This is a genomic window from Mesorhizobium sp. CO1-1-8 (assembly GCF_020164875.1).
Classification (GTDB): Bacteria; Pseudomonadota; Alphaproteobacteria; order Rhizobiales; family Rhizobiaceae; genus Mesorhizobium.
The window spans coordinates 223,062-334,344 of the sequence record NZ_JAIUGZ010000001.1 but is presented as its reverse complement, the minus strand read 5'-3'; the positions used below and the strand labels follow the sequence as shown (position 1 = coordinate 334,344).

The window sequence follows — 111,283 nt, the reverse complement described above, 5'->3', positions numbered from 1 at the left end:
GCAGCGTCTGCTTCAGCCTGGCGCTTGCCGATCTGTCTATCGCACGTGCTTATGCGTGCTGCGGCCTCGGCTGCTGAACCGTAATCTGCCGTCCATCAAGTTTTGAACCATGGGTTTTTCGATATGAGCCTGGACTCCGTTCGTGCCTTCTTTGCCACCCACGCACCCGACATCGATGTCATCGTGACCGAGGCGAGCTCGGCTACCGTGGCATTGGCGGCTGAGGCGCATGGCGTGCTGCCGGCGCAGATCGCCAAGACGATCTGCCTGCGCGTCGGCGACCGCACCATGCTGGTGGTGACCAGCGGCATCGCCAGGCTGGACAACCGCAAGTTCAAGGACCAGTTCGGCGGCAAGCCGCGCATGCTCGATGCCACGGAGGTTGTCGAAGCGACGAGCCACCCGGTGGGCGGTGTCTGCCCGTTCGGCCTGCCGGCGCCGCTGCCGGTCTACTGCGATGTGTCGCTGCGCGAATTCGACGAAGTCGTCCCCGCCGCCGGCGCCACCAACGCGGCCGTGCGGATCGCGCCGCAGCGCATGGTGGAGATTACCGGCGCTGTGTGGGTGGATGTGTGCCAGGGGTAGGGTCGAGGCTCAAACACGACGTCAGGCGATCCTTTGACCGGTGCTCAATGACACGCGCACGCTGCTAGACAGGCCGTCTCACGCACCGGACGACGTTGTAGACTTGCAAGGATCGTAAGACTGAAGCGCCTCGATGAACTGGAGGCGATCGAACGTTGCGCCGAGCGCCAAATTCAAAGTCTTGTCGCACATCCGCCGTGGTGTGGTGCGTTCGATTATTAAATCGGGTCCAAACTCGCGTTCAATAGCAAGCAGACATTGCTCAAACGAAATCACCGACGACCCAATGCGTTTCCAATCGTCCGGTAAGGATTGGCGGAGCGCGTTAATGAATCGCTTGTCTCCCGAAATCAAGAACCGTCCGATCGGATTCCGGAGAACGACCGCCGCGAGCAGCTGCTCCCCGCTATCAATATCGTCGAGCGCCTCAAGCCGTTTGAAGGATCCGTCGCCGGTGATGTTTTCAATGAGATCGGCAGCGAGTACGTCGACTTCAGCAACAAGCTCCATTACGCGATTGAGTGTCGCATCAACTCCCTCGGCGAGTTGCCACCGCGCGATGATCTTTCTATTGGAAACCTGACTATTCGTAGAAGCAAGCCTGTATGGCTTAGTGATCTTCAAAGCTTCGCAAGCGGGGTGCCACAGCTCGCAGCAACCAAGTTTCAAGAAAACGTCGCGGTCAAACAGCCCCAACAAGACAGGCCATCTTTCTAAAGAACCCCGAGATTTTCAAGATACTCAGCGCTATCATAGGTTAAACGGTCGACGTCAATATTCTCTGCAATTGACTCCTTGCAAAGTTCATCCACGGGTCGACTCGACAATTCAACTGGAAGAAGTTTCTGCGCCGCGCGGCCAAGTGCGAATAGTTTATGTCCGTTAATAGTTGTATTTCGTACTGCGTTGAGAATAACGTGGCCAGGACTTATCCCTTTCGCCTTCCCAAATTTTATCGCCGCCTCTGCAAGCTCTGGAGCCTTTGGCACTGTCGAGGCAATGCGAATGCCTTTGAATGGGGTAAGGACGGCTAGAGCAAAACTATTTGCCTCGTCCTCTTGGGAGTCCGACGAACTATCCGCAGTAACCTCTGCATCGACAATGGCGCCGCCCTCGGTTTGAGGCAGATGGCCCCTGGCAATATGCCCCAGTTCATGCGCCAAAATGAAAAGAAGCCAATCTGCTTGGTCTTTCTTCGAAAGAACTATGACTGGTCGACCCACAACATTTGTGACCATACCCTGCATCTTTCTGCCTTCGACCGGTAGATCCGGCAGGTAGATGACTGGAATTCCGACTTCCCAGCATTTGGCAAGGAGCGACTCGAAATCGACCCAGCCATGCTTGGATTTTTCAATTATCGAAGACCTTATGCTCGAAGGGTCTGAATTAAATCCACTCCACTTGGGTTTCGTGGCCTGAGCCACGATCTTCGCGCATGACGTAGCTATGCGTCGCGCCGCCGATACAGTTTCGATATCTGTCCCTGCAGTGGTTTTGAACAAAGCAGTGGGCAGAACGGCTGCAGTGAGGGATCCATCAGACTCAAGGTGCAGGCCCAAATGTCGAACGAGAAAGCCCTTAAGCTCCAAGACCCCTGACGCCGAGTCGAAGGCTTGTCCTGCCCAATCAGGCAATACCTTTTCGACTGCGGACCACTTCAATCCTGCCGACTTGACGCTGTCCTTGAATGCTCGATCAGCTCGCATCTTCGAAGCTTGTTTTTCGATGAGATCGGTTGCCCTATACGGAAACATACGCTTTGCCCGAGATTCGGGGAAGGTCGAAACGCTAGACTGCCATGTATGAAAGGGCGTTTCCCTTGTCCGTATGACATTTGGCGCCGCCTCAGATTTTGATTACACAGCCAAACGACGGTTACCCTACCCGAAAGATAGATTTTTAAAAAACTACGTCGGACTTACGGGGGATAAGTCTTTTTGGTCGGAGTGGCCGGATTCGAACCGACGACCCCTTGACCCCCAGTCAAGTGCGCTACCGGGCTGCGCTACACTCCGGACCGGTCGCGATGTATCGTGATAACCCCGTGCGGGTCAACCGAATTCCGCGACTTTTATCCCGCTGCGATTGCCGGTGCCGGCGAGCCCTGCAAGGCAGGCCGCAACAGCCGCTGATGGCTGTATTCCAGCGCGATGGCGCCCCAGATCAGGCCGAGCAGCAGATAGACGTGGCGCCAGTGATCGATGTCGATGAAGGTGCCGAGCCCGATATTGCCGATGAAGGCGACATAGGCGCACAACAGATACGGCTGCCACGGCCGGTCGCGCAGCAGGATGCGGAAGCCGGCTGCCATCGTCCACAAGACGAGCGCGAGGAACGACACGAAGCCGAGCCAGCCATAGTCCATCAGCATCTTCAGCCAGATGTCGTGGGTGTCTTCGCCGAAGATCGTGCCGAAGACCAGCGGACCGATGCCGAACGGATGCTCCATCGCCATCTGGAAGCCGATGCCGTAGCGGGCGAAGCGGCCGAGGCGGGCGGTGTCGTAGCTCTGTTCGAGATGGGCACGGTCGGAGAACATTTCCGACACGCCGGGCAGCTGCAGGATGACGATCATGGCGACGACCAGCAGCGCCAGTGCTGCAATCGTCATCACCACCACGCGCAGCCGGAACATGCCGCTGGCGCTCTGCAGGAACAGGCAGCCGGTGAGCAGGACGGCCGAGACGGCGAACATGCCCCAGGCGCCGCGCGAGAACGAGAAGAAGATGCCGGCGGTGATGATCAGCAGCGGCACCGCCAGCAGCGGCATGCGCGTCACCGGTCCGGTCAAAAGCAGATAAAGCAGATAGATGCCGGGCAGCACCAGGAACGGGCCGAACACGTTCGGGTCCTGGAAGGCGCCGGCGGCACGGTCGTATTTGGTGAACATCTCCGCACCCGGAAAGGCATGGAAGTAGCCTGCAATGCCAAGCAGCGAGGTGGCTACGGCAGAAACCACATAGGCAATGAAGATCAATCGGTAGAGGCTCGGCTGCACGGCGGTGATCGATGCGAAGAACACCGCGCTGAAGGCAAGAAACAGCGACACGGCGAGATAGAGCGGCGTGTTGGCGAGATCCGCCATCTGCGTCATGGAGATCATGCCGCCGATGTTCATCGTCACCAGCAGCACCAGGAGTGGGGTGGCCGCGCGGGAAATCCGCAAGCCGAAAAGCGCCCAGATGGCGATCAGCCCGGCCATATAAAGCTCATAGGGCGCCGGCTCGCTGATGACAAAGCCGGACAGCAGAATGCCGAGGAAGACCGCGCCCGAGGAAATCAGCGCGATCAGCTTGGCGTTGACCGCCGCGCGCGGCAGATCATGGCTGATCGCGCTCAATAGGCGTTTTCCGTGTTCAAGAGCCGGAGCGGGGTCAGGAACAGGATCCGCAAATCGAACAGCAGCGACCAGTTCTCGATGTAGTAAAGATCATACTCCGTGCGCATGCGGATCTTCTCGTTGGTGTCCATCTCGCCGCGCCAGCCATTGATCTGCGCCCAGCCGGTGACGCCGGGCTTGACCTTGTGGCGGGCGAAGTAGCCGTCGACGACCTCGTTGTAGAGCAGGTTGTGCGACTGCGCGGCGATGGCGTGCGGACGCGGGCCGACCAGCGACAGCGACCCCAGGAGCGAGTTGAAGAACTGCGGCAGCTCGTCGATCGAGGTCTTGCGGATGAAGCGGCCGACACGGGTGACGCGCGGGTCGTTCTTGGTCACCGTCTGCTTGGCGGTCGGATCGGCCTTGTCCGTATACATCGAACGGAACTTGTAGACCTCGATGATCTCGTTGTTGAAACCGTGCCGCTTCTGATGGAACAGCACCGGCCCCTTGCTATCGAGCTTGATGGCGATGGCGGTCGCCAGCATCACCGGCGAGAACACGACGATGCCGATCAGGCTGAAGACGATGTCGAAGGCGCGCTTGGCGACCGAATCCCAGTCGTTGATCGGCTTGTCGAAGATGTCGAGCATCGGCACCGCGCCGATATAGGAATAGGCGCGCGGGCGAAATTGCAGCGCGTTGGAATGCGCCGACAGCCGGATGTCGACCGGCAGCACCCACAGCTTCTTCAGCAGCTGCAGAACACGCGATTCGGCGGTCAGCGGCAGCGATACGATCAGCATGTCGATACGGGCGATGCGGGCGAATTCGATCAGCTCCGAAATGGTGCCGAGCTTGGGGTAGCCGGCGACGATGGGCGGCGAGCGCTTGTCGCCGCGATCGTCGAAGATGCCGCAGATGCGGATATCGTTGTAGGGCTGCTTTTCGACCGAGCGGATCAGGATTTCCGCCGCCTTGCCGCCGCCGACGATAACGGCGCGCCGCTCCATGCGGCCATCGCGCGCCCAGGCCCGGATCAGCTTCGACATCACCAGCCTGAGGCCGAAGATGAGAACGAAGCCGACGACGAACCAGCTGCCGAACAAAAGGCGCGAATAGTCCTGCGACATCTTCATGACGAATGCCGTCAGCGCCATCAGGGCGAAAGTGCCGGCCCAGACGAGCAGCACGCGGCCGAAATTGGCGATGGGCCGCATCAGGGCGACGATCTGGTAGCAGTCGGTGACGTCGAGCAGCACCACGGCAAGGAACGAGCCCGCTGCGATCGTCACCGGATATTGCCAGGCGAGATAGTTGAAGAACCCGACATAGTGGAAATAGACGGCGAGCCCGGACAGGAACAGCAAGCCGAATTCGACCATGCGCAGGACACCGCTGACCATGATCGGCGACATTGTATCGCGCCTGTACTGCGAGGCGACCTGCCGGGCGACATCGTTCATGCGGCTTGGCGTGTCGCCATCGGCCGGGCCGTCGAATTTACGCACCGCCTCTGCTGAAAAGCGGCGCGCGGGGTCGATCTCGTTCATGAGGGCTTTCCGCAAGCTTCCCCACGGTCATAGCAAAAGAGAGCTAAGAAACCCTTGAAACAACGTATGGCTTTGGAACGGCTTGGTCCTACGCCTACCTGTCGAGCGCGGCGAAATAGGCCTTCTCGATGTCAGCGGCCATCACATCGGCGCCGAAGCGCGCCTTGAGGTTGGCGCCATCGGGCATCAGGTCGCAATAGGCGGCCGGGTCGGCCAGCGCCCGGCTCATCCTTTCGGCGAGCTCGATCGGGTCGGGTCGGATCAGGGCAGGGGAACCGGTGTCGAATATCTCCGGAATGCCGCCGACCGCGGTTGCGATCATCGGCTTTCCCGCGGCAAGCGTTTCCAGGACGATATAGGGCATGGCTTCGGCGCGCGAAGGAACGATGATAAGCGCGGCAAGGGCAAAGGCCTCCCTGGCCGGCATCGGCGGCAGGAAGCGGACATGTCGCTCGAGCCCGAGGCGTTTCACTTGCCCGTGATAACGCGGAAGGTCGTCGCCGTCGCCGACCATCACCGCGGTCAGCGGGCGGCCGAACCGTGCGCCGGCGAGCGCCAATGCATCGATGAAGATGTCCGGTCCCTTCAGGTCGCGCATCATACCGATATAAAGCAGGTCGGCTGCGTCCGGCGCGGTGATCACCGGCTCGAATTCTGTGGCGCGCAGGCCGTTGTAGACAAGGGTGTTGGGAATGGGCGGCTCGCCGACCTTGTGGCGATAGGTCCGCCGCTCATAGTCCGAGACAAACAGCAGATAGTCGGTGAAGCGAGCCATGAAGCGCTCGAGCGCGAAGAACAGCTTTCCGGTGGTCGTGTTCTCGTCATAGTGAAGGGAGCCGCCATGCGGTGAATAAAGGCGGGCTACGCGAGACCTTGATACCCGCAACAATGAGCCGAACAGACGGGCATAGGCGCCACCCTTGGCGCCATGCCCGTGCAGTACGTCCGGCCGCAATTCCTTGATGATTCTGTATGTGCGCCAAGCCGAGGCAAGGTCGCCGGGACCGACGTGGCGCTGCATCGGCGTGCGATGAATGCCGAGCGCCAGCATGTCCTTCATCTGATCGAACAGATGTTCCTCGAACGCGCCGCCTGTCGTCGAATCGCAGACGATGCCGACGGAATGCCCGGCGGCGACCTGCGCCTCGGTCAGGTCGCGCACATGCCGGAAAATTCCTCCGACGGGTGAGCGAAAGCAATGGACGATCCTGAGCCTGTCCGCCACTTGGTATCTGTCAGAACAGACGTTCGCGGACGTAGACCGTATCACCCGGCAGCAGCGGGTCGGAGGTGACCACGCGGCCGGTCATCACCTTGCCGTTGATGTCGCGGGTGATGTCGACGCTTTCCTGATTGGCGCGCGGCGTGAAGCCGCCGGCAATGGCGATCGCCTTCTGCACCGTCAGGCCGGGAACGTAGGAATATTGGCCGGCGGCACCCACTTCGCCCATGACGAAGATCGGCCGGTAGCGGTCGATCTCGACCGAAACGTCGGGATCGCGCAGATACCCTTGCCGCAATTTGTCGGCGATCTCCTTTTCCATCTGCTGTGCGGTGTGGCCGCGCGCCGGTATGGCGCCGACAAGCGGGAAGGAGAGGTAGCCGGATTGGTCGACGCTGTAGGTGTTGGTCAATCCGTCCTGCTCGAACACGGTGACGCGGACGCGGTCGCCGGCGCCAAGACGATAGGGCTGATCGAGCACCTCATGGAAGGCCGCCGGCGTCGGCCGGTAGCTGGAGCAGCCAGCAAGCATCGATACGGCAAGCAGCGCGCGAAACAGGGAAGCAGTGCTTTTCATGGCCGGACAGGTACCTTCGACTGGTCGCTGCAACGTCGCAGCAACTCTAGGGATCGAGGTCCGTTATCATCCTGTTAGGGTTAATGGCCGGTAAAGGGAGCGGCCGGCACGCGGCGCATCGGCAAGAGTTTTTGCGATTTTTGGCGGTTTTGTTTGTGACGCGCCAGTAAACCCTAACGAAAACTTACCACGATCTTAACGGCTGAGTTACCATAGTTGTTTACGGTGCGTGCTGACCCAGTATCGGAGTAGGGATGCATGTCCGTTCAGTCCGCGGCCGCAGATGTCGATGTCGATCTCAGGCAGCTCTTCGCCAGCCTGGCGAGGAATTGGCTGCGTATAGTCGTTGTCGTCCTGTTGGCAACCGGGCTGGCCTTCGCTTTCGCCTCGCTGGCAACCCGGCACTACAAGGCCGAGACGCAGGTGGAGATCGCGCCGCGCGAATCCATCTATACGCGGCCGGCCAGCAACAACAACGACACCGACAAGCCTATTCTCGACGAGCAGGGCGTCGCCACCCAGGTCCAGATCATTTCCTCCAACGAAATCCTCAAGCAGGTCTCGCAAAAGCTTGGTCTGGAAAAACTGCCCGAGTTCAATGAGGCGCTCGACATGTCGGCGCTGAGCCGCGCTCTGGTCCTGGTCGGCCTGAAAAGCGACCCGATGGAAATTCCGACGGAAGAGCGCGTGCTCAAGAAAATGCACGAGAAGCTCAATGTCTACGGCGTCGAGAAGACCCGCATCATTGCCATCGAGTTCTCATCGGAAGATCCCAAGCTCGCGGCCGCCATACCAGACGCTATCGCCGCCGCCTATATAGCGGGGCAAGGGGCAGCCAAGCTCGAATCGAACAGCGCCGCCGCCGACTTCCTGGCGCCCGAGATCGCCGACCTCCAGCGGCAGGTCAAGGATGCCGAGGCGAAGGTCGCCGCCTACCGCGCCCAGTCCGATCTTCTGATGGGTGGCAACAATTCGGTGCTGGCCACCCAGCAGCTTTCGGAACTGTCGAGCGAACTGTCGAAAGTGCGCGCCAACCGCGCCGCTGCCGAAGCGACCGCCGACGGTGTGCGCAGGGCGCTGCAGAATGGCGGTTCGCTGGATGCCGTGCCGGAGGTTCTGTCATCGGACCTGATCCAACGCTTGCGTGAGCGACAGGTCGAATTGCGCTCCAACATCGCCGATTTGTCGACGACACTGCTTGGCAATCATCCGCGCATTCGCGCGCTGAAATCGCAACTGTCCGATCTCGACGCACAGATCCGCAGCGAGGCCCAGAAGATCATGAAAGGCCTGTTGATGCAGGCAGAGACGGCAAAGGCCCGCGAGAACCAGCTTGTCGCCGACGTCAACACATTGAAAGCCGCTTCGGCGCAGGCCGGCGAACAGCAGGTAGATCTCGACGCACTGCAGCGTGACGCGACCGCCAAGCGACAGCAACTCGAACTGTACCTGACCAACTACCGCGAAGCCGCTTCGCGCCAGGACCGCAACTATCTGCCCGTCGACGCCCGGATCGCCTCGAAGGCTTCGGTTCCCTCCGAGGCCTATTTCCCGAAGGTCGGGCCGATCGTCGGCGCGGCTTTCGCCGCATCGCTGCTGATCATGGCCATCGTGACGCTTCTGCGGGAGCTGTTTTCAGGCCGCGCGATGCGGCCGGCGAGCGGTTCCCGTTTCGAACGGATCGATGAGGTCGCAATGCCCCATGTGGTGCAGACGCCGGTCTCCGAGCCATTTGTCCGCCACGAGCCTGCCATCCTGCAGGACCCCGTCATTCGTCAGGAACTGCCTGAACGTGCGGATGAAGCCGATGCGGAGCCCTATGCCGCCGCGATGCCGGCCATGGCCGAGGCGCCGGATGTGGTCGCAATGCCCGCTACGGCGGCGGCTGAGCAAAAGGCTGTCGAGCCCGAACCGGCGCGTTCCACCCTGGGCGAGATCGATATCGAGAAGGCTGCCGAAAAGCTGATCTCCAGCGGTGCGGCGCGCGCCATATTCGTCTCGCCGGAAGGCGACGAGGCGGCTGCATCCGCGATCCTGGTGGCGCGCGAGGTCGCCGACGCCGGCCTGCGCGTGCTGTTGCTGGACCTCACCGCGTCGGGGGCCGCCTCACGGCCGATGCTGGACAGCGGCCTTTTCCCGGGCATCACCAACCTGCTCGCTTCGGAAGCGCAGTTCAGTGACGTCATCCATGCCGATCTCTACTCGGACTGTCACGTCATTCCGGTCGGAACCGCCGATCCGGTTCGTGCCATGCGTGCCGCCGACCGGCTGCCGATCATCATGCAGTCGCTGACCACAGCCTACGACTTGGTCGTGGTCGAGTGCGGACCGGCCGACGCGCAAGGCATCGGCCGTCTGACCGGCGACGCCACCGAGGTCTTTCTCTCCATGCTGGAGGCCGACGATGAGGTGACGCAGGCTGCGGTCAAGCTGATCGAGAACGGCTATCCCGACCTGACGCTGGTGACGCCGCTCGGCCACGAACCGCCAGGCAATCCGGTGCCGGGACGGCGCACTGCCGCCGCCTGAGAGAGCTGCGTATCGCTTGGCGGAGCCGGTCAGCGGTTGGCCCGATCTATCCCAGTTCCAGGGTCGTTACGCCGAACACCCTTTGCAGGTCCAGTTCCGGGGCAGGACCTTTGTACATGCGCGTGGTGGTGAAGGTCGGCGCAAAGCCGGCCGCATCGAGCGCAGTTATGAAGCCGGTGTTATCGGCGGGGACGTCGATGTGCAGCTCGCCGCCCTCACAGGCACCTGCCAGTCCCTCCAGGAGTTGCAAAGCGATTTCCATGTCGTCGGCAAACAGCGGGCCGATCTTGAAGCCGGATCGACAGCGGCGCGCCACGCCAAAGCCGGTGACGCCGCGCGAACCGATTGTCGCCAGCCCATGATGCGGTTCCTGCAGCCATCGCTGCAGGAAGGCCCATCGTGGCGCCGGAAAACAATGGGCGTCATAGGCGATGACATCGGACAGAAGTTGCGTTGTAATCATCCGCAACCCATCGTCCCTGACCGTCGGGCCTGCCTTGCGCCCGGTGAAGCGGATGGTCTCGTAGGCCGGTCCGAAGCCCTTGCGCCGGTAATTGGCCTGCTGCTCGGCGACGCCGTCGAGGCCGACGGTCCGGCCTGCGAGCCTTTTCATGCCGGCGTCCCACACCGTCTTGCCGTAGCCCATGCCGCGCATGTCAGGCCGGGAGATATAGAGGCCGATGAAACCGAATTCGCTTCCATAGGCCACGGCCGAAATTGCCGCGACCATGTCGTCGCCGACAAAGGCGCCGATGAACCCTTCGGGGTCCGCCGCCTGGAGCATCGCCGGGTCTTCAAGACCTGGGTTCCAGCCTTCCTCGGCCGCCCAGTCGACGAGAAGCGCCAGTTCCTGCAGGGACAGTGTGCGGATAATCGGCTTCATGGCGCTAGCTGTCTTCCTCCGCGGGCGCTGCCTGGCCGGCGGCTTTGCGGCGCAGCACCTTGGTCAGCTTCCAGATCGTCGGGCTGTTCTTGACGAAGGCTTTCAGCCGCGCGCCTTGCCGAAGCGTCAGCGCCAGCATGCGGCCCTTCACGGTCAAGGGGACCAGCACTTCGAAATGCCGCGTTTCGATATCGCACCACAGCCGCTTGTAAGGCTCATCGCCAACCGAAAAGTCATAGACCTCGAAACCGGTCTCGCAGGCTTCCTGGATGTTGTCGAAGAACAGGAAATCGCCGGGGCTGGCGTGCCCGAGATCGTCCTCGGCGATCGCTCCGAATTCGCAGATCAGGCGTTTGCCCGAGCGGCTTGAACCGGTGATGGCGCGCAGCTTGCCGGCAACCTCGATCCCGTGCAGCACGAAGGAAGGCTTGTCCTCGGCAAGCGCCTGCATGAACAGCGCGCGGAAAAAGCCGCGTACCTGTGCGTCGCCAAAAACGTTGGCGATGCCCATTTTGCGGAAGCGGAGTTCCTTCATCTCGAAGAAGGCGTCGAGCAGCCTGTCCACCTCGTCGGGGGTGCGGGCCTCGATGCGCCGATGGCTGCCTACGGCCTCGAATTTCCGTATTTGCGACCGGTGCTTCTTGCGTTTGCGTTTGCCGCTGGCGCGCGAAAGCAGCGCATCGAAGCCGCCGGCGAGATCGACGGCCAGCGACAGATTGGGGCTGGAAAAATGGTCAAGCGATGCGAGCGGATTGGCGACGCCGTCGAGATCGGGCAGCAACCGCTCGAGCGCGACCAGATCGATGTCCGAGCGTGCCTTGGCGATGGCCGCCAGCACCGATTGGAGGGCCGGTATATCCGGCTTGGCCAGCCAGTTCGGGTCTGCGGCGACGAAGTTGCCGTTGGCGTGGCGGCCGCCCATGAAGCGGGCGACGCGGAACGGACCGCTGGCGGTGACCTCCAGTGCCAGCGAAAAAACCGGCTTGCCTTCGGCGCTCAGCGTCGCGACGAGCAAATCCGATTCGACCTGTCCGACCCAGTTCAGGATCCAAGAGGCACTCTGCGCCGGCGCATACAGCGCCGAGCGGCAGAACTCGGCATAGGCCGCGAGCCCTTCCGCGGACGCCACTGAAATCGATAGGCCGGCGTGGTCCCGGGGCAAGGCGCGCGCCGTATCGGTCGCCGCACGCCGATTGCCGTCAAATGACGCTGTTGCGTCAACCATACCTCAATCCTTAGGGCGTATTGATCGCGATTTGGGGGTTCGCATAGGCGCGTTCCGTGCTTGGATCAGCCTAGGCGCAAAAGGTGAATGAATGATCGACGGCGGGGAGGCAATCCGGAAACTGGCGCTCAACGTCGCCCGCTACACCGGCCTCGCACCGCTGGCCAAGCCGTTTATCGGCGGCATTGGCGCCATCCTGATGCTGCACCGTGTTACCGCGACGCCGGAACGGCCCGACAGCGTCAACCGGCATCTGAATATCGCGCCCGGTTTCCTCGATGCCATGATCGCCGACATGAAGGCGCATGGCTATGCCTTTGTCCCCATGGACGAAGCCGTCGAGCGCATCAAGGCGGGCGGCAAGGGCGGTCAGTTTGCCACGATCACCGCCGACGATGCCTATCGTGACAACATGGTCGAGGCGCTGCCGGTGCTGGAGAAGCACAGCGCCCCGATCACCATCTATGTCGCGCCCGGGCTGATCAACGGCACAGCCGATCTGTGGTGGGACGTTGTTGAGGACATCGTCAACGCGCGCGATACCCTGACGCTGACGCGGCCGAATGGTCCGCTGACGATCGATTGCTCGACCCCCGCGAAGAAGCTGCAGGCCAATGCACGCCTGCACGCCTATCTCACCGCCGAAATCCGCGAGGAGGACCTGCAGGCCGTGTTGCGTGACCTGGCTTGCGCAAACGGCATCGACTCCGACGGCCCACGCTTGCGCACATTGATGAACTGGGAGGAAATCCGCCGCATCGCCGCGCATCCGTTGGTGACGATCGGCGCCCATACGATCAACCACAGCAATCTGAAGCGGCTCTCCGAAGCCGATGCACGGCGTGAGGTAGGTGACGTGCGCGCCATGTTGCGGGCCGAACTGGACGAAGAGCCCCGCCATTTTGCTTACCCCTATGGCTATGCCAGTGCCGTCGGCTGCCGCGAAGTGGGCTTTGCCCGCGACGCCGGCTACACCTCCGCGGTGACGACACGCCACGGTGTGCTGCGCGCCGAGCATGCCGGGTTCCTGCATGCCTTGCCGCGCATTTCCGTCAACGGCCGCTACCAGAGCCTCGCCCACATCCGTACCATGCTGTCTGGCGTGACGACTCCGCTCGCCAATGCCGGCAAGATGGTCGTCACCATCTGACGCTGGCGGTTTCGCCTATCGCTTGGCCCTCGGCTCCAGCATCAGCCATTTGATGATGCCCATTGCCGGCAGCACCCAGAGCAGGCCGCTCAGCAGGAAGAAAAGGAAATGCACCCACGGACCCGACTCCGACAGCCGGGCGACCGCGAAGATCGATGCGACCAGCGCATAGATGATGACCAGCGCCACCAGCAGAAACATTCCGATCAGCTTTTTCAGGCGCAGGGGCATGGTTGGTCTCCTGATCGAGCATGCCGGAATTTGCACAGGCGGCCTGCAGGCTCAAAGGGGTATTGGCTTCGCATAGGCCTTGAGGCGAGACTGTGCAACCGGTGAGACGCGGCGCGACGGCGTGCCGCGTCGTATGGTCTTGCCAGCACGGGTGCGATGGTCCACCAATCCGCCAAACCAACTTGCCGGGACAAGACCATGGCTGCCATATCAGCTGCCGCGCCATTCGTGGCCCGCGAGCGCGACCTTCATAACCGGGCGCTCCTGCGCGGCTGGCTCTATGGGGTGCTTCTGGTGCTGTTTGCGCTGGTACTGGTCGGCGGGGCCACCAGGCTCACCGATTCCGGCCTCTCGATTACGCAGTGGAAACCGATCCATGGTGTGATCCCGCCGCTCAACGATGCCGAGTGGCAAGAGGAATTCCAGCTGTACCAGCAGATTCCGCAATATGCCGAGCTCAACAAGGGCATGAGCATCGAGGCGTTTAAGTCGATCTTCTGGTGGGAATGGGCGCACCGCATCCTGGCGCGCAGCGTCGGTCTGGTCTTTGCCTTGCCGCTGCTGTTCTTCTGGGCGACGCGCCGCATCGAGCGGGGCCTGGGGCCGAAACTCGTGGGCATTCTCCTCCTCGGCGGCCTGCAGGGCGCCATCGGCTGGTGGATGGTGGCTTCCGGCCTGGTCGACCGGGTTTCCGTCAGCCAGTACCGGCTGGCGACCCACCTGACGCTTGCCGCGCTGATCTTCACCGCCACCATGGTGGTCGCGCGAGGGTTGGCACCGCATTCCGACCCTGCCGCCGATAGGTCGACGCAGAGGCTGGCCGGCTTCATCGTGCTGCTGGCGCTGATCCAGATCTATCTCGGCGGCCTGGTCGCCGGGCTCGACGCGGGCCTGAGCTACAACACCTGGCCGTTGATGGACGGCAAGATCATTCCGGGCGATCTGCTGATCCTCGAGCCGGCATGGCGCAACTTCTTTGAAAGCCCAAAGACGGTGCAGTTCGTCCACCGGCTCGGCGCCTACACGGTGTTCATCGTGGCGTTGTGGCACATGATCGCCACGCGCCGGCGGCTGCCAGGCTCGACGCATGCGCGGCGCGCGACGCTGCTGTTTCTACTGGTGCTGGTGCAGGCGTCGATCGGCATCGGCACGCTGCTGATGCATGTGCCGCTGCACATGGCGCTGACCCATCAGGGATTTGCGCTGATCGTGCTGGGCTTTGCCGCAGCCCATTGGCGCGGCACCAAGGGAGCCTATCCCTTGCCGACGGGAATAGCGCTCAGGGGCTGATCCCGAGCTGATCTACTGGATCGAATCAGAAGCTTGCCCGCACCGCCCGGATCGCCTTGACGATCGACAATTCGCGATTCTCCTCGACCGCATTGTCGTCCTCATGATGCCAGGACGCCGACAGGCACCCATAGGCAATGGCATGATCGAGGATAGCGGTCGGCGTCTGGCCCAGAGTGTGGGCAAAGACTTCGGCCATATGCGCGATTCGCTCAGGGTCGAGGCAGAGATCGTCCCGGTCGAGCGGGTTGTAGAGCATGTTCGCGGCATCGAAGCCGGGATCGCCGAGCACGCCCTTTGGATCGATCGCCAGCCAGCCGCGCGGCCCGTGCAGGATGTTTTCGTGATGCAGGTCACCATGCAGGGGCCTGACATCGTACGGATCGGCCAGCAGCCGCTCGGCGATGATGGCTGCTTCGACATAGAGGCTGTCACGGCCCGCGTCGCGATCGGTCGCGGCCTTCTTGAACAGGCTTGAAAAACGCTCCCCGAGCGGCTGAAGCTCGGGCGGGAAGGGGTCTTTCGACGGCGAAAACAGCTTTGCCATCACCTCCGCCGCGATTGCGGTGGCGGCATTGTCGCCCTGTTCGTCGAGAACCTGCTGCAGCAGGGTTTCACCGGCATATTCGAGCAGCATGCTGTGGCCGTCGCGGCCGAGCAGGCGCACCGCGCCTTCGCCCCGCCGCCAGGCGAGATAATGCTCGCCGCGCAACTCGTCCGCGACGTCATCGAACGGCTTGAGCGCCTTGACGATTGCCGGCAAGCCATCGTCGCGGAAGACCTTCCAGATGCGGCTCGAAAAGGTCTCGGCAATGAGTTCGGGCGCGCCGACCTTCCAGCGCGCCGGGAAGGCTGGCGTGTCCATCAGAGGCCGAGCATCAGGTCCATGTTCTGGACGGCGGCACCCGAGGCGCCTTTGCCGAGATTGTCGTAGACCGCCAGCAGCAGGGCCTGCGCCCGTTTGTCGTTGGCGAAGACGTAAACCTTCATCCGGTTGGTGCCGTTGTAGATCTCCGGATCGATCTCCGGCATGCGCTCCGAATGCGCATAGGGCGCCACCTCGACCACGCCGCCCTTGATGGCGGCGAAATGGTCGGCAATCGCCGCATGCAGCTCCGCACCGGTCGGCACATGGTCGAGGCCGCCGAGCTGCAACGGCACGACTGTGATCATGCCTTGCGCGAAGTTGCCGACCGCCGGCTGCATGATCGGATCATGCGACAGCCTTGCATAGGCCCTCAATTCCGGCACGTGCTTGTGCTGCAGGGTGAGGCCGTAGGGCAGGAATTCCGAGGCGTCCTCGCCCTTGGCGACATAGTCCTCGATCATCGGCCGTCCGCCGCCCGAATAGCCCGAAATGCCATTGACGGTGATCGGGAAATCCGCCGGCAGCAGGCCTGATGTGACCAGCGGCCGCAGCGTGGCGATCGGTCCCTGCGGCCAGCAGCCGGGGTTGGCGACGCGCTTTGCCGAAGCGATCGTCTTCGCCTGCGTCTTGTCCATCTCGGCGAAACCATACGCCCAGCCCTCGGCCACACGATGCGCGGTCGATGCATCGATGACCTTGGTGGTGTCGTTGGCGATCAGCGAGACGCTTTCCTTCGCCGCATCGTCGGGCAGGCACAGGATCGCGACATCGGCGGCATTGAGGAACTCGGCGCGCGCAGCCGTTTCCTTGCGGCGCTCGGCGGGAACCGAGATGATTTCCAGGTCGCCGCGCTCGGCAAGCAGCGCCCGGATCTGCAGGCCGGTGGTGCCGTGTTCGCCGTCGATGAAGATTTTCGGTTTCATGGATTGATCAAATTCCCTGATATTCTAGGACTATATGCCGTTACCGTGATTCACTGCGGCACCATTGTGGTTGCCGTTATTCAGCTCTTCGAGCCGTGCCTTTCGCTCCGCCAGCAGGCCGAGATATTGCATGGCCACCATCGAGCCGGCGATCGCCGTTATATCGGCGTGATCATAGGCCGGCGCAACCTCTACGACATCGGCGCCGACAATATCGATCTGGTTGAGCTGGCGCAGCGTCGACAGGATCTTCGCCGAGGACGGACCGCCGGCGACCGGCGTGCCGGTTCCCGGCGCATAGGCCGGATCGAGGCAGTCGATGTCGAAAGTGAGATAGGTCTTCTTGCCGCCGGTGCGGTCGACGATGGCGTAGGCGATATCGGACGCCCGCATCTCCTCGATTTCATGGCCGTAGAGGATCTTGATGCCGAACGTGTCGGGCGCATGGGTGCGGATGCCGATCTGGATCGAACGATCGGGATCGATGATGCCTTCCTTGACGGCGCGGCCGACGAAGGAGCCGTGGTCGATGCGCTTGCCGTCGTCCGGCCAGGTGTCCTGATGCGCATCGAACTGCACCAGGGCGAGCGGACCGTGGATGGCGGCATGCGCCTTGAGCAGCGGCCAGGTGACGAAATGGTCGCCGCCGAGCGTCAGCAGGAAGGCGCCCGACTTCAAGATCTTGGCGGCTTCGCGCTCGATCGTGCCGGGTGTCTTCTGGTGGTTGCCCGAATCGAGCAGGCAATCGCCATAGTCGACGACCGCCAGATGCTCGAACAGATCGCGTGAAAACGGATATTGCGGGTCGTTGTCGAGGATCGCCGAGGCGCGGCGAATCGCCTGCGGCCCGAAACGAGCGCCTGGCCGGTTGGTGACGGCGGCGTCGAAGGGGATACCCCACACCACCGCGTCCGCGCCCTTCACGTCCTTGGTGTATTTGCGCCGCATGAACGACAGCGCGCCGGAATAGGTCGGCTCGAACGCGGCGCCCGTTTTGGAACGGGCGGTGAAGGCGTTGTCGATGTTGTTGTTCGCCATTACGGATCCTCGTTTTTCATCGGGGTGCAACCCCTACAGAACCGGCACGGAAGATGCCAGTCACAGCTTGGGGAAACGAAACGGCGCTGCCCGAGTGCCACGGCAAGACAGGATTGTATCATCATGACGCAGACCGCGTTTCTTAACCCCACCCGTGGCGCGGCGTCGACCCACACCGGTACGATCGCGGGTGAACGCTTCCTGGTTCTCGATTCGTGGCGCGGCATTTGCGCGCTTCTGGTGGCACTGTTTCACTTCCCGACCGGTTCGGCGATTTCGCAAAGCGCCTTCATCGGTTCGTCCTACCTCTTCGTCGATTTCTTCTTCGTTCTGTCCGGCTTCGTCATTGCCAGCAGCTACGGCGATAGGCTGAACCAGCCGGAACAGGTCGCGCGCTTCGCACTGGTCCGTTTCGGCCGCATCTACCCGCTGCATCTGCTCATGCTTGCCGCCTTTGCCGGCTTCGAGCTGCTGCGGCTGATGCTGCCGCAATTGCACGGCACCGGGGCTGCTCCCTTCACCGGTGGCTTCGATCTCCACAGCCTGCTTGCCAATCTTCTGCTGCTGCAAGGTGTCGGCTTCGAGGATCAATTGACCTGGAATGCGCCAAGCTGGAGCATTTCGGCGGAGTTCTTCGCCTATCTCCTGTTTGCCGGCGTGGTCTTCGTCGCCGGCGCGCGCGCCTGGATATGGTTCGTCGCCGCCGCCGTCACCGCGCCGCTGTTCCTGCTCGGCTTCTCGACCCATCATATGGATGTGTCCTTCGATTTCGGTTTCATCCGCTGCCTGTACGGCTTCTCGCTCGGCGCCTTGTTGGCCTGGTTTCAGCATGATTCCATTGCAGGGGCGCGACAGGCCCTCGCCAGAAGCGGCCCACGCATGGACTGGACCCTTGCCGAGATCGTCATGGTGGCCGTCATCGTGCTTTTCGTCTCGCTGGCCGGCGACAATGATTTTGGCATCGCGGCCCCGCTGGTGTTCGCGCTGGCGCTGTTTCTGTTCGCTCATGAGGGCGGCTGGATCAGCGCCTTGCTGAGAGCCCCATTCATGCTGACGCTCGGCGCGCTGTCCTATTCGATCTACATGGTCCACATCTTCGTCCAGGCGCGCCTGATCAACGTCGCCGGGCTCGTCGAGCGCAAGCTTGGCCTCGGCCTGATCGGCGATTTCATGCTGCGCGGCCAGCCTGCCACCGGCTTCGCTGCCGGCTGGATGGGAGCGGCGGCGATCATTGTCATGCTCGCCGCCACCATTGCCGCCTCCTGGATCACCTGGCGTTTCGTCGAGATGCCGGCCATGGCGTGGTTCCGCAGGCTCTCGAAACGCATCTGACGTACCTGCTGCGAGTATTCCGCTAGCCGGCTTCGTTCACCCAGATGTCACGGGCATCGCCTATCCGGGTGTCGATCCGGCAAGGAGCGATTCTCGATGCGGACCCTTTGGCTGAGTCTTCTGCTTTACACGGCCCAGGCAGCCGCCTCTGGCCAGGCCTTTGCCGGCGAGACCCGCGCCAGACAGATCCTCGACCGCTTTGAGTATGCCAACCAGTGGCGCGACCACGTCATGGTGGCAGCGCATCGCGCCGGCAGCATGCAGCTCGGCAAGACGCTCTATGCGGAAAATTCGATTGCCGCTGTCGAAGGCTCGATCGCCATGGGCGCCGAAATCGTCGAGGTCGACATCAGGCGCTCGAAGGACGGCGAGTTCGTCGTTATGCATGACAGTTGGCTCGACCGCACCACGACCTGCAAGGGCGAGGTGGTCAAATACACACTGGGCGAACTGAGGAAATGCCGGCTGGTGGTCGAGGGCACCGGTGCGGTGACAGGTGAAACAGTCTCGACGCTGCGCGAGATGCTGACGGCGACCAGGGACAGGATCCTCATCAACCTCGACAACAAGCTCGACGTCGGCGACCTCTCGGGCATGATCGCGGTCGCTCGCGATCTCGGCATGGCCGAACAGGTCATCGTCAAGGAGAACCTTTGGAACCAGAACCGGATCATCACGGTCAAGGCCGCCATGGATGTCATCGGCGGCGGCTTCCAGTTCATGCCGATCATCGCCGATGACGCGGTGCGTGATGCCGGCTTCGCCGAGGCGGTCGACCATGCCTTCTCGCCGCGTGCGATCGAGCTGATCAACTGGCAGGCAGGCTCCGAGACGCTGACCGAGACCGGCGGACCACTGTTCAGCACGCGCATGCGCGCGGCCGCGGTGCGGGGCAACTGGCACATCTGGGCCGACACCTACGCCATCATTGGCAAGCCGGGCGGCTTCCTCGCCGGCGGCCGCGGTGACGAACTGGCCGTGCAGGCCAGCCTGCCGCGCGAAGCCTGGGGTTTCTGGGCCGATCGCGGCGCCACCATCATCCAGACCGACGAGCCGAAGGCGGCCATCGACTGGCTGGCGGCGCATGATTTTCGCATGCCTTATGCGAACGAGGCGCGGCCGGCTGAGCCGGCGAATACGGCGAGTATCAATTAGCAATCCGATGATGGCGCAGTCACGCCACCTTGGAACGCCGGTGACTGTCGAGCCCTAAAAAGGCCGTCCGAAGACTGCCTTAGCTTCCATAGCCGCATGCAGGTCCTGCGCCTCAAGCCGCCATCGCATCCAACTCCCCCAGCGCACCCTCCGAAAGCTCCAGTTCGCCCGCCGCTAGGTTTTCCCTGAGATGCCCGACCGACGATGTGCCGGGGATCAGCAGGATATTGGGCGCGCGGCGCAGCAGCCAGGCGAGCGCCACCTGCATGGGGGTGGCGCCGAGGCGCGCTGCGACGTCCGACAGGGTGGAGGATTGCAGCGGATTGAAGCCGCCGAGCGGGAAGAACGGCACATAGGCAATGCCGTCGCGGGCAAGGTTGTCGATCAGCGCGTCGTCGCCGCGATGCGCCAGATTGTATTGGTTCTGCACGCAGACGATCTCGGCGATCCGGCGTCCTTGCGCGATCTGCGCCGACGTCACGTTGCTCAGCCCGATGTGCCTGACCAGGCCCTGTTGTTGAAGCCCGGCCAGCACGGTCAGCGGCGCTTCGATCGATCCCTCGGCTGGACCATGGGTATCGAACATGATGCGCAAATTGACCACATCGAGCACCTCGAGGCCGAGATTGTCCAGATTGTCGTGCACAGCCTGGGTCAAGGCTTCGGGAGAGAAGGCCGGCAGCCACGATCCATCTGAGCCGCGCCGGGCGCCGATCTTGGTGACGATGACGAGATCGTCCTTGTAGGGCGCCAGCGCTTCGCGGATCAGCTGGTTGGTGACGTGCGGACCGTAGAAGTCGCTGGTATCGATGTGGTCGATCCCCTGCGCAACGGCCTCGCGCAACACGGCCAATGCCGCGTCATGGTTTTTGGGCGGCCCGAACACACCGGGACCGGCAAGCTGCATGGCACCGTAGCCAAGCCGCTTCACGGTGTGGCTGCCAAGCTTGAAGGTGGCGGGGGTGAAGGTGCCGGCCTGTTGAATATTGGACATGATTGATCTCCTTTGAGGAGCCAGAGATAGGCGCTGCCCAACCTCGTGATAATCCGGTACAATCCACACAGGCCGTGCGGAATAGCGAACAATGATGGACCTCAGTGATCTGAACGCTTTCGTGGCAGTGGCGCGCGCCGGCGGCTTTCGCGATGGCGCGCGTGCCAGTGGCGGCAGCGCATCGGGCTTGAGCGAGGCGGTGCGTCGCCTCGAGGCACAGCTTGGTGTCAGGTTGTTCAATCGCACGACGCGCAGCGTTGTTCCGACCGAGGCGGGCCTTAGCCTTCTGGAGCGGCTCGGCCCGGCGCTGTCGGAGGTGGAGGCGGCACTGGACGTGGTGAACGGCTTTCGCGACAGGCCGGCGGGCTCGTTGCGTCTCAATGTGCCGGTTAGTGCTGCTCGGCTGATATTGCCCGACATCGTCCCGGGTTTTCTGGCCGCTTATCCCGGTATCAGGCTGGAGGTGATCGCCGACGAGAACTTCGTCGACGTGCTGGCGGCCGGCTGCGATGCGGGCATCCGCTACGACGAACGGCTGGAACAGGACATGATCGCAGTGCCGATCGGACCGCGCGTGCAGCATTTCGCCGCCGCCGCCAGCCCTGCCTATCTTGCTCGCCATGGGCGCCCGGAACACCCGAGCGACCTGCTTTGCCATTCCTGCGTGCGCGGACGCTTTGCCAGCGGTGCGATGTTGCCATGGGAATTCGAGCGCGACGGCGAGGTGGTGCGGGTGGATCCGACGGGGCCATTGATCGTGCGGATCGGCGGTGCAACCGATCTGGCCGTCGACGCGGCCATCGCCGGCACCGGCATCATCGGCCTCTTCGAGGGCTGGCTTCGCCCTTACTTCGACAGCGGTGCGCTTGAGCCGGTGCTCGAACCGTGGTGGCAGAGTTTTCCCGGACCGTTTCTCTATTATCCCGGCCGGCGTCTGGTGCCGGCTCCGCTGCGGGCGTTCATCGACTATATCAAGGGCGGCAAGGCCTGACCTGTTTTATGCCGGCGCCATTACCCCACCCGGCGCTGCGCGCCGACCTCCCCAGCAAGGGGAGGTAGGGCGTCGCGCTCTTCTACCTCCCTTCGATGGGGAGATCGCGCCGCAGGCGCGGGTGGGGTGACTGCCGAGCCGCAAACAAAAAGGCCGCCCGGAGGCGGCCTTTTCGACTGTCTGAAGCTGCGAAGTGCTTAGCGCTTCGAGAACTGGAACGAACGACGGGCCTTCGCCTTGCCGTACTTCTTGCGCTCGACGACGCGGCTGTCGCGGGTCAGGAAGCCACCCTTCTTGAGCACGGCGCGCAGCGTCGGCTCGTAGTAGGTCAGCGCCTTGGAGATGCCGTGGCGCACGGCGCCCGCCTGGCCGGAGAGACCGCCGCCGACGACCGTCGCGACGATGTCGTACTGGCCGGCGCGGTTGGAGGCGATGATCGGCTGGTTGAGGATCATCTGCAGGACTGGACGCGCGAAATAGGTCGCGAATTCCTTGTCGTTGACGATGATCTTGCCGGAACCCGGCTTCACCCAGACACGCGCAATGGCGTTCTTGCGCTTGCCGGTGGCATAGGCGCGGCCCGACTTGTCGAGCTTCTGGACGTGGACAGGGGCTGCCGGCTGGGTATTGGTGTTGCCGGTGGCGGCGCCCAGTTCTGCGAGCGAGGAAAGCTCAGCCATCTTATGCGACCTTCTTGTTCTTGGCGTTCAGCTTGGCCACGTCGAGCACGACGGGCTGCTGGGCGACATGCGGATGCTCGGCGCCTGCGTAGACGCGCAGGTTCTTCATCTGGCGACGGCCGAGCGGACCACGCGGGACCATGCGCTCAACGGCCTTCTCGACGACACGCTCGGGGAAACGACCCTCGAGCAGCTGGCGCGCGGTGCGCTCCTTGATGCCGCCTGGGTGGCCGGTGTGCCAGTAATAGACCTTGTCGGTGAACTTCTTGCCGGTGAACACCACCTTGTCGGCATTGATGACGATGACGTTGTCGCCGTCGTCGACATGCGGGGTGAAGGTCGGCTTGTGCTTGCCGCGAAGATGATTGGCGATGACAGTGGCCAGGCGACCGACGACGAGACCTTCGGCGTCGATCAGGATCCACTTCTTCACCACATCCGCAGGCTTCTGCGAAAAGGTTGTCATGTTTTCTGCTCTCGGTTCTGACCTTCATAAGAGAAGGCGTTTCTTGTTGCTTGGATTGGCGAAAGGCGCTTGCCCGCCGCCAATAACAAAACGGCGGCCTTTGCGGGCCGCTGCTTCGTGAGGGGCTTATAGGGGAGGGTGGTGATCGCGTCAAGGCGCGCGAGAAAGCGGACGGCGAGCAAAGTTCATTGAAAACAATGCTTTAGATAAAAGGTATTATTTTACCACACCGATCCACGGCAGCTTATCTTGGGCAGTCTCAGTGCTTGGCCTCGATTTCCCGGCGTGCGGCGCTCGAAAGAAACGCTGATCGCGTAATGCCGCGTTCGCGGGCGGCGGCGTCGATCGCCCGCAAGACACCACGCTCGAAAGTGACGTTCGCCCTGACAACGGCACTGTCATTGTCGATAAGCGGCACGGAGACCAGATAGCCACCTTCGGCAAGTGCGTCGCGTATGTCGGGCAGGGCCACAATTGCTTCGTGGCTGGACGGTTCGGGAACGGGCATGTCCTCTGCCCACAACTGCAAGGCCTCAACGGCATTGGGCACGATGTCTTCCGCTACGTCCGCAGCCGAAAAGCAGCCGGGAATGTCTGGAAAGCGGATACCGAATGCGCTCTCGGGATCTTTGTCGACCAAGGCGAAATAGTTCTTCATTACGGTCTCCGGGGCGCTCGGCCTATTTGATCCAACCAGCTTGCTTGCCGATCGCGCGAGCAGTGCCAGTTGGCAGATCCTTCTCGGGATGCGGAACAATCAACACAATCCCGCCCTTCCGGAATTTGTGGTGCGAGCCGAGCACGGAAATCAACTCGAACCCGTCCTCCTTGAGACGCTTTACGATCTTACGGCTGTCACGTTCGAGAAAAAGTCACCTGTGCGCATATATATACACATCGAACGAAAGTTCAATCGTTAGGATGGCTTCGGCGGGATCGAATAGGTGCCGGTGGCGTGCGCCACCGTGTGTCCGTCCGGGCCGGCGACGATGTCGATGTCGAACACCATCAGGCTCTTTCCGAGCTTCAGGATGCGGCAATGGCCGTCGATCGGCCCGGCCTCGGCCTTGCGCACAAAATTGATGTCGAGGTTGACGGTGACCGAAAGCGCATCCGGCCCGGCATGACTGAGCACACAGACATAACCGCCGATGTCGGCCAGCGTGAACAGCGACGGGCCGGATACGGTGCCGCCGGGACGCAGGTGCCGCTCGCCGGCATTGAGCCGCACGGTGCAGCCGCCAGGGAACACGTCGATCGCCTCGAAATATTTGAACTGCTCATTGAGCTGCGGATAGACGGTCTCCATCAGCGCGTTGACTTGTTGCGCGGTCAGCACCGGCTTCAAATTGGTCTGGGCGGGCATGTCGGTCTCTCATTTTGTGCGTAGCTGTATGGGCGCGGCGCGGCATTTCTGACAACCTTCGTCCCCTGGTGCAAGCAATGGGTGTTGGATGAAACCCGATCCGGTACTAGATACTTGCCAGCCCCGAGCGGAATCGCGGAGACCTTATCCATGGCCGAAATCCTTGCCATCAAACCTGCCGCCGTTGATGGTCCGGTTGTTGCACAATTGGACAAGGGCGTGCTGCGCCTCACACTCGCCAATTCCCCCGCCAACGCCCTGTCGCTGGCGGTAATGGCGGCGCTGACGACGGAATTCGAGCGCGCCAAGACCAACAAGGCCGTTCGCGTCATCATTTTATCGGCGGCCGGAAAAGTGTTCTGCGCCGGCCACGATCTCAAGGAAATGACCGCGCGCCGCACTGACGCCGATCATGGCAAGGCCTTCTTCGCAGAGACGTTTGCTGCTTGTGCGACGCTGATGCAGGCGATCGTGCGCCATCCCGTGCCCGTCATCGCGGAAGTTGACGGCCTCGCCACCGCCGCCGGGCTGCAACTGGTCGCCAGCTGCGATTTAGCGATCGCTTCGCATGAGGCGACTTTCTGCACGCCGGGTGTCAACATCGGCCTGTTCTGCTCGACGCCCATGGTGGCGTTGTCGCGCAATGTCTCGCGCAAGCATGCCATGGAGATGCTGCTGACCGGAGAGACGATCGATGCGGCGACCGCCAAGGAGTTCGGCCTGGTCAACCGCGTCGTGCCGCGCGAATATCTGAATCAGATCGTCACCAAATACGCGCAAACCATTGCTTCCAAATCATCTTTGGTGATCAAGACGGGCAAGGAGGCGTTTTACACGCAGGCCGAAATGGGGCTGGCGGACGCCTACGCCTATACCGGCCGGATCATGGTCGAAAACATGCTCGCGCGTGACGCCGAGGAAGGCATCGGCGCCTTCATCGGCAAGCGCAAGCCGGAATGGACGGAGGAATAGGAGCAGCCCCATGGAGCCGCGCATCTCCATCATCACCATCGCCACCGACGATCTCGACCGCGCGGTGCGCTTCTACGAGGCTATGGGCTTGAAGCGGCATGCCGGCATTACCGAAGGTGTCGCCTTCTTCCAGATGGGCGGCGTCATTCTGGGCCTGTTCCCGCGCGCCAGCGCCGAAGAGGATTCCGGCATCGCCTTCGCCGCGGCGCCATCGGCGGTCTACCTCGCCTACAACACTCGCTCCGACGCCGAAGTCGACGACGTGCTCGCCAGGGCGGAAGATGCCGGCGGCCGCATCGTCAAGCCGGCCGGCCGCGCCTTTTGGGGCGGCTGGTACGGCTATTTTGCCGATGCCGACGGGCATGTCTGGGAAGTGGCGCACAATCCGGCCTTTCCGATCGCGGAAGACGGCACGATTTCGCTACCTGGCTGATGGCCCATCGCAAGCAGCTGACGCGGCTAAAGGCTCCCTACCTGAAGCGCATCCTGCTCGCCCCCGAGCGGGTCGAGGATTGGGAAAAATATCCATGGAACCTGCCGCTGTTTCGCGGCCACGAGTTCGAACTCGAATTCACCACGCCGATCACCATCATCGTCGGCGAGAATGGCACCGGTAAGTCGACGCTGCTCGAGGCCATCGGCGCGCTGGCCGGCTATGACGAAGCCGGCGGCGGCAAGGGATATAGGCCGGTCGACCATTCCGGCGCCGTCGACAAAAGTGGTACAGCACTTGCAGACACATTCCGTGGCCATTGGCTGCCGAAGGTCACCGCCGGCTGGTTCTTTCGTGCCGAATCCTTCTACTCCGTGGCTCGCTATCTCGATCAGGCGGCGCTGGAGTCTGGCGAGGCACCGCCGGACTTCCTGTCCTGGTCGCATGGCGAAGGTTTTATTCGCTTTTTCGAGGAGCGCTGCCGCAGGCAAGGCATCTATATTCTCGACGAGCCCGAAAGCGCGCTTTCCCCGACGCGCCAGATCGAGCTGCTCAAGATGCTGCGGCGCATGGACCAGTCCGGTACGGCTCAAGTGATCATGGCGACGCATTCGCCGCTGCTGATGGCTTGCCCCGGCGCGCGGCTGTTCCGCATCAGCCGGTTCGGGCTGGAGCCCGCCGACTTTCGCGACACGGACCACTTCCGCATGCTGCGCGATTTCAGCAATGACCCGGATGGCTTTCTCGACGAGGCGTTGTATGAGGACGAGGCATGAACCACGATAGCTACGACAACACCTACATCGCCGGCATCCTCAATTCGGTGAAGACCATCGCCATGGTCGGCGCATCCGCCAATGATGTGCGGCCAAGCTATTTCGTGCTGAAATATCTGCTGGCCAAGGGGTTTTCGGTGTTTCCGATCAATCCTGGCCAGGCCGGCAAGGAGATTCTCGGCCGGATGACTTATGCGAGGCTCGCCGATATTCCAGAGCCAATCGACATGGTCGACATTTTTCGTGCGCCGGCGGCAGTGCCGGGCATCGTCGACGAGGCGTTGCGGCTCGATCCCTTGCCGAAAGTCATCTGGATGCAGCTCGGAGTGCGCCATGACGAGACCGCCGCGCGCGCCGAGGCTGCCGGCATCAAGGTGGTGATGAACCGCTGCCCCAAGATCGAATATGGCAAGCTGTCCGGAGAGATCGGCTGGACCGGTGTCAATTCCGGCGTGCTGTCTTCGAAGAAGCCGCTGATGCGGTCGGGATTCCAGAGTTTCGGCGTGCGCCAGAAATAGTGCGCGTCGCTCAAAAGTGCGCGGCGGTTTGGGATAACGACGTGCACCAAAAGCAAGGCCTGATGCGCAATGCGCCTTGGCGCAAATTATTCCTCAGGTCAGCGCATTTTCTAGGGCCTCGGCCGCAGATCATTCGCCGAAGGGTATTTTCTTCTTTGCATTCCCGCTCGGGCTTCGCCAAGAATGCCCGGCCATTTCAAGAATTTCAAAAGGGAGGTTTCGATGACCCGCACGCCCGGTTTCAATACGCTCGCCGTCCATGCCGGCGCCAAGCCCGACCCGGCGACCGGCGCGCGCGCCACGCCAATCTATCAGACCACCTCCTTCGTCTTCGACGACGCCGACCATGCCGCCTCGCTGTTCGGGCTGAAGGCCTTCGGCAACATCTACACCCGCATCATGAACCCGACCCAGGCGGTGCTGGAAGAACGCATGGCGGCCCTCGAAGGCGGCACGGCGGCCCTCGCGGTTGCCTCCGGCCATGCAGCGCAGGTGATCGTGTTCCACAACCTGATGCAGCCGGGCGACAATTTCGTCGCCGCCAACAAGCTTTACGGCGGTTCGATCAACCAGTTCGGCCATGCCTTCAAGAATTATGGCTGGGAGGTGCGCTGGGCCGACACCAACGACATCTCCACCTTCGAAAGCCATATCGACGACAGGACCAAGGCGATCTTCATCGAGAGCCTCGCCAATCCGGGCGGCACCTTCGTCGATATCGAGAAGATCGGCGACATCGCGCGCAGGCACGGCTTGCCGCTGATCGTCGACAACACGCTTGCCTCGCCCTACCTGATCCGGCCGATCGAGCATGGCGCCGACATCGTCGTCCATTCGCTGACCAAGTTCATCGGCGGCCATGGCAATTCGATCGGCGGCGCCATCGTCGATGGCGGCACCTTCGACTGGTCGAAGTCGGGCAAATACCCGATGCTGTCGGAACCGCGTCCCGAATATGGCGGTCTCGTCCTGCACGAAACCTTCGGCAATTTCGCCTTCGCCATCGCCGCGCGCGTGCTTGGCTTGCGCGATCTCGGCCCGGCGATCTCGCCGTTCAACGCCTTCCTCATCCTGACCGGCCTGGAAACCTTGCCGCTGCGCATGCAGCGCCACTGCGACAACGCAGTGACGGTCGCTGCCTGGCTGTCCAACCACCCCAAGGTCGCGTCGGTGAACTACCCCGGCCTGCCCAGCGACAAGAACAACGCGCTGCAGAAGAAGTACTCACCGCTTGGCGCCGGGGCCGTGTTCACCTTCGCTCTCAAGGGCGGCTACGACGCCGGCGTCAAATTCGTCGAGGCGCTCGAATTGTTCTCGCACCTCGCCAATGTCGGCGACACCAAGTCGCTGGTGATCCACCCGGCCTCGACCACGCACCGCCAGCTTTCCGATGAGCAGAAGGTCAAGGCCGGCGCGGGACCGGACACGGTGCGGCTGTCGATCGGCATCGAGGACGTCAACGACATTGTCGCCGACCTCGAACAGGCGCTCGCCAAGGTCTGACCGATCATGAGCGACCCAAATTTTCTTGCCGTCGGCGTCGACGCTGTCGACGCCGACGAGGGCGCGCCGGCGCCGGACCGGCTGATCTCGGGCGATCCCAAATTCCGCACCTGGAATGTCGAGGAGCGCGACGGCGGCCTCTACGCCGGCATCTGGGAATCGACCCCGGGCAAATGGCGCATCGTCTATGACGAGTGGGAATTCTGCCACATCCTGTCCGGCGTTTCGGTGATCGCGGAGGACGGCGGGCAAGCGCGCACCGTCCGGGCCGGCGACAGTTTCGTGCTGAGGCCCGGCTTCAAAGGCAGCTGGGAAGTGCTTGAAACGACTCGCAAGGAGTATGTGATCAAGCTCTGATCTCGCGCTGCCATAATTCTCGCGATCGGAAGGGATAAGCCGCTGTCCTGCCGAGCTATTTCAGAGGCAGAAAGAGTTCAACGACCACTTCGCGTAACGGCCCCTCCGGGAAGTGGGACAGATGTCGTTGGCAATAGATCGGAAAGTCGCGTGCTTCCTCGCCGCTGGCCGGAAGCCATTCACGATAAAGGTAAAGTGCTGCGGGTTCGAGATTGTTCGTATTGCCGGGGTAGCGCAGCACCGCGCAACGTCCGCCTGGGATCACGCCAGCCTTCATCTGTGCGTCATTCGCCTCGATCGGCTGGTCGGTCCCGGCACAAATGTCCATGCTATAGTCAGCCGGGACTGCGGGCTCCCTTTCGGAACGGAAGACGTTGAAGGTCGGGCTTGTCTCGGGCGACAAGCCCGCGGCCTTGCGCCAGGCGATGAACCGCTGGATGGTGTCCTGGAGCGTCGCCCGGTCTCCGCGGTGCTCCATGATCGCCACCGGCGTCGGGGCCACATCGCGGATCGTCACGTCGTCGTGTTCAAAGATTATCTGCATGAGCGTGTTCCTTGCTTTTTCGAGGGGCCCGAAGGCCATGAGCCACGACCCCCAGTCGGGAGACTTCCGGAACGACGAGGGCGATTGTCCAAACCGTTGCCGAAAGGCGCGGGCGAAGGCGTCCGGCGCGTCGTAGCCGGCATCCATGGCTATGTCGGTGACGCTTTGGGCGTCACTCTCGGCAAGCCTGTACGAAGCACGCTTCATGCGGGCGAGCTGGACATAGCGATGCACGGACACCCCGAAGGTGGACGTGAACTGCCGATGGAAATGGTATTTCGAGAACGCCGCGACGCCGCTCAACGTCTCCAGGCCCAGATCGTCATCCAGATGCTGGTCGATGTGGTTCAGCACCCGCTGCATTCGGGTCTGGTAGTTTTCAAGTGCCGCCTTCAACGTTTCTTCCTCCGTGGCGACACCAGCTAGCCCTTTCCGGATATGTCGCGCTCGACCGATCTTGCGATTTGGCATGGATCAACAGGGGCCTGTCAGCAACGGCTTTCAGGCTCCCCGCGAGGATCGAGCCAAGCTTGCACTGCCTGGGTATGACTATTTCGCGGGAACCTGGCGGAGGCAGGCTTCCGGCGCCGTGTCGTGGAAGGGCAGGACGTAGGCATCCTGTGCCTTGATGTCCGCATCGCAGATCTCGTCGCGATAATGCTGCGCCAGGAGATCGAGCCGTTCCTGGCCGATGCCCTGCGTCGGCACTTCGCGGGCAAGGCAGCCGCACAGGGTGACCCACTCCGTGAACCGACCTTGTGGTTGCGGCTGGCGCCTGGTTGAAATAGGCCGGCAGCCCAGCCGCGCTTCGTCAAAAGCCGACGGCGAGCGTTTCCAGCCCATGGAAGTGGTAAGTGTCGCGGAAGCGCGCCTCTTCGGCAAGATGCAGCTTCGGGTGCCGTTCGAACAGGGTTTTCAGCGACACCTGCAATTCGAGCCGGGCGAGCGGCGCGCCGATGCAGAAATGGATGCCGGCACCGAAGGACACGTTCTTCTGGTCCGAACGGCCGGGCCGGAAGGCGAGGGGATCGACGAAGGCGCGCGGATCATGGTTGGCCATGCCCAGCAGCAGCCCGATCGTCTGGCCCGGCTGCACGACGATGCCGGGCGCGACCTCGATCTCCTGATAGGCGTAGCGCGTGAACATGTGCAGCGGCGCGTCGAAGCGCAGGCATTCCTCGACCGTTGCCGCGGTCGCCTCGGGCGAACCGAAGAAGCGACTGACATCGCCGCCTTGCATAAGGATCGAGCGGACGGCATTGCCGGTCTGATGCACGGTCGCTTCGTGGCCGGCATTGAGCAGCAGGATCGCCGAGGACACCATCTCGTCCTCCGATAACCTCTCACCGTCCTCCTGCGCCGAGATCAGCAGCGACAACAGGTCGTCGCCGGGATTCCTGCGTCGCTCGATGACGTAGCCCCGGAGGAAATCCGCAAATTCGCGGGCGGCGCGGTTGGCCGTCTCTTCGATCGCGCGTGTGCGGCCGTGCATGTACATGGCAACCATCCGGTGCGACCAGTCGAGCAGTTGCGGCCCCATTTCGACCGGCACGCCGAGCATTTCGGCAATGATGGTGATCGGCAAGGGTGCCGCGAAAGCAGGCAACAGGTCGACCGTCTTGCCTGGTTCGAAACGGTCGATCAACTCGTTGGCCAAGACCTCGACACGCGGCCGCAGCCGTTCGACCTGGCGCGAGACGAAGGCGCGGTTGACCAGTGTTCTCAGCCGCGTGTGCACCGGCGGCTCCAGTTCCAGCATCGAATTGGCTTCGACGCCGTCGAAAGCGCTGAGATGGCTGCGGTCCTGACCGATGCCGCGACTGTCTGGAATGCCGGCCGGGTTCTGGCGACCGAAGCGGCGGTCGCGCAGCAGCCGGTTGACGTCGTCAAAGCCGCCAAAGCACCAGAAGCCGAATTCTTCCCAGAAGAATGCATTCGATACGCCGTGCAGGAAAGCATAGGCGTCATAAGGGTTTTGAAAAAAAGCCGGCTCGTGCGGATCAAGCCGCAGATGTCGAGTGGCTGGATCAAAGGCCAGGGCGGGAGGCGTCAATTTGCTCATGCCAGACCAATAGCGCGGCTTGCCAGCCTGGTTCCAGACCGTATGTTGGCGCCCGCAATCGAATACGTTGAGCCAGCCGACCGGCTGCGGAAAGTCTGATTTGATGAAGGTGATCGTTGTCGGTGCGGGTATTGCTGGTCTCTCGACGGCGTGGTCGCTGGTCAAGGCGGGTCACAGCGTTTCGATCGTCGAGCAGGGGCCGATCCCGAACCCGCTGGCCGCGTCGGGCGACCATCATCGCATCATCCGTCGCGCCTACCGAGCGGGGACCGGCTATGGCCGGCTGATCACCGAAGCCTACCAGGCCTGGGACGAGATGTGGGCCGATCTCGGCGAAAACCATCTCGATGCGCGCGGATTTGTCTGCATTTCGCGCGAGCCGGGCGACGAGGCCGAGGAATATCGCGAGGGCCTGGAAGAAGGCAATTTTCGGTTCGAATTGCTGGAGCCGGACGCAGCCGTGAAGCGCTGGCCGTTTCTTGAAGCCGGTTCGTTCCGCTATGCCTATTTTTCGACCGAAGGCGGCGCGCTGCATTGCCGTAAGATCGCCTTCGGCCTGGCAAAGTGGCTGCGCGTCAACGGCGCCAATGTCTACGAACACAGCAGGGTCACCGTGATCGACGCCGAAGCCGGTTATATCGTGCTCGAAAGCGGCGAGACCATGCAGGCCGACCGCATCGTCGTCGCCGCCGGTGCCTGGGTGCTGAAACTGTTCCCGGAGCTGGACGGCGAACTGAAGACCTATCGAACAGCACTCGCCTATGTCGAACCGCCGGCCGGCCTCGAGGCCGCCTGGCAGGCGGCACCGGTTGTCCTCGATATCGGCGGCGCGGTCGACGGCTATGTGATCCCGTCCTCGGGCGGCGCCGGCATGAAATTCGGTTCGGGGCTGCACAGGGTGCCGACCAGCGACGCCGACTGGAACCGTGAGCCGGTGGCCGGCGAGGGCGAGGCGATCCGCAACCTGTTCTCGCCGCCGATCGCCCGGATCGAGGAATACAGGGTGACCGAGGTCGTCACCTGCGCCTACACCTTCACATCAGACGAAAAATTCATGGCGCATGAAAAAGGCAAGTGCCTGATCGTCTCGGCCTGTTCGGGCCATGGCTACAAGTTCGGCGCGGCGGTCGGCAGGCGCGTTGCGGCGGCGGTAGGCGACGGCGACATCGCCGGCCTGAAGACATGGCTGCGGGCGGAGGTCGACTAGGCGCTTTCCGGGCTTAATCCTGGCAATGCCTGGAAATATGCACGCGTCGCCAGCCCGATGAGCCTTCGCGGACCAGCACGCGGCGCGCGACGGTCTGGTAGGAGGCGGGGACATCGATGATGCGCCTTTGCTCCGGCTGCACCAGCACTTGCTCGGCGATGCTGTCGTACTGTGCCGGGATGACGACACGGCGCGTGCGTTCGGGCTGGATCACCACGGTCTTGGCGACACGTTCGTAGCGGGCCTTGTGCCAGACCTTGCACAGCACCTTGCGGCCATGGATGACGCGCCACTCCCAGGAATAGCCGCCGCCATCGACCCGGACCATGCTGTAGACGGTGCGGGTGACGGCCGGCACGATCTGGTAGGTCACTTGCGCCGGAACGGTCATCACGACCCGCTCGCGCGTGCCATAGATAGGGGGGATGTAGTCGACCTGCTGACCGGGAGGACTGATCATCACGTCTTCATAGACCGTGTCGTAGACGGCCGGACTGCGGACCGGTTCATAGCATTCGACGGCCCCGCCGCCGGCCGCTGTCTGCGAAATCGTGCCGAGCATGGTCAGCCCGGCAATGGTGAAGCATGCGGTTTTCCCGGACATGACACTCCCCCTGTTGAACTCCACGCATAAGTTCAACGTTGAATTGTAGAGGAAGCTGTTTCGGAGAAAAGCGGTTTCGGCGCATTTCGTTAAGTGACGCGGTTAAGAAACTGCTACCTTGCGAGTCCGGCCATGCGGCTCCAGACCCGCAGAAGCATCCGTCGGCCCGAATCCTTGCTCAGAAAGCTTGATTCGACTTACCCAGATGGCTAGGAGGGGTCGGCCTTGCACAAGGATGAGCCGGCATCCTATTTACGGAATAACGATCCAGAACCGATTCTGCCCGATCTGCCAGCATTCCCGGCGCCGGAATCCCACCGCGAGATAAGAGACAACTGATGAAGAACCCCGTCGAAACCTACATGAACCTCGTCCCGATGGTGGTCGAACAGACCAATCGCGGCGAGCGAGCCTACGACATTTTCTCGCGCCTCCTCAAGGAGCGCATCATTTTCATCACCGGTCCGGTCGAGGACGGCATGGCGACGCTGGTCTGCGCGCAGCTTTTGTTCCTCGAAGCGGAGAATCCGAAGAAAGAGATCAACCTCTATATCAATTCTCCGGGCGGCGTCGTCACCTCGGGTATGGCGATCTACGACACCATGCAGTTCATCAAGCCGGCCGTGTCGACGCTTTGCATCGGCCAGGCGGCCTCGATGGGCTCGCTGCTCCTGACCGCCGGTCACAAGGACATGCGCTTTGCCACGCCGAACGCCCGCATCATGGTTCACCAGCCTTCCGGCGGTTTCCAGGGCCAGGCTTCCGACATCGAGCGCCATGCCCTGGATATAATCAAGCTGAAGCGTCGCCTCAACGAGGTCTACGTCAAGCACACCGGCAAGAGCTACGAGGAGATCGAGAAGACGCTCGACCGCGACCATTTCATGACTGCCGACGAAGCCAGGGATTTCGGCCTCATCGACAAGGTCATTTCGTCGCGCGAGCCGCCTGAAGGCGCTGTGGCATAAGGGCTTATTGGCAGTTGGATGGCGGCATCACGCGCTTTTGGTGTGTCTTGCGGCATTTCGGCCACAATTGGCTGTTCCCTCGGGGGACAGGATTGCCTACGTTAAGGCTATGTTGAGTTTCGGCGGCTTAGCTTTATGCGGGGTTGTCGCGAATCATTGCCACGTTTTCTGATTTGTGTTTCGTACGGAATGCGTTGCGGGAGCCGGGACACACTGGCGGCGGCGGATTCCCGCGATAGATAGAGTATGCGCCCTTTCAGCCAGACCATCGGCGGGCGGCCATGAAAGGACATGAAAATGAGCAAGGTCGGCAACAACAGCGGCGATTCCAAGAACACGCTTTACTGCTCGTTTTGCGGCAAAAGCCAGCACGAGGTGCGCAAGCTGATCGCCGGTCCGACGGTCTTCATCTGCGACGAGTGCGTCGAGCTCTGCATGGACATCATCCGTGAGGAGAACAAGACCTCGATGGTGAAGTCACGCGAAGGCGTGCCGACACCGCAGGAGATCCTCAAGGTTCTCGACGACTATGTCATCGGCCAGCCCTACGCCAAGCGCGTGCTGTCGGTGGCGGTCCACAACCACTACAAGCGCCTCGCGCATGCCGGCAAGAACAACGATGTCGAACTGGCGAAGTCCAACATCCTTTTGATCGGCCCGACCGGTTGCGGCAAGACGCTGCTCGCGCAGACGCTGGCCCGCATCATCGACGTGCCCTTCACCATGGCTGACGCGACGACGCTGACCGAAGCCGGTTATGTCGGCGAGGACGTCGAGAACATCATCCTGAAGCTGTTGCAATCGGCCGACTACAATGTCGAGCGGGCCCAGCGCGGCATCGTCTACATCGACGAAATCGACAAGATTTCGCGCAAGTCCGACAATCCCTCCATCACCCGCGACGTGTCGGGCGAGGGCGTGCAGCAGGCGCTCCTGAAGATCATGGAAGGCACCGTCGCCTCCGTGCCGCCGCAGGGCGGCAGGAAGCATCCGCAGCAGGAGTTCCTGCAGGTCGACACCGCCAACATCCTGTTCATCTGCGGCGGCGCCTTCGCCGGGCTGGACAAGATCATCTCGGATCGCGGCCGCAAGACCTCGATCGGCTTCGGTGCGGTCGTCGCTTCTCCCGAGGATCGCCGCACTGGCGATGTTTTCCGCCTGGTCGAGCCCGAGGATCTGTTGAAGTTCGGTCTTATCCCCGAGTTTGTCGGCCGTCTGCCGGTCCTGGCGACGCTGGAAGACCTTGACGAACCGGCGCTGATCCAGATCCTGACCGAGCCGAAGAACGCCCTGGTCAAGCAGTATCAGCGGCTGTTCGAGATGGAGAATGTCGACCTGACCTTCCACGAGAACGCTCTTTCGGCGATCGCCAAGCGCGCCATCGAGCGCAAGACCGGCGCGCGCGGCCTGCGTTCGATCATGGAGGCGATCCTGCTCGACACGATGTTCGAGCTTCCCGCACTCGAAGGCGTGCGCGAAGTGGTGATTTCGGAGGAGGTGGTGACCGGCAGTGCCCGGCCGCTCTACATCTACTCCGAGCAGAAGGAAAAGAAGGGCAATGTCAGCGCCTGACATGAGCCCGCAGCGAAATTCTGAAACGGCGCCGCAAGGCGCCGTTTTGCTGTCGCACAGCGGTTTTACGCGGCGTATGGGCTTGGCGTCGCAAATGTGTCACTCGCGGACGGGTTGGGACGTGCGGATTTGGACACGCCCCTTGATCTTTGGGGGTCGTGCATCCAACTAACTGGAGAAGGCCGAGGTGCCCGATTTCTGTGCTGTAAAACTCCCGTCACAAACGGTGGTAGGCGGAACGATCCCCGGTCGTTAATATAAGATTCGCGGTTGGCTCAATTAGCGGCCGCGACATGAAAGGTTGGACAATGGCCAAAGTATCCAAGGCACCCAGCGACGGCGTCTTCGCAGTTCTCCCACTGCGCGACATCGTGGTGTTCCCGCACATGATCGTTCCGCTCTTCGTTGGGCGTGAGAAGTCGATCAAGGCGCTGGAAGAGGTGATGGGTCAGGAAAAGCAGATCCTGCTTGCCACCCAGATGAATGCCGCCGACGACGATCCCGAGCCCGATGCCATCTTCGACATCGGTACGCTCGCCAATGTGCTGCAATTGCTCAAGCTGCCCGACGGCACCGTCAAGGTTCTGGTCGAAGGCGCTTCGCGTGCGAAGATCGTCTCGTTCACCGACCGTCCCGACTTCCACGAGGCCCGCGCCGCGGCGCTGGTCGAGCCCGAAGAGGAAGAGGTCGAGGTTGAGGCGCTGGCGCGTTCGGTCGTCACCGACTTCGAGAACTACGTCAAGCTGAACAAGAAGATCTCGCCCGAAGTGGTGGGCGCTGCCAGCCAGATCGACGACTATTCCAAGCTCGCCGACACGGTCGCTTCGCATCTCGCCATCAAGATCCCTGAGAAGCAGGAAATGCTGGCCACGCTCTCGGTCAAGGAGCGGCTGGAAAAGGCTATGGGCTTCATGGAAGCCGAAATCTCCGTCCTGCAGGTGGAGAAGCGCATCCGCTCGCGCGTCAAGCGCCAGATGGAGAAGACGCAACGCGAATACTACCTCAACGAGCAGATGAAGGCGATCCAGAAGGAGCTCGGCGAAGGCGAGGACGGCCGCGACGAGGCCGCCGAGATCGAGGCGCGCATCAAGAAGACCAAGCTCTCCAAGGAGGCCCGCGAAAAGGCGGAAGCCGAGTTGAAGAAGCTCCGGACGATGTCGCCGATGTCGGCTGAATCGACCGTCGTGCGCAACTATCTCGACTGGATCCTGTCTATCCCGTGGGGCAAGAACTCCAAGGTCAAGCAGGACCTGGCTTTCGCGCAGAACGTGCTCGACACCGATCATTTCGGCCTCGACAAGGTCAAGGAGCGCATCGTCGAGTATCTCGCCGTGCAAAGCCGCCAGAAGAAGCTGAAGGGGCCGATCCTGTGCCTCGTCGGCCCTCCCGGCGTAGGCAAGACCTCGCTCGGCAAGTCGATCGCCAAGGCGACCGGTCGCGAATTCATCCGCATGGCGCTTGGCGGCGTGCGTGACGAGGCCGAGATCCGTGGCCATCGGCGCACCTATATCGGCTCGATGCCCGGCAAGGTCATCCAGTCGATGAAGAAGGCTAAGAAGTCCAACCCGCTCTTCCTGCTCGACGAGATCGACAAGATGGGCCAGGACTTCCGTGGCGACCCGTCGTCGGCGTTGCTCGAGGTCCTCGATCCGGAACAGAACTCGACGTTCATGGACCATTACCTCGAGGTCGAATACGACCTGTCGAGCGTGATGTTCGTGACGACGGCGAACACGCTGAACATCCCGGCGCCCTTGATGGACCGCATGGAGATCATCCGTATCGCCGGCTACACCGAGGACGAGAAGGTCGAGATCGCCAAGCGGCACCTGATGCCGAAGGTGATCCGCGATCACGCGCTGCAGCCGAAGGAGTTTTCCGTCGGTGAGGACGCGATCCGCGCCATCGTCCAGACCTACACCCGTGAAGCGGGCGTCAGGAGCCTGGAGCGCGAGCTGATGAAGCTCGGGCGCAAGGCGGTGACCGAAATCCTGAAGACGAAGACGAAGACGGTGAGCATCACGGCGGAGAACCTCTCCGATTACCTTGGTGTCCAGCGTTACCGCTTCGGCCAGGTCGAGGCTGACGATCAGGTCGGTGTCGTCACAGGTCTTGCCTGGACGGAAGTCGGCGGCGAACTGCTGACGGTCGAAGGCGTCATGATGCCCGGCAAGGGCCGCATGACGGTGACCGGCAATCTGCGCGACGTGATGAAGGAATCGATTTCGGCGGCGGCCTCCTATGTCCGCTCGCGCGCCGTCGATTTCGGCATCGAGCCGCCGCTGTTCGACAAGCGCGACATCCACGTGCACTTGCCGGAAGGCGCCACGCCGAAGGACGGCCCGTCCGCAGGTGCTGCCATGGCGACAGCCATTGTGTCGGTACTGACGGGTATTCCGGTCCGGGCGGATGTGGCGATGACCGGCGAGATAACGCTTCGCGGCCGCATCTTGCCGATCGGCGGGCTCAAGGAGAAGCTGCTCGCCGCACTGCGCGGCGGCATCAAGAAGGTGCTGATCCCGGAAGACAACGCCAAGGACCTGGCGGAGATTCCGGACAATGTGAAGAACGGCATGGAGATCATTCCGGTCTCACGTGTCGGCGAGGTGTTGCGCCACGCGCTGGTGCGTATGCCGGAGCCGATCGAATGGGTCGAACCGGTCAATCCGCCGGCCGCGACAGACAGTGCCGACGACGCTGGAAAGTCCCTGGCGCATTAGAGCGCCGGGCGTCCATCTGGACGCGCAAAGGACGTTCTAACGCTCAGACTTGCGCATGGCCCCTGCTGAAAACCAGCTATGGTTTCGGGACCATGTGTTGGTTTTCGTCGAGGTTGCAGCGCACAAACAGAGAGCCGGGCCTAGCGCCCGGCTTTTTCATGTGAAAAACCCAGCATTTCCGGGCTTTTTCCGCTTTTTTCCTGCCTTTTCGACTTGGTTGCGGCAACGCTTCTTTCTAAAGTCCGTTTCCTGCCGGATGAGTCGTTGGTTCCGGTGTTCTCATGGAAGGGAATTTTTATGAACAAGAACGAACTGGTGTCCGCTGTCGCCGACGCCGCGAGCATTTCGAAGGGTGACGCGCAGTCGGCGGTCGATGCGGTATTTTCCACCATCACCGGCGAACTGAAGAAGGGCGGCGATGTCCGGCTTGTCGGCTTTGGCAATTTCACCGTGTCAAAGCGTGCCGCCTCGACCGGCCGCAATCCTCAGACCGGCGCCGAAGTGAAGATCCCGGCGCGTACCGTGCCGAAGTTCTCGGCCGGCAAAGGCCTCAAGGACGCAGTCAACTAAGCGTTTTTTCTTTTCAGAGACCAGAAAAGCCGGGCTTGCCCGGCTTTTCATTTTTATGCCCTACGCAGGCACACGCGACCAGAAAAGCCGGGCTTGCCCGGCTTTTCATTTTTGTGCTTGATGCGATGGCGGCCGGCTTATGCGGTCGGCGCTTCAGGGCGCATAAGGCCTTCCTTCTTGAGATCGGCCCAAAGCGCTGCGGACAGTTTCGCATCGAGCAGCGAGCGATTGCTCTCGACCTCGCTCGGCCGCTGGCCACCGGGGATCACCGAGACGACCGAGGGATGCAGCAGCGGGAATTGCAGGGCGGCCTGGATCAGCCTGACACCATGACGCTTGCAGACGTTTTCGATCCCGGCGACCCGGTCGAGGATGTCCTTCGGCGCTTCGGAGTAGTTGTAGTAGGCGCCGGGCTTCGGTCCGGTCGCCAAGATGCCGGAGTTGTAGGGCCCGCCGAGAACGATGCCGATGCCGCGTGCCTGGCAGAGCGGCAGGAAGGACGTCAGCGCCTCCTGTTCCAGCAGCGTATAGCGCCCGGCCAGCAGGAACAGGTCGAAGTCGCCGCGCTCAGCCAGCGTCTGCGCGACCTGCCACTCATTGATGCCGCCACCGAACGCCTTGATCACGCCCTGGTCGCGCAGCGACAGCAAGCCGTAATAGCCCGAGCGCATGAACTCCTCGATGCGTCGGTCGGAGGCTTCCTTGCTGCCATGCGTGAAGATGTCGACATCGTGCACGAAGAGGATGTCGATCCGGTCGACGCCGAGGCGCTCAAGCGAGGCTTCGAATGAGCGCATGACACCGTCATAGCTGTAGTCGTACACCTCGCGGCGTGATGGTGTGTCGAAGAACTTGCCAATGCCGGTGCGCTCTTCGGGCGGGCAGGCGCGCATGATGCGGCCGACCTTGCTCGACAGCACATAGTCGTCGCGCTTCTTGCCGCGCAGGAACGGGTTGAGCCGCGTTTCCGACAGGCCGAGCCCGTAGAGCGGCGCGGTGTCGTAGTAGCGGCAGCCGGTCGCCCAGGCGGCCTCCAGCGTGGCGTTGGCGTCCTCGTCGGAGACGGCACGGTAGAGGTTGCCGAGCGGCGCCGTGCCGAAGCCGAGTTCGGTGAAACTGATGCCGCCATTGCCGATGCGGTCGAAATGCCGTGTCTTCATATGCTGCCGTTTGCCTCGCTTGATTTGTCTGACATGACACTATCACGCCTGTGATCAGGCAAAAGCATAGCTGCGCGTTGGACACGCATTTTCGCGGTTGCTAGCATGAACGAAATCGAGCTGTTCGTGGAAGCAAGAGCGGCAAATACCAGGGTGATTTTCAATGGCAGGTTTGCGGTGAGCGACAAGAGCAAAAGCCAGTTCGAGACCGCGCTTGAGGAGCTGGGTGGCGTGCTGGCACGCATCGACGAAAGCCGGATTGACGCCGCCTGCAAAATGCTGGCCGGCGCGCGACAGATCGTCGTCTATGGCTGCGGCCGCGAGGCCTTGCAGGTCAAGGGTTTTGCCATGCGGCTCTACCATTTGGGCCTGCCGGTTTCCGTGGTCGGCGACATGAACACGCCGCCGCTGGGGCAGGGCGATGTCTTCCTGGTCAGTTCCGGGCCGGGAGAGACCTCGACCGTGCTGACCCTGATGCAGGTCGCGCGCCAGGCAGGTGCAACCAATCTCCTGCTGACCGCCCAGGCCGAAGGCAGCGCGGCAAGGCTTGCCGACTTCACCCTGCTCATTCCCGCGCAGACCATGGCCAACGACCAGGGGGAGCAAAAAACATCGGTCCTGCCGATGGGCTCGGTGTTCGAAGGCGCGCTGTTCCTGCTGTTCGAGGTGATGGTGCTGAAGCTCAGCGAATTGATTGGCGCGTCGCCCGAAGCGATGCGCGCCCGCCACACCAACATGGAATAGATCATGCGCTACGAACTGATGCTGCCGCACCAGATCCGCAGGGCGATCGCCGAGAATTGGCCGGTCGCTCTGCCGCTCGGCGTGCTCGAATACCATGGCGAGCACATGGCCGTCGGCATGGACACGTTGGCCGTCGTCAAGGCGCTGGAGCTGTTCGAAAAGGAGAAGGACGTCGTCATCCTGCCACCCTTCTACTACGGTGCGGCGAGCTATGCGGTGGCGCCGCCTGAGGGCAGCGGCTCGGTACAGGTCGGCGGCGCTGCGCTGGCGCCGTTCGGTGAGGAGCTGTTCTACAGCCTGCTGCGCATCGGCTTTCGCAACATCCACGCCATCATCCACCATCAGACCGAGAACTTTGTCGCCGGCATGCCGACCGATCTGGCGTTCAAGACCGCCGGTCGCCAGGCGATCTTCCGCTTCCTCGAGAAGAAGCGTGGTGAGGGCTGGTGGGGATCGCAGGCAATGGCGGCCTATTATTCAGGACATGCCGCTGGTGAAAACTTCTTCAACTGGGTGCAGGTGCATCCGCTGATGTCGGCTGACATGAACGGCAAGTACCCGTTCGACCATGCCGGCAACGGCGAGACCTCGCTGATGCTGGCGCTATGCCCGGAGGCGGTCGATGCCGCGCACTTCGAAGATAACAAGAGCTGGTATACGGCGAGCGCCACGGATGCTTCGGCCGAGCTTGGGCAGAAGGGTGTGGCTATGATCCTCGATCACCTGCGGATGATTCTAAGGGCCTAGCGCGGTTCTCCCTTCTCCCACAAGACAAGGGGGAGAAGCGAAGCGGCCGCCCTGCTACTTCACCGCGCCCGCGGTCATGCCCATGATCAGATAGCGCTCCAACGCAATGCCGATCACCGCCAGAGGCGCAATGGCCGCCGTGGCGAGCGCTGCCATCGACCACCAGTTGATGCCTTGCGAGCCGGTCTGGCTCGCCACCATGACGGGGATCGTCTTGGCGTCGGTCGAAGTCAAAAGGGCGGCGAAGAAATACTCGTTCCAGCACAGCACCATCGCCAGGATGAAGGCGGCGACCATGCCCGGCAGCGCGATCGGCATGACGATGCGGAAGAAGGCGCCCCAGATCGACAGCCCGTCGACAAGTGCGGCTTCCTCGAGCTCGACCGGGATCGAGTTGAACTGGTCGCGCATGATCCAGATGACGATCGGCAGCACCATCAGCGTGTAAAGCAGGATCAGGCCGACGCGCGTGTCGAGCAGGCCGACCTCGCGGTAGAGCACCAGGAAGGGCAGGGCCAGCACCACCGGCGGCAGGATCAGCTGCGACAGGAAGAAGAACGAGATGTCCTCGTTCTTGAACCAGGCGAAATGGTAGCGGTAGCGGGTGAGCCCGTAGGCGGCGAGGCTGCCGATGACGATGGCGAGGCTCGACGCGCCGACCGAGGTGATCACCGAATTCATGAAGCGCTTGAGGAATTCCTCGCGCACCGTCGAGGTCTGGAAGATCGAGTCCGGCGACAGGCCGAGCGAGCGCCAGCCCTTCCAGTCCGGCTGGAAGTCGACGAAGGGAATGAGATGGCCTTGCGTGACGTCGACCGCGGTCTTGAACGAGGTCGTGATCGTCCAGTAGATCGGGAACAGGCAGATGAACGCCCAGAAGGCCAGCGCGCCGTAGATGAAGACGCGGCTGGCGAGGAAGCTCGCCGGCGAGCGGATCTCCGAGGCGACATATTCGGTGGTCTGAACGCTCATCTTAGCTCAATTCACCCGATCTTGCTTCAATTGACCCATCCTGCTTCAATTCACATTGCGGACAAAACGGTTGGCAAATTTCAACAGCCACGTGACGAACACGACGATGATCACCAGATAGGCCATCGCCAGCATGGTTCCGTAGCCGACATTCGAGCGGTCGCGATATTCGCGGTAGATGAAGCTCGACACGGAATCTGTGGCGCCGCCGGGGCCGCCGGACGTCACCGTGATGATGATGTCGGCAAGCTTCAGCTTGAAGATGATGCGCAGGATCACCGCCGTCACCGACACCGGCAGCATCAGCGGGAAGGTGACCTGCCAGAAGGTCTGCCACGCATTGGCGCCATCGACGCGTGCGGCTTCGAGCACCTCGCGCGACATCGCCTGCAGCCCGGCCAAGAGCATGATCATCATGAACGGAATGAAGGTCCAGGCGTCCAGTATCATGATCGATATACGCGCGATGATCGGATCGGAGAAGAAGGCGGGATTTTCCCAGCCGAGATGGCGCGCCAGCGTTGCGGCCGGTCCGAACCGGTATTCCATCAGCGACTTGCCGATCATCCACGACACCGCGACCGGCGACAGCATCAACGGCATCAGGAAGACGACGCGGAAGAATTTTCTCGCCCGGATCTGCGCATTGAGCAGCAGAGCCAGGCCGAAGGCGATGACATACTCGACCGCCACCGCGAGCACATAGAGCACCATGTTGAACAGCGCGTTGCGGTAGTAGGGATCGGCCAGCATCTGCCAGAAATTGGCGAGCCCGTTGAACTTTCGGCCACTGAAGGAACTGAGGTTCCAGTCGGTGAGGGCTATGTAGAAGCCGAACAGTGTCGGGAAGATCACCATGGCGATGGTGAACAGCAACGCCGGCAGCAGGAACAGGGCACGTTGGCCGTCCTCGCCGCGCGTCAGCACCTGGCCGACGCCGATCGCCACACCCCACAGCACATAGGCATAGACGACGGGGCGCCAGGTCTCGAAGCCGATCGTATCGGCGCTGCCCTTGTAGAGGATTTCCAGCACGATCGTGGCCAGAAGGCCGAGCGTCGCAACGGCCATCAGCGCCCCGCCAAGGCGTTTGCGGCCTGGAGAGATCAGATCGGAAGGGCCGGCATCTGCCGGCCACTGGTTCGCGGTCGAAGTCTGATCAGCCACAAATCTCGCCCGTTTGAAGGCTCTCGAGGAGCCGGAGCCGGTCTAAAGTGGTCCGGCGTTGCCGCCGGACCACGGTTCACAGGCCAGCCTACATGCCGAGCGAAGCTTTGTAGAGCTTGATCTGGTTGTCGCGGCCGATCTGGTCGGTCAGCTTCTCCCAGGCCGCTGCAATGGCGTCGGCGCCTTCCTGCGCCTTCATCTTGCCGGCGAAAGTGTTGGCCAGGATGTCCTCGGCAGCGCTGTAGTACTGGAAGATGCCGGGGATGCGTGGCTCGATTGCCGCGTTCGGATGATTGTAGCTGTCGGATTCCGACTTGAGGTAGGAGGTGATGAAGGCCTCATCGTAGCCGGCCGCCACCCATTCGGGAATGTCGAAATGCGAGTTGCGGTAAGGCTGGAAGCCCGACGGATACATCGCCGTCCAGATCGACAGGTCCTTGCCGCCGAGATGCGCGGCAGCGGACCATGCCGCTTTCTTCTTCTTTTCGTCGGCATCGACGCGGGCCATGACATAGACGCCCCAGCCAAGATAGGCGCAGTTGGGCGCATAGTTCGGGCCGCTGGCGAGCTTGTCCCAGGCGCCGGTCTTCGCATTGTAGACATCGTCCGAGCCAGGCAGGATCGAGAAGCCGGTGACGTCGCCGACGACGGAAGAGTCGTTGGTCTTGACGTTGGAGCCGACGTCGCCCCACCAGGTGACCATCGAGCCGGTGCCGGCCAGAAACTGCTGGAACGCGGTCGTGTTCGGATCGGCGTTGATCTGGTCGGCGGGCTCCGACGGCAGCGCGTCGATGACGTCCTGGATGGCGCGCACCCAGGCTGGATTGTTGACGCGCGGCTTCATCGTGTCGGCGTCGAACAGCCAGGCCTTGTCGTCGGGGTGCTTGGCATAAGCGGTGGCGCGGCTGCCAAGGAAATAGAAGCCGAAGCCGCCCCAGGGCTTTGGCGCGTCGAGATAGCCATAGACGTCCTGGTCCTTGAGCTTCTTGCCCTTGAGGAACTTGGTCACCGCCTGAACCTGCTGCCAGGTCTTCGGTACGCCCCATTCACCTTCGCCGCCGCCGTCCTTCCAGGCCTTGGCGAGGTCGGCATCGGCGAACACGTCGGTGCGGTAGTTGAAGTTGTGCGCGTCACCGTCGACGGTCACGCGATATTGCTTGCCGTCCCAGGTGCCGACCGGCGGCTTCAGATAGCTGACCAGATCGTCGAAATCGATCTGGGTCTTGACCCAGTCGGGCATTTCCGACGTCAGGCCCTTGCCGCAGACATCGCCTTCGAACGGCGCGCCCATTTCGATGATGTCGAAATCGACGGTGCCGGTCGCGATCGACTGCTGCAGGCGGGCGTTGTAATCGGCCTGGGCCAGGTCGATCCAGTTGATCTTGGCGCCGGTGTAGGTCTCCCATGGCTTCAGGAAGCCACGGAACAGCACATTGTGCAGGTTCTGGTTGTTGAGACCCATGAAGGTCAGCTCGACGCCGGCGAATTCGCCTTCCTTGACGTTGGCCTTGGTGGCTTCGAGGCAGAGTTCACCGACCTTCTGGAAATCGGCGTCCGTCGGCTGGCCTTTGCCGACGCCGGGGATTTGCAGGATTTTTGTGCGCAATTCGCTTGCCGCGGAGGCCGGGCGCGTCAAGGCGCCAAGTCCGGCGCCGGATGCGGCTGCGATCGCGGCCATGCTGGCCGCACCCTTCAATATGTCGCGCCTTGTGGCGCCGGCTCGAACCAGTTTGTCGTAAAGACCCGTTCTCATCGCCTATTCCTCCCAGAACATCAGTGTGAATAAATCGGCCAACTGTCGGACGCCAGAGCGCCAACGATGCTCCCGGTTCGGAAACGAATTAGGCAGGACCCCACCCTGCGTGGATTGAAGTTCCGATTGCGGATCGGGTACCGACATTTTGACCAGCGCCTGCCACTATTCTCACAACCAAACGCCGTGTCAACGAGAACGGGTTTTTATCTATAAGGGACCGACTTGCCCTGACAGGTCGCGTTGGTTAGCTTCTGCGCCTACGGCTAATGGAGCCGATGGGGGAGATATGGCGCAAGTCGCGATCAGCAAGGTGGCCAAGGCCTTTGGAACGGTCAAGGTTCTGCACGAAGTCAGCGTCGATATCGCCGACGGACAGTTCGTGGTGCTGGTTGGCCCTTCGGGTTGCGGCAAGTCCACGCTGCTCAGGATGGTGGCCGGGCTGGAGACCGTCTCCGCCGGCACGATCGCCATCGGCGACCGCGTCGTCAATCATCTGCCGCCGGCCAAGCGCGACATTGCCATGGTGTTTCAGAACTATGCGCTCTATCCGCACAAGACGGTCGAGCAGAACATGGCCTTCGCGCTCAAGCTGCGGAAAACCGATCCGGCCGTGGTCGCCGAGCGGGTCAAGCGCGCCGCCGACATCCTCGACCTCAATCCCTATCTGAAGCGCTATCCCCGCCAGCTTTCCGGCGGCCAGCGACAGCGCGTGGCCATGGGCCGCGCCATCGTGCGCAATCCGCAGGTCTTCCTGTTCGACGAGCCGCTGTCCAATCTCGACGCCAAGCTGCGCGTGCAGATGCGCACCGAGATCAAGGAACTGCACCAGCGGCTGAAGACCACCACCATCTACGTCACCCACGACCAGATCGAAGCCATGACTATGGCCGACAAGATCGTCGTCATGCGCGACGGCCGCATCGAGCAGGTCGGCGCGCCGCTGGAACTGTTCGACCGCCCGGCCAATCTGTTTGTCGCCGGCTTCATCGGTTCGCCTTCGATGAACCTGCTCAAGGGCGCCATGCGCAAAGGCGACAAGCCCGGTGTCGACATCGCGGGCACGCTGTTCCCGATCGCATCGGGCAATGCCGCGCAGGACGGTCAAGCCGTCGTCTATGGCGTGCGACCGGAGCACCTCGAGATCCATCCCGACGGCGTGCCGGCGAAGATTTCGGTGGTCGAGCCGACCGGCTCGGAGACGCTGGTGTTCCTGCGCTTCGGCGAAGGCGAGATGGTGGCACTGTTTCGCGAGCGCCACGACTTCAAGCCGGGCGATACGCTGAAGCTGAAGCCAAGGCTCGACCAGATCCATCTTTTCGACGCAGAGACCGGCAAGCGTCTCTGATCCCAACCCGGCTTCACGAGGATACCATGCTCAAAGGCATCAACCCGCTGCTCAATGCCGACGTGCTGCAGGCATTGCGGGCAATGGGGCATGGCGATGATCTGATCATCGCCGACACCAATTTTCCATCCGATTCGGTGGCGCGCCAGACGGCGCTCGGCCGCGTGCTGCGCATCGATGCCTCGGCGGCGCAAGTGGTCAAGGCGGTGCTGTCGCTCTACCCGCTCGATACATTCGTCGACGATTCGGCTGCGCGCATGGAAATCGTCGGCAAGCCCAGCGAAATTCCGCCCGTGCAAAGCGAAGTGCAGAAGGAGGTCGACAAGGCCGAGGGCAAGTCGTGGCCGATGATCGCGGTCGAGCGCTATGCCTTCTACGAGCGCGCCAAACACGCCTATTGCGTCATCCAGACAGGTGAGCGCCGCTTCTACGGCTGCTTCGCCTTCCGCAAGGGCGTCGTACCGCCGGATGCGGAGTAGCGGCATGGCTTCGGGCAAGCCGGCCGTCATGAAGCCTGTCGTCATATTGGGTGTGTTCGTCGCCGACACCGCCTACAGGGCGCAGCGGCAGCCGCGCATGGGCGAAACCATCCTCGGCACTTCCTTCACGCTGGGACCGGGCGGCAAGGGCTCGAACCAGGCGGTTGCCGCCGGCAAGCTCGGCGCCGACGTCACCTTCCTCACCCGCCTCGGCGTCGATCCCTTCGCCGACATGGCCAGGCAGACCTGGGCGCAGGCGGGCGTCAAGAATGCCGTCATCGACACGCCGGAAAGCTACACCGGTGCGGCCTACATCTTCGTCGAGGAGACCACCGGCAACAACGCCATCATCGTCAGCCCCGGTGCTGCCATGCTGATCTCGCCGGCCGATATCGAAGCCAATGCCGCGCTGATCAGCAGTGCCGGCGTTTTCGTCACTCAGCTCGAACAGCCGATCGAAGCAGCCATGCGGGCCCTGGAGATCGCGCGCGGGGCAGGGGTGACGACGATCCTCAACCCGGCCCCTGCGGCAAAGCTTCCCGACCGCATCTACACGCTATGCGACTACCTCACACCCAACGAGACCGAGACGGAGGAATTGACCGGGATGAAGGTCTCCTCGATCGACGACGCGCGGCGCGCTGCGGACAGCCTGCTCGCAAAGGGGGTCGGCACGGTCATCGTCACGCTGGGTGACAAGGGCGCGCTTTTGCACTCGAAGGAGCGCTCCGACCATGTTCCCGCCGTCAGTGCGGGGCCGGTGGTCGAAACCACAGGGGCGGGCGATGCCTTCAATGGCGGTCTTGCCGCAGCGCTGTCGCGGGGCGTGGAGCCGCTGGAGGCGGTGCGCTTCGCTTGCGCCGTCGCCGGCATTTCCGTGACGCGACCAGGAACCGCGCCGTCGATGCCGACGCTCCGGGAGGTCGAGGCGCTGCTGGCGAGGGGATGAGATCGACTTGGCTGACTGGCCGCTGACGCCGCCTCCGGCCCGTTTTCAAGCCTATGATTTTTTCGAACGCAAGCTTGTGGAGATCTTGCGCAGCGGGCCTGTGAAGCGCCAGCTTCTGGACTGATGCAAGGCCGCGACTTGCATCTGGCACGCTTGCAACCTTTGTTCGATCTCGTCCTTCTCGTTCCTGGCCTCCGAAGCGGCGCTCTGCAGCCCGATGCTGCTTTGGTGAGCCGCCTCGAGCTCACTGCGCAACCTTGAGATTTCAGAATGCAACGTCGGCTTCTCGGCTTCAGCGCTTGCAAGCATCGGTCGGATCGTCTGCACATCCTCCCAGGCAAGGCGCGCTACCAGATCCCCGACGGCGCGGCGCATCTGCTCGCTCCAGGCCGCGGGATCAACCCGCATGAGGCGCGAGTACTCGGATTGTTCCTTGCTGGCGTTCGGTATCCAGACGCGCAAGGCCGAAGGCCACCAGCCGGCTCTGTCGGCGATATCAAGCAGCGTGGCGAGTTGGGATACTGCGGAGTGCCGTGATTTTTTCCATGCTGCGCTGAAATGCAGGACGGTTGGAACGCGGCAATAGGTGAAGGGATTTCGCGGATTCTCGCGCATAATTCGCCGCCACAATTGCCAGTCCCCGGCCGATGCGACGTCTTCCGGCCAGACATCTCGCGAAGGCAGGCAGTCAGTCCGATACAGGAAGCAACTGGCGGGTATTGTGTTGCCGACCTCAGTGAACACCCTGAACTCGTCGGCCAGGTCCAGATTGGTCAGGAAGGGTGCTGCGATGCCATCGGTGGAAACCCACAGCGCCTGACTGTACGCGATGGCAGCTCCATTTTTGACCCCATCCGCCAGGATCTCAAAATGATCCGGAAACAGGAGGTCGTCATCGGCGGCAAAGCCAATCAGCTCGCCGCGTGCCTCACGCAGCACGATGTTGCGGTTCGCGTAGCCGAAGTTCGGCGCCTTGGGGAGATCGAAGAAACGAATGCGGCTGTCATGGAAGGCTTCGACCACCTCGGCCGTGCCGACCGCGCAGCCGTCGCCGACGACCAGCAGTTCAAAATCCTCGACGGTCTGGTCCAGCACCGATTGGATAGCCACACCGATGACATCCACGCGCGAGTGCGTCGGCATGAGGATGGAAAAGCGCGGCTTGCTCACCATCCCTTCGCGCTGCCGAAATCATGGGGGATGAGATCGGTATCGATCGGCAGGCGGTACTTATCGGGATTTGCATGATCGTATTGTATCGTCGGGAAATTGATGGCGACCAGATCGGATGTTCCGATGTTTCTGTCGGCATGCCAGACAAATTTCGGAATGTTGACCAGGCGTGGATGATTGCCGGAGAGGTAAACCTTCGAAACCTTGCCATATGTGCTGGATTCGGGACGGGGGTCATAAAGGACCAGTTCCATCTCGCCGCTGATCACAAAATAGCGGTCCTCATGCAGCTTGTGCAGGCCCCACCCTTTCACCACGCCAGGGCGAATTGTGAACATGTAGGAAAAGACCAGCGGGTCGGCATGCCAACCCCAGCGCGGGTCATAGATCTCGGTCACGCTGCCGCGGTCGTCATTGTGCCGGATGCTGTCGAAAAAGGACATGCCGTCCACAAGGAGCGTAGTGCTTTGCCGTTGCTCGTCCAGAGTCCGTTGATCCTGCTTGGCGGCGGCAAGTGTTGTCTCCAGAAGATTCAGGCTGGGGTGATCGCTCATGAACAAAACTTCCGTTTTTGACCGTCTTAGCCCGACCTTCTTCTCACAATTTTCGATGGATGTCCTGATCGGGCTAACAGGTACGTGGAGCCATGATGACTTTTCCGGGCGCGGCTGGAGCTTCGATGGGAGCGGAGGCAGGCGCGCAGCGGGGTGCCACCGACAGGATTGGGCGATGCCTTGCTTTGCGCCGATTGAACGCGACCAGAGCGTGACGCCGTCAATGCAGAGGCGTTCTTGCATCCATGCTTGGGAAATCCAACTCAGATACGAGACAATCCGAGTTGCCTCATCCAAAAAGATTTTTGACAATCAATGTCGACATTTCTCCAAAGCCAAGGGCTTGTATCCCTTGAGAGAAATGGCGCGAGTGACGGGGCTCGAACCCGCGACCTCCGGCGTAACAGGGCAGTGCACAAGCTGTTTCCCTCGCTTACACGCGCTCACCTATCCACACTAAATTATGGCGCGCATATCGCCGAGTAGAACCGGCTTCAGGAAGAAGCTGAACAAAAGGAAAAGCATCAAAGAGAGCAACTCTCGAAACTCAAAGGCGGTTTGAAGTTCGACTAGCCGCTCTCGGAAGTGCCCGGCGCCGGTTCTCTCAAGGCACGCTATAAAGGTATCCGAGCCGTTTTTGCAGTCAAGAGGATTAGCCCGCGAAGGCTTGGATGATGGCAAAGCCCACGCCGATCGCGAGGCCGGTGGCGAGGCTTTCGGCCAGGCGCAGCACAAAGGCGCCATAGCGGTCCCGCAAACGCCTTAGCGGGGCTTTCAGGATGCGAGCGAGACCATCGAGCGCGTGTTCCATCCTCAAAGCATATGGAAACGGATTCGCTGTGAAATCCCGGTTTGTGCTCAAAGTTAAGTGTCTCAGAAATGCACTAGAAAGCACGTGCGGTAACCGTTAGTTCAACCATTGCTGGTACAACGTAGGCAGGTGGCGGCCCCGACAGTGCGGTGGGCGTGCGTGCCGGAGCCGCCTGCGCAGTCCGGTTGGGGGTTGACCGCGCTGTTCCAAATTAGGACAGCGCGGTCAACGAATCGTTAAAATTTCTCGAAACTAATTAAGGGGACGCTAATTGAAACGCCCATGGAACATTGTTGTGTCTAAACGCTTCGGCGGTTGCACTGTTCTCTCCCATTATGGTGCTAGTTCCCATGATTCTCAGACTGGCCCGCTGCCGAAAGGTGGCGGGCCTTTTGTGTCAGATTGACAGGCTTCAGCATCTCATTGCATGTAGCAGTCATTACGAGCGGGGAGCATCCTATGAAGAAGATCTACGTTAAGCCGGCACTGGTGAAGCGCGAAAAATTGTCGGCGGTTGTCTCTGCTTGCGTTTCTAACTGCGGGCCGAGTGGCTGAAGCCTGGCTTGCTTGATATCAAAGCCCGCTGGCTCCGGCCGGCGGGCTTTTTGCATTGTGCAGTGCGGAACAATCGCGATTCACATTTGTTATACCGCCTATGGAAAAGGCCCAGCCCGAACCCATACCGGACAGCATTCTCCTGGCCGCCGCACGATTGCAGGCGGCTCTGCGAAGACGATCCGGCGATGACAGCAAGGGAGATGCGCTCGGTTCCTGCCGCTGCGTTATAATAACAAGCGCGAGGTCAGCGCCGGGAACATGACGAACCCTGGAAGGCCCAGCAGCTATGCGCCAGAGGCCGCCGGGTTCCTCACAGCCATGGCCAATGAAAAGCGCCTCCTGGCTTTAATGATTCTGGCTGAGGGAGAAATGTTCGTTGCTGATCTGGCGCAGCGTGTGGGACTAAGCAACTCAGCACTGTCCCAACATCTCGGCATCATGCGAGAATTTGGGCTGGTCACCCGTAGGCAGAATCGCCAAAGAGCCTATTACTCGTGCACAGATCCTGTCCTGAAAGTGCTAAAGCTTCTGGCCAGGCTTGAAGAGCGGGGGACGTTGCCTTGATCTGGTGACGGACTGGAACATCGTCGTCGCTTCAGAACGCATACCTATTGAAGCTGCGGCGGTCGCGCCCCATCGTCCCTCTCCATCGACCCCGTCGTCAGAAGCTTGGCCTAGGAGAGATAGCGGGCGCCTGCTGCCGGTGACACACACCGCAGCGGGCGCTTCGGCCGCTGCTGCAAACGGCGATCACGACGCCGGCTTTAGATTACTAATTCGTAATTTTGTCGTCACAAGTCTGCCGGGATGCCAACCGAAGGAGGGAGCCTTTGCAAATGGAGCCCTGTCCGAATGACGTCCGCCACATCATACAGCTCGACCCAGAAGCTCCTGCACTGGTCGCTGTTTTTCCTCGTCGTCCTGCTATACGCGCTGACCTACGGGGAGGACTTGCTTCCTCGTGGCGATCCGACCGTGGGGGTCATCTGGCGGCTGCATATTTCGTTTGGCCTTCTGTTGGCCGGATTAGTACTCTGGAGGGTTGTTCTGCGCGGCCTTAGAGGAGCCCCAGGCCTTCCGGATGAGATGTTGGCTCCCGAGCGGGCGGCAGCCAAGATCGGCCACTTGGTTCTCTACGCGTTGTTGATCGCGATACCAATCCTCGGCATTCTTCTGACCTGGTTCAGAGGAGACGCGCTGAGCTTCTTCGGGCTTTTCACGGTGCCGGCTCCGTTTGCACCGGATCGACCCACGGCGCGCACAATTCGCGAACTTCACTCGTTGTGCGCCAACGGCATTTTGATAGCAGCCGGTCTGCATGCCTTGGCTGCGCTTTACCATCATTTCGTCCGTCAAGATGCGATTTTGACCAGGATGCTTCCCAAGGGGACAAAGTAGGCACGCGGCCACAGCGGGGCGGCAGGACGCGAATGGCGCCGAAGCGTTGTAGGAGAGCGGCCGGCAAGAGCGCGCGATAGGGCACTTTTAACGAGCACATCGCCGCATGAGGTACGCGAAATCCTCGAACCGTTCTGTGAATTCCTTCAACGGCCCGAGCGCCTGATCTTTGGCTGCCACCATCGCGTCGAAAGCTTCAAGCTCCCTGCCGTGCAACCGTGGCCGAGCAGAGGCGTAGTCCACACCTTCGAGCGCTTGAACAAATTTGCGGCTACCTCCAGCCGCCTCGTCCGATGGCCCAGCGAGGACTTCACATATCGAGGTATCGGTCTGTGCGGCGGCGGCAGATACGCCCGACGCGACAATCAGAATTGCTGCAAACATCGAAGACGCGGTCCTCAGCCGACAGTTCGCTCGATCGTGACTTTCTTTCCGCGTGAAAGAGCGACAAGTAGCCCGAGAATAATGTCGCCGCGATCAGGACGGCATGAACGAGGACTGCACGGGCGAGCCTTCGCTCGGCTGGACAATGGCCATGAACCAAGAGACCACGCAATGACGAGATCGGCCGGCTGGGCGCTTGATGACGGCGAGCAGGACGCCGGGTATATGCCGGAAGGGCCTGAGCATTATTAACCGGGAATTGGTTCACGCCAGGCCCGGCGGCTTCAGGGTTTCCGGGCCTTTTTTCTAGTTGCTGGCCTTCTGAACTAAATAGGTGGTCGTGGATGCATCGCGGCCCAGACCACGAGTAACCTGTACCGCCGCATATCCTTCCGGGGGAACTGAGCCAGTCGCCGTGGCGTCGACCTGTTTGCATCGGCCAACGATCTCGCCGTTCGGCCATGGCGCCAATCTGGTCATGAGTGCCGCCTGGCACTGGTCATTGGACGAGTAGACAACCGGCGGCGAGTCCATCGGCCGACACAGCGACGAGTTGCAGGAAAGCACAATCATCACTGCTGCGGTTGTCGGATCCATCGATTTTTCGCCTGTTGATCCATAATGAAACGCGCAACTAGGTCCGAGGTTTCAGGCTTGCAGAAAACAGTACTCCGCTTGCGGCACATTCTCGACCACGGTGTCATGCACAACGCTCGGGCGAAGGTGTTCCGGTGCGCTCGGTACAAGCAGGCGGGCAGGGACCAGCGGCCGGTGTTCTTCACCTGCATTCCTGACTACGGGCGGATCGATCGGGAGAGGATGGGGGAGGAGCGGCACCAAAGGTGCCTAAATGATCCGGCAACGGTCGGCCGGCTGTCTCACGGTGGCGGGCTTCTGACTGCAGCCGCCGGATCAATCCCCAAACCTACAAGTCGCCGCCGGCAAGCTCAAATACGATTGGTTCGCCCCGGAAATCAGAGTAGCGAATCCACCCGGGCAAAATTGTGAATAGTTGTGCCCCTTGCTTCAGAAACTCCGCTTCAAGCGGACAGTTAGCTATGTGAACATCCCTCAACCGCTGTTCTTCGTCAGCCTTGGCAGGCCGGGCAAGGCCTTCAATTTGAACGGTGACGTTTTCGTCCCAACCGATCACCATGGCGATCCGGCTGTCTCGTTCGATATTTGCCAGCTTCCGGCTTCCAGGAAGACTGTCGAACACGATGTTGAGATCCTCGCCCAACGTCACCTGGATTATGGCTGCCTCTGGAGAGCCATCCGGATTTACGGTGCTTATAGCGCCGAGTTTATGCCTGGCTAAAAAATCGCGAACAAGTTGCCGACGCTCGTCACCGTGCATTTTGACACGTCCTCCCCGCGAATGGCCGCAACCATACCATCGGCGCGCAAACGTCAACAACCATATTTGCCAATTGCGAGCCACATGTCGCACGGGCACTACGATTTGAGCGAAAGGGCGGCTGGCCACTTTGGGTCTTTGCCTGCCTTCGCTTACATGGGGATTTTTCGATGGCTGGTTAAGACCATCGATACGCGAAAACCATTTAACTATCAGAAAGTTAAATGGCGCGAGTGACGGGGCTCGAACCCGCGACCTCCGGCGTGACAGGCCGGCACTCTAACCAACTGAGCTACACCCGCGCATGGCGAACACGTGTCAGCCGTGTTCGTCGTTGGGGCGCTGGATAAGGGGTTCGCCACCGGGTGTCAAGCGTGACAGGACAGCATAACAGCAAACAGGAGAAGGTTTTTTGACAGCCGGCGTTTTGTTGGCAAAACCGGCATCCAACCAGGGCGTCCTGCGCTCATTTGGCCTTGCGAAGCGGACCCTGACCGCTTAAAGGTCCGGCCCGGAGCGGGCGATTAGCTCAGTTGGTAGAGCGCTTCGTTTACACCGAAGATGTCGGCGGTTCGAGCCCGTCATCGCCCACCATTCACACAATCTCCGGTGCGGTTGTAAGCCGTTTGGCGACATAGATGCTGTGGTCCGGCAATCCCGGCTCCCGCAACACCGCGAACCCGATGGCCCTGTAGAAGCGCAGCGCATTGTGATTGTCCGGCATCACTTCGAGGCAAAGCCCGCGTGAACCGAGCGCGGCGAGCCTCTGCTCGAGAAAAGCCATCGCCCGCCGGCCGATGCCTTTTCCACGCGCTTGCGGCAACAGGTCGATATGACCGTGCGAAGGGTAGGCAGCCAGGGCCGGCGGAATGGTGAAGTCGCGATGATGGATCTGGTGGCGAGCCCAGTCGCTGCCGCTCCAGCATGCGCGGTCGGGTCCGGGATCGGTCACCTGCGCCCGAAGGCGCGGATACCACTTTGCGGCCAGGCCGGCATTGAAAGCCTTTGTGTCTTTTGCACCCAGCAGATAGCCCGCGGCGCCCGTTGGCCCATCGACGATGAAAGCGAGGTCGGGCTCCAGCACCTGGTAGGGGATGGTGTAGATTTGGCCCAACAGATCCGGAGCGTCTTCGCGACCCGTTGCATCCTCGCCGGCATCACCGGTCTTGAGGCAGATCATGGCAAGGGCGGGATGGTCGGCCTCTGTCGCCTGGCGCAGGAAGAAGCCATCACCGAAATCGATGATCATGGCGGAACGAGCCGGAAATCGCTGCCTTCGGGCAATAACTGCCCGCCATCGACGACGATGGTCGTGCCGGTGATGTAACTGGCGTCGTCCGAGGCGAGGAACAGGAACGCGTTGGCGACATCGCGCGGGCTGCCGAGGCGGCCAAGCGGGATGGAATCCTCCATGTTCTTGATGAACGCCTCGCCGCGATGCAGTTCGATCGCTTCGGTCAGGATGTTGCCGGGCTCGACGCCGTTGACGGTGATGCCGTAGCCTGAGAATTCCAGTGCGGCGGCGCGGATGAAGCCGTTGATGCCGGCCTTGCTGGCCGAATAGTGGCCATGGCCCGGGCTGGTGACGTGCGGGCCGGTGATGGACGAGGTGTAGAGCATGCGGCCGAAGCCTTGCGCCTTCATCGGCACCAGGGCCGCGCGGCTGGCATTGAACGTGCCGCGCAGATTGACCGCCATGACGCGGTCCCAGTCATCAGTGCTGGTGTTCTCGATCAGCTGCCAGGGATAAATGCCGGCATTCTGCACGATGATGTCGAGGCGGCCATACTGCTTCAGCGCCAGCGCCACGGCGGCCTCGGCGTCGCTCATTTGCGAGATGTCGGTGCGGATGAAGGGGACGCCCAACTCGTCAGCGGTGGCTTGCCCGGCCTCGACCTCGGTGTCGGCGAGCACCAGCCGCGCACCCTCTTCGGCAAAGCGCAGGGCGATGCCCTTGCCGATGCCGCGGGCGGCGCCGACGATGAGCGCCACCTTGTCCTTTAGCCGTCTTGTCATGCGAGCCGTCCTGTCATGCGAGTCTTTGGCGAATGGTTTGCTTGAAGGCGTCGAGCAGCACCGCGGCCAGCACCAGCAGGCCATGAATTACCTGGGTGAAATTGGCCGGCAGGCCCATCAAATTGATCGCCGTGTTGATGGCCGAGAGCAAAAGCACGCCGGCATAGACGCCGGGCAGGGTGCCGACGCCGCCTTTCAGGCTGACGCCGCCGATGACGACGGCGGCGAAGGCGTTGAACAACAGGCCGACGCCGAGATTGGCGGTGGCGCCCGACGTGCGGATCGCCAGCAGCCAGCCGGCGAGGCCGGCAATGGCGCCGGCGAGAACGAAGGCGATGATGAGATTGCGGTTCACCCGGATGCCGGCGCGGAAGGTCGCGGTCTCGTTGCCGCCGATCATCACCAGATGCCGGCCGAACGGTGTCTTGGCCATGATCAGCGAAAAGACCACGAAACAGCCAACCGCGATCCAGGCGGTGAGCGGCAGGCCGAGAAGGCGCTGGATGCCGAACCAGCGGATGGCCGGCGCCAGGTCCTGCGCCGAGCGGCCGCCCGACACGACAAGCACGAGGCCGCGCACCCAGATGTAGGACGCCAGGGTGATGATGAAGGCGCTCATCTTCACCTTGACCACCAGATAGCCGTTGAAGGCGCCGATGAGGCCGCCGACGGCCAGTGCCAGCAGCAGCGAAACCGGAACCATCAGCCATTCGGGATGCAGCTGCACGCCCATGCCGATGCCCGACGAGCAAAACAGGATGCCGACCGCCATGGCGCTGAGCGCTGCGACGGATTCGACCGACAGATCCATGTGGCCGGCGATGATCACCAGCGCCAGGCCGATCGACATGACGCCGAGCACGCTGGAAGCCTCGATGATGTTGGCGAAAATGCCGAGCTGAAAGTAGTTCGGGACGAAGATGGAGAAGACCACCAGCACGAACAGCAGCATGAACCAGACGAGGTTGTCGAGTACGAACTCCAGGGCTTTGCGTGTGCGCGGGTTCATGGGCTGATCCGGTTGGCGCCCCCGCGAAATCAACTCGATTTCGTCGGGTTAGGGCGCGGATTCAAATTCGCGACGGCATCCTTTCGGAGGCGGCGTTGTGAAAGGGCAGGCTCCGGGCCGCTATGGCCCGGAGCGCTTTCAATGACTATTCGACCGACTTGACGGTGTCCGTCGGCGGCTTCTGGTTGCCCCAGAAGGCCGGATTGTCGACGTTTTCCTTGGTGATGGCGGCACCGGGGATCTTGATGTTCGGACCCCAGGCTTCCTTGGTCACGGTCGATTTCAGGCCGAGCACGTCGTATTCGCCGGGCTTGATCTCTTGCTTCTTGACGATCTTGTCCATGAACATGGCGACAGCCGCGGCCTGCGCGTAAAGCGGCTGCTCGATTTCGGCGTTGAGCCAACCCTTGCGGATCAGGTCGAGGCCGACCGGAGCACCGTTCGAACTCATCAGCATGACGTCGCCCGGCTTCTTGCCGGCTGCCTCGAGCGAGGCGACGGCGGCGACCGAAAGGTGCGCGGCATGGCTGAAGATCAGGTCGATGTCGGGGTTCGCCAGCATCTGGTCGGCAACGATTGTGCCGGCATTGCTGGCTTCCCATTGCATGGCCGGAAGCGAGATGATCTTGACGTCCGGAAACGCCTTCATCTTCTCTTCAAAGCCCTTCTGGATGTCGAGCGTATAGGGATCGCCCGGGTCGCCGAGCACCTGCAGAACCTTGCCCTTCACCGAGCCGTTCTTGGCTTTCAGCAGCTTCTCGGCCTGGTCCGCGGCGACGTAGCCGATCTCGACCGTTCCGGCGACAGAGGTGAAGTCGGATGGCGTCGAGGTGATCTGGCGGTCGAACTCGACCACCGGGATGCCGGCGGCGCGGGCTGCCTCGATCGACGGTTTCAGGGCATTGAAGTCAACGGCCGCCAGGATGATGGCCGCCGGCTTCAGCGCGATGACATCGTTCATCTGCGATTGCTGGGCGTCGGTCTTGTTGTCGGCGTTCAGCGTCTTCATCTCGTAGCCGGTCTGCTTCAGGAACAGTTCCAGCGCGCTCACCGAGCCGGTCTGGAACTCGTCCAGCAGGGTCGGCACCATATAGTAGACGATTCCCTTGGACTGGGCGAATGCCGGCGTGAGCGTGGCAAAGGCCAGTGCAAGGATACCGAAGACAGCAAGAAGTATTCGCTTCATGTCGTTCGCTCCTCTTAAGCCGGACCCCTCTTTTGTCCCTCAGCCTGTCGGTCCGGCACCGGCAAGCGTCTCACCGGTGATCATGTTGATCACCGCATCGGGACTTGTTTTATTGCGTGCGACATCGCCCGCCACGACGCCTTGGCGGATCACCACGATCCGGTCGGCGACCTGAAAAGCCTGCTGCATGATATGGGTGATGATGACGACGCCGATGCCCTGGTTCGCCACCTGGCGGATCATGTCGAGACCGCGCCGCGTCTGTTCGACGCCAAGCGCTGCGAACGGTTCGTCGAGCAGCACCAGCTTGCCGCCCCAGTGCACGAAGCGGTTGAGCTCGATGGCTTGCCGCTGGCCGCCCGAGAGGTGCTCGACATTGGCCCGCAGCGAGGGAATGCGGGTGCCGGCATTGGCCAGCGCCTTTCCGACGACGGCTTCCATGGCGCGCTCGTCGAGCACGGGAATGCCGAGAAACTTGCGTGTGATCTCACGGCCCATGAAAAAATTGGCGACCACGTCGACATTGGTGCACAGCGAGAGATCCTGGTAGACGGTCTCGATGCCGGCCGCCTTGGCCTCGGCCGGTGATTTGGCAAGGAATTCCTTGCCCTCGAACAGCATGCGACCCGATGTCGGCTCCAGTCCGCCTGATATGATCTTCACCAGTGTCGATTTGCCGGCACCGTTGTCGCCCAGCAGCGCCACGACCTCGCCCTTGCCGATCGAGAAGCTGATGCCCTTCAGCGCTTCGATCGCGCCATAGTTCTTGGTGACGTTGTCGAGCACCAGCAGGGGTTCACTCATGCCGCAATCTCCCTGCCTTTGAGAAGGTCGCGCTCGCGTTCGCGTTCGGCCGCGAACATCTGCCCGAAGCGGGGTGACAGCACCCCGGAAACCGCAAGAGCGGCGGCGCCTCGCAACACGGAATGCTGCCCGCCGTGCGCGACCACAACCCTGGGCGTCGTGCGGTCCTTGCGGGCCGAGACGGAGTTGTGCAGGCCTCCGGCCGAACTAGCCAGCATTTCGAGCAGGTCGGTGGATGCCAGCCCGCCGAGGATGACCGTCTCCGGGTCGAACAGATTCTCGATGACGGCGACGGCGTTGTGAAAGATCGGTGCGACTTCTTCGACCCAATCCGCCTCGCTGCCGTTCCAGCGCCGGAGCGCCTCGAGCGACAGGTATCTTTCGAGACAGCCGCTGTTGCCGCAAGGGCAGGCCTCGCCGCCGGGAATGACGGGAATGTGTCCGATCTCGCCGGCATTTCCCCAGGCGCCGCGCAAGGCGCTGCCGTCATGAACCATGACGCCGCCAAGGCCGACGCCGAAATAGAGATAGTAATATTCGGAAAACTGGGCGCCGAGGCCGTAGAGGCGCTCGCCCATGGCGGCCGCGGCCATATCGGTTTCAAAGAAGGCCGGCAATCCGGTGGAGGCCGCCAGCCGTTCGCGCAGCGCCACATCCTTCCAGCCGGTCATGGTGGTCGGCCCCACGAAACTCATGGACTCCACGTCGAACGGTCCGGGCAGGGCCATGCCGACGCCCAGCACCCGTCCGCCAGCCCGCAGTCTGGTCAATTCCACCACCAACGCCCCGATCAGCTCGAAGGCGTGGTCCGGCGTCGCGTTCGGCGCGTCGCGGTAGATGCTATCGATCACGTCGCCGCTCAGATTGATCAGGGCGGCGCTGATACCAAGCGGAGTGATGTGGATGCCGACGGCATAGCCGCCCTCGGGGTTGATCCGGAGCGTCGCTGGCGGCAGGCCGCGCCCCTTCGGCTCTTCGCGCAGCGACAGGATGTAGTCCTGATCTTCCAGTTCGCGAACGATGGTCGATACGGTCTGGACGGTGAGGCCGACGCGCCGGGCGATCTCGCCGCGCGCAATCGGGCCGTGAAGGCGGATGGACTCAAGCACGATGCGCCGGTTGTACGGCCGCCCGAACTCCTGATTGGTCCCCCGCAGTGCCATGCCTTGCGCCCCTTAGGAGAGAGCAGCTTCGCATTGCTTATTTATTCAGTCAAATGGAATTCAAAAATAAATTCATGGCGACTTTTCCGAGCGGAAGGCCGTGGAGGGCGTATTCGGTTTCAGGACCTGCCCACGCTTCGTCCTGGCCGATTGCCGCCATGGCGAAACCTCTTCAATGGTGAGCGAACCCCGCGACCGTTGATCTGACAAAGCATGGAGCAAAGATGATCGAATTGCCGTTTGCACGCGACGAGTACCAACAGCGGCTTCGCAAGATCCGCACCGAGATGGCGAAGCGCGGTCTCGAGCTCCTTGTCGTCAACGACATTGCCAACCAGCATTACATCGCCGGCTATGACGGTTGGTCGTTCTACACCCCACAGGTGGTGCTGGTTCCAATCGAGGACGTCGAGCCGGTCTGGATTGGGCGCGCCATGGATGCGGCCGGCGGTCTTCTGACGGCCTGGATGAAACCGGAAAACGTGGTCGGCTTTCCGGAAGACCATGTTCAGCGCGTCGATCGCCATCCCATGGACTGGATCGCGAGCTGGATCGTCGCCAAGGGCTGGAGTGTCAGACATATCGGCATCGAACTCGAAGCCTATTATTTCTCCCCCAAGGGGCACGCCCGGCTTGTCGCCGGACTTCCCAATGCAAAATGGCATGACGCCGACCTGCTGGTGAACTGGATCCGGGCGGTCAAATCGGCGCCCGAGATCGCCTATTTGCGCAAGGCATCGACCCTGGCCGAAGCGTCCGTCACGCGAGCCTTCGAGGTGATCGCGCCAGGTGTTCGCGAATGCGATGCCATCGCCGCCATCCAGGCGGCGCAGATAGCGGGCAGCCCGGATTTTGCCGGCGACATCACCGCGCTTCCGCCGACAATCCTCGGTGGCGAGAATGCCTCGGCGCCGCACATCATGTGGAGCGACAGGCGGTTCGGAGAAAACGAGACGATTGCGCTGGAACTTGCCGGGGTCTGCCGCCGCTATGCCGCAGGCCTCGCCAGGACCATGCAGCTTGGCAAGACGCCGACAAATGTTTCCGACACGGCAAAAGCGGTGATCGAAGGCATGGACGCGGTTCTCGACGCGGTCAGGCCGGGAACGTCAGCCGAAGCCGTTGAAGCTGCCTGGCGCAAGGTCATCCAGCGCTACGGACTGAAGAAGGAATCGCGCATCGGCTACTCCATCGGCGTCGCCTATCCGCCGGATTGGGGCGAGCATACGATCAGCCTCAGGCCGGGCGACAAGACGGTGCTTGTATCAGGCAACGTCGTTCATTCCATCCTCGGCATGTGGATGGACGGCTGGGGCATCGAGATCAGCGAGACCATCCTGGTCACCGACACCGGCAATGAGACGCTGACGAAGTTCCCGCGAGAAATCCATGTCAAATCCTGAGGGTCCGGTGATGGCGGGTGGTGTTGCGAAAACCGTGACGACCGATATCGACGCCGGAATTCTCGACCGGATGATCGAGGTCCGCCGCCATCTCCACCGCAATCCCGAGCTTTCCAACCAAGAGGCCGGCACGCAGCGCTATCTCAGGCAGATGCTGGTGGATCAGGGAATCGCCGACATTCGCGACGTCGCCGGCTTTGGCCTTGCCGTCGATATTGTAGGCACCGGCAAGCCGTCAAATCGAAAGATCGCCATTCGCGCCGACATCGATGCCTTGCCGATCGAGGAGGAGTCCGGCGTCGATTATGCATCGACGAATCCAGGTGTGATGCATGCCTGCGGTCACGACGCCCATGCGTCGATGGCTTTCGCGGTGGCCGCGCATCTTCACCAGTCGCGGGAGAGTTTTTGCGGTACCGTTCGCCTGATCTTCCAGCCGGCGGAGGAGGACGAACCGTCGGGCGGCAAGCGGGTGGTGGAAGAGGGACTTCTCGACGACATCGACGCCGCCATCTGCGTCCACGTCGACCCGTACACACCGACCGGCAAGATCGCCGTGGGCTCCGGTCCCTACACTCTGGCGTGCGACACGTTCGAGGTGGTCGTCATCGGCTCGGCGGCGCACGCGGCAAAGCCGCATGAAGGTGTCGATGCGTTGGCCGTAGCCTGCTCCCTGGTGAGCGAATTGCAGAAGATCGTTTCACGCGAGACCGACCCGTACGATCCGCTGGTGATTTCCGTGACGGCCATCAATGGCGGCAACGCCTATAATGTCACCGCCGGCAAGGTCGCGTTGAAAGGCACCATCCGCAGCGGCAGCGATGCAACCCGCGAGCGGGCCTGGCACCGCGTTCGTAAGATAGCCGAGGGGATAGCGACGAGCCACGGCGCGCGTGTCGAGGTCGACATCCACAAGGGCGAACCGGGTGTCGTCAACGATGTCGAGATGACTGAGCTGATTGCCGCCAGCGCCAAGGCCTGCATCGGTGCCGATAACGTTCTCAACACGCCCGGATGGACGATCGCGGACGACTTTGGCTACTACAGCGAGAAACGTCCTTCGGTCTATTTTCGGCTGGGAATCCGAAACGAGGAGATCGGATCGGTCTTTCCGCTCCATCACGCCCGGTTTCGTGTCGACGAGGCCGCGTTGAAGGTCGGCGCGACCACCTTGGTTGCGGCAGCGACGGCGTTTCTGTCGATGGAAGCGCCTTAGTCAACCATCATGATGGTCATCGGCGCATGGGGCAGGAGCCCAGGATCGCTTACAGATACTGCGCGACCTTCTTGCCGACCGTGAGGAAGCGCAAGGGGTCGATCGCTTCGCCATTGTGGCGGACTTCGTAGTGCAGATGCGGGCCGGTCGAGCGGCCGCTGCTGCCGGTCTTGCCGATGACGGCGCCGGCGTCCAGTTTCTCGCCGACGGTCACGTCGATCTCGCTGAGATGCCCGTAACGTGTTGCAAAACCATTGCCGTGGTCGACTTCCACCATGCGGCCATAACCGCCGTTCCAGCCGGCCTTGGTGACGGTGCCGGGCGCGGTGACCTTGGCGGCCATGCCGATCGGCGCCCTGAAATCCATGCCGGAATGCAGTGCCGCGGTGCCGAGGATCGGGTCGGTGCGCACGCCGAACGGGCTGGTGACGGAGTGGCCCGGCGCGGGGTTGGTCAGCGGCAGCTGACGCGCTTCCTTCTTGAGATGGTCGAGCGCATCAAGCGCTTCATCCAACTCCTTGACCTTGCTGTCGAACATCATCGAACTGTCGACCGGGATGAGCGGTCCGCCGACATCGCTATCGCCCTTGCCGAAGTCGCTGTCGACAGGCAGTCCGGCCGCCTCGAGCGCTTGGGTGATGGCATCGGCGCTCTTGTAGGCATTGTCGGCAAGCGTGCTGATGCGGGTCAGTTGATCGCTCTCGATGGATTTCAGCGACTGGTTGATCGAGACGAAGAGCTTGTCGGCACGATCGGCGGCTGAATCGTTGGGCAGCGGATCGGAACGGGTCGACCACAGCGAGAACGGCCTTGTGTCGCCGGCGCCGAGATCGGCCCCCAGGCTGGCGACCGCATAATTCCGCGCAGGCTCCTGGATACTGCCGGTCACTTCGGCGCGTTTGTCCGGCTTCGCAACCGCTGCCGGATCTTCGGCCGGCGCCGCGCCGACTTCGCTCTCGGCGCGTTCGAGCAGCGGGCCAAGGCGGCCGTGGCGCTGGCTCAGCTGGCTCTGGCGTTCAAGCAGTTCGCTGACCTTGGTTTCCATCAATTGCTGGTCGAGCAACTGGCGGCTGGTGATACGGTCGACTTGGGCGCGAAGCGCCGAAATGCGATCTTCATAGGCTTGCTGCATGCGCGCCTGACGCGCCGTGGTGGCGCCGATCAAATCGTCGCGCAGCACGAGATAGGAGGTGGCCATGAGGTAGCCGATAGCAATGGCGGCCAGCGCCGAGCCGATAAAGGCCGCCAGCCACGGTCGGATCGTGAAATGCCTGATCTCGTTGCCCCGGGCGATGATGACCGTGTGGGGCTCCTTACGCCTGCCGAATACTGCGGACTGACCGGTTGCGTTCACGGGACCAAGCTTTCGTTTACGACACCACGACAGCTTGACTACACATTATTAAGGTTAACAAAGGCTTGCAGCGTCAACTTGCTTGCAGCGAACGCCCGCCACGCGTGCGTAAGGTTGTAAGGGAAACCGGACCAGCCTCGCCGGCAAAATCTCAAAGCGCTCGAACGGCCTCAAGCACCTCTTCCGCATGGCCCTTGACGCGGACCTTGCGCCAAATCCTGGCGATCCGTCCGTCGCGGCCGATCAGGAACGTCGCGCGCTCGACCCCCATATACTTGCGGCCATACATCGATTTCTCGACCCACAGATGGTAGGCCTCGATCACCTTGCGCTCCTCGTCGGCGGCGAGGTCGATGGTGAGATTGTACTTCGACTTGAACTTGTCGTGCTTCTTGACGGGGTCGGGCGACAGGCCGATCACCACGGCGCCGGCCTTCTCGAAGTCAGGCTTCAGCTGCGAGAAGCTGATCGCCTCCTGCGTGCAGCTTGTTGTGTCGTCCTGCGGATAGAAATAGAGCACGATAGGCTTGCCTGACGATGCGGCAAGACTGACTGATCCGCCGCCGTCCCGCGGCAGGTCGAATTGCGGCGCGAGATCGCCTACGTCGAGGTCAGCCATACCGATGCCCTTGTTTGAGGTTACGTGCGAAGCCACACCGATATAGTGTCGGCCGGGAATCGTCCACGATCGAGTTCGTACAACGGAAAATTGCGTGGATCAGGAGCGACCGCAGCACGAGAAGATCCGGTTCAGGCGTGATGAGATCACCGACCTGGGGACCTTTCCGTCTGCCTGCCGTGTGCCGCCGCTTGGCCAGGCGTCTATCGGACGCGGTTTTCGCATACTGTCGCGACTGTTCGCCGGTCTGGTCGCTTTCGTGCTGCTGGCCGCCGTGCTCGTTTATCTGGTTGGCGCCTCCGGCATCGGAGCCGACCGGCTTCGCACCGAGGCGGAAACGACGCTTGAGAAACTGGCGGGCGTCGATGTCAATGTCGCGGTCGGGCCTGCCCGCATCACGCTCGACGGTTCGAGTTTCATCGCGCTTCAGGTCAGCGACGTCAGCTTGAAGACATCAGACGGCAAGCCGATGGCCGATGCCGGCCGGGTGCGCTTCGGCGTGCGTCTGTTCCCGCTGCTGTGGGGAGATGTGCGGCTGACCAGCGCCAGGATCTCGGATGCCCGCATCGTCGTGGCGGCGATGCCGTCAGGCGGCGACTGGACCGCCGGCCTGCGCAATGCGGACGGCCTCATCGATCCGGAGAAGCTGTCCGCCGCGGTGTTCGGAAACATCAACCACGCACTCGATGCAGTGCGGGAGGATTCGCTGCGCCGGATCGATCTTCGCAATGTCGAATTCGTGCTGCCCGAAACCGGAGCGGTCAAGCTCGTCAAGATCACCGACGCCACCGTCGTGCAGTCGGGCCCGGGCGGCATGCAGTTTTCCTCGAAGGCGGACATCGACGGCAGGACGCTTACCGTTGCCGCTACCGCCAGCCGTGATATTGCGGCGCACCGGGTCACGGCCCTGGATGCGAGCGTCGATCTGGCCGGTGCCGGCGACGCGGCCGCCGCTGCCGGCAAGTTGGGAACCGTCGCGCTGAAGCTGACGGGATCGGAGGGGTTCGGCGTGAACGCATCGCGGCTGACGGCCGCTTTGTCATCGACGGGTTCTGTCCTCGATCTCGGCACGCGAGGACTGCTGCCGGCGGACGTCGATATCAATGCGACGCTGGTCGCGGGCAGCAACAAGGTCCAGGTCGACAGATTGCTGCTGAAGACCGGCCGCTCGACATTCGATTTCGCCGGTTCGATCGGGCCGAAGCCGGCAAGCGGAGCGGTGGGTGAAGAACCCTCCTATCGCTACGACCTGACCAGCGACGGGTCGTCGCTTGCGCCTTCGGAGTCGCCCGAGCCGGCGCTCACCTTCCTCGCCCGGATCGCCGGTGTCTACAACACGGTGAGCCGCAAACTGGTCGCCGAACAGATCGCGCTTCGGTCCGCCGGCTCCGGCGAGATGCTTGGCACCGCCGCCGTGGCGTTCGTCGACGGCAAAGTGCCGGGGATCAATCTGGCGTTCAACTTCCACGACATGCAGGTCTCTCACGTCAAGCAGCTATGGCCGTGGTTTTCGGCGCGCAATGCCCGGCTGTGGGTGCTGGCCAATCTGTTCGGCGGCCGTGTCGTCGACGCCAACCTTCAGTTCCAGGTGGTGCCGGGCCGCCTTGGCAACGGCGTGCCGCTTTCGGCCGATGAGGTGTTCGGCCGCTTCCAGATCGAGGGATCGCGATTCGACACCGCCGGCCGCATCCCGCCAATACGCGACGCGGTCGGCGTCGTCGGTTTCCACGGCAACGATGTCGATATCTCCCTGACCTCGGGCACGGTCTATATGCCCAGCGGGCGCACCGTGGCGGCCAGCAACGGCACGCTGACGGTCAAGGCGGCCAACCGCCCGCCGGTCGTCGGCGCGCTCGACATCGATGTCGATGGCGACGCATCCGCCGTTGCCGAACTCGCATCCTACGAGCCGATCAACGCCATGCGCCATGTCGGCATTCTGCCGGAAGAGCTGTCGGGCAGCGTCACCGGCCACGTCAAGGCGGATATTCCGCTGCAGTCAGGCGTCGACTCCTCGAAGCTCGATTGGCTGGTATCGCTCGACTACAGCGGCATGTCCTTGGCCAAGCCCTTCGAGGGCCAGATCGTGACGGATGCGGACGGTTCGATCACGGTCGATCCCGAGAAGGCGGTGATCTCCGCCAAGGCGTTGCTGAACGGCATTCCGGCCGAACTCGATCTGATCGAGCCGCTCAGGGATGACGGGCCGGCGCGCAGCCGCAAGGTGGCCCTGGTGCTCGACGACAAGATCCGCGCCGCCGCCATGCCCGGCCTGAAGCCGCTGCTTGCCGGAACGGTGAAGGTGGCGATCGACAAGAACGGCAGCGGCGACCAGAACGTCTCGGCCGATCTGACCAACGCCAGGCTGGATATTCCCTGGGCGGGCTGGAGCAAGGGGGCAGGGGTCCCCGCCAAGGTCACCTTCGTCATGACCAGGTCCGGCGACACCACGACGCTGTCCGACTTTGATCTCGACGGAAAGACGTTCTCCATCGACGGCAGCATCGTGCTGGTCAATAGCGCCTTGTCTTCGGCGCGCTTCAGCAAGGTCACCTTGAACAGGGGCGACGACGTTGCCGTGTCGGTGAAGCGATCCGGCAAGGGCTATGCAGTCGATATCAGCGGCAACGCTCTGGATGCCCGCTCGCTCATCAAGCAGTTCACCTCGGATGTCGACACGGCTACCAAGACTACCGGTTCCGACGCCATTTCCGTCAGCGCCGATGTCGACCGGCTGACCGGTTTCCACGACGAGCAATTGTCCAATCTGAAGCTCGACTACAGCGCGGCCGGCTCGCGGGTGAACGGGCTGAAGGTCAGCGCCACGGCCAGTTCAGGTGCGGCCATATCGATCAGCAACACGACCGGCGCCGGCCGGCGCGCGCTCAACATGCAGTCCGCGGACGCCGGCGCCATCCTGAGGTTCCTCAACATCTACGAGCATATGGAAGGCGGAACGATCACGCTCGCACTGGCCGGGCCGAGCGACGGATCGCTCAAGGGTAAGGTCGACACCAGCAACTTTTTCGTGGTCAACGAACCGAAACTCGCCTCCATTGTCTCGACCACGCCGGCCGGCGACAACCGCAGCCTCAATCAGGCCGTCAAGGGCAAGCTGGACACGTCGCGGGTGAAGTTCGAACGCGGCTACGCCGAGATCGATAAGGGCAGCGGCTATCTGAAACTGGCCAATGGCGTGCTGCGCGGACCGCGCATCGGCACGACGTTCCAGGGCACGCTCTACGACCAGAACAACAACATGGACATGACCGGCACGTTCATGCCGGTCTACGGTCTCAACCGCATCTTCGGCGAACTGCCCATCGTTGGCGCGCTGCTCGGCAATGGCCGCGACCGTGGCCTGATCGGCGTCACCTACCGGCTCAAGGGCAACGCCAACAAGCCGCTGCTGGACATCAATCCGCTGTCGGTGATCGCGCCTGGAATATTCAGGTCGATCTTCGAATACCGGTGACCGAGTTCAGGCCGGCCGCACCAGAATGTGTTTTTTCTTTCCCAGAGACAGCTTTACGACATTTTCCGGACTCAAATCCTGAGGAGTAACCAGCCGGCGATCGTCGCTCACCGGCTCGTCGTTCAGGCGCACGGCACCGCCCTGCACATGCCGCCGCGCTTCACCGTTTGACGCCGCCAGCCCGGCGGTGACGAGCAGCGACAGGATGCCGACGCCGGTTTCGAGCGCTGTCTTGTCGACCTCGACAGTCGGCAGCGACTCCGCGAGCGCGCCTTCCTCGAACGTCTTGCGCGCCGTATCGCTGGCTTGCTCGGCGGCTGCACGGCCGTGCAGCAGTGCGGTGATCTCGGTGGCGAGGATTTTCTTCGCCTCATTGATCTCGGATCCGCCGAGCCGCTCGAGCCGCGCCACCTCGTCCAGCGGCAGCGTCGTGTAGAGCTTCAGGAAGCGAGCGACGTCGGCATCCTCGGTGTTGCGCCAGTACTGCCAGAATTCGTAGGGGCTCAGCATCTCCGCGTCGAGCCAGACCGCGCCCGACGCGGACTTGCCCATCTTGGCGCCCGACGAGGTGGTGAGCAGCGGCGTGGTCAGCGCATAGAGCTGCGCGTCCTCCATGCGGCGGCCGAGATCGATGCCGTTGATGATGTTGCCCCACTGGTCGGAGCCGCCCATCTGCAGGCGGCAGCCGAGACGCTTGTAGAGCTCGACGAAATCATAGGCCTGCAGGATCATGTAGTTGAATTCGAGGAACGACAGCGACTGCTCGCGATCGAGCCGCAGCTTGACGGAATCGAACGCCAGCATGCGGTTGACGGAAAAGTGACGGCCGACGTCGCGCAGGAAACTGACGTAGTTGATCCCCATCAGCCAGTCGGCGTTGTTGACCATGATGGCGTCGTTCGGACCGCTGCCGAATTTGAGGTAGGGCATGAAGTTGCGGCGGATGCCAGCCAGATTGTCTTCAATGTCCTGCGGCGTCAAAAGCTTGCGCGCCTCGTCCTTGAACGACGGGTCGCCGATCATCGAGGTGCCGCCGCCCATCAGCGCGATCGGCCGATGACCGGTCTGCTGCAGCCAGTGCAGCATCATGATCTGGATCAGCGAGCCGGCGTGCAGGCTCTTGGCGGTCGCGTCGAAGCCGATATAGGCGGTCACCGTCTCCTTGGCGAAGATAGCGTCGAGGCCGGCATCATCCGAAGTCTGGTGGATGAAACCGCGCTCGCTCATCGTGCGCAGGAAATCGGATTTGAAGGCGGACATTGTTTCTTTCCCGAAAGCGCCTGGCCAGCGTGGCTCGGACGTGTATGAACGCGGGCGTTTAGCATCCAAGCGCGATCAGCAAAAGTGGTTTCCGGTTTTGCGTCTGATCGCGCGCCAGACAAAGATCCAGCGATCAGCAAAAGTGGTTTCCGGTTTTGCGTCTGATCGCGCGCCAGACAAAGATCCGGCGATCAGCAAAAGTGTTTCCGGTTTTGCGTCTGGTCGCGCGCCAGACAAAGGTCCAGCGATCAGCAAAAGTGGTTTCCGGTTTTGCAGCCCGCGCGGATGGCGTTGCGAATCCTTGCTTCGTCGTTTGGGCTGGCGTATTGAGGCGCCGCGCAAGGGCAGGGCCTGAGGCGCCGCGACGGGGCCATCCCGCAGATCAGATCCGGAAAGCTCCGCGATGAACAGGAACTATCTCTTTCTCTTTCTGTTCAGCGTGCTGATGACATTCAGCGGACTGGCGAGCCTTCCACCCATCGACCGCGACGAATCCCGTTTTGTCCAGGCCACCAAGCAGATGGTCGAAACCTCCGACTATGTCGACATCCGTTTTCAGGATGCCTCGCGCTACAAGAAGCCGATCGGCATCTACTGGCTGCAATCGGCGGCCGTGGCGCTGAGCGGCGAGGGAGCGGCGGCGCCGATCTGGGTTTATCGCCTCGTCTCCATGCTTGGCATCGCCCTGGCCGTCGTCGGCATCGCCTGGACGGGCACGAAGCTGTTCGGGGCCAATGCCGGTCTCGCCGCCGGCCTGATGATGGCGGCGATCTTCGCCACCGCCTTCGAGGGTCGTGACGCCAAGACCGACGCCATGCTGCTGGCCTGCTGCGTGGCGGCGCAAGGCGCGCTCGCCCAGATCTATCTGGCATCGCGCCGCAACGAACCGGTAGCCGCCCATCTGCCCTGGATATTCTGGGCCGCTCAAGGCCTTGGAATCCTTATCAAGGGGCCGGTGGCTCCGCTCCTGTCGGTGCTGACGGTCGCCGCCCTGTTTGCCTTCGAGCGCGACTGGCGCTGGCTCCTGAAGCTGAAGCTCGTGCGCGGTGTCGCTCTGGTGGTGCTCATCGTGTTGCCCTGGGTCGCCCTCATCACCTGGAAGAGCGGCGGCGCCTTTCTCAGTGATGCCGTCGGCAAGGACATGATGGCCAAGGTGGCCTCGGGCGAGGAATCGCACGGCCTGCCGCCCGGTTTCTACATGCTGACCTATTCCTTGTTCATGTGGCCCTTCGGCCTGATCGCGGTCGGCGCCGGGTTGCAGGCCCTTAACCGTTTGCGTGACGATCCCCGGCTGCGTTTCTGCCTCGCCTGGTACATTCCGTTCTGGCTGGTGTTCGAGCTGATCCCGACCAAGCTGCCGCACTATGTCCTGCCGGCCTATCCCGGCATGGCATTGCTGATTGGCTGGCTGCTGACATTGTCGCCGCAGGAGGCGAATGCACCGCTCAGGCGCTGGCAGGACTGGTTGTGGTGGTCGACGGCATTTGGTCTTGCCGTGGTCAGCCTTGGCCTGGCGGCGGTCTGCGTCGGAGCGCCGATCTATCTCGCCGGCGCCTTCTCCTGGTGGAGCATCCCGGCCGCCGCGGCGGCGCTGGCGGCAGGATATTTCGCTTTTTCGCGACAGCTGCAAGTGCCGCTCTCCCGCATCGGCGCCATCGCGGTCTGCGCGGGCATCACCTATGGGCTGTTGTTCGGCGTCATTGCTCCTTCGTTGAAGCCGATCTGGCTGAGCCCGGCGATCGAGGCGGCAGTTCAGGCCAACAGACCTTGCGAAACCACGGTGCTCGCCTCAGCGGAATATCACGAGCCGAGCCTGGTGTTCCTGGTCGGCACCAAGACTGTCCTGACCGATGTCGATGGCGTCGCCAAGCATCTGCTCGGCGACCCCGCCTGCGCTCTGGCGCTGGCGCAAATCGGCGACGAGCAGAAACTGAATGGATTGCTGGCAGCCCAAGGCAAGTCGGCGAACCGCGTTGCCGAGGTCGACGGCCTCAACTATTCATCGGGAGACAAGCTGTCGCTCGGCCTCTATCGTGTAGTCCAGTGACGGCTCGCCGATGCCCATGACGGCAACAATGGGATCGAATTTCCTATGCTGGTGAAATCACGCCCGCCCGTTTCCAGCCTGCTCCTTGGGGTAGGGCGCCGGTCGCTCGACAACTTTCACGATACGATGCACATCGCCAAAAGCCGCCTTGCCACCCGTCCGGCCAGATACCCGAATATTTTGTGGTCGGTATGGGTGCTGGTCTGGGTTTTGCTCACGGCGGCGGCGTTTGTTCATCTCGACACCCCGGCCGGAATGCTTCATGGCAAGTGGTCGACGGGATTTGCCCGGACCGCCGACTTTTTCACCCAGTTCGGCCTGGGAGGCTGGTATCTTATTCCGTCGGCGCTTCTGCTTGTCGCCGCCAACCTGACGGATTGGCGAAGCCTCTCCCGGCGCTCGCTGATGCTGCTCTACAACTGGACCTGCCTGGCTTTTCTGGTGCTGTGCGCCACCGGCCTGTCGGGGCTCGCCGTCAATGTGCTGAAATATGCCATCGGCCGGGCTCGCCCGCTCTATTTCGGGGACTTTGGCGTGCTGGCCCTGCATCCTTTCGCCTTCGATGCGCGCTTCGCCGGCTTTCCATCCGGCCATGGTACGACAATGGGCGCGGTGTTCGGTGTCGCTTTGCTGTTGTTTCCGCGGCGCTGGTACATCGCCCTGGCGATCACCGCCTGCATCGCCTCGACGCGGGTCTTCGTCGGCGCGCACTATCCCAGCGACACCGTCGCCGGCTTCGGCCTCGGCTGCGGCTTTGCGCTAGCCTGCGGGCTGGTCTTTGCCCGGCTCGGCTTCATCTTCCGGCCGATGCCATCGGGGTTGCCGATCCGTAAGAGAACGTTTCGGCTGATTGGGCAGAGAAGGAAGGCTGCCTGAGCGTCCGAAGTTCAGTTGCCGTCCAGCCCGCCATAGGATCTGACCAAGCCCGCCATGCCGGGCGATTGGTGGTCTTCGCTTTCGAGCCCTTGTGCAACGCCGACGCGATCGGCGACCGGCCGGTTCTGGCTGACCTTCCACTTGCCGTGGATTTCGCTGATCTCGATTTCCAGCCCGATAATGCCCTTGATCTGCGACTGGATGAAGGGCGCCGGCGCATCGCTCACCGCCCAGGGCGCGGCGCGAGCGCCTTCCTGGGACACGGTCAGATCGGCGATCTGCCGCGCCAGCCAGTCCTGGTCATCCATCACCTTGACCGTGCCGCGCACCTGCACGATGGCATAGTTCCACGTCGGCACCACCTTGCCGGTCTCGCGCTTGGTCTCGTACCAGGACGGCGTCACATAAGCATCGCTGCCCTGGAAGACGATCAATACCGGTGACGCCGGGTTGTCGGCCAACAGGCCCCATTGCGGGTTGGCCCGCGCCAGATGCGCCCGCAGCCTGCCGTTCGGCCCGATTTCGGCGTCGAGCAGGAACGGGATGGCGTTGGCGACCGGCCCCTCGGGCCCGTTGGAAACCAGCAGGCCCAGCGGGTGCGCCCGGATCAGCCCGTGCAGGATCTCCGGCCGCGTTTCCCTGAAATGAGGAGGCTCGTACATCGCCGGCGCTTCGTCCTTTGCCTATCTCAGCCGCTTCGGGCGCGGATCCGACAATTCACCGGCCAGCCGGCGGTCGAGATAATCAGCGCATTCCTCGAGCAGCAGGTCGGCGTCGTTGGAGAAGAAATGGTTGGCGCCGGGCAAGGTCTTCTGCGTGATGGTGATGCCCTTCTGCGTGTGCAGCTTGTCGACCAGGCCCTGCACATCCTTCGGCGGCGCCACCTTGTCGGCATCGCCATGGATGATCAGGCCCGATGACGGGCAGGGCGCCAGGAACGAGAAATCATAGGTGTTGGGCTGCGGCGCGATCGAGATGAAGCCTTCGATCTCGGGACGGCGCATCAGAAGCTGCATGCCGATCCACGAGCCGAAGGAGTAACCGGCGACCCAGCAGCTCTTGGAATCGGGATGCAGCGACTGCACCCAATCCAGCGCCGCGGCGGCATCCGACAACTCGCCGGTGCCGTGGTCGAATTCGCCCTGGCTGCGGCCGATGCCGCGGAAATTGAAGCGCAGCGTGGTGAAATCCCGCTTCTGGAACATGTAGAAGAGGTCGTAGACGATCTTGTTGTTCATCGTGCCGCCGAATTGCGGGTGCGGGTGCAGGACGATGGCAATCGGCGCGCTCTTTTCCTTGGAAGGCTGATAGCGACCCTCCAGGCGGCCGGCAGGACCGGTGAAAATGACCTCAGGCATAAAATACTCCACTGGGTAATACGAATGCGCGGTGCCTGGAACGTTTCCTCTGGCCTTGACGCAGGGCGAGCGTCTTCTTAGAAGCTAGTTTAGAATTGTTCAAAACTGGGTGGCAAGACATCGAGCCCGGCCACCCGCGCCGCAAGCCGCGTAAATAGGACGGCTCGCCTTGGAATTTCAAGGAAATAACGCCATACGCCAGCGGAATGGCTTCTGACGGGACTTGACGGACGAAAATGGCCGCAAAACGCGCCTATCTCGATTATAATGCCAGTGCGCCGCTGCTTGCCGTGGCCCGTGAGGCTATGGTCGCGGCGCTTGACGTCGCCGCCAATCCATCATCGGTTCACGCCGAGGGGCGTGCCGGACGGCGCCTGATCGAGACCGCCAGGCGTGACGTGGCGGCGCTCGTCAACGCCAAGGCGGAGCATATCGTGTTCACCTCCGGTGCCACGGAAGCAGCCTCGACGCTGCTGACATCCGACTGGCGGATGGGGCGCGGCACTGTGCGCATGAGCCGGCTTTACGTGTCGGAAGCCGATCATCCCTGTCTGTTGAATGGCGGACGCTTCCCGGCAGCGCAGGTGAGCCGGATCGGCGTCGACGCCAACGGCATCGCCGATCTCGGCGCCTTGGCATCGGCGCTCGGCGGCCATGACAAGAGCGAAGGCCTGCCGCTGGTCGCTATCCATGCCGCCAACAACGAGACCGGCGTCATCCAGCCGATCGATCGCATCGCCGAAATCGTCAAGGTGGCGGGCGGTATCCTCATTGTCGACGCCGTGCAGGCCGCGGGGCGCGTTTCGATTGATCTATCGGAGGGTTACGCCGATTATCTGATTCTGTCCTCACACAAGATCGGTGGTCCCAAGGGCGTCGGCGCCATCGTCGCCGCTTCCGATCTGATGATGCCGAAGCCGTTGATCAATGGCGGCGGCCAGGAAAAGGGTCATCGCGGCGGCACTGAAAACCTCGCTGCCATTGCCGGTTTTGGCGCGGCTGCACGCGAGGCTCTTGCCGGACTGCAAGCTATGGATGCGGTGCGCCAGCGCCGCGACGAGGTCGAGGCCATCGTGAAATTGCTGGTGCCCGACGCGGAAATCTTTGGAACCGGTGCGCCAAGGCTTGCCAACACGGCATTCTTCGCTATTGCGGGCGTCAAAGCCGAAACCGCGCAGATCGCCTTCGATCTGGCCGGTGTGGCGCTGTCGGCCGGCTCCGCCTGCTCGTCGGGCAAGGTCGGGCCGAGCCATGTGCTGAAAGCCATGGGATACGGTGACAGTCTCGGCGCCTTGCGCGTGTCGATCGGTTCAGCGACCGGCCCGGAAGACATCGAGTTGTTTCGCGTTGCGCTGAGGGGAATCGCCGCGCGTCGGGCGAGTAGGGAAAAAGCCGCGTGAGCGGTTGGGAGCATCGGACCGAAAAGTGCGTAGCGGTTTTCGGGAAAATCCGATGCTTGACGAAAATGATTTGGGCCTTTCGGCCTGGTAGAGCCGTGCGTTTCATGTTGGCCGGGTGAATTTCCGGTCGGGGCGCACTATATGGAACTTACGCTGCCGCGAGCGCTCTTCGGCGTTCATTTTGGCGGTGCCATAGTTTGAAAACTGTCGGGCCTTGACCCCGGCGTGGATGGAGAACGCATATGCCTGCTGTGCAGGACACGATCGATCGGGTCCGAAAGATCGACGTCGACCAATACAAATACGGGTTCCAGACCGAAATCGCTGTCGACAAGGCCCCCAAAGGTCTCAGCGAAGACATCATCCGTTTCATTTCGGCCAAGAAGGAGGAACCGTCCTGGATGCTGGAATGGCGTCTGGAAGCGTACCGCCGCTGGCTGACCCTTGACGAGCCGACCTGGGCGCGCGTCCACTATCCGAAGATAGATTTCCAGGACATCTACTTCTACGCGGCACCCAAGAGCACACCCGGCCCGACCTCGCTGAGCGATGTCGATCCGGAACTCTTGAAGGTCTACGAGAAGCTCGGCATTCCACTGCGGGAGCAGGAAATCCTCGCCGGCGTGCAGAAGACCGACGCCTCGGAACTCGAGGAAGTCAGCGACAATGTCTACAAATCGGGCCGCGTCGCCGTCGACGCCGTGTTCGATTCCGTCTCCGTCGTCACCACCTTCAAGAAGGAGCTGGCGCAGGCCGGCGTCATCTTCTGCTCGATCTCGGAGGCCATCCGTGAGCATCCGGAACTGGTGAAGAAGTATCTCGGCTCGGTCGTGCCGACCTCCGACAATTACTACGCGACACTGAATTCCGCCGTGTTCACCGACGGCTCGTTCGTCTTCGTGCCCAAGGGCGTGCGCTGCCCGATGGAACTGTCGACCTATTTCCGCATGAACGAGAAGAACACCGGCCAGTTCGAACGCACGCTGATCATCGCCGAGGAGGGGGCTTATGTCTCCTATCTCGAAGGCTGCACGGCGCCGCAACGCGACGAGAACCAGCTGCATGCGGCGGTCGTCGAACTGGTGGCGCTCGACGATGCCGAGATCAAATATTCGACGGTGCAGAACTGGTACCCCGGCGACGCCGAAGGCAAGGGCGGCATCTACAATTTCGTCACCAAGCGCGGCGACTGCCGTGGTCATCGCTCGAAGATTTCCTGGACGCAGGTCGAGACCGGTTCGGCCATCACCTGGAAGTACCCGAGCTGCATCCTGCGCGGCGACGATTCCTCGGGCGAGTTCTATTCGATCGCCGTGTCGAACGGCTATCAGCAGGTCGACTCGGGCACCAAGATGATCCATCTCGGCAAGAACACGTCGAGCCGCATCATCTCCAAGGGAATCGCGGCCGGCTTCTCGCAGAACACCTATCGCGGCCAGGTTTCGGCGCACCGCAAGGCGACTAATGCCCGCAACTTCACCAATTGCGACAGTCTGTTGATCGGCGACCAGTGCGGCGCGCACACCGTGCCCTACATGGAAGCCAAAAACTCGACGGCGCAGTTCGAGCATGAAGCGACGACGTCGAAGATTTCCGAGGACCAGAAATTCTACGTCATGCAGCGCGGCATCCCGGAAGAGGAAGCGATCGCGCTGATCGTCAATGGCTTCGTCAAGGACGTCATCCAGCAGCTGCCGATGGAATTCGCCGTCGAGGCGCAGAAGCTGATCGGCATCTCGCTGGAAGGCAGCGTTGGGTAATTAGGAAAATGCTGAAGGCCTTGGGAACAGTATTGGTAGGCTCGTTTGCGATAGCGCTGTTTCTGGCGATCTCAGGCGCCGTGGTAGCGCTTGTCGGCTCTATCTGGGGCTTTTCAAGCCTGAAGCACGCCGGCGCCTCCGTTTCCGTCTTTGGTGGTTTTTGCTTTTTTGCTGCCCTTGTTCTGTTTCGCTACATCGGCCGGATAAAACCGAGGACGCAATGCAAAGCCAATAGCGGGAGCGTCGAGTGATATCGATGACTGCCCCCAACACCGATTACACCATCACTTACGACGACTATTTCAGAGAAAAGAAAAATGCTTGAAATCAGAAACTTGCACGCCCGCATCGTCGATGACGGCACCGAAATCATCCGCGGCTTGAACCTGACGGTGAAAGCCGGCGAGGTCGCCGCGATCATGGGGCCGAACGGCTCGGGCAAGTCGACGCTGTCCTACATTCTCGCCGGTCGCGAGGACTATGAGGTCACCGAAGGCGACATCCTCTACAACGGCCAGTCGATCCTCGAAATGGATCCGGCAGAGCGCGCCACGTCGGGCATCTTCCTCGCCTTCCAGTACCCGATGGAGATACCGGGCGTCGCGACCATGGAATTCCTGAAAGTGGCGATGAACGAGCAACGCAAGGCGCGTGGCGAAGAACCGCTGAAGATCCCGGAGTTCCTGAAGCGCGTGAAGGAAGCCGCCGCCTCGCTCAGCATGGACATGGCGATGCTGAAGCGGCCGCTCAATGTAGGCTTCTCCGGCGGCGAAAAGAAGCGCGCCGAGATCCTGCAGATGAAGCTCTTGGAGCCGAAACTGTGCGTGCTCGACGAAACCGATTCCGGCCTCGACATCGATGCGCTGAAGATCGTGTCCGACGGCGTCAACGCGCTGCGCGCGCCAGATCGGGCGTTCTTGGTCATCACCCACTACCAGCGCCTGCTTGAGCACATCGTGCCCGACACCGTGCACGTGCTCTACAAGGGTCAGGTCATCAAGTCAGGCGACAAGTCGCTGGCGCTCGACCTGGAAGCCAATGGCTATGCCGGCGTGATCGGCGAAGCCGCGTGAGATGCCAGAGGGCAAGGTCAAACTAATGAATATGCACGCACAACCGCAGCGGACACCGGCCGAGACAGCGTTGATCGACGCGTTCGGCGACCGGCTGTCGCTGCTGCCGGGCGACGGCGCGGTGATGCTGAAGCGCGACGACGCCATCGAGACGATCAAGCGCGGCCTGCCGACGCGACGTGTCGAATCCTGGCATTACACCGACCTGCGCCGGTTGCTGAATACCGTGCCGGACTTCGACCCGGCCGCCATGGCCAAAGCCATTGCACCGATCGTCGACGGTTCCGCCGTGGTGTCGATCCTGAACGGCAAGTCCGACGCCAAAGTGCCGGTTCTTGAAGGCGTCTCTTTCCAGCGCCTGTCGGAAAAGCTGATCGACGGCAGCGCAGCACCGGGGCTCGAGCCCTATGGCAGCGACGACGCGATCGGCGCGCTGAACACGGCTTTCGTCGCCGACGGGTATTTTGTCGACATCGCCGATGGTGTGGAACTTGAAAAGCCTGTCGAGTTGCAGAACCTGCAGGTCGGCGGCCAGACCCATGTGCGCCTGGCCGTTCGTGTCGGCGCCGGCGCCAAATCCGTCATCGTCGAACGGCAGACGGGTGACGGCGCTGCCCTGGTCAGCTCGGTCAGCCAGCTCGTGCTCGGCGAGGGCGCCGAGGTGACGTGGCTGATTGTCCAGGAGCAGCCGGAAACGGCGACGCATCTGGCGCAGTTCAAGGCCCATATCGGCAAGAATGCGAAACTGACGTTGTTCGTCATGAACGCCGGCGGCAAGCTGGTGCGCCAGGAGATCATGGTCAGGACGACTGGCGAAGGCGCCGATTTCAAATTGCGCGGCATCAATCTCTTGGCCGGCGACACCCACACCGACGTGACCATGGTGCTCGACCACGCCGTGCCGCACACGACCTCGACGGAAGTCATCCGCAACGTGGTGACGGGCAAGGCGCGCGGCGTCTTCCAGGGTCGCATCAACGTCCATCAATATGCGCAGAAGACCAACGCCAAGATGGCATGCAACACGCTGCTGCTGTCGGATGACGGCGAGTTCTCGACCAAGCCCGAGCTGGAAATCTTCGCCGACGACGTGATTTGCGGCCACGGCGCGACGGTCACCGAAATCGACCACGACCATCTGTTCTACCTGATGGCGCGCGGCGTCGACGAGAAAAGCGCGCGGGGCTTGCTCGTGAAAGCCTTCGTCGCCGAGGTGATCGAGGAACTGGACGATGAGGCGATCGTCGAAGCGCTGGAAGCGCGGCTCGACGGTTGGTTCGCGGCACACGGGTGATCTGATGAACGCACCGGGCAAGATGGGAGATTTCTACGACATCGAAGCGATCCGCCGCGATTTCCCGATCCTGTCGCGGGAAGTCTATGGCAAGAAGCTGGTCTATCTCGACAATGGCGCCTCGGCACAGAAGCCGCAGGTGGTGCTGGACACAATCCAGCACGCCTATTCCCAGGAATATGCCAACGTCCACCGCGGCCTGCATTTTCTGTCGAACGCCGCGACCGACGCCTACGAAAAGGCCCGTGAGACGGTGCGCCGCTTCCTCAACGCGCCAAGCACCGACAACATCGTCTTCACCTCGAACACGACCTCGGCCATCAACACCGTCGCCTATGGCTATGGCATGCCCAACATCGGCGAGGGCGACGAGATCGTCCTGTCGATCATGGAGCACCACTCCAACATCGTTCCCTGGCATTTCATCCGCGAGCGGCAGGGCGCGAAACTCGTCTGGGTGCCCGTCGACGATCTCGGCGTCTTCCACATCGAGGAATTCGAGAAGCGGCTGACCGACCGCACCAAGCTGGTCGCCATCACCCAGATGTCGAACGCGCTGGGCACGGTGACGCCGATCAAGGAGATCGTGCGGATCGCGCATGCGCGTGGAATTCCCGTCCTCGTCGACGGCAGCCAGAGCGCCGTGCATATGCCGATCGATGTGCAGGATCTCGACTGCGACTTCTTCGTCTTCACTGGCCACAAGGTCTACGGCCCATCAGGCATCGGCGTGCTCTACGGCAAGAAGGACATTCTGTCCGGCATGCGCCCCTTCATGGGCGGTGGCGAGATGATCGAGGAAGTGACGGAAGATGTCGTCACCTACAACGAGCCGCCGCACCGTTTCGAGGCCGGCACGCCGCCGATAGTCCAGGCGATCGGGCTCGGCGCGGCATTGGACTATATGGAATCGGTCGGCCGCGAGCGCATTGCAGCACACGAGGAAGATCTGAAGAACTACGCGCATGAGCGGCTGCGCGCCATCAATTCGCTGCGCATCTTCGGCGACGCGCCCGGCAAGGGCGCCATCATCTCGTTCGAACTGCAAGGCATCCATGCCCATGACGTGTCGATGGTCATCGATCGGCAGGGCGTTGCAGTTCGCGCGGGCACCCATTGTGCCCAGCCCCTGTTGAAACGTTTTGGTGTAACCTCCACATGCAGGGCATCGTTCGGCATGTATAATACCAGGGCCGAAGTCGACGCTTTGGCCGAGGCGCTTGAAAAAGCGCGCAAATTCTTCGGATGACGATTTTTTGGGTGACGACCATGGATGATGCAAGCATCGCTGCCGAGACCACTCCGGAAACCGCGCCCAACGCGGTGGTTTCGGGGTCGGCCATTCCAGCCGACGAGTTGGCACGGCTGACCGACGACATCGTCTCGGCGCTGAAGACGGTCTACGATCCGGAAATTCCGGCCGATATCTACGAGCTCGGCCTGATCTACAAGATCGACATCGAGGACAATCGCTCGGTCAAGATCGACATGACGCTGACCGCCCCCGGCTGCCCGGTCGCCGGCGAAATGCCCGGCTGGGTGGAGAATGCCGTCGGCGCCGTCGAAGGCGTGTCCGGCGTCGAGGTCAACATGACTTTCGACCCGCCATGGTCGGCCGACCGCATGTCGGAAGAGGCGCAGGTGGCGGTTGGGTGGTATTGAGGTCAGTCTACCTTGCCGCCATAAGCCTTGGTATACTCCGTGACGAGGCGAAATATGTCACCGAAGTGCACGTCTAGGTCGTTTGTCACAACCCAGAGTCCGCTTAAACCGGCAAGATGAGTATTGATTCGGTCCCACCGCGCCTTGAGTGTTGTAGACAGTTTTCGTCTTTCGACTTCTGATATACCAATGACGAATGACATTTTATATCCGCGGTAGTCATAGGCAGATAATTTCTCTATCGACGTCCATGCAATAAACTCAGGGGCTATGCGACGATCTTTGAAGCCGGCGGGAGCTATGATTACAACCGTTTGGTTCGGACTGATCAATGCCCATAGAAAATGCAAGAAGTGGGCTCCAAAAAGCAATACACCCATCCAGCCCAGGAACTGATTGAAACTACCTGCTGAAACGAATGCCAGCATTGGCCAAGCAAAAAGAAAACTCACCGTACACGTGAAGGCTCCAAGGATGACCAGGCCGGTCAAGCGGAGCGGTGATCGGCTAAACTCCACGATCTGGGTCACGTCAATTTTAACTTCGCCACAATCCATATGCTCTTCGTAACATGCAAGATCGAGGGTGTGGCAAGAGCCCTCCCACCTAGCCTCTTGTCATCAGCTGTCGATTGGACCATTTAATAGCATCATTCCGTAGGCCTTGAACCTGCGTGAACACGGAGAAAAAGAATGGGACGCTTCGCCGTCATCACGATGACCGAAAAGGCCGCCGACCGGGTGCGCGAGATCGTCGCCACCCGCGACAACGCGCACGGCATCCGCCTCGGCATAAAAAAAGGCGGCTGCGCCGGCATGGAATACACGGTCGATCTGGTGACCGAGCCCAACACCAAGGACGACCATATCGAGCGTGACGGTGCGCATGTCTATGTGGCGCCCGAGGCAGCGCTGTTCCTGTTCGGCACCGAGATGGATTTCGAGCAGACGACGTTGCGCACCGGTTTCACCTTCCACAATCCGAACCAGAGCTCGGCCTGCGGTTGCGGCGAATCCGTCGAACTGAAACCGGCCGATCTGAAGGCGCTGGCAGAGGCCCGCGCTTCCTGAGTTCCCTTCGCCCCGTAGGCGGGGCGAAGAACGCTACTCCACCCACATGCCCGTCCGCTTGTGCCAGTCGGCGATCGATTCCTCGGGATAGACGTCGAAGGCCTTGTCATGCTTGCCAACCTCCGGCTCCACCCAGTTCGCCTTGTATTTCAGCATCAGGTGCACCTTGCTTGGCGGAATGGGTAAATCGCTGTCGATCGCCGAGGCGAAGGGATGCACCAGTTCCGGCCATGTCGGATCGTAGAGCCAAAGGGCCGCCCCGCATTTCTTGCAGAAATTGCGCTCGCCGGTCGAGATTTCGCAATGCGGATGCTCGTCGTCCTCGATCTCCGCCCGAAAGACGCCGAGACTGCGCTTGCCCCTGATGTTCAGTGTCTCGTTGTCGGCACCCAGATTGATGGCAAACCCGCCGCCGCCCTGCTGCTTGCGGCAGATCGAGCAGTAGCACAGCATGAATGGCGCCGGCGTGTGGCTCTCCACCTCGAAACGCACGGCATTGCAGCGGCAGGACCCTTTGAGCAGAAGCGGCATGACAAAACTCCGACGGATGGCTCTCAACCTGTCAGCATGATTTTGTTTGCGGCGATGACAAGGCCAAATGCCGGTGCCATGATCGCGGCATGGACAATGAACGCATCGCCGAACTGTTCGAAGGCCTTGGCCCCGTCAGCATCCGCAAGCTGTTCGGCGGCAAGGGCATCTATTTCGACGGCGTCATCGTCGCCATCGTGCTGCGCGGCGAATTGCTGCTGAAGGCCGACGAGCAAAGCGCGCCCGAGTTCGAGGCCGCCGGCTGCACGCAATGGACCTATACCGGCTCGCGTCACGGCAAGCTAGTCGCCATGCCCTACTGGAGCGTTCCCGACAGCGCTTTCGATGATCCCGACGAGATGACGGCCTGGGCACGCCGGGCCTATGAGGCGGGGCGGCGGGCGGGGAAGTAGCTGCGTAGCGCGAAGCCGCCCCCTCATCCGGCCGCTTCGCGGCCACCTTCTCCCCGCTGGGGAGAAGAGGTCGGCGCCGGTGCCGGCAAGCTCCTCTCCCCTCGGGGAGAGGTCGGATTGCCCTGAATTGCCGCTTGCAATTCGGTTTCGGCAATCCGGGTGAGGGGCCCTTCGCCGCGTGAACCTACAGCGCCTTTGCAATCCTCGCCGCCAGCCGCGCATTGTTTTCGACCAGCGCGATGTTGGTCTTCAGGCTCCGGCCGCCGGTCAGTTCGAGGATCTTCGACAGCAGGAACGGCGTCACCGCCTTGCCGGTCACGTTGAGCGCCTCGGCGGCCTTCTGCGCGGCGTCGATATAGCTCGCCATCTCTTCAGCCGGGATTTCATGGTTCTCGGGCACCGGATTGGCAATCAGCATGCCGCCGGCGAGCCCCAGCGCTGCCCTCGTCTGGTAGAAATGCGCAATCTCTTCCGGCTCGTGCAGGGTCAGCGGCGCGCGGAACGGCGATTGCCTGGACCAGAAGGCCGGCATCGTCTCGCAGCCATGGCCGATCACCGGCACGCCGCGCGTCTCCAGCACCTCCAGCGTCTTTTCGATGTCGAGGATCGCCTTGGCGCCGGCCGAGACGACGATGACCGGGGTACGCGCCAGCTCGTCGAGATCGGCGGAAATGTCAAAGCTCTTTTCCGCACCCTTGTGCACGCCGCCGATACCGCCGGTGGCGAACACTTTTATGCCGACCATATGCGCCGCGATCATCGTGGCGGCGACCGTGGTGCCACCGGTGCGCCCTTGCGCCACGGCAAAACCGAGATCGGCGCGCGACAGTTTCATGGCGTCGCCCGTCATCGCCAGCGATTCGCGCTCGCCGTCCGAAAGCCCGATCTTGATGCGGCCGCCAACCACGGCGATCGTCGCCGGCACGGCGCCGCCATCGGTGATGATCTTTTCGACATCGGCCGCCATGGCGCCATTGTCCGGGTAGGGCATGCCATGGGTGATGATGGTGCTTTCCAGCGCCACCACCGGCCGGCCGGCCGCCAGAGCCTGCGCCACCGGCGCGTGGATGTCGATGAAGGGGCGGGCGGTCTCAGGGGTCATCAGGGTCTCCAATCCGGAATGCGGAGCGTCTGTCGGGACATCAGGCAACATCGCGGCACTATGAATTTGCCGGTCTCATGCCATTTCCCTGGCATCCGGCACAAGAGCCAGCGCTTCCGCGAAGCTCGCCGCGGTAAACTCCGGAACGGCGTTGGCGCTTTCGATGGCAAGCGTCGCCCCGGCAATGCCTTCGCGCAGAGCTGCCCGCAGCGGCAGTCCGTGCAGCAGGGCAGCGACCGTTGCGCCCGCCAGCGCATCGCCGGCGCCGGTGACGTCAGCGACCTTTCTTGGCGGCGGCGGCAGGATCGAGAAGGCGCCGGCGTCATCGAAGCCCAGCATGGGCCCGCCGCCCGCCGTCACCACGCCGCTGACGAGGCCGCTGCATCGCAACCCATCGACGACCTCGCGCTCCGTGGCATTCGCGGCGACGCCGGCCAGCACCATGGCCTCGCGCCGGTTCATGAACACCAGCGAGAGCTCCTTCAGCACCGGTATCAGCCGCGTTACCTTGGCCGGGGAAATGGCAATGGCGAAAACCGGCTTGCCCGCGGCGAGCGTGACCATCCGTTCCAGCGCCGAAGAGGGCAGGTTGGCGTCGCACAGGATCGCGTCGGCGGCGGCGATCACCTCCCGCACCTTGGAGCGCCTGATCTGCTTGGGAAACGCCAAATCATAGAGCGCCATGTCGGCAAAGCCGACGATCAGTTCGCCCTCGCTGTCGATCAGTGCCGTGTAGCTCGGCGTCGTGCGGTCGAGGAAGACCGCCGACAGGTCGGCAATGCCAGCCTCGGCAATGGCTCGCGAAACGGTGTCGGCAGCCGCATCGCCGCCGCGAACCGACATGAGCGACGCGGAGACGCCGCGCCGCACGGCACTGCGCAAAGCGTTGAAGACGCCGCCGCCGACATCCTCGCGCATTGTGCCCGGATTGGAGGCGGCGGGCACGTAAGCGCCGGACACCTGGCCGCGCCGATCGATATGGGCGCCGCCTACGGCCAGTACTTTCGCGGATTTCAGCATGCCGGCGATATGACCTTTGTTATTCCAGCCGCACAAGCGCTAGGCTGTGCGACGGAGCTTCGCATGCGAGGCGGCGATTCGGCAGGTCGAAACAACCGAGCCGTCTGGCCCAACGTAGTGCAATCCTGATCGAATCCCTTGGACAAAAAAAGAACAAATCCGGATATTGTTTGTTTTTCAGATATTTGATCCCTCTTGCCAAATGAGAACAAAAAAGGTACAAATAGGCAGGGATTACGGATTGTCCGGCCTTCATTGACGACCAAGGGGTGATGTATCATGGCTCAGAATTCTTTGCGGCTGGTAGAGGACAAGGCAGTGGACAAATCAAAGGCTCTGGATGCGGCGCTGTCGCAGATCGAGCGGGCTTTCGGCAAGGGCTCGATCATGCGGCTCGGCGCGAACGAGCAGGTCGTCGAGATCGAAACGGTGCCGACCGGCTCGCTTGGCCTCGACATCGCGCTTGGCGTCGGTGGCCTGCCGCGCGGCCGCATCATCGAGATCTACGGGCCGGAAAGCTCGGGCAAGACGACGCTTGCCCTGCACACCGTGGCCGAAGCCCAGAAGAAGGGCGGCATCTGCGCTTTCGTCGATGCCGAGCACGCGCTTGATCCGGTCTATGCCCGCAAGCTTGGCGTCGATCTCGAAAACCTGCTGATCTCGCAGCCCGACACTGGTGAGCAGGCGCTGGAAATCTGCGACACGCTGGTGCGCTCCGGCGCCATCGACGTGCTGGTGGTCGATTCGGTCGCGGCGCTGACGCCCCGTGCCGAAATCGAAGGCGAGATGGGCGATTCTCTGCCGGGCCTGCAGGCCCGCCTGATGAGCCAGGCGTTGCGCAAGCTGACCGCCTCGATCTCGCGCTCCAACACCATGGTCATCTTCATCAACCAGATCCGCATGAAGATCGGCGTCATGTTCGGTTCGCCCGAGACGACGACCGGCGGCAACGCGCTGAAATTCTACGCATCGGTGCGCCTCGACATCCGCCGCATCGGCTCGGTCAAGGACCGCGACGAGGTCGTCGGCAACCAGACCCGCGTCAAGGTGGTCAAGAACAAGCTGGCCCCGCCCTTCAAGGTGGTCGAGTTCGACATCATGTACGGTGAAGGCGTGTCCAAGACCGGCGAACTGGTCGATCTCGGCGTCAAGGCCGGCGTGGTCGAGAAGTCGGGTGCCTGGTTCTCCTACAATTCGCAGCGTCTCGGTCAGGGCCGCGAGAATGCAAAACTGTTCCTGCGCGACAATCCCGACACCGCACGCGAGATCGAGCTGGCGCTCAGGCAGAATGCCGGGCTGATCGCCGAGAAATTCCTGGAGAATGGTGGTCCCGAGCGCGGTGAAAGCGACGACGGTTTCGAGGAAGAATCCGGCGCGATGTGACAGCTCGATGTCGGCCGGAGTTCGGCCATAATCGCGTTCTATTATCTCAGGCTTAAGTAATTGAGTTCCGCGTTATTGCGTTTTGAAACCGCCGGCCCAGTGCCGGCGGTTTTGCATTTTGGCGCCGAAACCAGGCCGGTTCGAACGGCCGGCAAAGGCCGTGGATTGGACCAATTCCGTGTTTCTGGACAGGGTGAAGCGCGGCGGCTAAAAGGCCAAGTCTTAATCTTCTAAAACGCAGAGCCCATTTCCGCCGGTTCGCCGGCGGCTCTTCCGAAAAGGCAGCATTCATGAGTGGCGTGAACGAAATCCGGTCGACATTTCTCGACTACTTCCGCAAGGAGGGTCACGAGATCGTCGCGTCGAGCCCGCTGGTGCCGCGCAACGATCCGACGCTGATGTTCACCAACGCCGGCATGGTGCAGTTCAAGAACGTCTTCACCGGTTTGGAAAAGCGGCCCTATTCGCGCGCTTCGACCGCCCAGAAGAGCGTGCGCGCCGGCGGCAAGCACAACGACCTCGACAATGTAGGCTACACCGCGCGCCATCTGACCTTCTTCGAGATGCTCGGCAATTTCTCCTTTGGCGACTACTTCAAGGAGCGCGCCATCGAGCTCGCCTGGAACCTGATCACCAGGGAATTCGGGCTGAACAAGGACAAGCTGCTGGTCACCGTCTATCACACGGACGACGAGGCGGCCGGGTTCTGGAAGAAGATCGCCGGTTTTCCCGACGACCGCATCATTCGCATCGCGACATCGGACAATTTCTGGGCGATGGGCGATACCGGCCCGTGCGGTCCGTGCTCGGAGATTTTCATCGACCGCGGCGAGCACATCTGGGGCGGCCCTCCCGGCAGCCCGGAGGAGGATGGCGACCGTTTCCTGGAATTCTGGAACCTGGTGTTCATGCAGTATGAACAGGTGACAAAGGAGGAGCGCATCGACCTGCCACGCCCCTCGATCGACACCGGCATGGGCCTGGAGCGCATGGCGTCCATCCTGCAAGGGGTGGAAAGCGTCTTCGAGACTGATCTGTTCCGTCACCTGATCGACGCGGCCTCGTCCGCGATCGGCCATGGCCCCGACAAGGAGACGGTCGCGTCCTACCGGGTCATTGCCGATCATCTGCGCTCGTCCTCCTTCCTGGTCGCCGATGGCGTGCTGCCCTCGAACGAAGGCCGTGGCTATGTTTTGCGCCGCATCATGCGCCGCGCCATGCGTCATGCGCAGTTGCTCGGTGCCAACGAACCGCTGATGTGGAAGTTGGTGCCGGCGCTGGTGCGCGAAATGGGCCAGGCCTATCCGGAGCTGCTGCGCGGCGAACAGTTGATCACCGAGACGCTGAAGCTCGAGGAAACGCGTTTCCGCAAGACGCTGGTGCGCGGCCTCGGTCTGCTCTCGGAGGCGACCGAAACGCTGCATGCCGGCGACATGCTGGACGGCGAGACGGCCTTCAAGCTCTACGACACCTATGGCTTCCCGCTCGACCTGACGCAGGACGCACTGCGCCAGCGCAGCATTTCGGTCGATCTTGCCGGCTTCACCAACGCGATGGAGCAGCAGAAGGCCGAGGCGCGCAAGCACTGGGCAGGCTCCGGCGACGCGGCCACCGAGACCATCTGGTTCTCCGTGCGCGAGAAGGCCGGCGCCACCGAGTTCCTCGGCTATGAGACTGAAGCTGCCGAAGGCATCATCCAGGCGCTTGTCCGGGATGGCAAGGCTGTCGACAGCGCCGGCAAGGGCGACGCGGTGGCGATCGTCGTCAACCAGACGCCGTTCTATGCCGAGTCCGGCGGCCAGATGGGCGACACCGGTATCATTTCAGGCGAAGGTTTCTCGATCGAGATCTCGGATACGCAGAAGAAGGCCGATGGGCTGATCGTCCACATCGGCAAGATGGCCAGCGGCACGGTCAAGACAGGCGCTGCCGTCGAGCTGAAGGTTGACCATGCCAGACGCTCCAGGCTGCGCGCCAACCATTCCGCGACGCACCTGATCCATGAGGCGCTGCGCGAGGTGCTGGGCAGCCATGTCGCGCAGAAGGGCTCGCTGGTGGCTCCCGAGCGCCTGCGCTTCGACATCTCGCACAACAAGCCCATTTCACCGGAGGATCTCGAAGAGGTCGAGCGCATGGCCAACGAGATCGTCGTCCAGAACAGCCCGGTATCCACGCGGCTGATGTCGGTCGACGATGCTATCGCCGAAGGCGCCATGGCGCTGTTCGGCGAGAAGTATGGTGACGAAGTGCGCGTCGTGTCGATGGGCACGGGCGTGCATGGCGCGAAGGCCAACCGGCCCTATTCGGTCGAGCTCTGCGGCGGCACCCATGTCAGGGCGACCGGCGATATCGGTCTGGTGCGTGTCGTCTCCGACAGCGCGGTTGCCGCCGGCGTGCGCCGCATCGAGGCGCTGACCGGCGAAGCCGCGCGCAAACACCTCGACGAGCAGGACCGGCGTTTGAAGGCGACGGCGGCCGTGTTGAAGATTTCGCCGGCCGATGTGCCGGCGCGCGTCGAGACGCTGCTCGAAGAGCGCAAGAAGCTCGAGAAGGAATTGACCGAGGCGCGCAAGAAGCTGGCGCTGGGCGGCGGTGCCGCGGCCGGTGCGCCTTCGGAAAACGAGACGGTGGCGGGTGTCGGCTTCCTCGGCAAGACGGTCTCCGGTGTCTCGCCTAGGGATTTGAAGCCGCTGGCCGATGCCGGCAAGAGCTCGCTCGGCTCAGGCGTCGTAGTCTTCGTCGGCGCCGGCGAGGACAACAAGGCCAGCGTCGTCGTGGCCGTCACCGACGACCTCATTGGCCGCTTCAGCGCCGTCGACCTGGTGCGCGTGGCCTCCGCCGCATTGGGCGGGCAGGGCGGCGGCGGGCGGCCCGACATGGCCCAGGCCGGTGGCCCCGATGCGTCGAAGGCCGATGATGCGATTGCAGCGGTGAGGGCTGCACTCGCAGCGGCGTAGGCGAGTGGACTGATTTTAAAGGAACGGTTGGAGGGACAGCGGGGGGCGCTGCCCCGCGGACGTCTCTTACTAGCCGACTTTTTCAGCCCGCACGAAGTTCGGCCGAGCCGCAATGCGCGTATACCAGTCCCGGATATCAGGGAACTCAGCCAGCACCTTTTGCCCCTCGCTGACCTTGACGAAATAGGCGATGATCGGCGCCGCGTGCAGGTCGGCCAGTGTCAGTTGCTCGCCGAGCAACCATGGTCCCTCTGCCTTCAATGAGGTCAGCACTTTCAGCGCCGTCTCTGCCTGTCGCAACCCGCCGGTGATCAATTCCTCATCCGGCTCAGCCTTTTCGAGCCGCTCGACGGCGACATCCCAGACCATCGCGCGATAGCCATAGGCGTCGAGCATGCCAATGATCTGGGCCATCCTGGCGCGGCCGCGCGCGTCGGCAGGCTGCAGCGCTGGTCCGTCGAAGGCCTCGTCGATATAGCGGGCAATCGCATTGGTCTCGAAGAGGTAAAACCCGTCATGCTCGAAGGCCGAGATGCGGCCGAACGGATGATGCTCGAAATACCAGGCGGGAATGCCATCAGTGGCAAAGACATCGACCGGCACAAGCTCGCAGTCGATGCCTTTTTCCGCGAGTACGAGGCGGACGATGCGTACATACACGCTGTAGCCCGCCCCGTAGACGATGGGCTTGCCCATCTCGCTTACTTGTCAGGCCATCGCCTTTTGCAGGTTCTCGTCGATCTTGTCGAGGAAACCGGTGGTCGAAAGCCAAGGCTGGTCGGGGCCGATCAGCAGCGACAGGTCCTTGGTCATGAAGCCGGATTCGACCGTCTGGATGCAGACCTTTTCCAGCGTTTCGGAAAAACGCTTCAGCTCGGCATTGTCGTCGAGCTTGGCGCGGTGCGCGAGGCCGCGCGTCCAGGCGAAGATCGAGGCGATCGAATTGGTTGACGTTTCCTCGCCCTTCTGGTGCTGGCGGTAGTGGCGGGTGACCGTGCCGTGCGCGGCTTCCGCTTCCACCGTCTTGCCGTCCGGCGTCATCAGCACCGAGGTCATCAGGCCGAGCGAGCCGAAACCCTGCGCGACCGTGTCGGACTGCACGTCACCATCATAGTTCTTGCAGGCCCAGACATAGCCGCCCGACCATTTCAGGGCGGAGGCCACCATGTCGTCGATCAGGCGGTGCTCGTACCACAGCTTCTTCGACTTGAATTCGGCCTCGAACTCGGCCTCGTAGACCTCCTGGAAGATGTCCTTGAAGCGGCCGTCATAGGCCTTGAGGATGGTGTTCTTGGTCGACAGATAGACCGGATAGTTGCGCAGCAGGCCATAGTTCAGCGAGGCGCGGGCAAACTCGCGGATCGACTCGTCGAGATTGTACATGGCCATGGCGACACCGGCGCCGGGCGCGTCGTACACATCGTGCTCGATCACCTGGCCGTCCTCGCCGACGAACTTGATGGTCAGCTTGCCCTTGCCGGGGAAGCGGAAATCGGTGGCGCGGTACTGGTCGCCGAAGGCATGGCGGCCGACGATGATCGGCTTGGTCCAGCCGGGCACCAGGCGCGGGACGTTCTTCATGATGATCGGCTCGCGGAAGATGGTACCGCCGAGGATGTTGCGGATGGTGCCGTTCGGCGACTTCCACATCTTCTTCAGCTTGAACTCCTCGACGCGCTGTTCGTCGGGGGTGATCGTCGCGCATTTCACGCCGACGCCGTGTTTCTTGATGGCGTTGGCCGAATCGATGGTCACCTGGTCGTTGGTGGCGTCGCGATGCTCGATGCCGAGGTCGTAATATTCAAGCTTGAGGTCGAGATAAGGGTGGATCAGCTTGTCCTTAATGAACTGCCAGATGATGCGGGTCATCTCGTCGCCGTCGAGTTCGACGACCGGGTTCGCCACCTTGATCTTCGCCATGAAAGAATGCCTCGTTGCTGGGATATGGGACGGCCTTGCCCGCGTGGCGTTGGGCCGGGAGATGTCGCCCGTATATCAAAGCGCTTTTGGCCACGCAAACGGCGATCGGTCACGAATTGGGGGCCAGAGTCGTCGTCATTTGCGAATGCTTCATTTTCCCGGCCGAATGTGGCAGGGACGCTGAAATGCCGCAAACAGCAGTTCATTGACAATCATGCCCGTCACCAAAGATCCCGATAGCATTGCAGTCGCCGGCCCGGCGATCATCCTCGTCGAACCTCAGCTTGGCGAGAACATCGGCATGGTCGCGCGCGCCATGGCCAATTTCGGTCTGTCGGAGCTGCGCCTGGTCAACCCGCGTGATGGTTGGCCGAGCGAGAAGGCACGCGCGGCGGCCAGCCGCGCCGACCATGTCATCGACGCTGTCACCGTCTTCGACGATCTGGCCTCGGCGCTCGCCGACCTGAACTTTGTCTTCGCCACCACGGCCAGGCAGCGCGACGGCTTCAAATCCGTGCGCGGGCCGGTGGAGGCGGGCAGGCTGCTGCGGGCGCGCCACGTGATGGGCCAGCGCACCGGCATCCTGTTCGGACGCGAACGCTTCGGCCTCTACAATGACGAGGTCGGCCTTGCCGACGAGATCGTGACTTTCCCGGTCGATCCCGATTTCTCCTCGCTCAACATCGCCCAGGCCGCGCTTCTGATGTCCTACGAATGGATGAAGTCCGGCCTGGAAGACGAGACCAGGACCAATTTTTCCGGCCCGGACATGAAGCCGGCAAGCAAGGAAGAATTGCACGGCCTGTTCGCCTATCTCGAAGGTGCACTGGAAGCGCGCGGCTATTTCCGGCCGGCACCGAAGAAGCCGAAAATGGTCGACAATCTGCGCGCGGTGCTGACACGCGCCGGCTTTGCCGAGCCGGAGCTCAAGGTGCTGCGCGGCATCATCTCGTCGCTCGACAGGTTTTCGCCGGCGATGCCGCGCGGCGATGGTTCCCCTGGCGATGACCCACGGCGCTTGCCCGCGGCCGCCGCGCGTGCCCGCAAGGCGGAAGCGGGGCGCCTTGCCGACACCGGCAAGGACGATGACATACCGCCGCTGGGCGGAAAAGGAACCGACAATGACTGAGCGGCCGATCCTGATGTTCGATTCGGGCATCGGCGGGCTTACCGTGCTGCGCGAGGCGCGCGTGCTGATGCCCGACCGCCGCTTCATCTATGTCGCCGACGACGCCGCGTTTCCCTACGGCGCTTGGGAAGAGCCGGCGCTGAGGGTGCATATCCTTGAATTGTTCGGCAAACTGCTTGAGCAGTTTGCGCCGGCCATTTCCGTCATCGCCTGCAACACCGCCTCGACGCTGGTGATCGATGCGCTGCGCGAGAGATTTCCCGAGCATCCTTTCGTCGGCATGGTGCCTGCGATCAAGCCGGCGGCGGAACGCACACGCTCAGGGCTGGTTTCGGTGCTGGCGACGCCTGGCACCGTCAAGCGCCAGTACACGCGCGACCTGATCAGCAAATGGGCGCAGAAATGCCATGTCCGCCTGGTCGGCAGCGACAGGCTGGCGGGACTGGCTGAGATCTACATGCGTGAGGGCTTCGTCGATGAGGAGGCCGTGCGCGCCGAGATCACGCCGTGCTTTGTCGAACATGATGCGCTGCGTACGGATATCGTCGTGCTCGCCTGCACACACTATCCCTTTCTCGCAAATCGCATGCGCAAGACAGCGCCTTGGCCGGTCGACTGGCTCGACCCCGCTGAAGCGATCGCGCGCCGGGCGTTGTCGCTTCTCGCCGACATCGATCCGGGCGGTCGTGGGGAGATGCTGCCTGAAGGGCCCGACCTTGCCGTCTTCACATCGAAAAGAGCCGATTTCCCGACTCGTCGCCTGATGCAGGGGTTCGGGCTGGCGATGTCGTGATTGCGAAGCGGAACATCATGGCAGTCGTTGCGTTTTTCTCCTGACGCTAACGGGAGAAAGAGCCATGCCAGCCACCTCGAAAGCCCAGCAGAAAGCCGCCGGCGCGGCTCTGTCGGCCAAGCGCGGCGAGACCAGGAAGAGCGAACTCCAGGGCGCTTCCAAGGGAATGTACGAATCGATGAGCGAAAAGCAGCTCGAGGAATTCGCCGAGACGAAGCGCAAGGGCCTGCCGGAGAAGAAGTCGAAAGACTAGGACAGTCCGCCGTTCAACGGAAACGCCGAAGAACACCAGCTGGAATCAAAAAGCCCGCGGCGAAAACCGCGGGCTTTGAAATGAATGTCGACCGCTGAGACCCGATTGGAGCTTACCAGCGTCCGCCGCAGCGCTTGATCTTGTAGCGGACGACCTTCTTGTGGCCGTGCCGCCAGATAACTTTTTTCTTGATCACGATGCGGCAAGCCTGGTGATGCCGGTGTCCTTGCCAATGCCTGGCCTCCGCCGGCTCCGGTGTCATGACCGCCATGGATCCCGCCAACACAGCGGCTCCTGTCAGGGTAAGGAAGAATTTCTTCATACGAATGTAGCTCCTCTGCTCCGGTCCCTTCCTGATGCCGCTGGCGCAACCTCCCGCCACATCCGGCACTGTACTCAACCCAGAGACGCTATATCGTCGCCATGGCCTACGCCAGCCACAAGCTTGACACAGGTTAAATCTCCGTTTAATCAGCGCCAACACCGGGCCGCAATGCCCGGTGGTTTTCTTTATGTGCGCAAGATGCGTGGAAATCCAATTCTACTATCTTGTTTGAACTGACGTGTCCCGTGGGTTTTCCGCCGCGTTGCGTGGGAAAACCCTGTCAGGTCTCGAAAACGGAGGCCAGAGGAGGGCGCGTTTCCTTCACCCGGACCATGAGGTTCCGGGTGTGTTGTTTTGAAAAGGGAATGCGATGAGCAAGCGCGAATCCGCGAAGTACAAGATCGACCGCCGTCTCGGCGAAAACATCTGGGGCCGCCCGAAGTCCCCGGTCAACAAGCGTGAATACGGTCCCGGCCAGCATGGCCAGCGCCGCAAGGGCAAGCTTTCCGATTTCGGCCTGCAGCTGCGCGCCAAGCAGAAGCTGAAGGGTCACTATGGCGACGTTTCGGAAAAGCAGTTCCGCAAGGTCTATGAAGAGGCTGACCGCCGCAAGGGCGACACCTCGGAGAACCTGATCGGCCTGCTCGAATCGCGTCTCGACGCGGTCGTCTACCGCGCCAAGTTCGTGCCGACCATTTTCGCCGCCCGTCAGTTCGTCAACCACGGCCACGTCAACGTCAACGGCAAGCGCGTCAACATCGGCTCGTACCGCTGCAAGCCGGGCGATGTCGTCGAAGTGCGCGAAAAGTCCAAGCAGCTGGTTATCGTTCTGGAAGCGGTCGGTCTCGCCGAGCGCGACGTGCCGGACTACATCGAAGCCGATCACAACAAGATGGTCGCGACCTTCTCGCGCATCCCCGGCCTGGCGGACGTTCCGTTCGCCGTGCAGATGGAACCGAACCTGGTCGTCGAATTCTATTCGCGCTAAACGAGCGCATTCTGCGACATCCTGCGAAGGCCGCCCGTCGAGGCGGCCTTTTCTTTGTCGGTCATGTCCGCTAATCCGGCGCTCTGGGCCACTGAAAGCGACGTGCCATGAACATGCTTCCAGACATTGAAACGCTCGAACCGATCGCCGACAGCGAGGGCGGCTTCCACCCGCTGTTTTCCGACGTGCCGTCCTCGGTCGAGTTCAACAAATTGCGCAAGCGGCTGCTGCGGCTGACCCGGCAGGCAATCGAGGATTTCACGATGGTGAAGCCCGGCCAGCGCTGGTTGGTTGCGCTGTCGGGCGGCAAGGATTCCTACGGCCTGCTCGCGGTGCTGCTCGACCTCAAATGGCGCGGGCTCTTGCCGGTCGACCTGCTGGCCTGCAATCTCGACCAGGGCCAGCCGAATTTCCCCAAACATATCCTGCCGGACTATCTCGACAGATACGCCATCGCGCATCGCATCGAATATCAGGATACCTATTCCGTCGTCACCGACAAACTGCCTGCGGGCAGCACCTATTGCTCGCTCTGCTCGCGCCTCAGGCGCGGCCATCTCTACCGCATTGCGCGCGAGGAGGGATGCTCGGCACTGGTGCTCGGCCACCATCGTGAGGACATTCTCGAAACCTTCTTCATGAACCTCTTTCATGGCGGCCGTCTCGCCGCCATGCCGCCAAAACTGCTCAACGACGAGGGCGACGTCATGGTGCTGCGGCCATTGAGCTACTGCGCCGAGGCCGATCTGGAAAAATTCGCTGCCGCCATGCAATTTCCGATCATTCCCTGCGATCTCTGCGGCAGCCAGGAAGGTCTTCAGCGCAACGCCATGAAGGCGATGCTCGAGGACCTGGAAAAGCGCATGCCAGGCCGCAAGGATACGATGCTGCGCGCGCTGTCGAACAGCAGGCCATCGCATCTGCTCGACAGAAAGCTGTTCGATTTCGCTGCCCTCAACGAGACCCTCACCACAAGGCAAGACATTTCCGATGACATTTGACGACACCGCGATCGACTGGCTGGCCGGCATTCTGGCCGAGGCGGCGTTGGCCGAGATCATGCCGCGTTTTCGCCGGCTGGGCGATGGCGACATCCGCCAGAAGACGTCGGCCGCCGACCTGGTGACCGAAGCCGACGTCAATGCCGAGCGGCTCATCACCGCCAGGCTGCGCGAGCGCTATCCCCAGGCGATGGTCGTCGGCGAGGAGGCCTGTTCCGACAATCCTGCGCTGTTGAACGGGTTGGGCGATGCCGATCTGGCTTTCGTCATCGACCCGGTCGACGGCACTTTCAACTTTGCCTCCGGTGTGCCGCTGTTCGGCGTCATGCTGGCGGTCGTGGTCAAGGGCGAGACGGTTGCCGGCATCATCCACGATCCGGTCGGCAAGGACTGGCTGATCGGCGCCAGGGGCGCCGGCAGTCATATCAGGCATGCGCACGGCAGCCTGGAGAAGGTGCATGTCGCAACGGCAGCGCCGATCTCGGAAATGACCGGCTCTGTCTCCTGGCAATACATGCCCGAACCGGAACGGTCGCGGTTGGCGCGTAACCAGACGAAGATCCTGTCGCAATTCGCCTATCGCTGCGCCGCGCACGAATACCGCCTGCTGGCGAGCGGCCATGCCCACTTCGTCGTCTATAACAAGCTGATGCCGTGGGACCATCTGGCCGGCGTGCTGATCCATGCCGAGGCCGGCGGCCACGCGGCGCGCTTCGACGGCAGCGCCTATCGGCCCTCGCATCTCGGCGGCGGCCTGCTTGTCGCGCCAGACCAGGAAAGCTGGCACGAATTGCGCCGCGAGCTCTGGGCGCCACAGGATTAATTGCTGCGTTAGCCGAAGGAGAGCGATACAATCGCGCGCAATCCGGAGGCTCTCGAATGAAACCTCGGTTCGCACTTGTCGCGGCGGCTCTTGCCGCCGCTCTGTTTGCCAGTCCCCAGGAAGCAAGATCGCAAGAGCGCAGCTGTCGCAGTCCCGATCCCGTCGACACAATAAAGGAGATGTCGGACGCTATCTATGCCTGCTGGAAGCCGCCACCCGGAACCGCAGGCATGTCCCTGACACTGCGGTTCTCGCTTCGCCGCAACGGAACGCTGATTGGCAGACCACGCGCCACATATTCCGATCTGGGAACCGATGCCCAACGCAGCCGGGCTTTCGTGGCATCCATCCTCAGGGCACTCGATGATGCTCTGCCACTGCCGTTTTCGGACAGCATGGGTGAAGCAATCGCGGGGCGCATGCTTGCCCCTCGGTTCACGGCAGCTCTTGAAGGTGCGTCCTAATGCAAGTCGGTTATGTGCCCTGAAACCGGCGGGTTCTGTGGCTGGAACATCTTGCCGCGCTCGGCAATGAAGATCATCAGCAGCGCCGCGACCGAGACGCTGCAGAAGCCGGCGGCCAGCGGCGTCACAGTGCCGTTGAAGGCCTGACCGATCAGCGTGCCGAGAATGCCGCCGAGAAACGTCTGCATGAAACCGAGGATCGACGACGCCGTGCCGGCCAGTTGGCCGAGCGGCTCCATGGCCAGCGCGTTGAAGTTCGCGCCCAGCGCACCGAACGGAAGCATGGCGCAGGCAAAGAAGGTGATGAACAGCCAGAGCGGCATCTTCATTTCCAGCGAAATCACCAGCCAGGCAAGGCTGATGACCAGGAACAGCAGCAGCGCGCTCTGCGACAGGCGGCGCATGCCGATGCGGCCGACAAGACGCGAATTCAGAAAATTGGAGAAGGCGAGCACGCCCGCGACGCCTGCGAAGATGACCGGGAACATCTCGCCGACATGGAAGACGTCGACATAGATCTGCTGCGCTGAGGCGATGAAGCCGAACATGGCGCCGAAAATGAAGGTGCTGGCGAAGGCATAGCAGATCGCAATGCGGTTGGTGAGAACGATGCGGAAGCCGCCGACAATGGAGTTGAGTGTCAGCGGCCGGCGATGTTCTGGATGCAGCGTTTCGGGAAGGCGCAGCAGCGACCAGGCCGAGACGAGGAGCGCACCGACGGCCATGGTGACGAAGATCCAATGCCAGGTCGCAAACAGCATGATGAACTGGCCGATGCCGGGAGCAATGACCGGTATGGCCATGAACACCATGAAGATCAGCGACATCACCTCGGCCATGCGCCGGCCGTCGAACGTATCGCGCACGATTGAGACGGCGATGACGCGGGTGGCGGCTGCACCGATGCCTTGCACGGCCCGGCACAGCAGAAGTGTTTCAAAGCTTGGTGCAATGGCGGCCGCCGCGGCCGCGGCTACATAGATCACCAGCCCGGCGACCAGCGGCGCGCGACGCCCGAAGCGATCCGAGATCGGCCCGAAGAACAGCTGTCCGCCGCCGAAGCCCAGAATGTAGGCCGTGATGACGTACTGCCGGTGGTTTTCATTTTCGACGCCGAGCGAGGCGCCGATCTGCTGCAGCGCCGGCAGCATGATATCGATGGCAAGCGAGTTCAGCGCCATCAGCGCCGCGCACAGAGCGATGAACTCCCAACGCGGAATGGGCAGTTTGCTTGCCGATTGCGGCGCTGGTTTTGGCTGGTCCACGGCAAGTCCGATCTTTCAAACGAAAATGCGCCGGCGGGCCGGCGCATTGGCTCGTCTTGGTCCTGGGTTCAGGACATGAAAATTGCCGAGGTGCCCCCGACGCCTTGGTGCATGACTCTGAAAATCAAAATCAACCTTCGGATGGCAACATGCACAAAACAGAAATCAGGCTGCGCCTTTGACGCTGACGCCCTTCTCGACGAGGAATGTCTGCAACTCACCGGCCTGGAACATCTCGCGGATGATATCGCAGCCGCCGACGAATTCGCCCTTGACGTAGAGCTGAGGGATCGTCGGCCAGTTGGAGTATTCCTTGATGCCCTGGCGCAGTTCGGCTGAATCCAGAACGTTCACGCCTTTGTAGTCGGCGCCGATATAGTCGAGGATCTGGACAACCTGGCCGGAAAATCCGCATTGCGGGAAACCGGGCGTGCCCTTCATGAAAAGGACGACGTCGTTGCCCTTCACTTCGTTGTCGATGTAGTCGTTGATGCCGCTCATGGAATATCCTTTCCCGCCTGTGGGAGTCAGGCTCGAAACATACCCTTCAAATAAACCCAACGATTGCGCGAAACAAGACGTTAGCCGTGCCGTGGCTGAAATGGCGCAAAGGATGAGCCGTGTTGGGCCAAGCGCTAATAGGTCAGTCCGGAACGCTGGTCTGTAGCGCCAGTGCGTGCAGCACGCCGCCCATATTGCCCTTCAGCGCGTCGTAGACCATCTGGTGCTGCTGGACGCGGCTCTTGCCGCGAAAGCTCTCGGCCACCACCTCGGCCGCATAATGGTCGCCGTCGCCGGCGAGGTCGCGGATCGTCACCTTGGCGTCCGGAATGCCGTCCTTGATCAGTTTTTCGATGTCGTGGGCATCCATTGCCATGGCAAAATCCTGTTTCGAGCGGCCGGTAGCCGGCCATAGATGAGAGTCGCGCGAGCCTAAAGCCTTTCCGGTCCGGATTGAAGCCGTTCTGTCCCGCCAAGGACAAGACGGCTTCAGAGAAAGATCAGGCCGGTGGGCTTGCTTCATCCTCGGCAACGTCCTCGCGTGTCGAGAAAGCGCGGCCAAGGCTGAAGGCAAGCACATAGAGCGGCGCGTTGAGCAGCAGGCTGACAATGGGGAGATAGCTCGTCATTTGCCAAGCTGGCGAGAAGAAACCCTGGCCGTAGCCGTCGCAGACGAGCGACGAGCCGTACTCCCACATCGCCCCGACGACCACCGCGCTGGCAAAAAGCTTGATGCAGGTGACAATGTGCCTTGCCCGTGCCGGATCCGGCGCCAAGCGGTTCCAGAGCACCAGGCACACGATCGGAACCGCGTAGATGAGGTTCTGCAGCGCCAGCATAGGGATGGCGCCGTTGGCCGCGGCAAGAAATTCCGCGCGTGTTTCCAGCTGGGCGCAAACCTCGCTCGAGGTCGTCGACAGCAGGAAAAAGACGAACGGCCCGAGGAACCAGAAGAAGAAGAACGACGGCCAGAAGACGACTGCAAGCAGCGCCCGCGCAGCCAGTGTGGTCAACTGGCCTGATCCATGAAGCGCGGGAACCAGCCTTCGTGGGCTCCGCTCAATTCGCTGACCGGGATTGCCCTGGCATCGCCAAGCTTCAGCGCGCTGCCGCCTGTGGAGCCGATCCACGGCGCGAAAATGCCGAGTTCGCTCTGCTGCTTGCGAATGGCGTCCCACTCGTCACTATCCGGATCGATCGACAACGTCAGCAGATAACGGCCCTGATCCTCGCCGAACCAGACCGGGATCGGGTCGGTGCCGACAAGCCCGGGAACGGTGGCGCCGATGCCGGACGCCATCGCCATTTCGGCAAGTGCAACGGCGACACCGCCATCGGAAACGTCATGCGCAGCCGTGACGACACCGGATGCGATGAGCGCGCGCACATGGTCGCCGACGCGCTTTTCATGCTCTAGATCGACCGGCGGCGGCGGGCCGTCCGTGCGGCCGTGTATGTCCCTGAGATAGACCGATTGCCCGAGATGCGTTCCCCAGGACGCCGGCGCGCCGACCAGCAGGATCATCTGGCCCTCGGCCGCAAAGCCGATCCGCACCATCTTCGACCAATCGGCGATCAGCCCGACGCCGCCGATGGTCGGGGTTGGCAGAATGCCCTGGCCGTTGGTCTCGTTGTAGAGCGAGACATTGCCGGAGACGATCGGGAATCCGAGCGCGCGGCAGGCGTCGCCGATGCCTTTCACCGCGCCGACCAACTGGCCCATGATCTCGGGCCGTTCCGGGTTGCCGAAATTGAGATTGTCGGTAGCGGCCAGCGGCAAGGCACCGGTGGCGGTCAAATTGCGCCAGCATTCGGCCACCGCCTGCTTGCCGCCCTCATAGGGGTCGGCCTCGCAATAGCGCGGCGTCACATCGGAGGAGAAGGCGAGCGCCTTGGTCGCATGGCCTTCGACCCGCACCACACCGGCATCGCCGCCGGGAAGCTGCAGCGAATTGCCCTGGATCAGCGTGTCGTACTGCTCCCAGACCCAACGGCGCGAGGACAGGTCGGGACCGCCGAGCAGCTTCAGAAGCGCATCGGCAACATCGGCTTGCGGAACGTCATTGGCGGCCAGCGGCGCCGGCTTTTTCGGCTCAACCCACGGCCGGTCATATTCCGGGGCCTTGTCGCCGAGATCCTTGATCGGCAGGTTGGCGACCTCGTCGCCCTGGTGCAGCACACGGAAGCGCAGATCGTCGGTGGTCTTGCCGACAATGGCGAAGTCGAGCCCCCATTTGTGAAAGATCGCCTCGGCTTCCCTTTCCTTTTCCGGGCGCAGCACCATCAGCATGCGCTCCTGGCTTTCCGAGAGCATCATTTCATAAGCGCTCATGCGCTCTTCGCGGACCGGCACCTTATCGAGATAGAGTTCGATGCCGAGGTCGCCCTTGGCGCCCATTTCGACAGCCGAGCAGGTGAGGCCGGCCGCACCCATGTCCTGGATGGCGATGACGGCGCCCGAGGCCATCAGTTCGAGGCTGGCTTCCAGCAGGCACTTTTCGGTGAAGGGATCGCCGACCTGTACGGTCGGGCGCTTCTCGTCGATCTTGTCGTCGAATTCGGCCGAGGCCATGGTGGCGCCGCCAACGCCGTCGCGGCCGGTCTTGGCACCGAGATAGACGACAGGCAGGCCGACGCCCTTGGCTTCCGACAGGAAGATCGCATCGGTCTTGGCAAGGCCCGCTGCAAAAGCGTTGACCAGGATATTGCCGTTGTAGCGGGCGTCGAAATTGACCTCGCCACCGACCGTCGGCACGCCGAAGGCGTTGCCATAGCCGCCGACGCCGGAAACCACGCCTGAAACGAGGTGCCGGGTCTTGGGGTGGTCGGGCGCGCCGAAGCGCAGCGCGTTCATCGCCGCGATCGGCCGTGCGCCCATGGTGAAGACGTCGCGCAATATGCCGCCGACGCCGGTCGCCGCACCCTGATAGGGCTCGATGTAGGAGGGGTGGTTGTGGCTCTCCATCTTGAAGACGACGCAGTCGCCGTCGCCGATGTCGACCACGCCGGCATTCTCGCCCGGTCCCTGGATGACCTGCGGCCCGGTGGTCGGCAGCGTGCGCAGCCACTTCTTCGAGGATTTGTAGGAGCAGTGCTCATTCCACATCGCCGAGAAGATGCCGAGTTCTGTGAAGCTCGGCTCGCGCCCGACAAGGTCGAGAATGCGCTGATATTCGTCGGGCTTCAGCCCGTGTGAGGCAATGAGCTCGGGGGTGATCGGCACGGAATTGGAAATGGTCATGGGCGGCGATTTTTATCCGGGACGTTGGGATTTTGAGCCCCGTCTTATCGCAAGCTTGGGAGCCAATACACCCCATCGGATGCTGAAAAACAATGGAAAGCTACAAGGAAGGGCTTCTGCACCGCCATTGGGGAACGGGATGACATTCCGGCCGTTAGGTCTCCAACCAATCAGGAGATTTGGACCATGGCCACCAAGCAAGGCAAGAAAGATAATCGCCTCTCGGAGAAGGAGGCTATGCATATCGCGGAGACCACCGATGTTTCGCCTGGGCAGGCCAAGGAGCTGGCTGAGAAGCACGGGAAAGACAAGGCCAAGAAGGAAGCCAAGAACTTCAAGGCAGAGGGCTGATCTGAGAGCCAGCTTTTTGTAGGTGCTCTGCGCCAAATCGACGCCCAAGAATAATGGGCCTGTCAGTCGCGAGTTGGCTCAGGAGAAGCTGTCGTAGCCGGCGCGGCCTTCATCGAGAAGTCGCCGGATCACCGCAACGCCTTCGGCGATGTCCTTGCGCTGCCTCGGTTGCGAAACACCGAAGCGGACGCCATGGAAAACCTGCTCGGAACGGCCGGCCTTGAATTCGTCCTCGTCGTCGATCAGCACGCCATGCTCAAGGCAGGCGTTCTTGAAGGTGCCGGAAAGCCAGGGGTCGGGGAGGGTCAGCCAGACAAAGGGCACCCTGTCATGCGACTTGAACGCGAAGCCGGCCAAAGTCTCGCGCACGATGGCGATGCGGGCGCCGATTTCGGCGATGCTGCGCTTGCGTATCTCATCCGCCTGACCGGACAGCACCAGCCTTGTATTCACCTCCGCCAGCAGGAAGGGCATGCCGCCGGTCATCATCTTGTGGGCGACACGGATGCGGTGGCGGTAGGCGGGCGGACAGGAAAGCCAGCCGCCGCGCACGCCGGCTGCGACCGACTTCGACAGGCCGCCCGCGACAATGGTCCGTTCAGGCGCATATTCGGCCAGCAACGGTGTCGGATCATCAGTCAGATTGCCATAGAGGTCGTCCTCGATGAGGACGACGTTATATTCGCGTGCGACACGGGCGATTGCCTCGCGGCGCGCCGCCGACAAGGTGGCCAGCGTCGGGTTCTGCGCCGTCGGCATCAGGAAGATCATCTTGGGATGCTTTTGCGCACAGACGCGCTCGAAATCCTGCGGATCGATGCCTTCATCGTCCGATGCCACCAACGCGGTGCGCCGACCGATCAGACCGGCGCTGCGGGAAATCTGCGAGTAGGTGAGGTGCTCGAAGGCAACGTAATCGCCAGGCGTGGTCAGCGCCGCGATCGCCGCCATCACCGCGGCATGGGTGCCGAGTGTGGGGACGATTGCGGCGGCGTTCGGGCGGAAGGAATTGCGCGACAGCCAGCGGGCGCCGGCTTCGTACCAGCGGTCGGGAAAATCCCGCGTATAGCTAGAAATCTCATGCGGATGATCCTGCGCCGTGCGTGATAGCACATCGGCGACATCAGCGCCCTGGCCGATGTCGGGTGCCGCGGTGCTGTCGAAACGCAGCTTGCCTTTAGGCGCATCGATATAGCGTGTGCCTTCGCCGCCGACGTCCGGAGCCGGAAAATCCGGCTTCGCGCGCTGGCCGAGCACATAGGTTCCACGCCCGACTTCACCGCTCACCAGCCCACGCTCGCGCAGCAATTGATAGGCCCGACCGACCGTGCCGACAGTGGTGCCGATGTCATAGGCGAGGTCGCGTTGCGGCGGCAGCTTTGCGCCGGCATCGATAACCCCCCGGTCGATGTCCGTTTCGATGGAATCCGCCAGCCGCTGATACAGCGGGCCGGAGCCCGCAGTGAGATCTGGAAGCCAATTTGTCATGGTGACAATTTTCTATATTGCACAGATAAATGAGTCAATACATATCAATCGTGTGCAAAAAAGGGTACAATTAAGAACGTTGGCAGAGAGAAAATGAATGCAATCGTGACAATACGTGATTCGAGCGCTGCATTGTCAGGCCAATCGACACGCCCGTCGGTTCAGCGCGGCTTTGTCAGCCGCCTTGTGCGCGTGCTGAGGTCGCTGGCAAGATGGATCGACAACTTGCTGGAGCGCCGCCGCAGCCGGCTGGCGCTGCTGGAAATGACAGACGATCAGCTCAAGGATATCGGCGTCTCGCGCTGCGATGCCCACCGCGAGGGCATTAGGCCGTTCTGGGACTGAAAGCTAACGGAGTTTTGGGGCCCTGGTGCGTGTAACGCCATGGTCCGCAAGGACAGCGACCACGCACAGCACGAGAAAAAGTCCGGTGATGGCCGTCGCCGAGATGGCGACGCTGGTTGCGCCATTCTTGGCGACATCGAGGAAGGGGTAGGGCACTTCACCGGCAAGCGGAGCCCGTACCAGCGCATAGACCAGATAGGCCACGGGATAGAGCATCCACCAGGAGATGTCGCTCCAGCGCGTCCGGCCGTCGGCGCCCGATGTCAGCCACCACAGCACGAACAGCACCGGCGTCACATAATGTAGCAGCACGTCGCAGAGCAGGAACAGGCCCTGCGGCTGCCAGAGCCGTGCCAGGACCGTGGCATAGACAATGAAGACCAGCGCGATCGAAACGGCGACGCCGGCGCGCATCCGTGTCCCGGCGAAGGCAGACAACCACGCATAGCCGGAGGGCGACAGCAGCGAGGTGTGAACCAGCACCGCGCCGATGTTGGTCAGGATGGTGAAGAAGTTGAAGACGAAAATGATGGAGCCAAGCAGGCTGCGGCCGGCTTCCATCGATGCCGGAATGCTGATGCAGAACTGCAGGATGAGCCCGGCCAGACCGATGACCAGCCCCACAATCTGCAGAAAGCGGCCCATGGACTAGGCCGTCGCGGCGCAGGCCGGATTGCCGGCTTGCCAGCGGGCAATGTCGGAGCCGATGCGGGCGCCGAGCGGATCGTTCATCAGCGGTCCAAAGACGTCGATGCGGCTAGAATTGCCTTGCGCCTGCACGACCAGCAAAGGTTTGCCGCCATAGTGCTTGGCCGGCACCAGCAGGAAACGCGGCGTGCCGCTGAACGAATTCAGCTCGTTGGCCATCTGGTACGGTTTGAAGGCCGGGTCCTTGCTGGCGATCCAGCATTTGTGGGCAGCGATCGCCACTTGTTCCATGGCCAGCAGCGCCGCGCTTTTGCCCGAGGGAACAGGCGTGCTCTTTGGCGTTGACTGGCAGGATGCCAGCACAAAGCCCGCCGCGGCGACCAGTGCGATCGTCTTCGACTTGATCAAGCGGCACCCATCTCGAGCTCGGACAGAAAAATCTTCAAACCATCGGTCATCTCGCCCCACACACGCGACAATGCCGGGTGTTGCGAGGCGATCTGCTGGTAGGCGTCGAATTTGGGATAGGCGTCGAGCAGGCCGTGGCGTCCTGTCATGGCGCGGAAATTGTTGAAGATGAACCGCGTCGGCGTCAGCCAGGCATCGGCCAAACTGATGTCGTCACCGAGTGCGAAGGGCCCTTGTGCCATGCGCCCCTCGATCGCCGCCAGTCCATGATGCAGGCGGGCGAACTGGGCGTCGATCTCGACATTGTTGCGCTTCGGCACGGAATGAAGCTCGAAAAGCTTCATCATCGGGGTCAGCACATCGAGATCGGTGATGCGGGCGAACATACGCACCAGCGCGCGGTCCTTGGAATCGGGCGGCAGCAGCGCCGGTTCCGGAAACCGTTCCTCGAGATATTCGGCGATGACCACCGATTCGACGATCGTCTCGCCCGAGCCGGTGATCAGAACCGGAATCCGGTTCATCGGTGAGATGGCGCGAAACGCTTCCGGGATGGGAAAGCCGGGCGGCGGCGCGATGATCTTGAGCGGCACATCCTTGATGTAGGCCAATGCCCGCACGATGGACGAGTAGGGCGACAACGGCCGCGAATAGAGTTTCATGACCGTCTCTCTCCCCAATGAACCAGACTTGCTCCAAAGAGACAGGAATGTCCGGCTGTTTTCAAGCTGTTCGCTTCGATATCGTCAGGCAGCGATGCCAAGGGCGCTCTCGAACAGTCCGCGGCCGTCGGTACCGCCATGGGCTGCTTCGATCAGGTTTTCCGGATGCGGCATCAGCCCGAGCACATTGCCGCGCTCGTTGACGATGCCGGCAATGTCGTTGATCGAGCCGTTGGGGTTGGTGCCCTCAGCATAGCGGAACACCACTTGGCCTTCGCCTTCGAGACGGGCAAGCGTGTCGGCGTCGGCGAAATAATTGCCGTCATGATGCGCGACCGGCGAGCGGATGATCTGGCCCGGCTGATAGCGGCGGGTGAACATGGTGTTGGCATTGGTGATCTCGAGCTTCACCTGCCGGCAGACGAATTTCAGCGAGGTGTTGCGCATCAAGGCGCCCGGCAACAGGCCGGCCTCGACCAGGATCTGGAAACCGTTGCAGACGCCGATGACCGTCACGCCCGCGGCCGCTTTTTCGGCCACTGCCCGCATGACCGGCATGCGCGCGGCGATCGCGCCACAGCGCAGATAGTCGCCGAAGGAAAAGCCGCCCGGAATGGCGATCAGGTCGACATCGGGGATTTCGGTGTCAGTTTGCCAGACGGTGACCGGCGGCGTTCCCGAAATCTTGGTCAGCGCCGCAATCATGTCGCGGTCGCGGTTGAGGCCAGGCAGGAGGACGACGGCTGCTTTCAATTTAGGCGATCTCCACCGCGTAATTCTCAATCACCGTATTCGCCAGCAGCTTGTCGCACATGGCCTTGAGGTCCGCTTCGGCCTTGGCCTTGTCGCTTTCGGCCAGCTCGACGTCGAACACCTTGCCCTGCCGCACCGTGCCGACACCGCCGAAGCCCAGGCCGGACAATGCGTGTTCGATCGCCTTGCCCTGCGGGTCGAGCACGCCGTTCTTGAGGGTGACGGTAATGCGGGCCTTGATCACGCTGGACATGCTCCTGTTCTGACTATCGGGTCGCAAACCGCGATCAGTGCGGCTTGCCTTTGAGGCCGTCGGTCGAGGCGACAAGCACCGGGCCGGTGGGGCGCGGCGGCTCGTTCTCGTTCATGATGCCGAGGCGGCGGGCAACTTCCTGGTAGGCCTCGACGAGGCCGCCCATGTCGCGGCGGAAACGATCCTTGTCGAGCTTGTCCTGCGTCGCCACGTCCCACAGGCGGCAGGAGTCCGGCGAGATCTCGTCGGCGACGACAATGCGCATCATGTCGCCCTCGAACAGGCGGCCGCACTCGATCTTGAAGTCGACGAGCTGGATGCCGACGCCCATGAACAGGCCGGAGAGGAAGTCGTTGACGCGGATGGCAAGCGCCATGACGTCGTCGATCTCCTGCGGGCTCGCCCAGCCGAACGCGGTGATGTGCTCTTCCGACACCATCGGGTCGTCGAGCGCGTCGGCTTTGTAATAGAATTCGATGATCGAGCGCGGCAAAACGGTGCCTTCCTCGATGCCGAGCCGCTTGGACAGTGAGCCGGCGGCGACATTGCGCACCACCACTTCGAGCGGAATGATCTCGACTTCCTTGATCAGCTGCTCGCGCATGTTGAGCCGGCGGATGAAGTGGGTCGGAATGCCCATACGGTTCAAATGGTTGAAAATATACTCGGAAATGCGGTTGTTGAGGACGCCCTTGCCGTCGATGACCTCGTGCTTCTTCTTGTTGAACGCGGTTGCATCATCCTTGAAGAACTGGATAAGCGTGCCCGGTTCGGGTCCCTCATAGAGGATCTTGGCCTTGCCTTCATAAATGCGGCGGCGATTTTTCATCTGATTTTTCTCTGGGGTTCCGGACAGGCGGTATCAGACCATTTCCTGTCCGTCTGCCTGAAATAGTGCGGCTACGGTAGGGTTCAATGCCGGGTCTATCCCAATCACATCGTTTGCTCAATCGGCAAATCCTTCCAATCAACCGCTTTCGGGACTGAAATGCCGCAGCGCAGCATGCGATGAAGCGTATTGACCGGCCCGCGACCTTTTGGTTTGTGCTTTGGCAACGCACATATTCACTGCCAACGAATCGAATTTGACCCGGAGGGACGCCATGAGCAGCATGAAAGACCGCGAAGAGGGCTTTGAGCGTAAATTCGCATTCGACGAGGAACTTCGGTTCAAGGCCTCGGCGCGCCGCAACAAGGCGCTCGGCTTGTGGGCCGCCGAAAAGCTCGGAAAGTCCGGCACTGATGCCGACGCCTATGCCAAGGAAGTGGTTGTCTCCGACATCGAGGAGGCCGGCGACCACGACGTGTTCCGCAAGATCCGTCGGGATTTCGACGCGGCCGGCGTCGAGCAGTCGGACCACCAGATCCGCCGCACCATGGACGAGTTGATGGCGCAAGCGATCGAGCAGATCAAGAACACCTGATCCGGCCATGCGCTGATCCCGGCCATACGCTGGACCAATCGACCGCCCGGCCTATCCGGGCGGTTTTTCTTTGCCTTTGCCGCGGTTTCCGGCTGAAACTGCGGTCGCTAACAAGGAAAGAGTTCATGTCCCTGAAGTCCCGCCTCGCGGCCGATGAAACGTTGTTCACCGCATGGTCCGGTGTGCCGGATGCCTTGACCGTCGAAATCGTCGCCAAGCAGGGTTTCGATGCCGTCACGCTCGACATGCAGCATGGCGGCCATCACGAAGACAGCGTGCTGCGTGGTCTGGTGCCGGTGCTCGCAACCGGTAAGCCGGCACTGGTGCGCATTCCCGTTGGCCGTTTCGACATGGCAAGCCGCGCGCTCGATTTCGGCGCCGAGGCTGTCATCGCGCCGATGGTGAACTCGGTTGCCGACGCAAAACTGTTCGCGGCCGCCATGAAATACCCACCGCTCGGCGAGCGCTCCTGGGGCCCGACTTACGCTTTTCCGCGCCACGGCCAAGGCGCCCAGGCCGACTGGCTGCGCGACACCAACCAGCGCACCATGGCCTTCGCCATGGTCGAGACGCGTGCGGCCCTCGATGCGCTCGATGGCATTCTCGACACGCCCGGCATCGACGGCATCTTCCTCGGCCCGTCGGATTTCTCGATCGCCTGGAGCAATGGCGCCACGGTCAATTCGACGCTGGAAAGCATGATGGAGACGGTTGCCTCGGTGGCCGAGCGCACCCGCAAGGCCGGCAAACATGCGGCGATCTACGTTGTCGAGCCGGCAATTGCCGGCCGTGTCGTGTCGATGGGCTATCGCCTGCTGGCCATGGGCTCCGAGCATTCGCTGATCGGGCTTGGCGCAAAAACGCTGATCAAGAGCGTCCGCGATTCGATCGGGTCCTGAACGATCAGGGTTTCAAATCCGTCAGGAATTTGGCGAAGGTCATCGAACCTTCGGGCCACGGCCCGAAGCCTGAATCCGCGTTCAGATGACCGGTCTCGCCGGCATCGATGAACAGCGAACCCCAGGCGCCGGCGATATCCTCTGCGACATCGAAGGCGCAGAACGGATCGTTGCGGCTGGCAATCACGATCGAGGGAAAGGGCAGCGGCTCACGCGGGTAGGGGCCGAAGGTCATCAGGTGCCTGGGCCTGATCTCGGGATTGGCGACGTCGGGCGGTGCCACGAAGAAGGCCCCGGCGACCGGCTTGCGGAATTGCGGAATGGCTTGCACCGCAGTGGCGACGCCGAGCGAGTGCGCGACCAGCACGACCGGCCGCTCGGCCTCGTTGACCGCCTTGGCGACGCTCGCCGTCCAGTCCTCGCGCACTGGCTTCGACCACTCCGCCTGTTCGACGCGGCGCGCCGTCGACAGCTTCGACTGCCAGCGGCTCTGCCAATGGTCGGGGCCGGAATTGGTGTAGCCCGGCACGATGAGAATATCTGCTTCCTTGACCTTCATGGCGCTGAGATAGCGAGCGGCATCGCTTCGCGCAACCGGCAGAAACGCCACTTTTGATCACAATAGTGAACACCATGTTCGCTTCTTCGCGTCTTGTGTGAACGATGCCGATGGACGATCTGTGGTCAGGAAAAAGAAACAGCCGTGTGCGGGAACCCTGACTTTGGAACTGACACGACGTACAATGATCGGCGGAGTGGGGCTTCTCGCTTTGGGAGCTTCATCGCAGGCCGGTCGAACGGAGCATTTGATGAGCGAGTTGCCTTTTGCCGCCACCACCCCGGTCAGCGTTGCCCGCGTCGGGCTGAAGGCGCGCGACGCGGAAAGCCTTGCCGCATATTATCGCAGCATCGTCGGTCTGCAGGAACTGAGCCGCGCCGATGGGGCGATCACGCTGGGCGCTGCCAACCGTCCGCTGCTGGTCATCGAGGCCGATCCTTCGGCCAAGCCGGATGATCCGCGCAGCGCGGGCCTGTTCCACACCGCTTTCCTGCTGCCCAGCCGCGCCGATCTCGGCCGCTGGATCAACCACGCCATATCAAACAAGATCGCCATCGAGGGCGCTTCCGACCATCTGGTCAGCGAAGCGCTGTACCTGA

At 62.1% G+C, this 111,283-nt stretch carries 115 protein-coding genes and 3 tRNA genes (1 of these 118 running past the window's edge); 54 read left to right on the top strand and 64 right to left on the bottom strand.

What is annotated here, in order from left to right:
* Window positions 1-123: 123 nt before the first annotated feature.
* A complete protein-coding gene (locus LB558_RS01710; RefSeq protein ID WP_224695880.1) occupies window positions 124-585 on the top strand; it encodes a YbaK/EbsC family protein in 462 nt (153 codons plus the stop codon).
* 78 nt (window positions 586-663) lie between these two features.
* Here LB558_RS01710 and LB558_RS01705 read toward each other — a convergent pair whose 3' ends face one another.
* The 7 genes from LB558_RS01705 to LB558_RS01675 all read right to left on the bottom strand — a co-directional run bounded on the left by LB558_RS01705 (window position 664) and on the right by LB558_RS01675 (window position 7,259).
* Window positions 664-1,284 carry a hypothetical protein gene (locus LB558_RS01705; RefSeq protein WP_224695879.1) on the bottom strand — a complete coding sequence of 207 codons (621 nt, stop codon included), beginning with the start codon at window positions 1,282-1,284 and terminating at the stop codon, window positions 664-666.
* Between the two features lie 14 nt (window positions 1,285-1,298).
* Window positions 1,299-2,342, bottom strand: coding sequence for an ImmA/IrrE family metallo-endopeptidase (locus tag LB558_RS01700; RefSeq protein WP_224695878.1), 1,044 nt, complete (start codon window positions 2,340-2,342; stop codon window positions 1,299-1,301).
* 184 nt (window positions 2,343-2,526) lie between these two features.
* A tRNA-Pro gene (locus tag LB558_RS01695) sits at window positions 2,527-2,603 on the bottom strand.
* 56 nt (window positions 2,604-2,659) lie between these two features.
* Window positions 2,660-3,928, bottom strand: a complete 1,269-nt coding sequence (locus tag LB558_RS01690; protein ID WP_224695877.1) for an O-antigen ligase family protein — start codon at window positions 3,926-3,928, stop codon at window positions 2,660-2,662.
* Window positions 3,925-5,460 (bottom strand): undecaprenyl-phosphate glucose phosphotransferase, encoded by a 1,536-nt coding sequence (locus LB558_RS01685; RefSeq protein WP_224695876.1) that lies wholly within the window; start codon window positions 5,458-5,460, stop codon window positions 3,925-3,927. The genes LB558_RS01690 and LB558_RS01685 overlap by 4 nt, the downstream gene beginning before the upstream one ends.
* A gap of 94 nt (window positions 5,461-5,554) precedes the next feature.
* Complete coding sequence (locus tag LB558_RS01680) at window positions 5,555-6,685, bottom strand: glycosyltransferase family 4 protein (protein WP_224695874.1); 1,131 nt, start codon at window positions 6,683-6,685, stop codon at window positions 5,555-5,557.
* 10 nt (window positions 6,686-6,695) lie between these two features.
* Entirely contained in the window at window positions 6,696-7,259 is a 564-nt protein-coding gene (locus LB558_RS01675) for a polysaccharide biosynthesis/export family protein (RefSeq protein WP_013532220.1), read from the bottom strand.
* A gap of 258 nt (window positions 7,260-7,517) precedes the next feature.
* Between LB558_RS01675 and LB558_RS01670 the strand changes: the two genes are divergently transcribed.
* Window positions 7,518-9,788, top strand: a complete 2,271-nt coding sequence (locus LB558_RS01670; protein ID WP_224695873.1) for a GumC family protein — start codon at window positions 7,518-7,520, stop codon at window positions 9,786-9,788.
* A gap of 46 nt (window positions 9,789-9,834) precedes the next feature.
* On the opposite strand, the gene LB558_RS01665 is transcribed toward LB558_RS01670, so the two are convergent.
* Window positions 9,835-10,671 (bottom strand): GNAT family N-acetyltransferase, encoded by an 837-nt coding sequence (locus tag LB558_RS01665; protein WP_224695872.1) that lies wholly within the window; start codon window positions 10,669-10,671, stop codon window positions 9,835-9,837.
* Window positions 10,672-10,675: 4 nt separating this feature from the next.
* Window positions 10,676-11,896 (bottom strand): GNAT family N-acetyltransferase, encoded by a 1,221-nt coding sequence (locus LB558_RS01660; RefSeq protein ID WP_224695871.1) that lies wholly within the window; start codon window positions 11,894-11,896, stop codon window positions 10,676-10,678.
* 91 nt (window positions 11,897-11,987) lie between these two features.
* On the opposite strand from LB558_RS01660, the gene LB558_RS01655 reads away from it, so the two are divergent.
* Complete coding sequence (locus LB558_RS01655) at window positions 11,988-13,046, top strand: polysaccharide deacetylase family protein (RefSeq protein WP_224695870.1); 1,059 nt, start codon at window positions 11,988-11,990, stop codon at window positions 13,044-13,046.
* Between the two features lie 15 nt (window positions 13,047-13,061).
* Here LB558_RS01655 and LB558_RS01650 read toward each other — a convergent pair whose 3' ends face one another.
* Window positions 13,062-13,277: a DUF2842 domain-containing protein gene (locus tag LB558_RS01650; protein WP_013532215.1), complete on the bottom strand. Its 216-nt coding sequence runs from the start codon at window positions 13,275-13,277 to the stop codon at window positions 13,062-13,064.
* 198 nt (window positions 13,278-13,475) lie between these two features.
* Between LB558_RS01650 and LB558_RS01645 the strand changes: the two genes are divergently transcribed.
* On the top strand, window positions 13,476-14,567 hold the full coding sequence (locus LB558_RS01645) for a COX15/CtaA family protein (RefSeq protein ID WP_224695868.1): 1,092 nt from the start codon (window positions 13,476-13,478) through the stop codon (window positions 14,565-14,567).
* 25 nt (window positions 14,568-14,592) lie between these two features.
* On the opposite strand, the gene LB558_RS01640 is transcribed toward LB558_RS01645, so the two are convergent.
* From LB558_RS01640 to speB, 3 genes are read right to left on the bottom strand one after another with little or no spacing between them, the layout of a single operon-like run.
* Window positions 14,593-15,435, bottom strand: a complete 843-nt coding sequence (locus tag LB558_RS01640) for an aminoglycoside phosphotransferase family protein (protein ID WP_224696214.1) — start codon at window positions 15,433-15,435, stop codon at window positions 14,593-14,595.
* Window positions 15,432-16,358 (bottom strand): N-acetyl-gamma-glutamyl-phosphate reductase, encoded by a 927-nt coding sequence (gene argC, locus LB558_RS01635; protein ID WP_224695866.1) that lies wholly within the window; start codon window positions 16,356-16,358, stop codon window positions 15,432-15,434. The genes LB558_RS01640 and argC overlap by 4 nt, the downstream gene beginning before the upstream one ends.
* A 30-nt stretch (window positions 16,359-16,388) precedes the next feature.
* Window positions 16,389-17,396 carry an agmatinase gene (gene speB / locus LB558_RS01630; RefSeq protein ID WP_224695864.1) on the bottom strand — a complete coding sequence of 336 codons (1,008 nt, stop codon included), beginning with the start codon at window positions 17,394-17,396 and terminating at the stop codon, window positions 16,389-16,391.
* 123 nt (window positions 17,397-17,519) lie between these two features.
* Between speB and LB558_RS01625 the strand changes: the two genes are divergently transcribed.
* Window positions 17,520-18,728: an acyltransferase family protein gene (locus tag LB558_RS01625; RefSeq protein ID WP_224695863.1), complete on the top strand. Its 1,209-nt coding sequence runs from the start codon at window positions 17,520-17,522 to the stop codon at window positions 18,726-18,728.
* A gap of 96 nt (window positions 18,729-18,824) precedes the next feature.
* Window positions 18,825-19,883: a glycerophosphodiester phosphodiesterase family protein gene (locus tag LB558_RS01620; RefSeq protein ID WP_224695861.1), complete on the top strand. Its 1,059-nt coding sequence runs from the start codon at window positions 18,825-18,827 to the stop codon at window positions 19,881-19,883.
* Window positions 19,884-19,995: 112 nt separating this feature from the next.
* Here the strand turns inward: LB558_RS01620 and LB558_RS01615 are convergent, their stop codons facing one another.
* Entirely contained in the window at window positions 19,996-20,877 is an 882-nt protein-coding gene (locus LB558_RS01615; RefSeq protein ID WP_224695859.1) for an aldo/keto reductase family oxidoreductase, read from the bottom strand.
* Window positions 20,878-20,968: 91 nt separating this feature from the next.
* Here LB558_RS01615 and LB558_RS01610 point away from each other — a divergent pair, with 91 nt between their 5' ends.
* Complete coding sequence (locus LB558_RS01610) at window positions 20,969-21,868, top strand: LysR substrate-binding domain-containing protein (protein ID WP_224695858.1); 900 nt, start codon at window positions 20,969-20,971, stop codon at window positions 21,866-21,868.
* 197 nt (window positions 21,869-22,065) lie between these two features.
* Here the strand turns inward: LB558_RS01610 and rpsI are convergent, their stop codons facing one another.
* The 5 genes from rpsI to LB558_RS01585 all read right to left on the bottom strand — a co-directional run bounded on the left by rpsI (window position 22,066) and on the right by LB558_RS01585 (window position 24,380).
* The gene (rpsI, locus tag LB558_RS01605) at window positions 22,066-22,548 is read right to left on the bottom strand and encodes a 30S ribosomal protein S9 (protein WP_023810272.1); all 483 of its coding nucleotides are present in this window, start codon (window positions 22,546-22,548) and stop codon (window positions 22,066-22,068) included.
* Between the two features lies 1 nt (window position 22,549).
* Window positions 22,550-23,014 (bottom strand): 50S ribosomal protein L13, encoded by a 465-nt coding sequence (rplM, locus tag LB558_RS01600; protein WP_013532205.1) that lies wholly within the window; start codon window positions 23,012-23,014, stop codon window positions 22,550-22,552.
* 259 nt (window positions 23,015-23,273) lie between these two features.
* A complete protein-coding gene (locus tag LB558_RS01595) occupies window positions 23,274-23,672 on the bottom strand; it encodes a type II toxin-antitoxin system HicB family antitoxin (RefSeq protein ID WP_224695857.1) in 399 nt (132 codons plus the stop codon).
* Window positions 23,673-23,694: 22 nt separating this feature from the next.
* A complete protein-coding gene (locus LB558_RS01590) occupies window positions 23,695-23,859 on the bottom strand; it encodes a type II toxin-antitoxin system HicA family toxin (RefSeq protein ID WP_224696213.1) in 165 nt (54 codons plus the stop codon).
* A 71-nt stretch (window positions 23,860-23,930) separates the two neighbouring features.
* Window positions 23,931-24,380 (bottom strand): PaaI family thioesterase, encoded by a 450-nt coding sequence (locus LB558_RS01585; RefSeq protein WP_224695855.1) that lies wholly within the window; start codon window positions 24,378-24,380, stop codon window positions 23,931-23,933.
* A gap of 150 nt (window positions 24,381-24,530) precedes the next feature.
* Between LB558_RS01585 and LB558_RS01580 the strand changes: the two genes are divergently transcribed.
* The 6 genes from LB558_RS01580 (at window position 24,531) to LB558_RS01555 (ending at window position 28,939) form a co-directional block, all read left to right on the top strand.
* Complete coding sequence (locus LB558_RS01580; RefSeq protein ID WP_224695854.1) at window positions 24,531-25,352, top strand: enoyl-CoA hydratase; 822 nt, start codon at window positions 24,531-24,533, stop codon at window positions 25,350-25,352.
* Between the two features lie 10 nt (window positions 25,353-25,362).
* Window positions 25,363-25,785 carry a VOC family protein gene (locus LB558_RS01575; protein ID WP_224695853.1) on the top strand — a complete coding sequence of 141 codons (423 nt, stop codon included), beginning with the start codon at window positions 25,363-25,365 and terminating at the stop codon, window positions 25,783-25,785.
* Window positions 25,785-26,561: an AAA family ATPase gene (locus LB558_RS01570; protein ID WP_224695852.1), complete on the top strand. Its 777-nt coding sequence runs from the start codon at window positions 25,785-25,787 to the stop codon at window positions 26,559-26,561. The genes LB558_RS01575 and LB558_RS01570 overlap by 1 nt, the downstream gene beginning before the upstream one ends.
* Window positions 26,558-27,079 carry a CoA-binding protein gene (locus LB558_RS01565; protein WP_224695850.1) on the top strand — a complete coding sequence of 174 codons (522 nt, stop codon included), beginning with the start codon at window positions 26,558-26,560 and terminating at the stop codon, window positions 27,077-27,079. The genes LB558_RS01570 and LB558_RS01565 overlap by 4 nt, the downstream gene beginning before the upstream one ends.
* Before the next feature lie 222 nt (window positions 27,080-27,301).
* The gene (locus tag LB558_RS01560) at window positions 27,302-28,582 is read left to right on the top strand and encodes an O-acetylhomoserine aminocarboxypropyltransferase (protein ID WP_224695849.1); all 1,281 of its coding nucleotides are present in this window, start codon (window positions 27,302-27,304) and stop codon (window positions 28,580-28,582) included.
* A 6-nt stretch (window positions 28,583-28,588) separates the two neighbouring features.
* Complete coding sequence (locus tag LB558_RS01555; protein ID WP_224695847.1) at window positions 28,589-28,939, top strand: cupin domain-containing protein; 351 nt, start codon at window positions 28,589-28,591, stop codon at window positions 28,937-28,939.
* A 55-nt stretch (window positions 28,940-28,994) separates the two neighbouring features.
* Here LB558_RS01555 and LB558_RS01550 read toward each other — a convergent pair whose 3' ends face one another.
* The 3 genes from LB558_RS01550 to LB558_RS01540 all read right to left on the bottom strand — a co-directional run bounded on the left by LB558_RS01550 (window position 28,995) and on the right by LB558_RS01540 (window position 31,545).
* Window positions 28,995-29,879: an AraC family transcriptional regulator gene (locus LB558_RS01550; protein ID WP_224695845.1), complete on the bottom strand. Its 885-nt coding sequence runs from the start codon at window positions 29,877-29,879 to the stop codon at window positions 28,995-28,997.
* A 153-nt stretch (window positions 29,880-30,032) separates the two neighbouring features.
* Window positions 30,033-30,326, bottom strand: a complete 294-nt coding sequence (locus tag LB558_RS01545; RefSeq protein WP_224695843.1) for a hypothetical protein — start codon at window positions 30,324-30,326, stop codon at window positions 30,033-30,035.
* Complete coding sequence (locus LB558_RS01540) at window positions 30,295-31,545, bottom strand: cytochrome P450 (protein ID WP_224695841.1); 1,251 nt, start codon at window positions 31,543-31,545, stop codon at window positions 30,295-30,297. The genes LB558_RS01545 and LB558_RS01540 overlap by 32 nt, the downstream gene beginning before the upstream one ends.
* A 103-nt stretch (window positions 31,546-31,648) precedes the next feature.
* Here LB558_RS01540 and LB558_RS01535 point away from each other — a divergent pair, with 103 nt between their 5' ends.
* Complete coding sequence (locus LB558_RS01535) at window positions 31,649-32,752, top strand: NAD(P)/FAD-dependent oxidoreductase (RefSeq protein WP_224695839.1); 1,104 nt, start codon at window positions 31,649-31,651, stop codon at window positions 32,750-32,752.
* 13 nt (window positions 32,753-32,765) lie between these two features.
* On the opposite strand, the gene LB558_RS01530 is transcribed toward LB558_RS01535, so the two are convergent.
* Complete coding sequence (locus LB558_RS01530) at window positions 32,766-33,356, bottom strand: hypothetical protein (RefSeq protein ID WP_224695837.1); 591 nt, start codon at window positions 33,354-33,356, stop codon at window positions 32,766-32,768.
* 338 nt (window positions 33,357-33,694) lie between these two features.
* On the opposite strand from LB558_RS01530, the gene LB558_RS01525 reads away from it, so the two are divergent.
* From LB558_RS01525 to hupB, 4 genes are all read left to right on the top strand, one after another.
* Window positions 33,695-34,324: an ATP-dependent Clp protease proteolytic subunit gene (locus tag LB558_RS01525; protein WP_023810285.1), complete on the top strand. Its 630-nt coding sequence runs from the start codon at window positions 33,695-33,697 to the stop codon at window positions 34,322-34,324.
* A gap of 297 nt (window positions 34,325-34,621) precedes the next feature.
* The gene (gene clpX / locus LB558_RS01520) at window positions 34,622-35,896 is read left to right on the top strand and encodes an ATP-dependent Clp protease ATP-binding subunit ClpX (protein ID WP_013532190.1); all 1,275 of its coding nucleotides are present in this window, start codon (window positions 34,622-34,624) and stop codon (window positions 35,894-35,896) included.
* Window positions 35,897-36,204: 308 nt separating this feature from the next.
* The gene (gene lon / locus LB558_RS01515) at window positions 36,205-38,616 is read left to right on the top strand and encodes an endopeptidase La (RefSeq protein ID WP_224695836.1); all 2,412 of its coding nucleotides are present in this window, start codon (window positions 36,205-36,207) and stop codon (window positions 38,614-38,616) included.
* A gap of 297 nt (window positions 38,617-38,913) precedes the next feature.
* Window positions 38,914-39,186, top strand: a complete 273-nt coding sequence (hupB, locus tag LB558_RS01510) for a DNA-binding protein HupB (RefSeq protein WP_023810287.1) — start codon at window positions 38,914-38,916, stop codon at window positions 39,184-39,186.
* Between the two features lie 137 nt (window positions 39,187-39,323).
* Here the strand turns inward: hupB and LB558_RS01505 are convergent, their stop codons facing one another.
* Window positions 39,324-40,346, bottom strand: a complete 1,023-nt coding sequence (locus tag LB558_RS01505) for an aldo/keto reductase (RefSeq protein ID WP_224695835.1) — start codon at window positions 40,344-40,346, stop codon at window positions 39,324-39,326.
* A 105-nt stretch (window positions 40,347-40,451) separates the two neighbouring features.
* Between LB558_RS01505 and LB558_RS01500 the strand changes: the two genes are divergently transcribed.
* Together LB558_RS01500 and LB558_RS01495 are read left to right on the top strand one after the other, a co-directional pair.
* Window positions 40,452-41,090, top strand: a complete 639-nt coding sequence (locus LB558_RS01500) for an SIS domain-containing protein (RefSeq protein ID WP_263494483.1) — start codon at window positions 40,452-40,454, stop codon at window positions 41,088-41,090.
* A 3-nt stretch (window positions 41,091-41,093) separates the two neighbouring features.
* Complete coding sequence (locus LB558_RS01495; RefSeq protein WP_224695833.1) at window positions 41,094-41,837, top strand: creatininase family protein; 744 nt, start codon at window positions 41,094-41,096, stop codon at window positions 41,835-41,837.
* A 54-nt stretch (window positions 41,838-41,891) separates the two neighbouring features.
* On the opposite strand, the gene LB558_RS01490 is transcribed toward LB558_RS01495, so the two are convergent.
* The 3 genes from LB558_RS01490 to LB558_RS01480 form a co-directional block, all read right to left on the bottom strand.
* A complete protein-coding gene (locus tag LB558_RS01490) occupies window positions 41,892-42,809 on the bottom strand; it encodes a carbohydrate ABC transporter permease (protein ID WP_056594228.1) in 918 nt (305 codons plus the stop codon).
* A 45-nt stretch (window positions 42,810-42,854) separates the two neighbouring features.
* Window positions 42,855-43,976 carry a carbohydrate ABC transporter permease gene (locus LB558_RS01485; RefSeq protein ID WP_224695831.1) on the bottom strand — a complete coding sequence of 374 codons (1,122 nt, stop codon included), beginning with the start codon at window positions 43,974-43,976 and terminating at the stop codon, window positions 42,855-42,857.
* 88 nt (window positions 43,977-44,064) lie between these two features.
* Window positions 44,065-45,729, bottom strand: coding sequence for an ABC transporter substrate-binding protein (locus LB558_RS01480; protein WP_013532183.1), 1,665 nt, complete (start codon window positions 45,727-45,729; stop codon window positions 44,065-44,067).
* Window positions 45,730-46,018: 289 nt separating this feature from the next.
* Between LB558_RS01480 and LB558_RS01475 the strand changes: the two genes are divergently transcribed.
* From LB558_RS01475 to rbsK, 3 genes are read left to right on the top strand one after another with little or no spacing between them, the layout of a single operon-like run.
* A complete protein-coding gene (locus LB558_RS01475; protein ID WP_224695830.1) occupies window positions 46,019-47,077 on the top strand; it encodes an ABC transporter ATP-binding protein in 1,059 nt (352 codons plus the stop codon).
* Window positions 47,078-47,103: 26 nt separating this feature from the next.
* Window positions 47,104-47,556: an RbsD/FucU family protein gene (locus tag LB558_RS01470; protein WP_224695829.1), complete on the top strand. Its 453-nt coding sequence runs from the start codon at window positions 47,104-47,106 to the stop codon at window positions 47,554-47,556.
* 4 nt (window positions 47,557-47,560) lie between these two features.
* On the top strand, window positions 47,561-48,505 hold the full coding sequence (rbsK, locus tag LB558_RS01465; RefSeq protein ID WP_224695827.1) for a ribokinase: 945 nt from the start codon (window positions 47,561-47,563) through the stop codon (window positions 48,503-48,505).
* A gap of 51 nt (window positions 48,506-48,556) precedes the next feature.
* Here the strand turns inward: rbsK and LB558_RS01460 are convergent, their stop codons facing one another.
* From LB558_RS01460 to LB558_RS01450, 3 genes are all read right to left on the bottom strand, one after another.
* The gene (locus LB558_RS01460; protein ID WP_224695825.1) at window positions 48,557-49,678 is read right to left on the bottom strand and encodes a glycosyltransferase family 2 protein; all 1,122 of its coding nucleotides are present in this window, start codon (window positions 49,676-49,678) and stop codon (window positions 48,557-48,559) included.
* Window positions 49,672-50,232, bottom strand: coding sequence for a dTDP-4-dehydrorhamnose 3,5-epimerase family protein (locus LB558_RS01455; protein WP_224695823.1), 561 nt, complete (start codon window positions 50,230-50,232; stop codon window positions 49,672-49,674). Before LB558_RS01455 ends, LB558_RS01460 begins: the two co-directional genes overlap by 7 nt.
* A 652-nt stretch (window positions 50,233-50,884) precedes the next feature.
* Entirely contained in the window at window positions 50,885-51,043 is a 159-nt protein-coding gene (locus LB558_RS01450) for a hypothetical protein (protein ID WP_224695822.1), read from the bottom strand.
* Window positions 51,044-51,859: 816 nt separating this feature from the next.
* Between LB558_RS01450 and LB558_RS01445 the strand changes: the two genes are divergently transcribed.
* Window positions 51,860-52,165, top strand: a complete 306-nt coding sequence (locus LB558_RS01445) for an ArsR/SmtB family transcription factor (RefSeq protein ID WP_224695821.1) — start codon at window positions 51,860-51,862, stop codon at window positions 52,163-52,165.
* Between the two features lie 288 nt (window positions 52,166-52,453).
* The gene (locus LB558_RS01440) at window positions 52,454-52,999 is read left to right on the top strand and encodes a cytochrome b (RefSeq protein WP_224695820.1); all 546 of its coding nucleotides are present in this window, start codon (window positions 52,454-52,456) and stop codon (window positions 52,997-52,999) included.
* Between the two features lie 87 nt (window positions 53,000-53,086).
* Here the strand turns inward: LB558_RS01440 and LB558_RS01435 are convergent, their stop codons facing one another.
* From LB558_RS01435 to LB558_RS01425, 3 genes are all read right to left on the bottom strand, one after another.
* On the bottom strand, window positions 53,087-53,383 hold the full coding sequence (locus LB558_RS01435) for a hypothetical protein (protein WP_224695819.1): 297 nt from the start codon (window positions 53,381-53,383) through the stop codon (window positions 53,087-53,089).
* Window positions 53,384-54,308: 925 nt separating this feature from the next.
* The gene (locus tag LB558_RS01430) at window positions 54,309-54,740 is read right to left on the bottom strand and encodes a pyridoxamine 5'-phosphate oxidase family protein (protein ID WP_224695818.1); all 432 of its coding nucleotides are present in this window, start codon (window positions 54,738-54,740) and stop codon (window positions 54,309-54,311) included.
* 225 nt (window positions 54,741-54,965) lie between these two features.
* Window positions 54,966-55,042, bottom strand: a tRNA-Asp gene (locus LB558_RS01425).
* A gap of 216 nt (window positions 55,043-55,258) precedes the next feature.
* Here LB558_RS01425 and LB558_RS01420 point away from each other — a divergent pair.
* A tRNA-Val gene (locus LB558_RS01420) sits at window positions 55,259-55,334 on the top strand.
* 1 nt (window position 55,335) lies between these two features.
* On the opposite strand, the gene LB558_RS01415 is transcribed toward LB558_RS01420, so the two are convergent.
* The 6 genes from LB558_RS01415 to LB558_RS01390 all read right to left on the bottom strand — a co-directional run bounded on the left by LB558_RS01415 (window position 55,336) and on the right by LB558_RS01390 (window position 60,918).
* Window positions 55,336-55,989: a GNAT family N-acetyltransferase gene (locus LB558_RS01415; RefSeq protein WP_224695817.1), complete on the bottom strand. Its 654-nt coding sequence runs from the start codon at window positions 55,987-55,989 to the stop codon at window positions 55,336-55,338.
* Window positions 55,986-56,756: an SDR family NAD(P)-dependent oxidoreductase gene (locus LB558_RS01410; RefSeq protein WP_224695816.1), complete on the bottom strand. Its 771-nt coding sequence runs from the start codon at window positions 56,754-56,756 to the stop codon at window positions 55,986-55,988. Before LB558_RS01410 ends, LB558_RS01415 begins: the two co-directional genes overlap by 4 nt.
* Window positions 56,757-56,769: 13 nt before the next feature.
* Entirely contained in the window at window positions 56,770-57,765 is a 996-nt protein-coding gene (locus tag LB558_RS01405) for an ABC transporter permease (protein ID WP_127258247.1), read from the bottom strand.
* Window positions 57,766-57,910: 145 nt separating this feature from the next.
* A complete protein-coding gene (locus tag LB558_RS01400) occupies window positions 57,911-58,951 on the bottom strand; it encodes a sugar ABC transporter substrate-binding protein (protein WP_013532176.1) in 1,041 nt (346 codons plus the stop codon).
* 39 nt (window positions 58,952-58,990) lie between these two features.
* Window positions 58,991-59,755: an ATP-binding cassette domain-containing protein gene (locus LB558_RS01395; RefSeq protein ID WP_013532175.1), complete on the bottom strand. Its 765-nt coding sequence runs from the start codon at window positions 59,753-59,755 to the stop codon at window positions 58,991-58,993.
* Entirely contained in the window at window positions 59,752-60,918 is a 1,167-nt protein-coding gene (locus LB558_RS01390; RefSeq protein ID WP_224695815.1) for an ROK family transcriptional regulator, read from the bottom strand. Before LB558_RS01390 ends, LB558_RS01395 begins: the two co-directional genes overlap by 4 nt.
* A gap of 224 nt (window positions 60,919-61,142) precedes the next feature.
* Between LB558_RS01390 and LB558_RS01385 the strand changes: the two genes are divergently transcribed.
* Complete coding sequence (locus LB558_RS01385; protein WP_224695814.1) at window positions 61,143-62,321, top strand: M24 family metallopeptidase; 1,179 nt, start codon at window positions 61,143-61,145, stop codon at window positions 62,319-62,321.
* Window positions 62,308-63,537, top strand: coding sequence for a M20 metallopeptidase family protein (locus tag LB558_RS01380; RefSeq protein WP_224695812.1), 1,230 nt, complete (start codon window positions 62,308-62,310; stop codon window positions 63,535-63,537). The genes LB558_RS01385 and LB558_RS01380 overlap by 14 nt, the downstream gene beginning before the upstream one ends.
* Before the next feature lie 49 nt (window positions 63,538-63,586).
* On the opposite strand, the gene LB558_RS01375 is transcribed toward LB558_RS01380, so the two are convergent.
* A complete protein-coding gene (locus LB558_RS01375; RefSeq protein ID WP_224695810.1) occupies window positions 63,587-64,891 on the bottom strand; it encodes a M23 family metallopeptidase in 1,305 nt (434 codons plus the stop codon).
* A 151-nt stretch (window positions 64,892-65,042) separates the two neighbouring features.
* Window positions 65,043-65,510 (bottom strand): peroxiredoxin, encoded by a 468-nt coding sequence (locus LB558_RS01370; RefSeq protein ID WP_127258257.1) that lies wholly within the window; start codon window positions 65,508-65,510, stop codon window positions 65,043-65,045.
* A gap of 94 nt (window positions 65,511-65,604) precedes the next feature.
* Here LB558_RS01370 and LB558_RS01365 point away from each other — a divergent pair, with 94 nt between their 5' ends.
* Window positions 65,605-68,985, top strand: a complete 3,381-nt coding sequence (locus LB558_RS01365; protein WP_224695809.1) for a DUF3971 domain-containing protein — start codon at window positions 65,605-65,607, stop codon at window positions 68,983-68,985.
* Window positions 68,986-68,991: 6 nt separating this feature from the next.
* Here LB558_RS01365 and tyrS read toward each other — a convergent pair whose 3' ends face one another.
* Window positions 68,992-70,245, bottom strand: coding sequence for a tyrosine--tRNA ligase (gene tyrS, locus LB558_RS01360; protein WP_224695808.1), 1,254 nt, complete (start codon window positions 70,243-70,245; stop codon window positions 68,992-68,994).
* Here tyrS and LB558_RS01355 point away from each other — a divergent pair.
* The 3 genes from LB558_RS01355 to LB558_RS01345 all read left to right on the top strand — a co-directional run bounded on the left by LB558_RS01355 (window position 70,232) and on the right by LB558_RS01345 (window position 73,168).
* Window positions 70,232-70,600 (top strand): hypothetical protein, encoded by a 369-nt coding sequence (locus tag LB558_RS01355; RefSeq protein WP_224695806.1) that lies wholly within the window; start codon window positions 70,232-70,234, stop codon window positions 70,598-70,600. The genes tyrS and LB558_RS01355 overlap by 14 nt on opposite strands.
* A gap of 48 nt (window positions 70,601-70,648) precedes the next feature.
* Window positions 70,649-72,292 carry an ArnT family glycosyltransferase gene (locus LB558_RS01350; RefSeq protein WP_224695804.1) on the top strand — a complete coding sequence of 548 codons (1,644 nt, stop codon included), beginning with the start codon at window positions 70,649-70,651 and terminating at the stop codon, window positions 72,290-72,292.
* Window positions 72,293-72,418: 126 nt separating this feature from the next.
* Window positions 72,419-73,168 carry a phosphatase PAP2 family protein gene (locus LB558_RS01345; protein WP_224695803.1) on the top strand — a complete coding sequence of 250 codons (750 nt, stop codon included), beginning with the start codon at window positions 72,419-72,421 and terminating at the stop codon, window positions 73,166-73,168.
* An 11-nt stretch (window positions 73,169-73,179) separates the two neighbouring features.
* On the opposite strand, the gene LB558_RS01340 is transcribed toward LB558_RS01345, so the two are convergent.
* On the bottom strand, window positions 73,180-73,830 hold the full coding sequence (locus LB558_RS01340; RefSeq protein WP_224695801.1) for an FMN-binding negative transcriptional regulator: 651 nt from the start codon (window positions 73,828-73,830) through the stop codon (window positions 73,180-73,182).
* Window positions 73,831-73,851: 21 nt separating this feature from the next.
* Window positions 73,852-74,526: an alpha/beta hydrolase gene (locus tag LB558_RS01335; protein ID WP_013532163.1), complete on the bottom strand. Its 675-nt coding sequence runs from the start codon at window positions 74,524-74,526 to the stop codon at window positions 73,852-73,854.
* Window positions 74,527-74,762: 236 nt separating this feature from the next.
* Between LB558_RS01335 and LB558_RS01330 the strand changes: the two genes are divergently transcribed.
* The 7 genes from LB558_RS01330 to LB558_RS01300 all read left to right on the top strand — a co-directional run bounded on the left by LB558_RS01330 (window position 74,763) and on the right by LB558_RS01300 (window position 81,715).
* Window positions 74,763-75,926: a cysteine desulfurase family protein gene (locus tag LB558_RS01330; RefSeq protein ID WP_224695799.1), complete on the top strand. Its 1,164-nt coding sequence runs from the start codon at window positions 74,763-74,765 to the stop codon at window positions 75,924-75,926.
* 242 nt (window positions 75,927-76,168) lie between these two features.
* Window positions 76,169-77,686 (top strand): Fe-S cluster assembly protein SufB, encoded by a 1,518-nt coding sequence (sufB, locus tag LB558_RS01325; RefSeq protein WP_224695798.1) that lies wholly within the window; start codon window positions 76,169-76,171, stop codon window positions 77,684-77,686.
* 8 nt (window positions 77,687-77,694) lie between these two features.
* Window positions 77,695-77,937, top strand: coding sequence for a hypothetical protein (locus LB558_RS01320; RefSeq protein ID WP_224695797.1), 243 nt, complete (start codon window positions 77,695-77,697; stop codon window positions 77,935-77,937).
* Between the two features lie 66 nt (window positions 77,938-78,003).
* On the top strand, window positions 78,004-78,759 hold the full coding sequence (gene sufC / locus LB558_RS01315) for a Fe-S cluster assembly ATPase SufC (protein WP_023810312.1): 756 nt from the start codon (window positions 78,004-78,006) through the stop codon (window positions 78,757-78,759).
* Between the two features lie 25 nt (window positions 78,760-78,784).
* Complete coding sequence (gene sufD / locus LB558_RS01310; protein WP_224695795.1) at window positions 78,785-80,053, top strand: Fe-S cluster assembly protein SufD; 1,269 nt, start codon at window positions 78,785-78,787, stop codon at window positions 80,051-80,053.
* Window positions 80,054-80,057: 4 nt separating this feature from the next.
* The gene (locus tag LB558_RS01305) at window positions 80,058-81,302 is read left to right on the top strand and encodes a cysteine desulfurase (RefSeq protein ID WP_224696211.1); all 1,245 of its coding nucleotides are present in this window, start codon (window positions 80,058-80,060) and stop codon (window positions 81,300-81,302) included.
* Between the two features lie 20 nt (window positions 81,303-81,322).
* Window positions 81,323-81,715 carry an SUF system Fe-S cluster assembly protein gene (locus LB558_RS01300; RefSeq protein ID WP_224695794.1) on the top strand — a complete coding sequence of 131 codons (393 nt, stop codon included), beginning with the start codon at window positions 81,323-81,325 and terminating at the stop codon, window positions 81,713-81,715.
* A 2-nt stretch (window positions 81,716-81,717) separates the two neighbouring features.
* Here the strand turns inward: LB558_RS01300 and LB558_RS01295 are convergent, their stop codons facing one another.
* Entirely contained in the window at window positions 81,718-82,272 is a 555-nt protein-coding gene (locus LB558_RS01295) for an STM3941 family protein (protein WP_224695793.1), read from the bottom strand.
* 135 nt (window positions 82,273-82,407) lie between these two features.
* Between LB558_RS01295 and sufA the strand changes: the two genes are divergently transcribed.
* The gene (sufA, locus tag LB558_RS01290) at window positions 82,408-82,785 is read left to right on the top strand and encodes a Fe-S cluster assembly scaffold SufA (RefSeq protein WP_127319470.1); all 378 of its coding nucleotides are present in this window, start codon (window positions 82,408-82,410) and stop codon (window positions 82,783-82,785) included.
* A 33-nt stretch (window positions 82,786-82,818) separates the two neighbouring features.
* On the opposite strand, the gene LB558_RS01285 is transcribed toward sufA, so the two are convergent.
* A complete protein-coding gene (locus LB558_RS01285; protein WP_224695792.1) occupies window positions 82,819-83,316 on the bottom strand; it encodes a GFA family protein in 498 nt (165 codons plus the stop codon).
* Window positions 83,317-83,405: 89 nt separating this feature from the next.
* On the opposite strand from LB558_RS01285, the gene LB558_RS01280 reads away from it, so the two are divergent.
* Entirely contained in the window at window positions 83,406-83,729 is a 324-nt protein-coding gene (locus tag LB558_RS01280) for a TfoX/Sxy family protein (RefSeq protein ID WP_224695791.1), read from the top strand.
* 184 nt (window positions 83,730-83,913) lie between these two features.
* Here the strand turns inward: LB558_RS01280 and LB558_RS01275 are convergent, their stop codons facing one another.
* Together LB558_RS01275 and LB558_RS01270 are read right to left on the bottom strand one after the other, a co-directional pair.
* Window positions 83,914-84,831, bottom strand: a complete 918-nt coding sequence (locus tag LB558_RS01275; RefSeq protein WP_224695790.1) for a pseudouridine-5'-phosphate glycosidase — start codon at window positions 84,829-84,831, stop codon at window positions 83,914-83,916.
* A gap of 75 nt (window positions 84,832-84,906) precedes the next feature.
* Window positions 84,907-85,851: a carbohydrate kinase family protein gene (locus LB558_RS01270; protein WP_224695789.1), complete on the bottom strand. Its 945-nt coding sequence runs from the start codon at window positions 85,849-85,851 to the stop codon at window positions 84,907-84,909.
* Window positions 85,852-86,130: 279 nt separating this feature from the next.
* On the opposite strand from LB558_RS01270, the gene recA reads away from it, so the two are divergent.
* Both recA and alaS read left to right on the top strand, forming a co-directional pair.
* Entirely contained in the window at window positions 86,131-87,234 is a 1,104-nt protein-coding gene (recA, locus tag LB558_RS01265) for a recombinase RecA (protein ID WP_127258281.1), read from the top strand.
* Between the two features lie 290 nt (window positions 87,235-87,524).
* Window positions 87,525-90,191: an alanine--tRNA ligase gene (gene alaS / locus LB558_RS01260; RefSeq protein ID WP_224695788.1), complete on the top strand. Its 2,667-nt coding sequence runs from the start codon at window positions 87,525-87,527 to the stop codon at window positions 90,189-90,191.
* A 69-nt stretch (window positions 90,192-90,260) separates the two neighbouring features.
* Here alaS and LB558_RS01255 read toward each other — a convergent pair whose 3' ends face one another.
* Complete coding sequence (locus LB558_RS01255) at window positions 90,261-90,887, bottom strand: glutathione S-transferase family protein (RefSeq protein WP_224695787.1); 627 nt, start codon at window positions 90,885-90,887, stop codon at window positions 90,261-90,263.
* Between the two features lie 12 nt (window positions 90,888-90,899).
* On the bottom strand, window positions 90,900-92,111 hold the full coding sequence (locus LB558_RS01250; protein ID WP_127258286.1) for an NADP-dependent isocitrate dehydrogenase: 1,212 nt from the start codon (window positions 92,109-92,111) through the stop codon (window positions 90,900-90,902).
* 214 nt (window positions 92,112-92,325) lie between these two features.
* On the opposite strand from LB558_RS01250, the gene LB558_RS01245 reads away from it, so the two are divergent.
* The 3 genes from LB558_RS01245 to LB558_RS01235 all read left to right on the top strand — a co-directional run bounded on the left by LB558_RS01245 (window position 92,326) and on the right by LB558_RS01235 (window position 94,286).
* A complete protein-coding gene (locus tag LB558_RS01245) occupies window positions 92,326-93,240 on the top strand; it encodes an RNA methyltransferase (protein WP_224695785.1) in 915 nt (304 codons plus the stop codon).
* Window positions 93,233-94,033: a glutamate racemase gene (murI, locus tag LB558_RS01240; RefSeq protein WP_224695783.1), complete on the top strand. Its 801-nt coding sequence runs from the start codon at window positions 93,233-93,235 to the stop codon at window positions 94,031-94,033. Before LB558_RS01245 ends, murI begins: the two co-directional genes overlap by 8 nt.
* A 64-nt stretch (window positions 94,034-94,097) precedes the next feature.
* A complete protein-coding gene (locus LB558_RS01235) occupies window positions 94,098-94,286 on the top strand; it encodes a DUF3008 family protein (RefSeq protein ID WP_224695781.1) in 189 nt (62 codons plus the stop codon).
* Between the two features lie 112 nt (window positions 94,287-94,398).
* Here the strand turns inward: LB558_RS01235 and LB558_RS01230 are convergent, their stop codons facing one another.
* Window positions 94,399-94,608, bottom strand: a complete 210-nt coding sequence (locus tag LB558_RS01230; RefSeq protein ID WP_224695779.1) for a hypothetical protein — start codon at window positions 94,606-94,608, stop codon at window positions 94,399-94,401.
* 373 nt (window positions 94,609-94,981) lie between these two features.
* On the opposite strand from LB558_RS01230, the gene rpsD reads away from it, so the two are divergent.
* The 3 genes from rpsD to LB558_RS01215 all read left to right on the top strand — a co-directional run bounded on the left by rpsD (window position 94,982) and on the right by LB558_RS01215 (window position 97,423).
* Complete coding sequence (gene rpsD / locus LB558_RS01225) at window positions 94,982-95,599, top strand: 30S ribosomal protein S4 (RefSeq protein WP_023759539.1); 618 nt, start codon at window positions 94,982-94,984, stop codon at window positions 95,597-95,599.
* Window positions 95,600-95,706: 107 nt separating this feature from the next.
* The gene (ttcA, locus tag LB558_RS01220) at window positions 95,707-96,600 is read left to right on the top strand and encodes a tRNA 2-thiocytidine(32) synthetase TtcA (RefSeq protein WP_263494468.1); all 894 of its coding nucleotides are present in this window, start codon (window positions 95,707-95,709) and stop codon (window positions 96,598-96,600) included.
* Window positions 96,590-97,423 carry an inositol monophosphatase family protein gene (locus LB558_RS01215; protein ID WP_224695777.1) on the top strand — a complete coding sequence of 278 codons (834 nt, stop codon included), beginning with the start codon at window positions 96,590-96,592 and terminating at the stop codon, window positions 97,421-97,423. The genes ttcA and LB558_RS01215 overlap by 11 nt, the downstream gene beginning before the upstream one ends.
* 460 nt (window positions 97,424-97,883) lie before the next feature.
* Here LB558_RS01215 and LB558_RS01210 read toward each other — a convergent pair whose 3' ends face one another.
* The 5 genes from LB558_RS01210 to purL all read right to left on the bottom strand — a co-directional run bounded on the left by LB558_RS01210 (window position 97,884) and on the right by purL (window position 102,894).
* The gene (locus LB558_RS01210; RefSeq protein WP_318011600.1) at window positions 97,884-99,152 is read right to left on the bottom strand and encodes a multidrug effflux MFS transporter; all 1,269 of its coding nucleotides are present in this window, start codon (window positions 99,150-99,152) and stop codon (window positions 97,884-97,886) included.
* Window positions 99,153-99,317: 165 nt separating this feature from the next.
* The gene (gene grxD / locus LB558_RS01205; RefSeq protein WP_006332883.1) at window positions 99,318-99,653 is read right to left on the bottom strand and encodes a Grx4 family monothiol glutaredoxin; all 336 of its coding nucleotides are present in this window, start codon (window positions 99,651-99,653) and stop codon (window positions 99,318-99,320) included.
* 142 nt (window positions 99,654-99,795) lie between these two features.
* Window positions 99,796-100,029 (bottom strand): BolA/IbaG family iron-sulfur metabolism protein, encoded by a 234-nt coding sequence (locus LB558_RS01200; protein WP_010909092.1) that lies wholly within the window; start codon window positions 100,027-100,029, stop codon window positions 99,796-99,798.
* 124 nt (window positions 100,030-100,153) lie between these two features.
* Window positions 100,154-100,666: a hypothetical protein gene (locus tag LB558_RS01195; RefSeq protein WP_224695775.1), complete on the bottom strand. Its 513-nt coding sequence runs from the start codon at window positions 100,664-100,666 to the stop codon at window positions 100,154-100,156.
* Complete coding sequence (gene purL / locus LB558_RS01190) at window positions 100,663-102,894, bottom strand: phosphoribosylformylglycinamidine synthase subunit PurL (protein ID WP_224695772.1); 2,232 nt, start codon at window positions 102,892-102,894, stop codon at window positions 100,663-100,665. The genes LB558_RS01195 and purL overlap by 4 nt, the downstream gene beginning before the upstream one ends.
* 186 nt (window positions 102,895-103,080) lie before the next feature.
* Here purL and LB558_RS01185 point away from each other — a divergent pair, with 186 nt between their 5' ends.
* Entirely contained in the window at window positions 103,081-103,245 is a 165-nt protein-coding gene (locus LB558_RS01185; RefSeq protein WP_224695769.1) for a hypothetical protein, read from the top strand.
* 78 nt (window positions 103,246-103,323) lie between these two features.
* On the opposite strand, the gene LB558_RS01180 is transcribed toward LB558_RS01185, so the two are convergent.
* Entirely contained in the window at window positions 103,324-104,733 is a 1,410-nt protein-coding gene (locus tag LB558_RS01180; protein ID WP_224695767.1) for a PLP-dependent aminotransferase family protein, read from the bottom strand.
* Between the two features lie 93 nt (window positions 104,734-104,826).
* On the opposite strand from LB558_RS01180, the gene LB558_RS01175 reads away from it, so the two are divergent.
* Window positions 104,827-105,078, top strand: a complete 252-nt coding sequence (locus tag LB558_RS01175; protein WP_224695766.1) for a DUF1127 domain-containing protein — start codon at window positions 104,827-104,829, stop codon at window positions 105,076-105,078.
* Between the two features lie 3 nt (window positions 105,079-105,081).
* On the opposite strand, the gene LB558_RS01170 is transcribed toward LB558_RS01175, so the two are convergent.
* The 6 genes from LB558_RS01170 to purC form a co-directional block, all read right to left on the bottom strand.
* Window positions 105,082-105,723, bottom strand: coding sequence for a Pr6Pr family membrane protein (locus tag LB558_RS01170; protein ID WP_224695764.1), 642 nt, complete (start codon window positions 105,721-105,723; stop codon window positions 105,082-105,084).
* Between the two features lie 3 nt (window positions 105,724-105,726).
* Window positions 105,727-106,134 carry a hypothetical protein gene (locus LB558_RS01165; RefSeq protein WP_224695762.1) on the bottom strand — a complete coding sequence of 136 codons (408 nt, stop codon included), beginning with the start codon at window positions 106,132-106,134 and terminating at the stop codon, window positions 105,727-105,729.
* Window positions 106,131-106,796 (bottom strand): glutathione S-transferase family protein, encoded by a 666-nt coding sequence (locus tag LB558_RS01160; RefSeq protein ID WP_224695760.1) that lies wholly within the window; start codon window positions 106,794-106,796, stop codon window positions 106,131-106,133. The genes LB558_RS01165 and LB558_RS01160 overlap by 4 nt, the downstream gene beginning before the upstream one ends.
* 84 nt (window positions 106,797-106,880) lie before the next feature.
* Window positions 106,881-107,549, bottom strand: coding sequence for a phosphoribosylformylglycinamidine synthase subunit PurQ (gene purQ, locus LB558_RS01155; RefSeq protein ID WP_224695759.1), 669 nt, complete (start codon window positions 107,547-107,549; stop codon window positions 106,881-106,883).
* A gap of 1 nt (window position 107,550) precedes the next feature.
* Complete coding sequence (gene purS, locus LB558_RS01150) at window positions 107,551-107,793, bottom strand: phosphoribosylformylglycinamidine synthase subunit PurS (protein WP_027162361.1); 243 nt, start codon at window positions 107,791-107,793, stop codon at window positions 107,551-107,553.
* A 43-nt stretch (window positions 107,794-107,836) separates the two neighbouring features.
* A complete protein-coding gene (gene purC, locus LB558_RS01145; RefSeq protein ID WP_013532127.1) occupies window positions 107,837-108,631 on the bottom strand; it encodes a phosphoribosylaminoimidazolesuccinocarboxamide synthase in 795 nt (264 codons plus the stop codon).
* Window positions 108,632-108,905: 274 nt separating this feature from the next.
* On the opposite strand from purC, the gene LB558_RS01140 reads away from it, so the two are divergent.
* On the top strand, window positions 108,906-109,226 hold the full coding sequence (locus LB558_RS01140) for a DUF1476 domain-containing protein (RefSeq protein ID WP_224695757.1): 321 nt from the start codon (window positions 108,906-108,908) through the stop codon (window positions 109,224-109,226).
* Between the two features lie 125 nt (window positions 109,227-109,351).
* Entirely contained in the window at window positions 109,352-110,125 is a 774-nt protein-coding gene (locus LB558_RS01135; RefSeq protein ID WP_224695756.1) for an HpcH/HpaI aldolase family protein, read from the top strand.
* 4 nt (window positions 110,126-110,129) lie between these two features.
* Here the strand turns inward: LB558_RS01135 and LB558_RS01130 are convergent, their stop codons facing one another.
* Window positions 110,130-110,684 (bottom strand): RBBP9/YdeN family alpha/beta hydrolase, encoded by a 555-nt coding sequence (locus LB558_RS01130; RefSeq protein ID WP_128303284.1) that lies wholly within the window; start codon window positions 110,682-110,684, stop codon window positions 110,130-110,132.
* A 250-nt stretch (window positions 110,685-110,934) separates the two neighbouring features.
* On the opposite strand from LB558_RS01130, the gene LB558_RS01125 reads away from it, so the two are divergent.
* Window positions 110,935-111,283, top strand: the 5' portion of a protein-coding gene (locus LB558_RS01125; RefSeq protein ID WP_224695754.1) for a VOC family protein. It continues 464 nt past the right edge of the window; only the first 349 of its 813 coding nucleotides appear in the window; the start codon lies at window positions 110,935-110,937; the stop codon falls past the right edge of the window.

Coding starts and splice junctions, on each gene's coding strand:
- LB558_RS01525 (WP_023810285.1), top strand. CDS start 33,695: ATGAAGAACCCCGTCGAAACCTACATGAACCTCGTCCCGATGGTGGTC.
- LB558_RS01170 (WP_224695764.1), bottom strand. CDS start 105,723: ATGGGCCGCTTTCTGCAGATTGTGGGGCTGGTCATCGGTCTGGCCGGG.
- rpsI (WP_023810272.1), bottom strand. CDS start 22,548: ATGGCTGAGCTTTCCTCGCTCGCAGAACTGGGCGCCGCCACCGGCAAC.
- LB558_RS01320 (WP_224695797.1), top strand. CDS start 77,695: ATGCTGAAGGCCTTGGGAACAGTATTGGTAGGCTCGTTTGCGATAGCG.
- LB558_RS01275 (WP_224695790.1), bottom strand. CDS start 84,831: ATGACCCCTGAGACCGCCCGCCCCTTCATCGACATCCACGCGCCGGTG.
- LB558_RS01300 (WP_224695794.1), top strand. CDS start 81,323: ATGGATGATGCAAGCATCGCTGCCGAGACCACTCCGGAAACCGCGCCC.
- LB558_RS01580 (WP_224695854.1), top strand. CDS start 24,531: ATGGCCGAAATCCTTGCCATCAAACCTGCCGCCGTTGATGGTCCGGTT.
- LB558_RS01575 (WP_224695853.1), top strand. CDS start 25,363: ATGGAGCCGCGCATCTCCATCATCACCATCGCCACCGACGATCTCGAC.
- LB558_RS01445 (WP_224695821.1), top strand. CDS start 51,860: ATGACGAACCCTGGAAGGCCCAGCAGCTATGCGCCAGAGGCCGCCGGG.
- LB558_RS01435 (WP_224695819.1), bottom strand. CDS start 53,383: ATGTTTGCAGCAATTCTGATTGTCGCGTCGGGCGTATCTGCCGCCGCC.
- LB558_RS01245 (WP_224695785.1), top strand. CDS start 92,326: ATGCCCGTCACCAAAGATCCCGATAGCATTGCAGTCGCCGGCCCGGCG.
- LB558_RS01305 (WP_224696211.1), top strand. CDS start 80,058: ATGAACGCACCGGGCAAGATGGGAGATTTCTACGACATCGAAGCGATC.
- LB558_RS01390 (WP_224695815.1), bottom strand. CDS start 60,918: ATGGCACTGCGGGGGACCAATCAGGAGTTCGGGCGGCCGTACAACCGG.
- LB558_RS01180 (WP_224695767.1), bottom strand. CDS start 104,733: ATGACAAATTGGCTTCCAGATCTCACTGCGGGCTCCGGCCCGCTGTAT.
- LB558_RS01380 (WP_224695812.1), top strand. CDS start 62,308: ATGTCAAATCCTGAGGGTCCGGTGATGGCGGGTGGTGTTGCGAAAACC.
- ttcA (WP_263494468.1), top strand. CDS start 95,707: ATGAACATGCTTCCAGACATTGAAACGCTCGAACCGATCGCCGACAGC.
- clpX (WP_013532190.1), top strand. CDS start 34,622: ATGAGCAAGGTCGGCAACAACAGCGGCGATTCCAAGAACACGCTTTAC.
- LB558_RS01610 (WP_224695858.1), top strand. CDS start 20,969: ATGATGGACCTCAGTGATCTGAACGCTTTCGTGGCAGTGGCGCGCGCC.
- LB558_RS01385 (WP_224695814.1), top strand. CDS start 61,143: ATGATCGAATTGCCGTTTGCACGCGACGAGTACCAACAGCGGCTTCGC.
- LB558_RS01130 (WP_128303284.1), bottom strand. CDS start 110,684: ATGAAGGTCAAGGAAGCAGATATTCTCATCGTGCCGGGCTACACCAAT.
- grxD (WP_006332883.1), bottom strand. CDS start 99,653: ATGAGCGGCATCAACGACTACATCGACAACGAAGTGAAGGGCAACGAC.
- tyrS (WP_224695808.1), bottom strand. CDS start 70,245: ATGTCCGCCTTCAAATCCGATTTCCTGCGCACGATGAGCGAGCGCGGT.
- LB558_RS01405 (WP_127258247.1), bottom strand. CDS start 57,765: ATGAACCCGCGCACACGCAAAGCCCTGGAGTTCGTACTCGACAACCTC.
- LB558_RS01340 (WP_224695801.1), bottom strand. CDS start 73,830: ATGTACGAGCCTCCTCATTTCAGGGAAACGCGGCCGGAGATCCTGCAC.
- LB558_RS01345 (WP_224695803.1), top strand. CDS start 72,419: ATGCACATCGCCAAAAGCCGCCTTGCCACCCGTCCGGCCAGATACCCG.
- LB558_RS01665 (WP_224695872.1), bottom strand. CDS start 10,671: ATGAAGCCGATTATCCGCACACTGTCCCTGCAGGAACTGGCGCTTCTC.
- LB558_RS01160 (WP_224695760.1), bottom strand. CDS start 106,796: ATGAAACTCTATTCGCGGCCGTTGTCGCCCTACTCGTCCATCGTGCGG.
- LB558_RS01615 (WP_224695859.1), bottom strand. CDS start 20,877: ATGTCCAATATTCAACAGGCCGGCACCTTCACCCCCGCCACCTTCAAG.
- sufD (WP_224695795.1), top strand. CDS start 78,785: ATGAATATGCACGCACAACCGCAGCGGACACCGGCCGAGACAGCGTTG.
- rbsK (WP_224695827.1), top strand. CDS start 47,561: ATGGCTTCGGGCAAGCCGGCCGTCATGAAGCCTGTCGTCATATTGGGT.
- LB558_RS01400 (WP_013532176.1), bottom strand. CDS start 58,951: ATGAAGCGAATACTTCTTGCTGTCTTCGGTATCCTTGCACTGGCCTTT.
- LB558_RS01700 (WP_224695878.1), bottom strand. CDS start 2,342: ATGTTTCCGTATAGGGCAACCGATCTCATCGAAAAACAAGCTTCGAAG.
- LB558_RS01285 (WP_224695792.1), bottom strand. CDS start 83,316: ATGCCGCTTCTGCTCAAAGGGTCCTGCCGCTGCAATGCCGTGCGTTTC.
- sufA (WP_127319470.1), top strand. CDS start 82,408: ATGGGACGCTTCGCCGTCATCACGATGACCGAAAAGGCCGCCGACCGG.
- purC (WP_013532127.1), bottom strand. CDS start 108,631: ATGAAAAATCGCCGCCGCATTTATGAAGGCAAGGCCAAGATCCTCTAT.
- sufB (WP_224695798.1), top strand. CDS start 76,169: ATGCCTGCTGTGCAGGACACGATCGATCGGGTCCGAAAGATCGACGTC.
- LB558_RS01460 (WP_224695825.1), bottom strand. CDS start 49,678: ATGGTGAGCAAGCCGCGCTTTTCCATCCTCATGCCGACGCACTCGCGC.
- rpsD (WP_023759539.1), top strand. CDS start 94,982: ATGAGCAAGCGCGAATCCGCGAAGTACAAGATCGACCGCCGTCTCGGC.
- LB558_RS01565 (WP_224695850.1), top strand. CDS start 26,558: ATGAACCACGATAGCTACGACAACACCTACATCGCCGGCATCCTCAAT.
- recA (WP_127258281.1), top strand. CDS start 86,131: ATGGCTCAGAATTCTTTGCGGCTGGTAGAGGACAAGGCAGTGGACAAA.
- LB558_RS01255 (WP_224695787.1), bottom strand. CDS start 90,887: ATGGGCAAGCCCATCGTCTACGGGGCGGGCTACAGCGTGTATGTACGC.
- LB558_RS01280 (WP_224695791.1), top strand. CDS start 83,406: ATGGACAATGAACGCATCGCCGAACTGTTCGAAGGCCTTGGCCCCGTC.
- LB558_RS01395 (WP_013532175.1), bottom strand. CDS start 59,755: ATGAGTGAACCCCTGCTGGTGCTCGACAACGTCACCAAGAACTATGGC.
- LB558_RS01645 (WP_224695868.1), top strand. CDS start 13,476: ATGGCTGCCATATCAGCTGCCGCGCCATTCGTGGCCCGCGAGCGCGAC.
- LB558_RS01350 (WP_224695804.1), top strand. CDS start 70,649: ATGAACAGGAACTATCTCTTTCTCTTTCTGTTCAGCGTGCTGATGACA.
- LB558_RS01215 (WP_224695777.1), top strand. CDS start 96,590: ATGACATTTGACGACACCGCGATCGACTGGCTGGCCGGCATTCTGGCC.
- LB558_RS01480 (WP_013532183.1), bottom strand. CDS start 45,729: ATGAGAACGGGTCTTTACGACAAACTGGTTCGAGCCGGCGCCACAAGG.
- LB558_RS01140 (WP_224695757.1), top strand. CDS start 108,906: ATGAGCAGCATGAAAGACCGCGAAGAGGGCTTTGAGCGTAAATTCGCA.
- LB558_RS01200 (WP_010909092.1), bottom strand. CDS start 100,029: ATGGCAATGGATGCCCACGACATCGAAAAACTGATCAAGGACGGCATT.
- LB558_RS01500 (WP_263494483.1), top strand. CDS start 40,452: ATGAACGAAATCGAGCTGTTCGTGGAAGCAAGAGCGGCAAATACCAGG.
- LB558_RS01430 (WP_224695818.1), bottom strand. CDS start 54,740: ATGCACGGTGACGAGCGTCGGCAACTTGTTCGCGATTTTTTAGCCAGG.
- LB558_RS01185 (WP_224695769.1), top strand. CDS start 103,081: ATGGCCACCAAGCAAGGCAAGAAAGATAATCGCCTCTCGGAGAAGGAG.
- LB558_RS01555 (WP_224695847.1), top strand. CDS start 28,589: ATGAGCGACCCAAATTTTCTTGCCGTCGGCGTCGACGCTGTCGACGCC.
- LB558_RS01475 (WP_224695830.1), top strand. CDS start 46,019: ATGGCGCAAGTCGCGATCAGCAAGGTGGCCAAGGCCTTTGGAACGGTC.
- LB558_RS01250 (WP_127258286.1), bottom strand. CDS start 92,111: ATGGCGAAGATCAAGGTGGCGAACCCGGTCGTCGAACTCGACGGCGAC.
- LB558_RS01570 (WP_224695852.1), top strand. CDS start 25,785: ATGGCCCATCGCAAGCAGCTGACGCGGCTAAAGGCTCCCTACCTGAAG.
- LB558_RS01625 (WP_224695863.1), top strand. CDS start 17,520: ATGACGCAGACCGCGTTTCTTAACCCCACCCGTGGCGCGGCGTCGACC.
- LB558_RS01330 (WP_224695799.1), top strand. CDS start 74,763: ATGGCCGCAAAACGCGCCTATCTCGATTATAATGCCAGTGCGCCGCTG.
- LB558_RS01620 (WP_224695861.1), top strand. CDS start 18,825: ATGCGGACCCTTTGGCTGAGTCTTCTGCTTTACACGGCCCAGGCAGCC.
- alaS (WP_224695788.1), top strand. CDS start 87,525: ATGAGTGGCGTGAACGAAATCCGGTCGACATTTCTCGACTACTTCCGC.
- sufC (WP_023810312.1), top strand. CDS start 78,004: ATGCTTGAAATCAGAAACTTGCACGCCCGCATCGTCGATGACGGCACC.
- hupB (WP_023810287.1), top strand. CDS start 38,914: ATGAACAAGAACGAACTGGTGTCCGCTGTCGCCGACGCCGCGAGCATT.
- LB558_RS01535 (WP_224695839.1), top strand. CDS start 31,649: ATGAAGGTGATCGTTGTCGGTGCGGGTATTGCTGGTCTCTCGACGGCG.
- LB558_RS01490 (WP_056594228.1), bottom strand. CDS start 42,809: ATGAGCGTTCAGACCACCGAATATGTCGCCTCGGAGATCCGCTCGCCG.
- LB558_RS01585 (WP_224695855.1), bottom strand. CDS start 24,380: ATGCCCGCCCAGACCAATTTGAAGCCGGTGCTGACCGCGCAACAAGTC.
- LB558_RS01370 (WP_127258257.1), bottom strand. CDS start 65,510: ATGGCTGACCTCGACGTAGGCGATCTCGCGCCGCAATTCGACCTGCCG.
- rplM (WP_013532205.1), bottom strand. CDS start 23,014: ATGACAACCTTTTCGCAGAAGCCTGCGGATGTGGTGAAGAAGTGGATC.
- LB558_RS01230 (WP_224695779.1), bottom strand. CDS start 94,608: ATGAAGAAATTCTTCCTTACCCTGACAGGAGCCGCTGTGTTGGCGGGA.
- LB558_RS01595 (WP_224695857.1), bottom strand. CDS start 23,672: ATGAAGAACTATTTCGCCTTGGTCGACAAAGATCCCGAGAGCGCATTC.
- LB558_RS01270 (WP_224695789.1), bottom strand. CDS start 85,851: ATGCTGAAATCCGCGAAAGTACTGGCCGTAGGCGGCGCCCATATCGAT.
- purL (WP_224695772.1), bottom strand. CDS start 102,894: ATGACCATTTCCAATTCCGTGCCGATCACCCCCGAGCTCATTGCCTCA.
- LB558_RS01655 (WP_224695870.1), top strand. CDS start 11,988: ATGATCGACGGCGGGGAGGCAATCCGGAAACTGGCGCTCAACGTCGCC.
- LB558_RS01560 (WP_224695849.1), top strand. CDS start 27,302: ATGACCCGCACGCCCGGTTTCAATACGCTCGCCGTCCATGCCGGCGCC.
- LB558_RS01540 (WP_224695841.1), bottom strand. CDS start 31,545: ATGAGCAAATTGACGCCTCCCGCCCTGGCCTTTGATCCAGCCACTCGA.
- LB558_RS01450 (WP_224695822.1), bottom strand. CDS start 51,043: ATGGAACACGCGCTCGATGGTCTCGCTCGCATCCTGAAAGCCCCGCTA.
- speB (WP_224695864.1), bottom strand. CDS start 17,396: ATGGCGAACAACAACATCGACAACGCCTTCACCGCCCGTTCCAAAACG.
- LB558_RS01335 (WP_013532163.1), bottom strand. CDS start 74,526: ATGCCTGAGGTCATTTTCACCGGTCCTGCCGGCCGCCTGGAGGGTCGC.
- LB558_RS01455 (WP_224695823.1), bottom strand. CDS start 50,232: ATGAGCGATCACCCCAGCCTGAATCTTCTGGAGACAACACTTGCCGCC.
- murI (WP_224695783.1), top strand. CDS start 93,233: ATGACTGAGCGGCCGATCCTGATGTTCGATTCGGGCATCGGCGGGCTT.
- argC (WP_224695866.1), bottom strand. CDS start 16,358: ATGAAACCGAAAATCTTCATCGACGGCGAACACGGCACCACCGGCCTG.
- LB558_RS01175 (WP_224695766.1), top strand. CDS start 104,827: ATGAATGCAATCGTGACAATACGTGATTCGAGCGCTGCATTGTCAGGC.
- LB558_RS01295 (WP_224695793.1), bottom strand. CDS start 82,272: ATGGATTGTGGCGAAGTTAAAATTGACGTGACCCAGATCGTGGAGTTT.
- LB558_RS01470 (WP_224695829.1), top strand. CDS start 47,104: ATGCTCAAAGGCATCAACCCGCTGCTCAATGCCGACGTGCTGCAGGCA.
- LB558_RS01495 (WP_224695833.1), top strand. CDS start 41,094: ATGCGCTACGAACTGATGCTGCCGCACCAGATCCGCAGGGCGATCGCC.
- lon (WP_224695836.1), top strand. CDS start 36,205: ATGGCCAAAGTATCCAAGGCACCCAGCGACGGCGTCTTCGCAGTTCTC.
- LB558_RS01710 (WP_224695880.1), top strand. CDS start 124: ATGAGCCTGGACTCCGTTCGTGCCTTCTTTGCCACCCACGCACCCGAC.
- LB558_RS01440 (WP_224695820.1), top strand. CDS start 52,454: ATGACGTCCGCCACATCATACAGCTCGACCCAGAAGCTCCTGCACTGG.
- LB558_RS01545 (WP_224695843.1), bottom strand. CDS start 30,326: ATGGGCTGGAAACGCTCGCCGTCGGCTTTTGACGAAGCGCGGCTGGGC.
- LB558_RS01670 (WP_224695873.1), top strand. CDS start 7,518: ATGTCCGTTCAGTCCGCGGCCGCAGATGTCGATGTCGATCTCAGGCAG.
- LB558_RS01650 (WP_013532215.1), bottom strand. CDS start 13,277: ATGCCCCTGCGCCTGAAAAAGCTGATCGGAATGTTTCTGCTGGTGGCG.
- LB558_RS01410 (WP_224695816.1), bottom strand. CDS start 56,756: ATGACAAGACGGCTAAAGGACAAGGTGGCGCTCATCGTCGGCGCCGCC.
- LB558_RS01235 (WP_224695781.1), top strand. CDS start 94,098: ATGCCAGCCACCTCGAAAGCCCAGCAGAAAGCCGCCGGCGCGGCTCTG.
- LB558_RS01505 (WP_224695835.1), bottom strand. CDS start 40,346: ATGAAGACACGGCATTTCGACCGCATCGGCAATGGCGGCATCAGTTTC.
- LB558_RS01660 (WP_224695871.1), bottom strand. CDS start 11,896: ATGGTTGACGCAACAGCGTCATTTGACGGCAATCGGCGTGCGGCGACC.
- LB558_RS01415 (WP_224695817.1), bottom strand. CDS start 55,989: ATGATCATCGATTTCGGTGATGGCTTCTTCCTGCGCCAGGCGACAGAG.
- LB558_RS01685 (WP_224695876.1), bottom strand. CDS start 5,460: ATGAACGAGATCGACCCCGCGCGCCGCTTTTCAGCAGAGGCGGTGCGT.
- LB558_RS01135 (WP_224695756.1), top strand. CDS start 109,352: ATGTCCCTGAAGTCCCGCCTCGCGGCCGATGAAACGTTGTTCACCGCA.
- LB558_RS01530 (WP_224695837.1), bottom strand. CDS start 33,356: ATGTCCGGGAAAACCGCATGCTTCACCATTGCCGGGCTGACCATGCTC.
- LB558_RS01675 (WP_013532220.1), bottom strand. CDS start 7,259: ATGAAAAGCACTGCTTCCCTGTTTCGCGCGCTGCTTGCCGTATCGATG.